Here is a 112,333-nt window from a genome sequence, read left to right as displayed (position 1 = left end):
CGGACCTGGGTGTGGGCCCAGCCCTCGCCCACCGGGTCGACGCCGCACTCGTAGGTCAGGAGCTTCTCGGGCGTGGGCACCACCGGCCGCAGCAGCCGCCCCGCGCCGAACGCCACGGCGACGAACAGCACACCGACGACGGCGAGCAGCCCGGCGACCGAGTAGGAGTGGAAGTAGTCCGCCGCGACGACGGCCGACCCCCGCACCGTCTCCGGCATCGTCTCAGGCACCGTCAGTCCCTCGCTCCCTGGCCTCGTGATGTCCGTGATGTGCATGTCGCGCGTTCCGTGATCCGTACGCACGGGAGTCTAGGCCCTGATAAAGAGCGGGTAAGCAGCCCGTCACAGGGTGGGACGCGGGGTGGGGTTATCCCCCGCCGGACCAGGGCGGCCGACCTCATGGCGCGGGGGCGCGCCGCGCGGCACGCTAGCCCGTATGACCGCACCTATCTCCTCCGCCGCCGGCCCGGCGGCGTCCGGCGCAGGGGCCCGGGGCCTGGGCCGGCCCGACCGGGACCAGGGCCAGGACCGGCTGCCGCCGGTCCGCTTCGCCTACGACCTGCCCACCTGGAAGGAGATCACGCATCTCCTGGCGAACCTGCCGGTGTCGCTGTTCGGCTTCCTGTACGTGATGTGCGTGCTGTTCACCGGCGGTCTGCTGACCGTGACCGTGATCGGTTTCCCGCTGCTGGCGACCGGGCTCGCGGGGGCGCGGCAGCTGGGCCGGATGGAGCGGGCGCGGGCGCGCAAGCTGCTCGGGCTGCGGATCGAGGAGCCGAGCCGGCTGCCGCCGGCCCGTACGCAGGGCCGGCTCAACCGGCTGTGGCTGATGCTGAAGGACCCGGTGGGCTGGCGCACGGTCCTGTACGACTTCATCCGGCTGCCCTGGGGCATCCTCACCTTCTGCGTCACCCTGACGTCCCTGTTCGTGCTGTGGCCGGTGCTGCCCTTCATCGCGCGCGGGCTGACGAACGTGGACCGGGCGATGGTGCGCGCCCTGCTGTCGCCCTCCGACGAGCTGGAGCGGCGGATCGCGGAGCTGGAGTCGGACCGCGGGGTGGTGGTGGACACGGCCGCCGCCGACCTGCGGCGCATCGAGCGGGACCTGCACGACGGCGCGCAGGCCCGGCTGGTCAATCTGGCCATGGGGCTGGGGCTGGCCAAGGAGAAGCTGCTGGAGGGGCAGTCCGACGAGCTGGTGGCCGCGATGGTCGCCGAGGCGCACGGCGAGGTGAAGCTGGCCCTCCAGGAGCTGCGCGACCTGGCCCGCGGGATCCACCCGGCGGTGCTGACCGACCGCGGTCTGGACGCCGCCCTGTCGTCGGTGGCCTCGCGCTGCACGGTGCCGGTGAAGGTGACGGCGGACCTGTCCGAGCGCCCGGCCGAGGCCATCGAGGGCATCGCCTACTTCACGGTCTCCGAGCTGTTGCAGAACGTCAGCAAGCACAGCGGGGCGAAGTCGGCGTCGGTGGAGGTGTGGCGGTCGGGCGACCGGCTGCTGGTCCAGGTGCGGGACGACGGCCAGGGCGGTGCGCGGCTGGACGGCGGGTCGGGCATGCGGGGTCTCGCGGAGCGGCTGGGCGCGGTCGACGGGCTGTTCCTCGTCGACTCGCCCGAGGGCGGTCCGACCGCCGTCACGGCGGAGCTGCCGTGGCGGGACCGCTCGGCCGGCCCCGGCGCCGAGCCGGGCTCCGCCCGCAGGGGGTAGGGAAAACCCCCCGGCCAAGACGCCGACGCGCTCCATGGCCCCGCGACCTGCGGCCGAGGAGGCTGGAGGTAGAGCGGGACGACCACCGCCGCGACGCACCACGCACGCGGCACACCAGGCGCACGCAGCACACCAGGCGCACGCGGCACACCAGGCGCACGCGGCTCACAGGACACATACGGCTCACGCGGCACACGCGGCTCATGAGGGGAACGGACGACGTCGATGGCCACCCAGTACGGAACGCAGTTCGGGCAGGGAGAGGGGCACGGACCCGGGTCCGGGTACGAGCCCTTCGGCGGGCCCGGCCTCCACGGCCGGGGCGACGACCGGGGCGACCACCGGGGCGACGACCGCCGCCGGCATCTGCTGCCCGCGGGGCTGCGGGCGCCGGTCGAGGCGCGCAGCTGGCGGGAGCTGGGCTATGTGCTGCTGAGCCTGCCGATCGGCATCATGCTGTTCACCTACGCCGTCACCATGGTGTCGCTGGGCGCCGGCCTGCTGGTGACGTTCCTCGGCATCCCGGTCCTGGCGGCGGCGCTGGCCGGCTGCCGGCTCTTCGGCTCGCTGGAGCGGGCGCGGGCGCGCGCGCTGCTGGGCCTGGACGTGCGGGAGCCGGAGCCGCTGCGGACGACCGGCGGGGGCGTGCTGGCCTGGACGGGGTCGGTGCTCAGGAGCGGCGCGTCCTGGCGGGCCGTGCTCTACGCGCTGGTGCAGTTCCCGTGGGCGGTGTTCTCCTTCGTGGTCGCCGTGGTCTTCTGGACGGTGGGGTGGTCGTTCCTGACGTACCCGCTGTGGTTCTGGGTCTTCCCGACGTGGGCCGGGCGCGGCGGCATCCAGCTCTACGGCGACGCCCACCACAGCGTCTACCTCGACAACCCGTTCGAGATCACGATGACCGCGCTGGTGGGGCTGCTGCTGACGCTGGCCACGCCGTGGATCGTGCGGGCGCTGACGACGGTGGACCGGGTGCTGGTGTACGGGCTGCTGGGGCCGTCGCGGCTGTCGGCGCGGGTGGTGGAGCTGGAGTCGGACCGGGGGGTCGTGGTGGACACGGCCGCGGCCGATCTGCGGCGCATCGAACGGGACCTGCACGACGGCGCGCAGGCGCGGCTGGTGGCGCTGGCGATGGATCTCGGGCTGGCGAAGGAGAAGCTGGCCGAGGACCCGCGGGCGGCGGCGCGGATGGTGGACGAGGCGCACGGCGAGGTGAAGACGGCGCTCCAGGAGCTGCGCGACCTGGCCCGCGGGATCCACCCGGCGGTGCTGACCGACCGCGGTCTGGACGCGGCGCTGTCGGCGGTGGCCTCGCGGTGCACGGTGCCGGTGCGGGTGGAGGTGGATCTCGCCCAGCGGCCGGCTCCGGCGATCGAGGGCATCGCGTACTTCACGGTCTCCGAGCTGTTGCAGAACATCAGCAAGCACAGCGGGGCCCGGTCCGCGACGGTGGACGTGTGGCGCTCCGAGGACCGGCTGATGCTCCAGGTCGCCGACGACGGGATCGGGGGCGCGGACGCCGCCGCCGGGTCGGGGCTCGCGGGGCTGGCCGAGCGGCTGGACGCGGTGGACGGGATCCTGCTGGTGGACTCGCCGGCCGGCGGCCCCACCCGGGTGACGGCGGAGCTGCCCTGGCGGCGCTGAACCCCTACGGGTTCCCGGGAGCGGTACGCGGCGCGGGCGGCGGGAGCGGTACGCGGCGCGGGCAACGGGACGAAGACATGGGGCGCACCGGATCGGATCCGGTGCGCCCCTGAGGCGTGACCCTCTCAAGCCCCCGAGAGGTTGAGCCCCGCGTCCCGGACAAAGCCCTCGACTTCCCTGCTCCGGGCGTGCCGCGGCCCGGAGGCTGGAATGCTGGACCCTGTGCCGCCGTCCGTGCGGACGGCCGTGCGCCCGGGCTGTACGGGGCGGTACGGGCCGGTAAAGGGCTGGACGAGGTTGTACGAAGTTGTACGAGGCAGTACGAGGCTGTGGGGGGCCGAAGATCGTGGAGGACAGGGTGCGGGTGGTCATCGCCGAGGACTCGGTGCTGCTGAGGGAGGGGCTGACCCGGTTGCTGACCGACCGGGGGCATGATGTCGTGGCCGGTGTGGGTGACGCCGAGGCGCTGATCAAGACCGTCACCGAGCTGCACGACGCGGGCGAGCTGCCCGACGTCGTCGTCGCGGACGTGCGGATGCCGCCGACGCACACCGACGAGGGCGTGCGGGCGGCGGTGCGGCTGCGCAAGGCCCACCCGGAGCTGGGCGTGCTGGTGCTCTCGCAGTACGTCGAGGAGCGGTACGCCACCGAGCTGCTGGCCGGCTCCAGCCGCGGGGTGGGCTACCTGCTCAAGGACCGGGTCGCCGAGGTGCGGGAGTTCGTGGACGCGGTGGTCCGGGTGGCCCGCGGCGGCACCGCGCTGGACCCGGAGGTGGTCGCCCAGCTGCTCGGACGCAGCCGCAAGCAGGACGTGCTGGCCAATCTGACGCCGCGCGAGCGCGAGGTGCTCGGGCTGATGGCCGAGGGGCGGACCAACTCGGCGATCGCCCGGCAGCTGGTGGTGAGCGACGGCGCGGTGGAGAAGCACGTCAGCAACATCTTCCTGAAACTGGGCCTGTCGCCGAGTGACGGGGATCACCGGCGTGTTCTCGCCGTCCTCACCTATCTGAACTCGTGACCGGTTGACACTGTGTCAGTAACGGGTGGTGTCGAGCCGTGCGCGAGCGCGGCGGGAGGGCGGGCACGGAGCATGGCGAAGGAGGTCCGGCGGGCCGGCACGGAGTGACACGGCAGGGCATCGGGACGGCCCCCGCGGGCGCGTCCAGCATGCGAACCGTGCCGGGAAGGCGCAACAGACGGTCGTAGGGTTGACACCGGGAACGGTCTTCGCGAAGGCCGGTTCCACAGCCGCCTCGAAGGAGGTCCAGTTCAGTGACCAGCCAGGTCAGCAGTCCAACGGAGCAGGCCGACGGAGCCGTCCTAGGAGAGCAGCGCGGGGCGGCCGGAGCGAAGGACGTCCGCCGACTGGAGCGGGTGATCATCCGCTTCGCGGGTGACTCGGGTGACGGCATGCAGCTCACGGGCGACCGGTTCACCTCGGAGACGGCGTCCTTCGGCAACGACCTGTCGACGCTGCCGAACTTCCCGGCCGAGATCCGCGCCCCCGCCGGCACCCTGCCGGGCGTCTCCTCCTTCCAGCTGCACTTCGCCGACCACGACATCCTGACCCCCGGCGACGCGCCCAACGTGCTGGTCGCGATGAACCCGGCCGCCCTGAAGGCGAACATCGGCGACCTGCCGCGCGGTGCGGAGATCATCGTCAACACCGACGAGTTCACCAAGCGCGCCATGCAGAAGGTCGGCTACGCGGCGTCCCCGCTGGAGGACGGCTCGCTGGACGGCTACCAGCTGCACCCGGTGCCGCTGACCACGCTGACCGTCGAGGCGCTCAAGGAGTTCGACCTCTCCCGCAAGGAGGCCGAGCGCAGCAAGAACATGTTCGCCCTGGGGCTGCTGTCGTGGATGTACCACCGGCCGACCGAGGGCACCGAGAAGTTCCTGAGGAGCAAGTTCGCCAAGAAGCCGGAGATCGCGGCGGCGAACATCGCCGCGTTCCGGGCGGGCTGGAACTTCGGCGAGACGACCGAGGACTTCGCCGTCTCCTACGAGGTGGCCCCGGCCGCGCAGGCCTTCCCGGTCGGCACCTACCGCAACATCTCCGGCAACCTCGCCCTGTCCTACGGCCTGGTGGCGGCCTCCCGGCAGGCGGACCTGCCGCTGTACCTGGGCTCGTACCCGATCACGCCGGCCTCGGACATCCTGCACGAGCTGTCCAAGCACAAGAACTTCGGCGTGCGCACCTTCCAGGCCGAGGACGAGATCGCCGGGATCGGCGCGGCGCTGGGGGCCGCCTTCGGCGGTTCGCTGGCGGTGACGACGACGAGCGGCCCGGGCGTGGCGCTGAAGTCGGAGACCATCGGCCTGGCCGTGTCGCTGGAACTGCCGCTGCTGATCGTCGACATCCAGCGCGGCGGCCCCTCCACCGGGCTGCCGACCAAGACCGAGCAGGCCGACCTGCTCCAGGCGATGTTCGGCCGCAACGGCGAGGCGCCGGTGCCGGTGGTCGCGCCGCGCACCCCCGCCGACTGCTTCGACGCGGCCCTGGAGGCGGCCCGGATCGCGCTGACCTACCGCACGCCGGTCTTCCTGCTGTCCGACGGCTACCTGGCCAACGGCTCCGAGCCCTGGCGGATCCCGGAGCCGGCCGAACTGCCCGACCTGACCGTGCGGTTCGCGGCCGGCCCCAATCACACCCTCGCCGACGGCACCGAGGTGTTCTGGCCCTACAAGCGGGACGCCAGGACGCTGGCCCGCCCGTGGGCGGTGCCGGGCACGCCGGGCCTGGAGCACCGCATCGGTGGCATCGAGAAGCAGGACGGCACGGGCAACATCTCCTACGACCCGGCCAACCACGACTTCATGGTCCGCACCCGTCAGGCCAAGGTGGACGGCATCGAGGTCCCGGACGTCGAGGTGGACGACCCGGACGGCGCCCGCACGCTGGTGCTGGGCTGGGGATCGACGTACGGGCCGATCACGGCGGCGGTGCGCCGGCTGCGGGCGGGCGGCGAGGCGATCGCGCAGGCCCATCTGCGCCACCTCAACCCGTTCCCGAAGAACCTGGGCACGGTCCTCGAACGCTACGACAAGGTCGTCATCCCCGAGATGAACCTCGGGCAGCTCGCCACCCTGGTCCGGGCGAAGTACCTGGTGGACGCCCACTCCTACAACCAGGTCAACGGGATGCCGTTCAAGGCCGAACAGCTCGCCACGGCTCTCAAGGAGGCCATCGATGGCTGAGACGTCCACCCCATCCGCCCCGCCCGCCCCGTCCATCGCGTCCTCCCCCGGCGCGGACACCGTCCAGGCGCTCTCCCTGGTGCCCAAGGCCGAGGCCCGGCAGTCCATGAAGGACTTCAAGTCCGACCAGGAAGTGCGCTGGTGTCCGGGCTGCGGCGACTACGCCATCCTCGCCGCCGTGCAGGGCTTCATGCCGGAGCTGGGGCTGGCCCGGGAGAACATCGTCTTCGTCTCCGGCATCGGCTGCTCCTCCCGCTTCCCGTACTACCTGAACACCTATGGGATGCACTCCATCCACGGCCGGGCGCCGGCCATCGCGACGGGCCTGGCGACCTCGCGGCGCGATCTGAGCGTGTGGGTGGTCACCGGTGACGGCGACGCGCTGTCGATCGGCGGCAACCACCTCATCCACGCGCTGCGCCGCAACGTCAACCTCAAGATCCTGCTGTTCAACAACCGGATCTACGGCCTGACCAAGGGGCAGTACTCCCCGACCTCCGAGCTGGGCAAGGTCACCAAGTCGACGCCGATGGGCTCGCTGGACGCGCCGTTCAACCCGGTCTCCCTCGCGCTGGGCGCGGAGGCGTCCTTCGTGGCGCGGACCATCGACTCCGACCGCAAGCACCTGACCGAGGTGCTGCGCCAGGCCGCCGCCCATCCCGGCACCGCGCTCATCGAGATCTACCAGAACTGCAACATCTTCAACGACGGCGCCTTCGACGCCCTGAAGGACAAGCAGCGCGCCGAGGAGGCGCTGATCCGCCTCGAACACGGGCAGCCGATCCGGTTCGGGCCCGACGGCAGCCGCGGTGTCGTGCGCGACGTGCGCACCGGCGACCTGGAGGTCGTCACCGTGACGCCCGAGAACGAGGCCGACCTCCTCGTCCACGACGCCCACGCCGCCTCCCCGACCACCGCGTTCGCGCTGTCCCGGCTGGCCGACCCGGACACCCTGCACCAGACCCCGATCGGCGTCCTGCGCTCCGTCGAACGCCCGGTCTACGACACGCTGATGGCCGACCAGCTCGACACCGCGGTCGAGCAGCGCGGCAAGGGCGACCTGGCCGCCCTGCTGGCCGGCGGCGACACCTGGACGGTCGTCGGCTGACGGGACGTACGGCTCACCGCTGTGGACGTACGGCGCACCGCTGCGGGCGGGCGGTGCGCTGACGTGCGCCGGGTCCGCCGTGCGCGGTTCGTCAGGCCCGGGCGCTGTGCGCGGCCCGGGCCTCGTCGTACGCCTGGCGGGCCTGTTCGACGTCCGCCATGCGGTGCTCGGTCCACCGGGCGAGGGTGCGCACCTGTTCGGCGGCCTCGCGGCCGAGGCCGGTGAGGGAGTAGTCGACGCGCGGCGGGATCACCGGCTTGGCGTCCCGGTGCACCAGACCGTCGCGTTCCAGGGTCTGCAGCGTCTGGGTCAGCATCTTCTCGCTGACCTGCCGGCCGCTCGTCCGCCCGATCGCGCGGCGCAGCTCGCTGAAGCGGTGCGGGCGGTCGAGCAGTTCGATCAGGACGAGCACGCCCCAGCGGCTGGTGACGTGCTCCAGGACCAGCCGGTACGGGCACAGCGCCGGGTCGGCGCTCTTTCGCGCGGCTCCCGCCGCCTCCTCTGTGCTTACTGCCATGCCCGTACCTTACTTCAAAGTGGGTACTTACCAACAGTTAGTGCACCTCCTAAGGTGAGTGTCAGAAGCCACCCCTCAAGGAGATTCAGCCATGAGCATCGTCGTCACCGGAGCCACCGGACACCTCGGCCGCCTCGTCGTGGAACAGCTGCTGGAGAAGGTTCCGGCCGACCAGGTCACCGCCGTGGTCCGCACCCCCGAGAAGGCCGCCGACCTCGCCGAGCGCGGTGTGCGCATCGCGGTCGCCGACTACAACGCGCCCGAGAGCTACGCCGGCCTGTTCGCGGCCGGCGACAAGGTGCTGCTGGTCTCGGGCAACGAGTTCGACAAGGGCCGCGTCCAGCAGCACAAGGTGGTCATCGACGCCGCCAAGGCCGCCGGCGTCGCGCTGCTCGCCTACACCAGCGCCCCCGGCAGCCTGACCGCCGCCCTCGCCGACGACCACCGCGGCACCGAGGAGGTGCTGCTCGCCTCGGGGCTGCCGTACACGCTGCTGCGCAACGGCTGGTACCACGAGAACTACACCGAGAGCCTCGCCCCGGTGCTGGAGCACGGCGCCGTCGTGCACGCGGCGGGCGCGGGCCGGCTCTCCTCCGCCTCGCGCGCGGACTACGCCGCGGCGGCCGTCGCGGTGCTCACCGGCGAGGGGCACGAGAACCGGACGTACGAGCTGGGCGGGGACGAGGCGTGGGGCTTCGCCGAGTACGCCGCCGAGCTGAGCCGGCAGACCGGCCGGGAGATCGCCAACCGGCAGGTGAGCGTCGCGGAGTACCAGGGCGTGCTGACCGGCGCCGGGGTGCCCGAGCCGGTGGCCGCGATCATCGCGGCCGTGGACGCCTCCATCGAGAAGGGCGAGCTGGTGGTCGACAGCGGCGATCTGTCCCGGCTGACCGGCCGTCCCACCACTCCCCTCGCCGACGCGATCGCCGCCGGCCTCAAGGGCTGAGCCGCCCGGCGCGGCGCACGGACTCCACGGCCCGGTCCGCGGCCCCGTCTGATGCGCGACCCCCGCCTGTCATGACCGTATGGCGATACGGGCATGACAGGCGGGGGCGTCCGGCGTTACCTTCTTGCTTGCCGCAGGGGCGCAGCCGGGCGAGAGGGCCGGGCGAGAAGGAGGGGCCGTGACCGAGAAGTCGCGCGGCGAGAAGCGCACAGGACTGGTGAACGGCTTCGCGGCCTACGGGATGTGGGGCCTGGTGCCCCTGTTCTGGCCGCTGCTGAAGCCCGCGGGGGCGGCGGAGATCCTCGCGCACCGGATGGTGTGGTCGCTCGCCTTCGTGATCGTGGCCCTGCTCGCCGTACGGCGCTGGGCGTGGGCCGGGGAACTGCTGCGCCAACCACGCAAGCTCGGGCTGGTCGTGGTCGCCGCCGCGGTGATCACCGTCAACTGGGGCGTCTACATATGGGCCGTCAACAGCGGCCATGTGGTCGAGGCGTCCCTCGGCTACTTCATCAACCCGCTGGTCACCATCGCGATGGGCGTGCTCCTCCTGAAGGAGCGGCTGCGGCCCGTGCAGTGGGCGGCGGTCGCCACCGGCGCGGCCTCCGTGCTGGTGCTCGCCGTCGGCTACGGCCAGCCGCCGTGGATCTCGCTGTGCCTCGCCTTCTCCTTCGCCACGTACGGCCTGGTGAAGAAGAAGGTCAACCTGGGCGGTGTCGAGTCGCTGGCCGCCGAGACGGCGGTGCAGTTCCTGCCCGCGCTCGGCTATCTGCTGTGGCTGGGCGCGCACGGCGAGGCGACGTTCGCGACCGAGGGCGCCGGGCACGCGGCGCTGCTCGCCTCGACCGGCGTGGTCACCGCGCTGCCGCTGGTCTGCTTCGGCGCCGCCGCGATCCGGGTGCCGCTGTCCACGCTGGGCCTGTTGCAGTACCTCGCCCCGGTCTTCCAGTTCGTGCTGGGCGTCGTCTACTTCCACGAGTCGATGCCGCCCGCGCGGTGGGCGGGCTTCGCCCTGGTCTGGCTGGCCCTGTCGCTGCTGACCTGGGACGGCCTGCGCACGGCCCACCGCTCGGCCCGGCTCAGGGCGGAGGCGACGGCGCGGGCGCGGAGCGCCGCGGCCGGAGTCGGCGGGGCGGTCGGGGCCGCCGGGCCCGCCGAGACGGCGGTGGAGGCGGCCGGGGCGGTGGGCGCTCCCCGGTCCGGCACCGATTCCGTGGAGGCGTAGGCCGCCGGGGCCGGACTATAACCGGACTATAAAGGGTCACATGACACAGACGCCCGCGACGCCCGACGCCCCCGCGCCCGCACCGGTGCACTGGAAGCTCGTCATCGACGCCGCCGACCCGCACGCCCAGGCCGACTTCTGGGCCGCCGCGCTGCACTACGAGGTCGAGGACAACAGCGCGTTCATCGAGCGGCTGCTGGAACTCGGCACGCTGCCGGGCGCGGCCACCGTCGAGTTCCACGGCCGCCCGGCCTTCCGGGACCTGATCGGCGTACGGCATCCCGAGGACCCGTACGACCTGGAGCGGGGTACGGGGCTCGGGCGGCGGCTGCTGTTCCAGCGGGTGCCGGAGCCGAAGTCCGGCAAGAACCGGCTCCACCTCGACCTGCATCCCGGCGAGGAGCGGCGGGCCGGGGAACTGGAGCGGCTGGAGGGGCTCGGGGCGAGCGTGCTGCGGCGCGTGACGGAGCCGGCCGGGGAGTGGGTGGTGCTGGCGGACCCGGAGGGCAACGAGTTCTGCCTCCACTGAGGCGGGCGGCCGGCCGGTGTCCGCCGGTCCGGGTCAGTCCGTCGGCTCGGTCGCCTGTTTGCGGGCCCGTTCGGTGAGGCGGTCCATGCGGGCGCGGGCGGACTCCAGTTCGTCCGGGTCCTCGGTGGCCGGGCCGCCCGCCGCGAGGAGTTCGCTCCACAGTCCGATCAGTTCGCGGCCCAGGGCGAGGCCCTGCTCCGGATCGCGGACCGCGCGCCAGGCCGTGGCCGCGCTGCGTACGTTGCCGTAGGCGCCCTCGTCGTCGCCGGTGCGGCGGTGGACGCCGGCCAGGTCGAGCGAGAGCCGGAAGGCGTGCAGCGGGTCACCGGCCAGGTAGGCGATGTAGGCCGACAGTTCGCGCAGCCGCAGCACCTCGGGGTGGTCGGGGCCGAGCGTGCCGGAGGCTTCCGCGACGGCGTCGGCGGCGAGGGACGCCGCCTCCTCGATCCGGCCCGCCCGCACCGCCTCGTTGACCCGCTCCAGGGGTTCGGCGAGCAGGACGACGCCGCTCTCGCCCCCGGCGTCCCTCGGGTCCTCGCCGAGCACCGCCTCGGCCACGGCGTCGAAGCCGCGGGGCGGGGTGTACTTGGAGTCGGGGTCGAGGTCGAGGTAGGCCGCGGGGTCGACGAGGGCCTTGGCCGGGCGGGGTGAGCGCGCGGCAGGGAGGGCGGCCGGCTCGGGTGCGGCGGGAGCCTGCGGGGTTGCGGGGGCCTGCGGGGTGCCGGGGACTCCGGGGGCCTGCGGGGTTGCGGGGACACCGGGGGCCTCGGGTGAGGCGGGGGCCATCACCGGCGGCGGGCCGAACTGTCCCAGGGGAGCGGGCTCGGCGGCAGCGGGCGGGAACGCCGGCTCGGGGCCCCGCGCCGGCTGCGGCACCTTCCGCAGCACGTGCGTGGCCCGGTCCTCGGGCGACTGCCCGTCCCGGGGCGGCTTGCGCAGGCGGACGGCGCCGCTCGGGCGGGGCGCGGCCGGCAGCGCGGGGGCGGGGGCGGGCACGGGCGCGGGGACCGTGCGCAGGGGCTCGGCGGTGAAGGCGCTGGAGCCGTCGCCGCTGACCTGGAGGGGGACGACGTAGCCGATGCGTTCGTCGGTGACCGTGGCGAGGACGGGCCGGCCGGTGGCGAGGGCGATGCGGTGCAGGTGGTTCAGGACGGCCTGCTGGATCTCCTCGCCGGGGCCCGGCTGGATCCGTACGCCGTCGACCGAGGCCCAGGCCCGCGCGCCGGGCCCGGCCGCCTGCCCGGAGCCGATCCCGTCCGCGGACCCGGAGCCGGCTCCGTCCGCGGGCACGTGGACGGCGATCGGCGCCGCCACGGACACCGCCGCGCGTGCGGCGCGCTTGTCTTCCCGCTTCTTCTCGCGGCTCAGTCGAGACATCGTCTTCCTCACTCGGATGCGAGCCATCCGGCCCTGCGCGTACTGTCGAGTCTCTCCGCTCGCCTGCGCTTCCCAGGTCACCGCGACGTCACAGACTCGCACCAGGAACCGCGTCCCCGTGACCTGGGTAACGTTCCGAGCGCGACGATCATCGGGATGACGAGGGGGGAACGGGCGTGCGAAGTGGCGTGCGGCAAGGACCGGAGATATGGATCCGCGGGCCGGTGGCCGACGCCCACGCCCACCCGGGCGCCCGTCCCGGCACCGGGAACGCGACCGGCGCCGTCGCCGACGCCGTCACCGGCGCACCGGAACGAGTGCCCGCTCACGCCGCCGGCATGCCCGCGGGCGTGCCGTCCGCGCTGGCCCGGCGCTACTCCTGGGTGGCCACGCACGGCGGCGCCGGCGCGACCACGCTCGCGGCGGTGTACGGGGGCCACGACTGCGGGCGGGACTGGCCCGGGGCGGCCGCGCCGCGCTCGGTGCTGCTGGTCGCGCGGACGCACGCGGCCGGACTCGACGCGGCGGTACGGGCCGTCGAAACGTTCCGCCGGGGCGGGGCGCCGGCCGGACTGGACCTGGACGCCGTGGTGCTCGTGGCGGACGCGCCGGGGCGGCTGCCGCGGCAGCTCGCCCAGCGGGTGCGGCCGATCGAGGCCGTCATCGACGTCTACCGCGTCCCGTGGGTGCCCGACTGGCGTCTCGGCGACCTGAGCGGCCGCCCGCCGCGCGAGGCCGAACCGCTGGCCCGCCTCACCGGCGCGGCGGGCCGCCGCGGCTGACGCCCCGTCGCGGTTCCGCCGCCGCACGGGACTACGCCGTGATGTCCTTGGTCGTGAACCGGGCCCAGGCCGCCGAGCCGAACACCGCCGCGTACAGCGCCTGGAGTTCCAGGTTCTTCACCAGGCCGTCCCAGTAGACCGGCTCGCGCATGAGGTCGGCGAAGGACAGCCAGTAGTGCGGGAAGAGGTACGGCTGGATCGTGTGCAACTGCGGTACCTGTTCGAGGATCTGGGCGGTGATCAGCAGGCCCACGGTGGTCGCCATCGCCGCGACGCCGCTGCTGGTCAGCGTCGAGACGAACAGGCCGAGGGCGGCGAGGCCGGTCAGCGACGCGGCGACGACGAGGGCGATCAGCAGCGCCCGGCCCAGCCCCTCGGCGAAACCGATCCGCGTGCCGGAGATGGTGGTCAGGTCGCCGAGCGGGAAGAGCAGCGCGCCCATGGCGAGCGCCGAGACGGCGACGACGAGCGTGGCGACAAGGCAGAAGGCCAGCACCGTCGCGTACTTGGTGAGCAGCAGGCGGGTCCGGCCGGCCGGGGCGACGAGCAGGTAGCGCAGGGTGCCCGCGCTCGCCTCGCCGGCGATCGCGTCGCCCGCGACCACTCCGACGGCCAGCGGCAGGAACACCGGCAGGGTCGCGGCCAGCGCCGTGAACACGAGGAACAGCCCGTTGTTGGTGATCTGCGCGAGGAACGCCGGGCCCTGGCCGCCGCCGTCCCCGCCGCCGTGCGCCGCCGCCCCGCCCGTCTCGATCCGGACGGCCACCCCGATCAGGACCGGCACGGCGGCCAGCACCGCGAGCAGCGCGAGGGTGCGCCAGCGGCGCAGGGTGGTGAGCAGTTCGTTGCGCAGCAGCCCGAGGCTCCACAGCGGCCGCACGGCCCGTACGGGCGCTGCTTCCCCTGCGGCCCCTACGGCCCCTACGGCCCCTACGGGAGTCTGATCCCCGAGCGCCGCCGTCGTGTCAGCCCGCGACATCGAACCCCTCCCCCGTGAGCGCCACGAACGCGTCCTCCAGCGAGGCCCGTTCGATTACCAGGCCCCGGACCCGGACGCCCGCCGTCACCAGCGCCGCGGTCACCTCGGCGAGGTCGCGCTCCGGCGGCTCGCCGCTCACCCGGTCGCCGTCGGCCGTGACGTCGCCGGCGCCCTGTTCCTTCAGCACCCGGGCGGCCTCCGCCGGGTCGGGCGTGGTCACCACCAGCCGGCCGCGCGCCCCGGCGGCCAGGTCGGCGACCGGGCCCTGGACGACGAGCCGGCCCCGCGCCATGACCGCCGCGTGCGTGCACACCTGCTCGATCTCGTCCAGCAGGTGGGAGGAGAGGAAGACGGTGGTGCCGTCGGAGGCCAGCTCGCGCACCAGGGTGCGGATCTCGCGCATGCCCTGCGGGTCGAGGCCGTTGGTCGGCTCGTCCAGGACCAGCAGTCGGCGCGGCTGGAGCAGGGCGGCGGCCAGGCCAAGGCGCTGCTTCATGCCCAGGGAGTAGGCCCTGGCCTTCTTGCCCGCGGCGGCCGCCAGGCCCACCCGGTCCAGCGCGGCGGCCACCCTGGCCCGCCGGGTGCGGGGGTCGGCGGTCGGGTCGGCGGCGTCCTGGCGCAGCAGGTTGTCGCGGCCGGACAGGAAGCCGTAGAGGGCCGGTCCCTCGATGAGCGCGCCGACGTGCGGGAGCACGGTGCGGGCGTGGCGGGGCATGGGCCGGCCGAGCACCCGCGCCGTGCCGGAGGTGGGCTCGATGAGCCCCATCAGCATGCGGATGGTGGTGGTCTTGCCGGAGCCGTTCGGGCCGAGGAAGCCGAAGACGCTGCCCGCCGGGACGGTCAGGTCGAGACCGTCCACGGCGAGCTGTCCGCCGCGGTAGCGCTTGGTGAGCGCGCGGGTGCGGATGACGCAGTCCTCGCCCGCCTCCTGAGGAGACATCTCGCCCGCCGCCTGGGGAGACGGGGCGTCCTCCGGCGGCGGGGCGGCCTCCGGAGACGAGGCGGGCGGGGGCGTTTCCGTGGCGGCGGCCGCCTCGTCCATCGGCTTCCTCGATTCGGTCGGGCGGCGTCGGCCGGGTCAGTGTGCGGCGTCGGCCGCCTTCACCAGCGCGTCCTTGGTGACCGCGCCGACGTAGACCTTGCCGTCGTCCGTGATCAGGGCGTTGATCAGGCGGGTGGAGAAGACCGTGCCCTTGCCGAACGTGCCGGACACCTTGTCGCCGAACGAGCCGAGGAAGCCGCCGAGGTCACCGCCCGCGGAGGACGACGGGATGCCGCCCTTCTGGCCGGTGTCGTAAGTGGCGATGGAGTTCCAGCCCTTGCCGAGGACCTTCGCGCCGTCCGCGCCGCCGCCCCCGAGCAGACCCGCGCCCGGGCCGAACCCCTGCGGCACGTCGCCGGAGTGCTCCCGCGTCTTGCCGTCCTCGCCCTTCGCGCCCCCGGCGTCCTTGCCCTCGGTGATCTTCGCGCCCTTGGGCGGGGTGAAGTCGAAGGTGTCCGCGGCCGGCTTCGCGAAGCTGATCCGGGTGAAGCCGACGTCCAGGACGGCGGCCCCGCCGCTCGCCGGGGTGAGCGTGAACTTCAGCGGGAGTCCCGTCTTGGCGTCCACCGCGACGCTGATCACGCCGACCGTGGTGCCGGAGGCGTGCTGGGGCTTGACGACCAGCTTGTAGGCGTCCCGCCCGGCCACCTGGGCGGTGCCGTCGACCGTGACCGACGTGGTGTCGTCGACCGCCTTCAGGGCCTGCTCGGCGAAGTCCTTGGGCGTGGCGGGCGTCTGGCCGAGGCCCTGCCGCCCGTGCCGGGCGCCGTCCTGGGCGGCGGTGTCGGCGGTCTCGTGGTAGACCGCGTCGGACTTGCTGTCGTAGCCCCAGACGTCCTCGCCGTTGTGGATCAGGCTGTACTCGGCGGCGCTCTCGATCACCGAGACCTTCTGCCGGTCCGGCCCGTCGGCGGCCACGCGCAGGGTGTGCGTGCCGGAGGCCAGTTCGGTCAGCTTGGCGGACGGGTCGGCGGACGATCCGGAGCCGTCTCCGGCCGCGCCGGAGGTGAGCCCGCTCTCCAGTCCGCCGAGGTCCGGCAGGCCCAGGTCGGTGTTGATCCGCACGGTGCCGGACAGCTGCTCGACGTCCGACTCGGCGATTTTCTGGACGAGTTGCTGTGCGGTGATCTTCGGTAGGTCGGGGTCGCCGGAGTCGGCGAGCGCCGGGACGAGCCCGATGGTCGCCGCCGCCACCCCCACCACCGCGGCCGGTACGGCGTAGCGGGCGGCCTTGCGCCGCCGCGAGTGCGGGACGTCGGTCTCCTCGACGTCCCTGCTGCCGTCGGATTCGTACGGTGCCATGTCTGCCCTACCTCCGTGGTCGGCGGCGGCTGCCCGTCGGTACTGTCCCCACCCTGAGCCGCCATTCTCACCCGAATCGGTGAGGAGTGGTGTGGTCCGTACTTCCATCCGACCAAATCGGCGGCGAAGATACGTCAGCCCGCGGAGGCAACCGCGCATACGACTGGGGTATGACATCCAGGGGCCTCGCCGCCCTGTCCCCTAGGGGACCGGACGACGAGCACCGGGAGGCGGGGGGGTGCGGGCGGCGTCAGCCGGCCCGGTGCACCACCGCGTCGCACAGCTGGAGCAGCGCCGCCTTGGCGTCGCACTCCCGCAGCGGGGCCAGCGCCGCGCGCGCCTCCTCGGCGTAGCGCACGGTGTCCCGGCGGGCCTGTTCGAGGGCCGGGTGGGCGCGCAGCGCGGCCAGCGCCTCGGCGAGCCGGGCGTCGTCGGCGAGGTCGGAGGCGAGCAGTTCGCACAGGGCGACGTCCTCGGCCAGTCCCAGCCGCGCCGCGCGCTCGCGCAGCCGCAGCACGGGCAGGGTCGCGATGCCCTCGCGCAGGTCGGTGCCGGGCGTCTTGCCGGACTCGTGCGAGTCGGAGGCGATGTCCAGGACGTCGTCGGCGAGCTGGAAGGCGACGCCGAGCCGCTCGCCGTACTGCGTCAGCACGTCCACGACCGTCTCGTCGGCACCCGACATCATCGCGCCGAACCGGCAGGAGACGGCGACCAGCGAGCCCGTCTTGCCGGCCAGGACGTCCAAGTAGTGGTCGACCGGGTCCCGGCCGTCCTGGGGTCCCGCGGTCTCCAGGATCTGGCCGGTGACCAGCCGCTCGAACGCCAGGGCCTGTACCCGGACCGCCTCGGGACCGAGGTCGGCGAGGATCTGGGAGGCGCGGGCGAACAGGAAGTCGCCGGTCAGCACCGCGACCGAGTTGGCCCAGCGGGTGTTCGCGCTGGCCACCCCGCGGCGCACCGCGGCCTCGTCCATGACGTCGTCGTGGTAGAGCGTCGCCAGGTGGGTCAGCTCCACGACCACGGCCGAGGGCACGATCCCGGGCGCGTAGGGGTCGCCGAACTGCGCCGCGAGCATGACGAGCAGGGGCCGGAACCGCTTCCCGCCCGCCTTGACGAGGTGCTGCGCGGCCTCCGTGATGAAGGGGACCTCGCTCTTGGTGGCTTCGAGCAACCCTTCCTCGACAGCCGTCAACCCGGCCTGGACATCGGCTTCGACAGCCTGGTCCCGCACGCTCAGCCCGAATGGCCCGACGACGGTCACGAGGTGTCTCCTGTCTGCTGGTGTCTGCTGGCGATTACACGGTTTGTCGATAGGTCGCTGCCATCACTCAAGTCAGCGTATCCGGTCAGGTTTCGATCACCGCCAGTGCCCACCTCTACAGGCCAGGCGGTATCGGATCGCGCCCGATATACATCTCATCGCCAGGTATGAACAGATATATATCGACTCGCTCCTCCCGTACTGCGGTCGCCCTCCCTCGCACACATGCCCACAGGTACACACGTACGCCAGGGCCAGGACGTCACCAGAAGTGACGACCGTCACATACGTGAGTGCCATGGCCCGATTTAACCGTATTGGCATCCCAATTCCGCTTAGCCGTTATTGCCCTCCCGCCCGGCAAACCGTGACTTGAGTCACGCGGGGTCCCCTCACCCCGGCCCGTCGCGACACCCCGCTTTCCCGTTCCCGGCAAGCCAGTTGACTCTTGGCGAATGCAAAGGATCAAGCATCCCAAACGCCCCAGACCAAGGTCAATTAGGACGAGGTGTGGTTTCGGCACTTGTTCTGGACATGTGCTCTCGCATACGTTCCGGGCCAGTCGGGCGGAACGCCGAATCCTGCCGCCGCCCGAATCCAACGAACCGACACCCATGGCAGGAGCGGGGGACCCAGGTAAGTCGCCGGGCCGGAGCGCCGTACGTCGTCCTACGTCGTACGCCGCGCCGGAACGGCTCGGGGTGAAGCCGTGCCCTTCGGGGCGCGGCCGGGCACCTCCCCGCCCGAACCCGACAGCTCACCTCGCAGGCGACGGAGAGGAAGTCCCCCATGGCCGCAAACGGTCAGCGCCGTACCCGTACCGCCCGCATCCTGCGCACCCTCGCCGTCAGCGGCACCGGTGCCGCCGTCCTCGCCGTCCCGCTGATCGGCGCCACCAGCGCCTCCGCGGCCCCGGCCACCACCAAGGCCGTCAGCTCGGTCTCGTACCCGAACAACCTCGACGGCTGGATCCGCGAGTCCCTGGCGATCATGGCCGAGAAGGGCATCCCGGGCTCCTACAACGGCATCCACCGCAACATCATCCGCGAGTCCTCCGGCAACCCGCTGGCCATCAACCTCTGGGACTCCAACGCCGCCAAGGGCATCCCGTCCAAGGGCCTGCTCCAGGTGATCCAGCCGACGTTCAACACGTACCACGTGGCCGGCACGTCGTTCGACATCTACGACCCGGTCGCGAACATCACCGCCGCCTGCAACTACGCCGCGGCGCGCTACGGCTCGATCGACAACGTCTACAGCGCGTACTGACCGAGCCCGGCCGGGCCGCCCCCAGCGGCCCGGCCCGCCTCAGGCGAACAACCGGTCGAGGACGACGGCGATGCCGTCGTCCTCGTTCGACGTGGTGACCTCGTCGGCCACCGCCAGGAGTTCGGGGTGGGCGTTGGCCATGGCGACGCCCCGGGCCGCCCACCGGAACATCGGGATGTCGTTGGGCATGTCGCCGAAGGCGAGGGCGCTCTCCCGGCCGAGCCCGAGGTGCTCAGCGGCCAGCGCGAGACCGGTCGCCTTGGTGATGCCGCACGGCTGGAGCTCCACGGTCCCCGGCCCCGACATGGTGACCGTGGCCAGCGAGTCGACCACGCCCCGGGCCGCCGCCGCCAACTCGTCGTCGCTCAGGGCGGGATGGCGCAGCAGCACCTTGCTGATCGGCGCCCGCCACAGCTCGTCGCGCCGCTCGACCCGCCGGGCGGGCAGGGTCGGGTGCGGCATGCGGTACCCGGGCTCGATCAGGGTCAGCCCGTCCACGCCGTCCTGGTCGACCGCGGCGTACACCTCCCCCACCTCGGCCTCGATCTTGCCGAGCGCGGTCTCGGCCGTCTCCCGGTCCAGGGTGACCGACCACAGCAGCCGGTCCGCCACGGCGTCGTAGAGCTGGGCGCCCTGGCCGCACACCGCCAGCCCCGGCCCGCCGAGGGCCGCCAGCAGCGGCCGCACCCGCGGCGCGGGCCGTCCGGTCACCACGAGGTGCCGGGCGCCGACCGCCGCCGCCCGGGCGAGCGCGGCACGGGAGCGTTCGGACACGGTGTCGTCGCCGCGCAGCAGCGTTCCGTCCAGGTCGGTGGCGATGAGGGCGTACGCGGGGGGAGGGGGAGCGGCCATGATCAGAGAATACGGACCTCCGGCACCCTCGGAACCACCGCGAGCACGCACCCCGGGCGCCCCCGGAACCACCGCGCGCACGGACCCCCTCGCACCGGCCAGCCCCCGCGCGCACGGACCCCCGCGCACCGGCCAACCCCCGCTCGTCCCGGGCGAGATGACCGCATCCGCATAGGTCCGCTCAGGCGCCCGTGCCGGACGGGCCGCCGCCGCGTCGGCTGGTGCGCCACAGCTGGTACAGGTGCCGGGCTCCCGGCCGTACGAAGCGGGCGAGCATCGTGAGGAACGGCATCGGGTCGTCGCCCGCCAGCCAGGCCAGCTCGGTCCCGCTCGCCCGCGCCGGGGCGTGCGGGGTGGTGTAGCCGCTGCGCCGGTAGGCGAGCCAGGCGGGCAGGTCGATGTTCTCCACGACGTAGCGGTGGCCGGCCCGCTGCTCCCCCTCCGGGACGCGCCGCCCGGTCAGGTCGAGGTGCATGGCGCGCACCACGTCCACCCCCGCCTCGCTCTCGAACAGCCGGAACTGGGCGCCCACGCGCGGGTTGAAGTCCAGCAGCTTGTACCGCCCGTCGCGCCGGTCGAAGCGCAGGTCGAGGTCGGCGATCCCGGTGAAGCCGATCTGCTTGACGAACCGCGCGGCGAGGTCGGCGAGTTCGGGGTTGTCCACCACGTACGCGTTCGCCGTCATGCCCGCGTGCGGCGGCCAGGAGCGCACCTTGACGCCGGTGAACAGGGCGAGCGGGGTGGAGTCGCGGTCGAAGTAGGCGTGCACGATCCAGTCCTCGGCCTGCTCGCGCGGCAGGTACTCCTGGAGGATCACGCCGGGCCGCTCGCCCCAGTCGCGGGCGAGCGAGAGCAGCCCCGCACGGGTGGCGACCCGGGTGGTGCCGTGCACGGCCGGCCGGCTGCGCCGCACGAACGCCTCGCGGTTCTTGACCACCACCGGGAAGCGGGCCGTCTCGGCGAACGCCGCGATCTCGTCGTACGACCCCGGGAAGGCGGCCGCCGGACTCGGCACGCCGTGCTCCACGCACAGTTCGTGCAGCCCCTGCTTGCTGGCCAGGCGGCGCGGCAGGCCGGGCTCGACGGGCGGGAAGAGGAAGGGGCCGGCGAGCGCGCCCCGGTGCTCGGCGATCAGGACGGCGGCCTCCTCGTCGGTGGGCACCAGGACGGCCGGGCGGCCGATCCGGCGGGCGATCCGCAGCAGACCCTCCACCAGGCGGCCCGCGTCCTCCGTGCCGCTGGTCGGCCAGACGAACGCGCGTCGGAGGTACCGGGAGGCGGCCGCCGGGGTGTACGGGTCCTCGGTGACGGCGTACATGGGGACGCCGGCCCGGCCCAGGCTGCGGATCGCCCCCACCCCGCCGTGGTGCAGCGGGTAGTCGCCGAACTTGACGACGAGCCCCGGCACGTCCGGGTCGGCCTCGAACGGCACGCCGACGGTTCTCCTGGCCACGGGTCCCCCCACGTGTCCTGCGGAGCGGTTCAGCCCGTCCGCGCCCAAAGGACGCTAAGCCGGAATTAGGCGCTCCGACAAGGCCAATTGGGACATTGCAAACTCTTTAGACACTGCCGGAAACCGCCGGCGTCCCCGTAACGTGTGGCCCGACCACCCGAGTGCGGCCCGACCCGCACGGCACGCACGGCAGACGAAAGAGAGGCAGTACCGATGCCCCCCTTCGAGGTCCCCGAGGGCGACCCCTTCGGTCCGCACAACCTTCCCTACGGTGTCTTCTCCCGCGCCGGATCGCAGGAGAGGACCGTCGGCGTCCGGCTCGGCGACCACGTCCTGGACGCGGGCGCCGCGGCCCTGGCGCTCGGCTCGCCGTACGCCGCCCTGCTGGCCCGGCCGACCCTGAACCCGCTGCTGGCCGCCGGCCGCACCGCCTGGTCGGACGTGCGCCGCGCGCTGACCGCGTGGGTGACGGTGCCCGCGCACCAGGAGACCGTCGCGCCGTTCCTGCACCCGCTCGACTCGGTCACCCTGCACCTGCCCTTCGAGGTCGCCGACTACGTCGACTTCTACGCCTCCGAGAACCACGCCCGCAACGTCGGCCAGATCTTCCGCCCGGACGCCGCCGACTCCCTCACCCCCAACTGGAAGCACCTGCCGATCGGCTACCACGGCCGCTCGGGCACGGTGGTGGTCTCGGGCACCGACGTGGTGCGCCCGGCCGGCCAGCGCAAGGGCCCCGCCGACCCCGAGCCGGTGTTCGGACCTTCCGTGCGGCTGGACATCGAGGCCGAGGTCGGCTTCGTGGTGGGCGTGCCGTCGCGGACCGGGCGGCCGGTGTCGCTGGAGAGCTTCCGCGAGCACGTCTTCGGGCTCTGCCTGCTCAACGACTGGTCGGCGCGCGACGTCCAGGCCTGGGAGTACGTCCCGCTCGGCCCGTTCCTCGGCAAGTCGTTCGCCACGTCGGTGTCGGCGTGGATCACTCCGCTGGACGCGCTGGAGGACGCGCGGGTGGCCCCGCCGCGGCGCACGCATCCGCTGCTGCCCTACCTGGACGACGCCGCGGACGGGCCCGGCGGCTACGACCTGCGGATCTCCGTCGCGATCAACGGGCACACGGTGTCCGAGCCGCCGTTCTCCACCATGTACTGGACGGCCGCGCAGCAGCTCGCCCACATGACGGTCAACGGCGCCTCGCTGCGCACCGGAGACCTGTACGGCTCGGGCACGGTGAGCGGACCCGAGCCGGCGCAGCGCGGCTCGCTGCTGGAGCTGACCTGGAACGGCCGGGAGCCGCTCGAACTGCCGGACGGCAAGCGGACGTTCCTGGAGGACGGCGACGTGGTGACGCTGTCGGCCTGGGCGCCGGGCCCGGACGGCACGCGGGTGGGGCTCGGCGAGGTGACGGGCCGGATCGTCACGGCGTGATCGTCACGGCGTGAGCGTCACGGCTCCACCGTGACGGGGTCGGCGGCCCGGGGGCGCGATTCGGCCGCCCTCGGGTCCTGACTCGCGGCGTCCGGCACCGTCATACTGACGGCAGGCCGCACGCGGGGCCGGCCCCGGGCCGGTCCCGGGGCCGGACGCCCCTCCGCGGCACCTCTCAGCACCGCTCAACACCTCTCAGCACCGCCTCACACAGCACCACCCGACATCCGCCCCCTCCGATCAGGACCGGAGTCCGTGGCATGACCGTCTGTCTGCTCCTGCTGTGCGCCGTCGCACTGACGACGGCCGTGCCGGTCCCCCGCGCGCTGACCCGGGCCGGCTGGCCCGAACGGGAGCCCGTGGTCGCGCTGTGGGTGTGGCAGTGCCTGGTCGCCACCGTGCTGCTGTGCGCGCTGGCCGCCCTGGTGCTCGGCGCGGCGGCCGTCTTCCACACCGTGCGCGACCAGGTGTTCGCGCCCGCGCCGCCCGCCGTGACCGCCGCCTACGACCTGTCGGCCGCCCCGGTGTGGGCCGCCGTCCTCACGCTGCTGCTGGCCTGCGGCGCGGCCTGGACCACGGCGATGCTCGGCCGGGAGGCCGCCGAGGCCCACCGGCGCCGCGGCCTGGCCCGCGCCCACCTGCGCGAGCGCGCCCCCGACCTGCCCGCCGGGCTCCCCGCGGCCCGCGGCCCGATGCTGGTGCTGGAGGACGAGTACCCGGACGCCTGGTGGCTGCCGGGCCACCCGCCGCAGCTCGTCGTCACCACCGGCGCCCTGCACCGCCTCACCGGTCACCAGCTCGACGCCGTCCTCGCCCATGAACGCGGCCACGCCCGCGCCCACCACGACTGGCTGCTGCACCTGTCGACCGCGCTGGCGACCGGTTTCCCGCGCGTCCCGCTCTTCGCGCACTTCTGCGACCAGACCCACCGCCTGGTCGAGCTGGCCGCCGACGACACCGCCTCCCGCCGGCACGGCCACCTCACCACGGCCCTGGCCCTGATCGAGCTGAACCAGCACCGCGGGGTGCTGTCCTGCGCCTCCAGCCACCGGCTGCTCGGCGAGCGGGTGGACCGGCTGCTGGAGCCGCCGCCCCGGCTGGACCGCGGGCGCAGGGCCCTGACGACGACCGTCGCCGCGCTGGTGCCGCTGCTGCCCCTGCTGATCACCTTCGCACCCGGCCTGACCGCCCTGAGCTGACCGCGCCGGGCGGCTTGGGCGGCTACGGCGGCTACGGCGGCTACGTCCAGTCCGGCTCCGGCTCCGGTTCGGGCTCCGTGTCGGGCCACAGGTCCGCCGGGTCCGCGTCCAAGGCGGACGACGCCGCCCCCTGGCCGGACGGCGCCGGGTTCGGGGCGTCCGGGCCGGGCGGGGCGTTCAGGGAGTCCAGTACTCCGAGGACGCCCTCGCCGTAGGTGTTCAGCTTCTTCTCGCCGACGCCGCCCACCGTGCCCAGCTCGGCCACCGAGGCGGGCCAGAGCGTGACGATCTCGCGCAGCGTGGCGTCGTGGAAGATGACGTACGCCGGGACGCCCTGCTCGCGGGCCTGTTCGGCGCGCCAGGCGCGCAGCGCCTCGAAGGCGGGCAGCAGCGCCTCGGGCAGCTCGGCCACCGCGGCCTTGGCGCCCTTGGCCCGCCCCGAGCCGGACGAGGCGCCCGACTTGGCGGCGGCCGGCCGCTTCGGCTCCTTGCGCAGCGGCACCTCCCGCTCCCGCCGCAGCACAGAGCCGCTCGCCTCGGTCAGCGTCAGCGTGCCGTACTCGCCCTCGACCGTGAGCAGGCCCTGTGCCAGCAGCTGCCGTACGACGCCCCGCCACTCGCCCTCGGTCAGGTCCTCGCCGATGCCGAAGACGGACAGCTGGTCGTGGTCGAACTGGATCACCTTGGCGGTGCGCTTGCCGAGCAGGATGTCGATGATCTGCACCGCGCCGAACTTCTGCCCGCGCTCGCGCTGCAACCGGACCACCGTCGAGAGCACCTTCTGGGCGGCGACCGTGCCGTCCCAGGTCTCGGGCGGGGTCAGACAGGTGTCGCAGTTGCCGCAGCCGGCCGCCCCCGGCTCCTGGCCGAAGTAGACGAGGAGCTGTCCGCGCCGGCACTGGGCGGTCTCGCACAGCGCGAGCATCGAGTCGAGGTGGGCGGCGGCCCGGCGGCGGAACGCCTCGTCACCCTCGCCGGACTGGATCAGCTTGCGCTGCTGGATGACGTCGTTGAGGCCGTAGGCCATCCAGGCCGTGGACGGCAGGCCGTCGCGTCCTGCGCGGCCGGTCTCCTGGTAGTAGCCCTCGACCGACTTGGGCAGGTCCAGATGGGCGACGAAGCGCACGTCCGGCTTGTCGATGCCCATGCCGAAGGCGATCGTGGCGACCACGACGAGACCGTCCTCGCGCAGGAACCGGGACTGGTGCGCGGCGCGCGTCCTGGCGTCCAGACCGGCGTGGTACGGCACCGCGTCGACGCCGTTGGCCGACAGGAACTCCGCCGTCTTCTCCACCGAGTTGCGCGACAGGCAGTACACGATGCCCGCGTCGCCCGGGTGCTCCGCGCGCAGGAAGGCCAGCAGCTGCTTCTTGGGGTCGGCCTTGGGCACGATCCGGTACTGGATGTTGGGCCGGTCGAAGCTGGCCACGAAGTGCCGGGCCTCCGGCATGCCCAGCCGGTGGGTGATCTCCTGGTGGGTGGCGTGCGTGGCGGTCGCGGTGAGGGCGATCCGCGGCACGTCCGGCCAGCGCTCGCCCAGCAGCGACAGGGCGAGGTAGTCAGGGCGGAAGTCGTGGCCCCACTGGGAGACGCAGTGCGCCTCGTCGATGGCGAAGACGGAGATCTTGCCCCGGGAGAGCAGGTCGAGCGTGCCCTCCAGGCGCAGTCGCTCGGGCGCCAGGTAGAGCAGGTCCAGCTCGCCCGCGAGGAACTCGGCCTCCACCACGCGCCGCTCGTCGAAGTCCTGGGTGGAGTTGACGAAGCCGGCCCGCACGCCGAGCGCGCGCAGGGCGTCCACCTGGTCCTGCATCAGGGCGATCAGCGGCGAGACCACGATGCCCGTGCCGGGTCTGACCAGGGCCGGGATCTGGTAGCACAGCGACTTGCCGCCACCGGTGGGCATGAGGACGACGGCGTCGCCGCCGGCCACCACATGCTCGATGACCGCTTCCTGTTCGCCCCGGAATGCCTCGTATCCGAAGACCCGGTGCAGCGTGGCCAGCGCCTCGCTGTCCGTCACTGGCATCTCGGTGCCACCACCCGTCCCGCTCATCGTCCCGTCCCCCGTGCGTCGTCCCTCGACCACTGCCTCCACGATAGGGGTCCGCACCGACAGCCCCCGGAGTTATCCACAGACCGCCGGTACGAGAATCGCCACACGCGGCGCACCCGGCCGGCCGCGCGGAACGGCTGGAAGGGCCAGAAGGGCCGGACGTACGACGGCCCGGCCCTCCCGCAGGGGAGGAACCGGGCCGTCGCGCGCGCCGAGGGACGGACTCAGCGCACGAACACTCCCGCCTGGTTCGCCAGGTCCAGGAAGTACTGCGGGGCCACGCCGAGCACCACCGTGACCGCCACGCCGACGCCGATCGCGGTCATGGTCAGCGGCGAGGGCACCGCCACCGTCGGGCCGTCCGGGCGCGGCTCGCTGAAGAACATCAGCACGATCACCCGGATGTAGAAGAAGGCGGCGATCGCCGAGGAGAGCACACCGATCACCACCAGCGGCGCGGCGCCGCCCTCCGCAGCCGCCTTGAACACGGCGAACTTCCCGGCGAAGCCGCTGGTCAGCGGGATGCCCGCGAAGGCCAGCAGGAACACCGCGAAGACGGCCGCCACCAGCGGCGAGCGCCGGCCGAGACCGGCCCACTTCGACAGGTGCGTCGCCTCGCCGCCCGCGTCGCGCACCAGCGTGACCACGGCGAACGCGCCGATCGTCACGAAGGAGTAGGCGGCCAGGTAGAAGAGGACGGAGGAGACGCCGTCCTTCGAGGTCGCGATGACGCCCGCGAGGATGAACCCGGCGTGCGCGACGGACGAGTACGCCAGCAGCCGCTTGATGTCGGTCTGGGTGATCGCGACGATCGCGCCGACCAGCATGGTGACGATCGCCACGCCCCACATCACCGGCCGCCAGTCCCAGCGCAGCCCCGGCAGCACGACGTACAGCAGCCGCAGCAGCGCGCCGAAGGCCGCCACCTTGGTCGCCGCCGCCATGAACCCGGTCACCGGGGTCGGCGCGCCCTGGTAGACGTCCGGCGTCCACATGTGGAACGGCACCGCGCCCACCTTGAACAGCAGGCCCATGACCACCATCGCGGCGCCGATCAGCAGCAGCGCGTCGTTGCCCATGGTGTCGGCGAGCGCCGGGTCGACGTTGGTGACGTTGCCCTCGACGACGCGGCCGATCGCGGCGTAGGACACCGAGCCCGCGTAGCCGTACAGCAGGGCGATGCCGAACAGGGTGAAGGCGGAGGCGAACGCGCCGAGCAGGAAGTACTTGACCGCGGCTTCCTGCGACATGAGCCGCTTGCGGCGGGCCAGCGCGCACAGCAGGTAGAGCGGCAGGGAGAAGATCTCCAGGGCCACGAACAGGGTCAGCAGGTCGTTCGCCGAGGGGAAGACCAGCATGCCGGCGACGGCGAACAGGAGCAGCGGGAAGACCTCGGTGGTGGTGAACCCGGCCCGCACCGCGGCCTTCTCGGCGTCGCTGCCGGGCACCGAGGATGCCTGTGCGGCGAAGGAGTCGACGCGGTTGCCGTGCGCCTCGGGGTCCAGGCGCCGTTCGGCGAAGGTGAACAGGCCGACCAGTCCGGCGAGCAGAATGGTGCCCTGGAGGAACAGCGACGGACCGTCGACGGCGATGGCGCCCATCGCCGCGATGTGCGCCTTGGTGGTGCCGTATCCGTCGGCGGCCAGCGCGACCACCGCGGCGAAGCCGGCGCAGAGCGCGACGGCGGAGACGAACACCTGTGCGTAGTAACGGGACTTGCGCGGGACGAACGCCTCGATGAGCACCCCGACGATCGCCGCGCCGACGACGATCAGGGTGGGCGAGAGCTGCCCGTACTCGATCTTCGGCGCCTCGATCTTCGAGATCGGGTCGGCCGCGGTTGTCCACAGGCTGTGGACGGCTGCTGCGCTCACTTGGCCGCCTCCACCTCGGGCTTGGGATCGGTCTGGTGTACGTCCGACATGGTCTGCTTGACCGCCGGGTTGACGATGTCCGTCACGGGCTTGGGATAGACGCCCAGGAAGATCAGCAGCACGATCAGCGGCGCCACCACCACCAGCTCCCGCACCTTGAGGTCCGGCATCGCGGAGACCTCCGGCTTGACCGGTCCGGTCATCGTGCGCTGGTAGAGCACGAGGGTGTACAGCGCGGCCAGCACGATGCCGAAGGTGGCGATGATGCCGATGGCCGGGTGCCGGGTGAACGTGCCGACCAGGACCAGGAACTCGCTGACGAACGGCGCGAGGCCCGGCAGCGACAGCGTCGCCAGACCGCCGATCAGGAATGTGCCGGCCAGCACCGGCGCGACCTTCTGGACGCCGCCGTAGTCGGCGATGAGCCGGGAGCCGCGCCGGGAGATCAGGAAGCCGGCGACCAGCAGGAGCGCGGCCGTCGAGATGCCGTGGTTGACCATGTAGAGCGTCGCGCCGGACTGGCCCTGGCTGGTCATCGCGAAGATGCCCATGATGATGAAGCCGAAGTGCGAGATCGACGCGTAGGCGATCAGGCGCTTGATGTCCCGCTGGCCGACCGCCAGCAGCGCCCCGTAGATGATGCTGATCAGGGCGAGGACCAGGATCACGGGCGTGGCCCACTTGCTGGCCTCGGGGAAGAGCTGGAGGCAGAAGCGGAGCATCGCGAAGGTGCCCACCTTGTCCACGACCGCCGTGATCAGGACGGCGACCGGGGCGGTGGACTCGCCCATCGCGTTGGGCAGCCAGGTGTGCAGCGGCCACAGCGGGGCCTTGACCGCGAAGGCGAAGAAGAAGCCGAGGAACAGCCAGCGTTCGGTGTTGGTCGCCATGTGCAGCGAGCCGCTGGCGCGGGCCTGGGCGATCTCGGCGAGCGAGAAGTTCCCGGCGACCACGTACAGCCCGATCACCGCGGCCAGCATGATCAGACCGCCGGCCAGGTTGTAGAGCAGGAACTTCACCGCCGCGTAGGACCGCTGGGTGGCCGCCGTCTCCTCGCCGTGCTCGTGGGCGCGGTCGCCGAAGCCGCCGATGAGGAAGTACATCGGGATCAGCATGGCTTCGAAGAAGATGTAGAAGAGGAAGACGTCGGTGGCCTCGAAGGAGATGATCACCATCGCCTCGACGGCCAGGATCAGCGCGAAGAAGCCCTGGGTCGGCCGCCAGCGGCGGCTGCCGGTCTCCAGGGGGTCGGCGTCGTTCCAGCCGGCCAGGATCACGAACGGCATCAGCAGCGCCGTCAGCGCGACGAGCGCCACGCCGATGCCGTCCACGCCCAGTTCGTAGCGGACCCCGAAGGCCGCGATCCAGGAGTGCGACTCGGTGAGCTGGAAGCGGGCGCCGTCCGGGTCGAAGCGGACCAGGACGGTGACCGCCAGGGCGAGCGTGGCCAGCGAGACGAGCAGCGCGAGCCACTTGGCGGCGGTGCGTCGGGCGGCCGGTACGGCGGCCGTGGCGACGGCCCCGAGGGCCGGGAGCACCGCCGTCGCTGTCAGCAGGGGAAAGGACATCGGTATCAGACCGCCCTCATCAGCAGGGTCGCGGCGACCAGGAGTGCCGCGCCGCCGAACATCGAGACCGCGTAGGAGCGCGCGAAGCCGTTCTGGAGCCGGCGCATCCGCCCGGACAGGCCGCCCATGGAGGCCGCGGTGCCGTTGACGACGCCGTCGACCAGGGTGTGGTCGACGTAGACCAGCGACCGCGTCAGGTGTTCGCCGCCGCGGACCAGGACGACGTGGTTGAAGTCGTCCTGGAGCAGGTCGCGCCGGGCGGCCCGGGTGAGCAGCGAGCCGCGCGGGGCGACGGCCGGGACGGGCTTGCGGCCGTACTGGAACCAGGCGAGGGCGACGCCGACCACCAGGCAGACCATGGTGGCGCCGGTGACGGTCGCGGCGCTGAGCGGCGAGTCGCCCTCGCTGTGCCCGGTGACCGGCTCCAGCCAGTGCAGGAAGCGGTCGCCGATGCTGAAGAACGCGCCGCCGAAGACCGATCCGACGGCCAGCACGATCATCGGGATCGTCATGACCTTGGGCGACTCGTGCGGGTGCGGCTCACTGTGCGCGCCGCGCTCCTCGGCGGCCGGCTCCACGTCGGGCTCGGCCGGGGAGGCGGTGGGCCGGTCGCGCCAGCGCTCCTCGCCGAAGAACGTCATCAGCATCACGCGCGTCATGTAGAACGCCGTGATGGCCGCGCCGAGCAGGGCCGTGCCGCCGAGGATCCAGCCCTGGGTGCCGCCCTTGGCGAAGGCCGCCTCGATGATCTTGTCCTTGGAGAAGAAGCCGGACAGGCCCGGGAAGCCGATGATGGCGAGGTAGCCGAGGCCGAAGGTGATGAAGGTGACCGGCATGTACTTGCGCAGGCCGCCGTACTTGCGCATGTCGACCTCGTCGTTCATGCCGTGCATGACCGAGCCCGCGCCGAGGAACAGCCCGGCCTTGAAGAAGCCGTGCGTCACCAGGTGCATGATCGCGAAGACGTAGCCGATCGGGCCGAGTCCGGCGGCCAGCACCATGTAGCCGATCTGCGACATGGTCGAGCCGGCCAGCGCCTTCTTGATGTCGTCCTTGGCGCAACCGACGATGGCGCCGAACAGGAGGGTGACCGCGCCGACCACGGTGACGACGAGCTGCGCGTCGGGCGCCGCGTTGAAGATCGCCGCGGAGCGGACGATGAGGTAGACGCCCGCGGTGACCATGGTGGCGGCGTGGATGAGGGCGGAGACCGGGGTCGGGCCCTCCATCGCGTCGCCGAGCCAGGACTGGAGCGGCACCTGGGCGGACTTGCCGCAGGCGGCGAGCAGCAGCATCAGGGCGATGGCGGTGAGCTTGCCCTCGCCGGTGTCGCCGGTGTGGGCGAGGACCGGGCCGAAGGCGAAGGTGCCGAACGTGGTGAACATCAGCATGATCGCGATCGACAGGCCCATGTCGCCGACGCGGTTGACCAGGAACGCCTTCTTCGCGGCGGTGGCGGCGCTGGGCTTGTGCTGCCAGAAGCCGATCAGCAGGTAGGAGGCGAGACCGACGCCCTCCCAGCCGACGTACAGCAGCAGGTAGTTGTCGGCGAGGACCAGCAGCAGCATCGCCGCGAGGAACAGGTTGAGGTAGCCGAAGAAGCGGCGGCGCCGCTCGTCGTGCGCCATGTACCCGATGGAGTACAGGTGGATCAGCGAGCCGACGCCGGTGATCAGCAGTACGAACGTCATCGACAGCTGGTCGAGCCGGAAGGTGACGTCGGCCTGGAAGCCGGCCACCGGGATCCAGCTGAACAGGTGCTGGACGAGCGTGCGGTGTTCGGCGCCCTTGCCGAGCAGGTCGGCGAAGAGGACCAGGCCGATCCCGAAGGAGGCGGCCGCGAGCAGGGTGCCGAGCCAGTGGCCGACGGCGTCCAGGCGCCGGCCGCCGACCAGGAGGACGGCCGCTCCGAGCAGGGGCGCCGCGATCAGCAGCGCAATCAGGTTCTCCACGATGGATCCGACCCCTTACAGCTTCATCAGGCTGGCGTCGTCGACCGAGGCCGAGTGGCGGGAACGGAACAGCGACACGATGATCGCGAGTCCGACCACGACCTCCGCTGCGGCGACGACCATCGTGAAGAAGGCGATGATCTGCCCGTCGAGGTTGCCGTGCATGCGGGAGAAGACGACGAACGCGAGGTTGCAGGCGTTCAGCATCAGCTCGACGCACATGAACACCACGATGGCGTTGCGCCGGATCAGCACGCCGGTGGCGCCGATCGTGAACAGCAGGGCGGCGAGGTAGAGGTAGTTGACGGGGTTCACTTCGACGCCTCCTCGGTCCGCCGGGAGCGGGCCGGTTCGTTCCCGGTGCGCTCCAGGCGCTCTTCGGCGCGCTGCTCGATGGCCTTCAGGTCGCTCAGCGCCTCGGCCGAGACGTCCCGGATCTGGCCGCGCTCGCGCAGCGTCCTGCTGACGGTCAGCTCCGAGGGCGTGCCGTCGGGCAGCAGGCCGGCGACGTCCACGGCGTTGTGCCGGGCGTAGACGCCGGGGGCGGGCAGCGGCGGCAGGTGCTTGCCCTCGCGCACGCGCTGCTCGGCCAGCTCGCGCTGGCTCTTGGCACGCTCGGTGCGCTCGCGGTGGGTGAGCACCATCGCGCCGATGGTGGCCGTGATCAGCAGGGCGCCGGTGAGTTCGAACGCGTAGACGTAGCGGGTGAAGATGAGGGTCGCCAGGCCCTCCACGTTGCCGTTCGCGTTGGCCTTGCCGGCGCCGGCGAAGTCCTTCAGGGAGGCGTTGGCGATGCCCGCGAAGAGCAGGACGCCGAAGCCGAGACCGCACAGCAGGGCCAGCCAGCGCTGCCCCTTGATGGTCTCCTTCAGGGAGTCCGCCGCGGTCACGCCGACGAGCATCACCACGAACAGGAACAGCATCATGATCGCGCCGGTGTAGACGACGATCTGCACGATGCCGAGGAAGTAGGCGCCGTTGGCCAGGTAGAACACCGCGAGGACGATCATGGTGCCAGCCAGGCACAGGGCGCTGTGCACGGCCTTGCGCATCAGGACGGTGCCCAGGGCGCCGAGCACCGCCACGGTGCCCAGCACCCAGAACTGGAACGCCTCCCCGGTGGAGGTGGCGTAGGCGGCGAGCTGCGCGCTCATGCGTCCACCCCCTCGTCCGCGGGCGTCTCGCCCTTGGAGACGGCGGTCTGCCGCTCGGTGCCCGGCGCGGCCTCGGTCACCAGGCCCCGGTAGTAGTCCTGTTCGTCGGTGCCGGGGTAGAGGGCGTGCGGCGAGTCGACCATGCCCTCCTCCAGACCGGCGAGCAGCTGCTCCTTGGTGTAGATGAGGTTGGCGCGGCTGGAGTCGGCCAGCTCGAAGTCGTTGGTCATCGTCAGCGCGCGCGTGGGACACGCCTCGATGCACAGGCCGCACAGGATGCAGCGGGCGTAGTTGATCTGGTAGACGCGGCCGTAGCGCTCGCCCGGCGAGTAGCGCTCCTCGTCGGTGTTGTCGGCGCCCTCGACGTAGATGGCGTCGGCGGGACAGGCCCAGGCGCACAGCTCGCAGCCGACGCACTTCTCCAGGCCGTCCGGATGGCGGTTGAGCTGGTGCCGTCCGTGGAACCGCGGAGCGGTGGTCTTCTTCTGCTCCGGGTACTGCTCGGTCAGCCGCTTCTTGAACATGGCCTTGAAGGTCACGCCGAAGCCGGCCACCGGGTTCTGGAAACCGGGCTTGGTCTCCTGGGGTTCCTCAGCCATCGGACGCCTCCTTTCCCTCCAGAGTTCCGTCACTGACAGTGTCCGGCCCACCACTGACAATCAGCTCCCGCTCCCGGTGCGAGCGGCGCCGGGGCACCGGCGGCAGCTCCTGTCCGGGCAGCGGCGGCACGGGGAATCCGCCGGCCATCGGGTCGAATCCGGCGGCCCCGGCGGGCTCGGACACGTCCCGCTCGTCCGTCTTCGCCTTCTCGCGGAACATGTCGGCGACGAAGGACAGCACCAGCAGGGCCAGGACGCCGCCGCCGACGTAGAGGGCGATGTCGGCGAAGTCGTAGTGCTGGTTGCGCAGGGTCCGCACCGTGGCGACGAGCATCAGCCAGACCACGGAGACCGGGATGAGCACCTTCCAGCCGAGCTTCATCAGCTGGTCGTAGCGCACCCGCGGGAGCGTGCCGCGCAGCCAGATGAAGAAGAACAGCAGCAGCTGCACCTTGATCACGAACCAGAGCAGCGGCCACCAGCCGTGGTTGGCGCCCTCCCAGAAGGTGCTGATCGGCCAGGGCGCCCGCCAGCCGCCCAGGAAGAGCGTGGTGGAGACGGCCGAGACGGTCACCATGTTGACGTACTCGGCGAGCATGAACATCGCGAACTTGATCGAGGAGTACTCGGTGTTGAAGCCGCCGACCAGGTCGCCCTCGGACTCCGGCATGTCGAAGGGGGCGCGGTTGGTCTCGCCGACCATGGTGACGATGTAGAGCACGAAGGAGACCGGCAGCAGCAGGATGTACCAGCGGTCGTGCTGCTGTTCGACGATCGTGGACGTCGACATGGAGCCCGAGTACAGGAACACCGAGGCGAACGCGGCGCCCATCGCGATCTCGTAGGAGATCATCTGCGCGCAGGAGCGCAGACCGCCCAGGAGCGGATAGGTGGAGCCGGAGCTCCAGCCGGCCAGGACGATGCCGTAGATGCCGACCGAGGCGACCGCGAGGATGTAGAGCATCGCGATCGGCAGGTCGGTCAGCTGCATCGCCGTGCGGTGCCCGAAGACGGAGACCTCGTTGTCCGCGGGCCCGAAGGGGATGACCGCGATCGCCATGAAGGCCGGGATGGCCGCGACGACCGGCGCGAGGACGTAGACGACCTTGTCCGCGCGCTTGACGACCAGGTCCTCCTTCAGCATCAGCTTGATGCCGTCGGCGAGCGACTGGAGCATGCCCCAGGGGCCGTGCCGGTTGGGGCCGACGCGCAGCTGCATCCAGGCGACGACCTTGCGCTCCCAGACGATGGAGAACAGCACCGTCACCATCAGGAAGGCGAAGCAGAACACCGCCTTGACGACGACCAGCCACCAGGGATCGGTGCCGAACATCGAGAGGTTCTCCGCGGCGAGGGACGACCTCATGCCTCCACCTCCTTGTGGACCCCGGCCGCGCGCGGCGCCGGGCCGATGCGGACGAGGGAGCCGGGCCGCGCCCCGGTGTCGGAGGCGACGCCGGAGCCGACGGAGTTCAGCGGGAGCCACACCACCCGGTCGGGCATGTCAGTGATCTCCAGCGGGAGTTCGATCGCCCCGGCGGGGCCGGTCACGGCGAGCGGCTCGCCGTCGGCGACACCCGCCTCGGCGGCGGTGGCGGCCGAGACGCGCGCGCGTGCGGCGTGCCGGGTGCCGGCCAGCGCCTCGTCGCCCTCCTGGAGGAGGCCGTGGTCCAGCAGCAGCCGGTGCCCGGCGAGCACGGCCTCCCCGGCGGCCGGGCGGGGCAGCGCGCCCGCGCTCTCGGCCGGGTCGTCGGCGCGCGGCCCGCGCCAGGCGCCGAGCCGGTCCAGTTCGGCGTGCGCGGTCCTGAGGTCCGGCAGCCCCAGGTGCACGTCCATGGTGTCGGCCAGCATCTGGAGCACCCTGAGGTCGCCGGGGGCGAGCCTGCGGGTCATCTGGTCGGGCTTGAGGGCGGCCTCGAAGAAGCGCACCCTGCCCTCCCAGTTGAGGAAGCTGCCGGCCTTCTCGGCGACGGCGGCCACCGGCAGGACCACGTCGGCGTGCTCGCTGACCTCGCTGGGCCGCAGCTCCAGGGAGACCAGGAAGCCCACCTCGGCCAGCGCGGCCCGCGCGCGGGCCGGGTCGGGCAGGTCGGCGACCTCCACGCCGGCCACCAGCAGCGCCTGGAGCTCGCCGTCGGCGGCGGCCTGGACGATCTGGCCGGTGTCGCGGCCGTAGCGGTGCGGGAGGTCGGCCACGCCCCAGACGGCGGCGACCTCCTCCCGCGCGCGCGGGTCGGTGGCCGGGCGGCCGCCCGGCAGCAGCGACGGCAGCGCGCCCGCCTCGATCGCGCCCCGCTCGCCCGCCCGGCGCGGGATCCACACCAGGTGCGCGCCGGTGGCGGCCGCGGTCCGCACGGCGGCGGTCAGGCCGCCCGCCACGGAGGCGAGCCGTTCGCCGACGACGAGGACGGCGCCCTCGGCGCGCAGCGCCCGCGCGGCCTGGCTGCCGGCGTCCTCCAGGCCGGCGTCGTCGGCCAGCGCGTCCAGCCATTCGGTCTCGGTGCCGGGCGCGGCCGGCAGCAGCGTGCCGCCGGCCTTCTCCAGGCCCCGGGTGGCGTGCGTGGCCAGTGCGAACACCCGCTGTCCGTGCTTGCGCCACGCCTTGCGCAGCCTCAGGAAGACGCCGGGCGCCTCCTCCTCGGACTCGAATCCGACAAGCAGCACGGCGGGCGCCTGCTCCAGCGCCGTGTAGGTGACGCCCGTGCCGTCGACGTCCTTGCCGCGCCCGGCGACGCGGGCGGCCAGGAAGTCGGCCTCCTCGCCGCTGTGCACGCGCGCCCGGAAGTCGATGTCGTTGGTGTCGAGCGCCACCCGCGCGAACTTGCTGTACGCGTAGGCGTCCTCGACGGTGAGCCGGCCGCCGGTGAGGACGCCGGTGCGGCCGCGCGAGGCGAGCAGCCCCTGAGCGGCGATCTCCAGCGCCTCCGGCCAGGAGGCCGGCACGAGTTCGCCCTCGGGGCTGCGCACCAGCGGGGTGGTCAGCCGGTCCTTGGTCTGCGCGTAGCGGAACGCGAAGCGTCCCTTGTCGCAGATCCACTCCTCGTTGACCTCGGGGTCGTTGGCGGCGAGCCGCCGCATGACCTTGCCGCGCCGGTGGTCGGTGCGGGTCGCGCAGCCGCCGGAGCAGTGCTCGCACACGGTCGGCGAGGAGACCAGGTCGAAGGGGCGCGAGCGGAACCGGTAGGCGGCGGAGGTGAGCGCGCCGACCGGGCAGATCTGGATGGTGTTGCCGGAGAAGTACGACTCGAACGGGTCGCCCTCGCCGGTGCCGACCTGCTGGAGCGCGCCCCGTTCGATCAGTTCGATCATCGGGTCGCCGGCGACCTGGTTGGAGAAGCGGGTGCAGCGCGCGCACAGCACGCACCGCTCGCGGTCCAGCAGCACCTGCGTGGAGATCGGCACCGGCTTCTCGTACGTCCGCTTCCTGCCCTCGAAGCGGGACTCGGCGTTGCCGTGCGACATGGCCTGGTTCTGGAGCGGGCACTCGCCGCCCTTGTCGCAGACCGGGCAGTCCAGCGGGTGGTTGATGAGCAGCAGCTCCATCACGCCGTGCTGGGCCTTCTCGGCGGCCGGCGAGGTGAGGTGGGTCTTGACCACCATCCCGTCGGTGCAGGTGATGGTGCACGACGCCATCGGCTTGCGCTGGCCCTCGACCTCGACGATGCACTGGCGGCAGGCGCCGGCCGGGTCGAGCAGCGGGTGGTCGCAGAACCGGGGGATCTCGATGCCGAGCTGTTCGGCGGCCCGGATGACCAGGGTGCCCTTGGGCACGCTGATCTCCGTTCCGTCGATCGTCAGCGTGACGAGGTCTTCCGGCGGGGGCGCCGCCGCGCCGCCCGAGGAGGGGGCGTTGGTGGTCACGGTCATGCGCGCACCTCCGTGTGCTGGTCCGCCCAGGCCGTCGACCTGGCCGGGTCGAAGGGGCAGCCGCGGCCCGTGATGTGCTCCTCGTACTCCGCCCGGAAGTACTTGAGGGAGGAGAAGATCGGCGAGGCGGCGCCGTCGCCGAGGGCGCAGAAGGACTTGCCGTTGATGTTGTCGGCGATGTCGGCGAGCTTGTCGAGGTCGCTGGTGCGGCCCTTGCCGGCCTCGATGTCCCGCAGCAGCTGCACCAGCCAGTACGTGCCCTCACGGCACGGGGTGCACTTGCCGCACGACTCGTGGGCGTAGAACTCGGTCCACCGGGTGACGGCCCGCACCACGCAGGTGGTCTCGTCGAAGCACTGGAGGGCCTTGGTGCCGAGCATGGAGCCGGCCGCGCCGACGCCCTCGTAGTCCAGGGGCACGTCGAGGTGCTCCTCGGTGAACATCGGGGTGGAGGAGCCGCCCGGCGTCCAGAACTTCAGCCGGTGGCCGGGCCGCATGCCGCCGCTCATGTCGAGCAGCTGGCGCAGGGTGATGCCGAGCGGGGCCTCGTACTGGCCGGGGCTCGCGACGTGGCCACTGAGCGAGTACAGCGTGAAGCCCGGGGACTTCTCGCTGCCCATGGACCTGAACCAGTCCTTGCCGTTTTTGAGGATGGCGGGAACCGACGCGATCGACTCGACGTTGTTCACCACAGTCGGGCACGCGTAGAGGCCCGCGACGGCGGGGAAGGGGGGACGCAGCCGCGGTTGTCCGCGGCGGCCTTCGAGCGAGTCCAGCAGCGCGGTCTCCTCGCCGCAGATGTACGCCCCGGCGCCGGCGTGCACGGTGATGTCGAGGTTCAGTCCGCTGCCCAGGACGTTCTCGCCGAGGTAGCCGGCCGCGTAGGCCTCGCGCACGGCCGAGTGCAGCCGCCGCAGCACGGGGACGACTTCGCCGCGCAGATAGATGAAGGCGTGCGACGACCTGATGGCGTAGCACGCGATCACGATGCCCTCGATGAGGCTGTGCGGGTTCGCGAGGAGGAGCGGGATGTCCTTGCAGGTGCCCGGCTCCGACTCGTCGGCGTTGACCACCAGATAGTGCGGTTTGCCGTCGCCCTGCGGGATGAACTGCCACTTCATGCCGGTCGGGAAGCCCGCGCCGCCGCGGCCGCGCAGTCCGGAGTCCTTCACGTACGCGATCAGGTCGTCCGGCGACATGGCGAGCGCCTTGCGCAGGCCCTCGTAGCCGTCGTGCGCGCGGTACACGTCAAGCGTCCAGGAGCGGTCCTCGTCCCAGAAGGCCGACAGCACGGGCGCCAGCAGCTTCTCGGGGCTCGATCCTCCCCCGGCCTCGGGCTGGGAGGCGCCCTCGTAGTTGGTGGACACCGTCATCACTCCCCCTCCTCGGCGGCGGGTCCGGCCGGGTGGGCCGGGTCGGAGGCCGATGTGTCCTGTGGCGCGTCGTGCGAGCTGAGGTGCTCCGCCGGCGACGGCCGGTGTCCGGCGGCGTCCCGCGGTGCGTCCCGCGGCGTGTCGTGCGGGCCGCCCTCGCGGGGGTGGACCACGCGCGCGGGGGCGGTCTCGCCGCGGGCCAGGCGCAGGCCGGCCAGGGAGGCGTGGCCCGCGCTGCCGCCGGCGTCGGCGGCGCCTTCGCGCTCGTCGGGGAAGCCGGCCAGGATGCGGGCGGTCTCCTTGAAGGTGCACAGCGGGGCGCCGCGGGTCGGCGTCACCGGGCGGCCGGCGCGCAGGTCGTCGACGAGGTGTTTGGCGCCGGCCGGGGTCTGGTTGTCGAAGAACTCCCAGTTGACCATCACGACCGGCGCGAAGTCGCAGGCCGCGTTGCACTCGATGTGCTCCAGGGTGACCTTGCCGTCGTCGGTGGTCTCGCCGTTGCCGACGCCCAGGTGCTCCTGGAGGGCCTCGAAGATGGCGTCGCCGCCCATCACCGCGCACAGGGTGTTGGTGCACACCCCGACCTGGTAGTCGCCGGACGGCTTGCGCCGGTACATGGTGTAGAAGGTGGCGACCGCGGTGACCTCGGCCGTGGTCAGGCCGAGCACGTCGGCGCAGAACGCCATGCCGGTGCGCGTGACGTGTCCCTCCTCGGCCTGCACGAGGTGCAGCAGCGGCAGGAGGGCGGAGCGGGAGTCGGGGTAGCGGGCGATGATCTCGCGCGCGTCGCGCTCCAGCCGGTCGCGGACGTCGTCCGGGTAGCCGGGCGCGGGCAGTTCGGGCATGCCCAGGCTGACGCCCTGCCCGGCCCGCGGGGAAGAAGAGGTGGTCACCGGTCGACGCCTCCCATCACGGGGTCGATGGAGGCGACGGCGACGATGACGTCGGCGACCTGGCCGCCCTCGCACATCGCCGCCATGGCCTGAAGGTTGGTGAAGGACGGGTCGCGGAAGTGGACCCGGAAGGGGCGGGTGCCGCCGTCGGAGACGGCGTGCACGCCGAGTTCGCCCTTGGGCGACTCGACCGCCGTGTACGCCTGGCCGGGCGGGACGCGGAAGCCCTCGGTGACCAGCTTGAAGTGGTGGATCAGGGCCTCCATGGAGGTGCCCATGATCTTCTTGATGTGGTCGAGGGAGTTGCCGAGCCCGTCGGGGCCCAGGGCGAGCTGGGCGGGCCAGGCGATCTTCTTGTCGGCGACCATGACCGGGCCGGGCTGGAGCCGGTCCAGGCACTGCTCGACGATCCGCAGCGACTGGTGCATCTCCTCCAGCCGGATCAGGAAGCGGCCGTAGGCGTCGCAGGTGTCGGTGGTGGGGACGTCGAAGTCGTACGTCTCGTAGTCGCAGTACGGCTGTGTCTTGCGCAGGTCGTGCGGCAGGCCGGTGGAGCGCAGGATCGGGCCGGTGGCGCCGAGGGCCATGCAGCCGGCCAGGTCGAGGTAGCCGACGTCCTGCATGCGGGCCTTGAAGATGGGGTTCCCGGTGGCGAGCTTGTCGTACTCCGGGAGGTTCTTCTGCATCTTCTTCACGAACTCGCGGATCCGGTCCACCGCGCCGGGCGGCAGGTCCTGGGCGAGTCCGCCGGGCCGGATGTAGGCGTGGTTCATCCGCAGGCCCGTGACCAGCTCGTAGATGTCGAGGATCATCTCCCGGTCGCGGAAGCCGTAGATCATGATCGTGGTGGCGCCGAGCTCCATGCCGCCGGTGGCGATGCACACCAGGTGGGAGGAGAGCCGGTTCAGCTCCATCAGGAGCACCCGGATGATCTTGGCGCGCTCGGTGATCTGGTCCTCGACGCCGAGGAGCTTCTCGACGGCGAGGCAGTAGGCGGTCTCGTTGAAGAAGGACGTCAGGTAGTCCATGCGCGTCACGAACGTGGTGCCCTGCGTCCACGTGCGGAACTCGAGGTTCTTCTCGATGCCGGTGTGCAGGTAGCCGATGCCGCAGCGGGCCTCGGTGACGGTCTCGCCCTCGATCTCCAGGATCAGCCGCAGCACTCCGTGGGTGGAGGGGTGCTGGGGGCCCATGTTGACGACGATGCGCTCGTCGTCGGCGCGGGCGGCGGACTGGACGACCTCGTCCCAGTCGCCGCCGGTGACCGTGTAGACGGTGCCTTCCGTGGTCTCCCTCGGGGAGGCGTGCGATGTGCTCACGAGTACGACCTCCGCTGGTCCGGAGCCGGGATCTGGGCGCCCTTGTACTCGACGGGGATGCCGCCGAGGGGGTAGTCCTTGCGCTGCGGGTGACCCTGCCAGTCGTCCGGCATCATGATCCGGGTCAGCGCCGGGTGGCCGTCGAAGACGATCCCGAAGAAGTCCCAGGTCTCGCGCTCGTGCCAGTCGTTGGTCGGGTAGACGGGGACCAGCGAGGGGATGTGCCGGTCGCCGTCGGGGGCGCTGACCTCCAGCCGGATCAGCCGGTTGTGGGTGATCGAGCGCAGGTGGTAGACGGCGTGCAGCTCGCGGCCCTTGTCGTGCGGGTAGTGGACGCCGCTGACGCCGGTGCACAGTTCGAACCGCAGGGCGGGGTCGTCGCGCAGGGTGCGGGCGACGCGCGGCAGGTGCTCGCGTTCGATGTGGAAGGTGAGTTCGCCGCGGTCGACGACCGTCTTCTCGATGGCGTTGCCGGGCAGCAGGCCCTGTTCCTCCAGGGCGCCTTCGAGTTCGTCGGCGACCTCGTCGAACCAGCCGCCGTAGGGCCGGGCGGCCGGTCCGGGCAGCCGGATCGAGCGGACCAGGCCGCCGTAGCCGGAGGTGTCGCCGCCGTTGTTCGCGCCGAACATGCCGCGCTGGACGCGGACCTCCTCGCCGCCCTGGCCGCGCCGGCCGGGCAGGTTGTCGGCGGACAGGTCCTTCTCGGGGTTGGCCCCGTTGGCGGAGCCGTTCCCGCCGCCCGCACCCTGGGTGCCGTTCGCGTCGCTCACCGCAGCAGCCCCTTCATCTCGATCGTGGGCAGGGCCTTGAGCGCCGCCTCCTCCGCCTCGCGGGCCGCTTCCTCCGCGTTCACGCCGAGCTTGGTGGACTGGATCTTCTGGTGGAGCTTGAGGATCGCGTCCATCAGCATCTCCGGGCGCGGCGGGCAGCCGGGCAGGTAGATGTCGACGGGGACGATGTGGTCGACGCCCTGGACGATCGCGTAGTTGTTGAACATGCCGCCCGAGGAGGCGCAGACGCCCATGGAGATCACCCACTTGGGGTTGGGCATCTGGTCGTAGACCTGCCGCAGTACGGGCGCCATCTTCTGGCTGACCCGGCCGGCCACGATCATCAGGTCGGCCTGGCGGGGCGAGCCGCGGAAGACCTCCATGCCGAAGCGGGCCAGGTCATAGCGGCCGGCGCCGGTGGTCATCATCTCGATCGCGCAGCAGGCCAGGCCGAAGGTGGCCGGGAAGACGGACGCCTTGCGCACCCAGCCCGCGGCCTGCTCGACGGTGGTGAGCAGGAATCCGCTCGGCAGCTTTTCTTCGAGTCCCATGTCTCTATGGCCCCTCAGTCCCATTCCAGGCCGCCGCGCCGCCATACGTACGCGTAGGCGACGAAGACGGTGAGCACGAAGAGCAGCATCTCCACGAGCCCGAAAACACCCAGGGCGTCGAAGGTGACGGCCCAGGGGTAGAGGAAGACGATCTCGATGTCGAAGACGATGAAGAGCATCGCCGTCAGGTAGTACTTGATGGGGAAGCGCCCGCCGCCGGCCGGCGTGGGGGTCGGCTCGATACCGCACTCGTAGGCTTCGAGTTTGGCGCGGTTGTACCGCTTCGGTCCGATCAGCGTGGCCATGACCACGGAGAAGATCGCAAAGCCTGCCCCGAGGGCTCCCAGTACGAGGATGGGCGCATAAGCGTTCACCGCTCCTCGCTCCTCTCAGTCGGCACTGACTGCTGGCGGTGTGGACTCCCTGGCCGTCTCACGCGTCCACCGCCCCCGCCCGTCCCGGCGAAGATCGAGAACATGTGAAGCAGGTCACAAGCCCAACTGCAGGGCATCCTATGCCTGCGACTCTGTGATCTGCGACACGGGGTATTCCACAAGCTTTGTGATCTCCACCACCTGACGAAGGATCATGAAGTCGGATGAGCTTCGATCTTCACACTGGAAGCACACGAGCGATCACCAAAGGTGACATTTGACCTCGTCTTTGCAGGTCGGACGGGGTGTGCACTATCAGATGACCGGCGTCCGGCGCAAAGTGGCAGTCGGCGTCAAGACCTTGATATAGGGCCGCTTTTCACACCTCGGAGGGACGCCGGAACGGAAAGTGGACACGTTCGCGGCTTCACAAGCTCGCGGGACCGGTGTGGCGGGTGCGACGGAAGTGGCAAATGGGTTTTTAGTCATCCGATCGGACAAGTCGCCCGCAGTGGCCGTCAGTCGGCAGGAGCGCGCGCGACGCGCGGACGCAGGACGGTGCGGTGACCGTTCCGTGACCTCCGCCACACCCATGAGAGGACTCTGAGAACCGGGCTTGGCCAACGGTCTCAACCAATGGTAGGCGCGGGGCAATTCGGACGTAACAGCGAAAGACCATGATCACAGGCATGATCACGAGTGCCCCGTTTGTCCGTTACGGCGTCAATAAAGGGCGACACGCCCGGCGTTCGCACCCCTGATTGAGCAAATGTGGCGCAGCACACGTTTCTTGAAGATATGAAGGAGCCCCTGGTACCCGTTGTTCCCATGTCCCACACCGCTCACATACGCAGCCACCGGAAGCCCCGCCGTAGCGCGTCGAAAATCGCGATGCGGGCCGGAGTCGCCGGTGGCGTCCTGGGCACGCTGGCCGTGGCCGGTGCGTCGGCCTCCTCGGCCAACGCGGCCGAGCCGGTCACCCAGACCCTCGAACTGCCCACGCTGACGGCCGACCTGGCCGCTCAGGTCGCCCAGTCGGCGGACGCCACGCAGCAGGCCGCCGCGAACTACCAGCTCCAGGCGGAGCGTGACACCGCCTCCGCGAACGCCGCGAAGCAGGCCAAGTCGGACCTCGCCGAGGCGAAGAAGAAGGCGGCGGCCGCCAAGAAGAAGGCCGAGGCCGCCGCCCGCAAGGCCGCCGCCGAGCGCGCCTCGCGCGACACGCAGCGCATGACCCTCACCGCCTACTCGACCGGCGGCGGCAGCGACGACTCCGGCTCCGGCTCCGGCACGGGTTCCGACGCCGGTACCGGCACCAGCGGCGACACCGTCACCGGCGGCTCGTCGGCGACCGGTTCGGCCGCCGCGATCGTCTCGTTCGTGAAGTCGCAGATCGGCAAGGCGTACGTCTCCGGCGCCACCGGCCCGTCCGCGTACGACTGCTCCGGCCTGGTCCAGACCGCCTTCAAGCAGGTGGGCATCAGCCTGCCGCGCGTCTCCCAGGACCAGTCGACGGCCGGCACCCAGGTGGGGCTGTCCAACCTCCAGCCGGGCGACATCCTCTACTGGGGCGGCGCGGGCAGCGCGTACCACGTGGCGGTCTACGTCGGCGACGGTATGTTCGTCGGCGCGCAGAACCCCTCCAGCGGCGTCGTGGAGAAGCCGCTGTCGTACGACCCGCCGACCGGCGCGGTGCGGGTGCTCTGAGGGCGCCGCAGAGCCGTACGGGGTGAAGGGCCGCAGCCGCTCGGGGGCAGCGGCCCTTCCGGCGTTGCCGGTTCGGGCGGTTTGGGTGGTTTGAGCAGTTGAGCCGATCGGACCGGTTGGCGTGTTTCACCCGGTTGCACCGGTTGTGCCGGTCGGAGCGGGCCGCGTAGGCGGAGGCCCCGGCCTCCTGCGGATCAGCCGAGGTCGTGCGACCAGGTGCCGCGGGCGCTCTCCGCGCTGAACCGCGCGGCATCCGAGAGCGCGGAGATCCTGCTCGCGCTGAGCGAGATGCCTTCGCCCCACGCCTTCACCAGCACAGGCCCCTGTCCCCGCAACCGCGTGACGAGACCACCGTCGCCGACCGATGCCAGACCCTTCTGCCAGGCGACGACGATGTCCCGTTCACGGTCACTTCCGTACGGCGTGCCGCTCTCGGCAGTCTCCTGGGTCAGGCGGACGAAGACACCCTTGCGCCAGTCCGCCGCACGCTCCTTCGCGAGATCGCCGGTGACGTCATCGGCCACGGCGTCCAGGGCGCCCAGGACCCAGGCGTTCGCCTTCGGCGCCGAAGGTCCCTCGGCCCCCGAGTAGTCGGCGGCGTTCACCGCGCTCTCAGGTGTCGTGACGAGTGCGTGAGCAGCCGAGCGAGTAACACCCGTACGAAGTTCGGCATAGGCGGCCGGGGTGGCGGACACGCCCCGCAGGACGCGCATCAGGGACTTCTGGAGAACGGACACGTGCGCGCCGGACCCGTCCACCCACGGCGGGTCCGACGGCGCGTCATGCTTCGAGTAGTCGAGGCTGCCCGGCGCCAGGATCCCGTAGACGTCGTCGGAGTAGTCCGCGACCGTTTCGGCCAGCGGGACGGACAGCTTTTCGTCGAGGGACGTGGTACCGGACTTCCGCATACGGTCGTCGACGGCGAGCAACGCGTCCTTCATCGCCTGCGCCTGCCCGACCGAGTGCTTCTCGTGGCCTTCGCGCAGCGCCGCCTTCTTGAACGCGTCGCCCAGGGCCGCACAGTCCGTCCCGCTCTGGTGGGCCGCGGTCAGGAGCGACCGGACCCTGTCGTCCTTCGCGAGCCCGCGACAGAAGTCCGGCGAGTCGTCTCGCGACACGAACCACGCCGTGATGCCGCCGGCCACCAAAGCGCAGACGACGAGCACCACCGCCGGTATGACTCCTCGTGCGGCACGACGACCATCTGAGTGGGCGTTCACGCCTTGGGGGCGACCTTGCTCAGGCCGTTGATGATGCGGTCCATCGCGTCGCCGCCGGTCGGGTCGGTGAGGTTGGCGAGGAGTTTGAGGGTGAACTTCATCAGCACCGGGTGGGTCAGACCGCGCTGGGCGGCCATCTGCATGACCTTCGGGTTGCCGATGAGCTTCACGAAGGCGCGGCCGAGCGTGTAGTAGCCGCCGTAGGTGTCCTTCAGGACGCGCGGGTAGCGCTGGAGGGCCAGTTCGCGCTGGGCGGGCGTGGCGCGCGAGTGGGCCTGGACGATGACCTCGGCGGCGATCTGGCCGGACTCCATGGCGTAGGCGATGCCCTCGCCGTTGAAGGGGTTGACCAGGCCGCCGGCGTCGCCGACCAGGAGCAGGCCGCGCGTGTAGTGGGGCTGGCGGTTGAAGGCCATCGGCAGGGCCGCGCCGCGGATCGGGCCGGTCATGTTGTCCGGGGTGTAGCCCCAGTCCTCCGGCATGGACGCGCACCAGGCCTTCAGGATCTCGCGCCAGTCCAGTTCCTTGAAGGCGGCCGAGGTGTTGAGGACGCCCAGGCCGACGTTCGAGGTGCCGTCGCCCATGCCGAAGATCCAGCCGTAGCCGGGCAGCAGCCGGTCCTGGGCGCCGCGCCGGTCCCACAGCTCCAGCCAGGATTCCAGGTAGTCGTCCTCGTGGCGCGGCGAGGTGAAGTACGTCCGCACGGCGACGCCCATCGGGCGGTCCTCGCGGCGGTGCAAACCCATCGCCAGGGAGAGCCGGGTGGAGTTGCCGTCGGCGGCGACGACCAGCGGCGCGTGGAAGGTGACCTCGCGCTTCTCCTCGCCGAGCTTGGCCTTCACGCCGGTGATGCGGCCGGTGCGGTCGTCGACGATCGGCTCGCCCACGTTGCAGCGCTCGTAGAGCCGGGCGCCCGCCTTCTGGGCCTGCCGGGCGAGCTGGTCGTCGAAGTCGTCGCGCTTGCGGACGAGTCCGTAGTCGGGGAAGGAGGCGAGGTCCGGCCAGTCCAGCTGGAGCCGGGCGCCGCCGCCGATGATGCGCAGCCCCTTGTTGCGCAGCCAGCCCGCCTCTTCGGAGATGTCGATCCCCATCGCGACCAGCTGCTTGACGGCGCGCGGGGTGAGGCCGTCGCCGCAGACCTTCTCGCGCGGGAACGCGGTCTTCTCCAGCAGCAGCACGTCCAGGCCGGCCCGGGCGAGGTGGTACGCGGTGGTGGAGCCGGCCGGGCCCGCGCCGACCACGATCACGTCGGCGGTGTTTCCGGTGAGGGAGTCGGAGAGGGGCTCAGTCACGACGGTCACGGCGGGATCTCCCCAGGGTCGAAAAGTCTGCGTGCCGGCCGGCACTGGACACGGGCCAGTCTATTCAGCGGCCCCGCGCCTCCGGCTGACGGGCCGTCCCCCCGGCCCGCGACCGGAGTCCGGTCAGTCCTGCTTGAAGCCGCGGTGCAGCGTCACGATGCCGCCGCTGAGGTTGCGCCAGGCCACCTTCGACCAGCCGGCCCCGCGCAGCCGCTCGGCCAGCGCCGGCTGGTCGGGCCAGGCGCGGATGGACTCGGCGAGGTAGACGTACGCGTCCGGGTTCGAGGAGACCGCCCGCGCCACGGACGGCAGGGCCCGCATCAGGTACTCGGTGTAGACCGTGCGGAACGGCGCCCAGGTGGGGTGCGAGAACTCGCAGATCACCACGCGTCCGCCCGGCCGGGTCACCCGGTACATCTCGCTCAGCGCGGTGTCGAAGTCCTGTACGTTGCGCAGCCCGAAGGAGATCGTGACGGCGTCGAACACGTCGTCCTTGAACGGCAGCCGCGTCGCGTCCCCCGCCGTGAACGGCAGCCACGCGTGCTGCCGCTTGCCGACCTGGAGCATGCCCAGCGAGAAGTCGCACGGGACGACGTAGGCCCCGGCGCGGGTGAAGGGGAGGGACGAGGTGGCGGTACCGGCGGCGAGGTCCAGGATCTTCTGCGCCGGCCGCGCGTCGACCGCTCTGGCGACCTCCTTGCGCCAGCGGCGGTCCTGTCCGAGGGACAGGATGTCGTTGGTCAGGTCGTACCGTTCCGCCACGCCGTCGAACATCGAGGCGACTTCGTGCGGCTGCTTCTCCAGGGATGCGCGGGTCACCTGGTCATTCTTGCAGCAGCCCGCGCGGGGCCTACAGCGCGCCCCGCGCCGCCGCGCCGACGAACACCGCGAACGCCTCCGGCGCGATGGAGAAGTGGCCTCCGGCCGGGTTCTTGCTGTCGCGCAGGGCGACGTGCGCGGTGAGGTCGGCGTATTCGATGCAGTTGCCTCCGGTGTCACCGCTGTACGACGACTTACGCCAGGCCGCGCCGTTCAGCGGCGCGCACTCGATGCACTCGCCTCCGGTGTCGCCGCTGTAGGAGGACTTACGCCACTGCGAGTCCACCGGGATCGGCCTGCTGCCCATAACGCTCCTCCATCACGCTGGCGATCAGCTCCGCCGACTCCTTCACGGAGAGAGCGGCAGCCTGCATGAGATCGTAACGGAGCGAACCTTCCTTGACGGCCTCCGGATTGGCCGTCATATGACCCTGGACGAAGTCCTCGGTATAGACGATGTCCGGGTCGCTGTCGAAGCGCAGCATCGTGTACGAGCCCATCAGGCCCGTGTGAGCGCCAACCTCGAAGGGCAGGATCTGGACCCGCAGCCAATCACGGTCCTGCACCTCCAACAGATGAGCCAGTTGCCCGCGCATCACGTCGTGGCCACCGACCTCTTGATGCAGCACCGCCTCGGACAGCACCACCCACATCAGTGGCGCATCCTGTCTGTCGAGGATGCGCTGGCGATCCAGCCTCGCTTCGACCAGAGCTTCGAGGTCGTTGCCCTCCCGTACCCCCAGCACGGCGCGGGCGTACTCCGGTGTCTGCAACAGGCCATACACCAGCTGCGCTTGGTAGGTGGAGATGTACGTCGCCTTCGACTCCATCTCCGCGAACGGCTGGAACCACGTAGGCAACTGGCTCCGCAGAACCAGTCCCACCAGCCGCGAGAACATCCCGTCCGCGTTCAGCGCGGCGTCCACGCGGGCCGAGAAGTCTCGGGTCGGTACCTTCAGGGTCGTCTCGATCTGGCCGATCAACGAACCCGTGCAGAAGACGATGTCGCCCAGATCGGCGAGTCTCAGTCCCGCCGCCTCCCGCAGGCGGCGCAGCTCCGCGCCGTAGTAGTCCAACGGCGAAGCGCAGGGGTCGAGTTGTTTGGAGTTCACCATGCGGCAGCCGCTCCTCTCTCTCCGTAGCCGAGAGTAAGCGCACCGCACCTGTCCTGTGCGGCCAACCGCCAAAGTCGTACTTATGCCCGCCGGTAGACGAGCCGTCCGCCCACCACCGTCGCCAGACAGCTCCCGTCAACGGCGAGAACGGTGAAGTCGGCGCGGGCCTCCGGGACGAGGACGGCGGGGGCCGGTCCGACCAGGACGCCCGAGCGCTGGACGGCGGTCCGCACCGGCGGCCGGGTGAACGGCCCGGCGACCGCCGTCACCCCGCGCCCCAGCATCCGCTGGAGCCCGCGCCGGGCGCTGCCGCCCCACCGGGTGTCCGTCATCGAGACGGACGCGGCGGGCAGCGGCTCGGCGCCGAGCGCGTCGGCCTCGCGCGGGTCGGGCCAGTACAGGGTCTCCAGCAGGCGCACCGCTTCGGGCTCGTACCGGCCGGGCGCCACCGTGCCGTTCCACTCGCGGACGCGGGCGCGCTCGCCGTGGGCCGCGTGCAGCTCGGCGTACGGCCCGGCGGCCAGGATCCGGCCGCCGTCGACCAGCACCGAGCGGGCTTCGTCGGCGAGCGGCCGGTGCAGGGTCAGCACGGCGTCCGGCTCAGTTGGCGGAGAGCAGCTTCAGTTCCGGGTGGGCGGTGCCGCCCGCGATCGCGGTGGAGGAGATGTGCGACATCACGCGGTCGTCCACCGGGTCGTTCGCCGGGTCGTCGTGGACGACGAGGTGCTCGTACGTCGTGGCCCGCTGGGCGGGGACGCGGCCCGCGCTGCGGATCAGCTCGATGATCTCCATGCGGTTGGAGCGGTGCTTGGCGCCGGCCGAGGAGACGACGTTCTCCTCCAGCATGATCGAGCCGAGGTCGTCGGCGCCGTAGTGCAGGGTGAGCTGGCCGACGTCCTTGCCGGTGGTCAGCCAGGAGCCCTGGATGTGGCGGACGTTGTCGAGGAAGAGGCGGGCGACGGCGATCATCCGCAGGTACTCGAAGAGGGTCGCCTGCGTGCGGCCCTTCAGGTGGTTGTTCTCGGGCTGGTAGGTGTACGGGATGAAGGCGCGGAAGCCGCCCGTGCGATCCTGGACGTCGCGGATCATCCGCAGGTGCTCGATGCGCTCGGCGTTGGTCTCGCCGGTGCCCATCAGCATGGTGGAGGTGGACTCCACGCCCAGCCGGTGCGCGGTCTCCATGATCTCCAGCCAGCGTTCGCCGGACTCCTTGAGCGGCGCGATGGCCTTGCGCGGGCGCTCGGGCAGGAGTTCGGCGCCCGCTCCGGCGAAGGAGTCGAGACCGGCCTCGTGGATGCGGGTGATGGCCTCCTCCACGGAGACCTTGGAGATGCGGGCCATGTGCTCGACCTCGGAGGCGCCGAGGGAGTGGATGACCAGCTGCGGGAAGGCGTCCTTGATGGCCTTGAAGTGCTGCTCGTAGTACTCGACGCCGTAGTCCGGGTGGTGGCCGCCCTGGAACATGATCTGGGTGCCGCCGAGTTCGACGGTCTCGGCGCAGCGGCGCAGGATGTCGTCGAGGTCGCGGGTCCAGCCCTTGGCGGTGTCCTTGGGCGCGGCGTAGAAGGCGCAGAACTTGCACGCGGTGACGCACACGTTCGTGTAGTTGATGTTGCGCTCGATGATGTACGTCGCGATGTGCTCGGTGCCCGCGTACAGCCGGCGGCGCACGGCGTCGGCGGCGGCGCCCAGCGCGTGCAGGGGCGCGTCGCGGTAGAGGACGAGCGCTTCCTCGGGGGTGATGCGCCCGCCGGCGGCGGCCCGTTCGAGGACGGCTGTGACATCAACAGACGTGAGGTCGGCCTTCTCGGTCACCGGCGTCCCCTTCGCAAGGTTCGTAAAGGTCGTGAACGGACGGAACCCAGGCTACGCCAGGGGTGCGCGGCGCCCGACTCAGGGCCGTGTCCGCGCCGGTCGGTCCGTCTTCTCCAGCAGGGCCCTCGGGTTGCCGGCCTTGGGGTCGTCGGAGGTGAAGTGCAGGCCGCCGCCGGCGGCCGGGCGGAGGCGGACCACGTGCGGGTCGGGGACGCAGTGGCCGGGGTTGTCCGCGCTGCCCCGGCCGGTCGCCGTCAGCTCCTTGCCGGTGACGGACTTCAGGGTGAGGACGTCGACGCAGGAGCCGCCGAGCGCGTCGGTCTGGGTGACCGAGCCGACGACGCCGCCGGGCGCGGCCTGGCGGACGACGATCTCGAACGTGCCGTCGGGGAGGTCCACACCGGCCGCGGTGGCCGTGCCGTCGCCGCGCCAGGCGCCGAGGTAGCGCGCGGGCACCGTGCCGTGGGTGCTCGCCGCCGAGGGGCCGGCGCCGCTCGCGTCGTCGCCGTGCGAGCCGCGGTCGAACGGCTTCAGCAGGACCACGCTCAGCGTCGTCGCCACCGCCAGCGCGCCCGCGACCGCGAGCACCACGCTGCAACTCATCCGGCGGCCCCGGCCGTCCGTGCCCGGCGCGGCGCCGGCCGCCACGGTGACGGAGAACCGGCCGGGGGCGGAGCCGGGTGCGGGCTCGCCGGGCGGGGCGGTGCGCTGTCCGGGGAGGTGCGGGGGCGCGGTGGGCATCGCGGGCGTGACCGGCGGGACCGGCATGACCGGCGGGGGGCCGAACCGGCCCTGCGACGGCGGGTCCTCGGACGGCGGGGCGGGCCGCGCGTCCGCCGCCGTGACCGAGGGGGCGGTGAAGGCGAGCGGGCCCGAGGGCGGGTCGCCCGGCTCGGTCGCGTCCAGGTTCAGCAGGCCCACCGCGCCGCGGCTGACCTGTTCGACCAGGCGGCCGGGGAGCCAGCCGGCGGCGACCAGGCGGGCCGTGCCCTCGGGGGCGAGGCGGCGGGCGACCTCGCCGGGCGCGGGACGGGCCGCGGGGTCCTTGGCCAGGCACTCCCGCGCCAGTTCCCGCAGTTCGCCGTCGCGCAGCGCGTCCAGCTCCGGTTCCTCGTGGACGACCTTGTAGAGCAGGGCCGCCGAGGAGTCGCCCGGGAACGGGGCCCGGCCGGTCGCGCCGTACGCCAGCACCGCGCCGAGCGAGAAGACGTCGGCCGCTCCGGTGACGCCGTGGCCGAGGATCTGCTCGGGGGCCATGTAGCCGGGCGAGCCGACCGAGGCGCCGGTGGAGGTCAGGGAGGCGGTGCCGTCGGTGGCGCGGGCGATGCCGAAGTCGATCAGCAGCGGGCCGTCCAGGGTGAGCAGCACGTTGGACGGCTTCACGTCCCGGTGCACCAGGCCCAGTTCGTGGACGGCGGCGAGCGCCTCGGCGAGGCCGGCGGCCAGGACCCGTACCGAGTGCGCGGGCAGCGCCCCGGCGTCCGCGACCGCCGCGGTGAGGGAGGGTCCGGCGGCGTAGGCGGTGGCCACCCAGGGGACCGGGGCGTCCGGGTCGGCGTCCAGCACCGGCGCGGTCCAGGCGCCGCCGACCCGGCGCGCGGCGGCCACCTCGCGGCGGAACCGGGCGCGGAACTCCTCGTCCAGCGCGAAGTGCGGGTGCACGATCTTCACGGCGACCGTGCGGCCGCCGGTGGTGCGGCCCAGGTACACCCGGCCCATGCCGCCGGAGCCGAGCCGGCCGAGCAGCCGGTAGGGCCCCACGGCGGTGGGCTCGTCGTGCGCGAGCGGCTGCATGGCGTCCGCCTCTCCCCCGTGACCCGGTAACGCCGTACTTCCCAGCAGGGTAGTGCCGAGGGGGCGGCGGGGGTGTTACGGGCGCAGCAGGTCGACCTTCACGTCCGCCGGGAAGCCGGTGGTGGGGCCGACGCGGCGGGCGAACTCGGTGACCGCCGCGAGCTGCGGGGCGCCGAAGCTGAAGTCGAGCGTGGTGAAGTACTTCTCCAGGACCTGTTCGTCGAAGGACTCCCAGCGGGCGGCCTGCTCGGCGACCTTGGCGACCTCCTCCAGGGACAGGTCGCGGGAGGCGAGGAACGCCTCGTGCACCCGGCGGGTGATGCGCGGCTCGCGCTCCGCGTAGTCGCGGCGCGCCGCCCAGACGGCGAAGACGAACGGCAGGCCCGTCCACTCCTTCCAGAGCAGGCCGAGGTCGTGGACTTCGAGGCCGTAGCGCGGGCCGTCGTGCAGGTTGGCGCGCAGGGCGGCGTCGCCGATCAGGACCGCCGCGTCCGCCTCCTGCATCATCAGGCTCAGGTCGGGCGGGCAGGTGTAGTAGTCCGGGGTGACGCCGTAGCGCTCGGCCAGCAGCAGCTGGGCGAGGCGGACGGAGGTGCGGGAGGTCGAGCCGAGGGCGACCCGGGCGCCGTCGAGCCGGTCCAGCGGGACCTGGGAGACGATCACGCAGGACATCACCGGGCCGTCGCAGCCCACGGCGATGTCGGGGAAGGCGATCAGGTCGTCGGCGTTCTTGAGGAACTCGACCAGGGTGACCGGGCCGATGTCGAGGTCGCCCCGGACGAGCTGCTCGCTGAGCTTTTCCGGAGTGTCCTTGGTCAGTTCCAGATTGAGGAGCGTGCCGGTTCTCGCGAGCCCCCAGTACAGGGGCAGGCAGTTGAGGAACTGGATGTGGCCGACGCGCGGCCGGGTGCGAGAATTGTCCACATCGCGAGACTAGACCCCGGTCCGGCGGGGGTGGCCGCCGACCCCTGCGGCCCCTGCGCTCGCACCTCTGTACTACCTCTTGCTCACCCGTTCGGCCGCCGGGTCCCCCAGCTCTCCTGATCGCACTGCGTGATGCTCCCCGCAGAGCCTTCAAACATCCGGGTGACGTGATCTTGACCTCTATTGCACTCCGGGGGCTGCATGCTAGGGTCATCAGCAAGTTGCAGTTTTGGTTTCCCTTGCAGTACAGAGCCTGCGGAGCATGTAACCGCGGGCTCTGGTCGTTTTCAGACGGTGCAGTTGTGCGGCGATCTCGTTTTCACATTTGCAGGTTCTGGAGCAGGGCGACCCTTTGGGCCCAAGGAGGGCTTATGGCTACCGGAACCGTGAAGTGGTTCAACGCCGAAAAGGGCTTTGGCTTCATTGCCCAGGAAGGCGGCGGCCCCGACGTCTTCGTTCACTACTCCGCGATCAACGCCAGCGGTTTCCGCTCTCTCGAAGAGAACCAGCAGGTGTCCTTCGACGTGACCCAGGGCCCGAAGGGCCCGCAGGCGGAGAACGTCACCCCGGTCTGAGCGTCCCGCGCGCAGTAACCGTTCTGATTGCAGTACCCAAGGAGCCCCGTGCCGTCAGGCAACCGGGGCTCCTGCCCTTTTGTCCCTTACTTCTCGTACAGCCACTTCTTGTACAGCGCCTCCACCTCGGCCGTGAAGTCCCGCAGGACCGCCGCCCGGCGCAGCTTCATCGACGGGGTCAGATGGCCCGCCCGCTCGGTGAACTCGACCGGCAGGACGGCGAAGCGGCGGATCGACTCGGGCCGGGAGACCAGCTTGTTGGCCTCGTCCACCGCCCGTTGCAGCACCGCCCTCAGGTCGGCGTCGTCGGTGAGCAGTTCGGCCGGCACCGGGTGCTTGCCGTTCATCCGCCGCCAGTGCGTGATGCCGTCCAGGTCCAGGGTGATCAGGGCCGAGACGTAGGGGCGGCCGTCGCCCAGCACCAGGCACTGGGAGATCAGCGGGTGCTGGCGCAGCCAGTTCTCCAGCGGGGCCGGAGCCACGTTCTTGCCGCCCGCGGTGATCAGGATCTCCTTCTTGCGGCCGGTGATCGTCAGATAGCCCTCGTCGTCCAGGCGGCCGATGTCCCCGGTCGGGAACCAGCCCTCGTGGGTGGCCGGCACCACCCCGCCCGCGTGCGGGTCCCAGTAGCCGCGGAAGACCTGGCCGCCGCTCAGCAGCACCTCGCCGTCCGCGGCGATCCGCACCCGCGTGCCCGGCAGCGGCCAGCCGACCGTGCCCAGGCGCGGCCGGTGCGGCGGCGTCACGGTCGCCGCGCCGGTGGACTCGGTCAGGCCGTAGCCCTCGTAGACGTCGATGCCGGCGCCGGCGTAGAAGGCGGCCAGGCGGCGGCCCAGCGGGGAGCCGCCGCAGATGACGTGGCGCAGCCGGCCGCCCAGGGCGGCGCGGATCCGGCGGTAGACCAGCGGGTCGTACAGGGCGCGCGCCGCCTTCAGGCCCGCGCCGGGGCCGGGGCCCTCGCCGTGCTGGCGGGCCTCGACCGCCTCGCCGTAACGGCGGGCGGTGTCGGCGGCGCGGTCGAAGGAGGCCGCCCGGCCGCCGCGCTCGGCCGTCGCCCGCGCGTTGTTGTAGATCTTCTCCAGCATGTACGGGATGGCCAGCAGGAACGTCGGGCGGAAGCTCGCCATGTCCGCGAGCAGGTCCTCCGCGGCCAGACTCGGCGCGTGGCCGAGGCGCACCCCGGCGCGGACGCAGGCGATCGCCACCATGCGGCCGAAGACGTGGGACAGGGGCAGGAAGAGGAGGGTGGCGGGCTCCGCGCCGCCGTCGCCCTTGAAGACCGGGGCGAGGAGTTCGACGGCGTTGTCCACCTCGGCCAGGAAGTTGCCGTGGGTGAGCGCGCAGCCCTTGGGGCGGCCGGTGGTGCCCGAGGTGTAGATCAGGGTGGCCAGGGTGTCGGGGCCGAGGACGCCCCGGCGCACCTCCACCTCCGCGTCCGTGACCGCCGCGCCGCGCTCCGCCAGCCGGTCCAGGTGGCCGCCGTCCAGCACCCACAGGTGGCGCAGGTCCGGCAGGCGGTCGCGCTCCGGGCCGACGGAGGCGGCCTGCCCGGCGGTCTCGGTGACCAGGGCGACCGCGCCGGAGTCCTGGAGGATCCAGCGGATCTGGAAGAGGGAGGAGGTGGGGTAGACCGGGACCGTGACCAGGCCGGCCGCCCAGGCGGCGAAGTCGAGCAGCGTCCACTCGTAGGTGGTGCGCGCCATCACCGCGATGCGGTCGCCCGGGAGCAGCCCCTCCGCGATCAGGCCCTTGGCCAGGGCGAGCACCTGCGCGGCGAACTGCTCGGCGGTCACGTCCGTCCACCGGCCGCGGGGGGCGCGGCGGCTCAGGACGCGGCGGCCGGGGTCGGCGGCCGCGTTCTCGAACGGCAGGTCGGCCAGCGAACCGTGGGTCACGCGGGCCACCAGCGGCGGCACGTACGCCTCCCGGACCTCGCCGGCCAGCCGCCGGGTCCGCGGCGCGGCCGGGCCGCCGCCCGCGGCGGACTCGTACGCCTGCTCCGGATCGGACGGCGGCGGCACGGCGGGGGTGGCGGACGAGTACGAGATGGGCATGGCAGCTCCTGAGGCCTGCGGCGGGACAGCGGCGCGCCGCCCTGCCGCTTCGGGTACGCGCGGGGCGTACCGAGTGGTTCACCGGAGGTGGTGCGCGGCTGTGCGGGGCCTGGTGTTACCGCCGGTTGCAACCGGGATGGTACGGCTCGCGCGTGGGGGGTTCGTGCTGGACCGGGGCGGGTGGGGAGGTGGTCCGGGGCCGGGTGTGTGCAGCCTGGAGCGTGGGGGTGGTCCGGGGCCGGGGTGCGGCCCGGGGAGCGTGGGGGTGGTCCGGGGCCGGGGTGCGGCCACGGGAGCCTCGGGGGTGGTCGGTGGTGGTCGGTGGTGGTCGGTGGTGGTCGGCGGGTGGCCGTGTGCTGCTGGTGCCTCAGGGGCGTTCGAGGATGGCGGTCACGCCCTGGCCGCCGGCCGCGCAGACGGAGATCAGGCCGCGGCCGGGGGCGCCGCGTTCGGCGAGGAGTGCGGCCAGGGTGGCCACGACCCGGGCGCCGGTCGCCGCGAAGGGGTGGCCGGTGGCGAGCGAGGAGCCCGCCACGTTGAGCCGGTCGCGGTCGACCGGCTCAAGGCCCCGCTTCTCCCAGGCGGCCAGGGTCGCCAGCACCTGGGAGGCGAACGCCTCGTGGATCTCGACCAGGTCGAAGTCCGCGACGCCGAGCCCGGCGCGCTCCAGCATCCGCGGCACCGCGTACGCGGGCGCCATCAGCAGCCCGTCCTCGCCGTCCGCCACGTCCCCGTGCACGAAGTCCACGGCCGCCGTCTCGTACGCCGTCAGATACGCCAGCGGTTCCAGGCCCCGGGCCTTCGCCCACTCCTCGGAGGCCAGCAGCACGGTGGCCGCGCCGTCCGTCAGGGGCGTGGAGTTGCCCGCCGTCATGGTCGGTTCGGGCCCGTCGATGCCGAACACCGGCTTCAGCCGGGCGAGTTTCTCCGGCGTCGAGTCGGGGCGGAGGTTCTGGTCGCGGGTCAGGCCGCGGAAGGGGACGACCAGGTCGTCGAAGAAGCCGCGGTCGTAGGCCGCCGCGAGCCGCCGGTGGCTGGCGGCGGCGAGTTCGTCCTGCGCCGCGCGCGGCACGCCCCAGGCGCGGGCGGTCACGGCGGCGTGCTCGCCCATCGACAGGCCGGTGCGCGGCTCGGCGTTGCGCGGGATGTCGGGGACGAGATGGGCGGGACGCGCCTTGGCCAGCGCCTTGAGCCTGGCGGCGGGCGACTTGGCGCGGCGGGCCGCCAGCAGGATGCGGCGCAGCGTGTCGTTGACGCCGAGCGGCGCGTCGCTCGCGGTGTCCGCGCCGCCCGCTACCGCCGACTCGGTCTGCCCGAGCGCGATCTTGTTGGCGGCGGCGATCACCGCCTGGAGCCCGGTGCCGCACGCCTGCTGGACGTCGTAGGCGGGGGTGCGCGGGTCGAGCGCCGAGCCGAGCACGGTCTCGCGGGCGAGGTTGAAGTCACGGCTGTGCTTGAGGACGGCGCCGGCGACGAACTCGCCCACCGCGCCGGGCGCGCCCAGGTCGTAGCGCGCGGCCAGGCCGTCGAGGGCGGCGGTGAGCATGTCCTGGTTGGACGCGGTGGCGTAGGGGCCGTCGGAGCGGGCGAACGGGATGCGCGTGCCGCCGACGATCGCCACCCGGCGGGCCCGCCGCGGCGCAAGGGAACTCATCTCGACCTGCTCCTCACCCGTGACGTAAACTTACCGCCGGTAACATTACTTCAGAGTCAGCAGATGTGAACCTGTGGGAGACAGCACATGGCCGACCGCTATCTGAGCTTCACCGGCACCGCGCCCGGCCGCTTCCTGTCCCGCCGCCTCGGACTCCCCCAACCGGCGGTGCTGCGCCGCTGGTCGCCGGAGCGTCCCGCGCTCGACGGCCCGCTGCTGCACCTCACGGCCGGCGCCTCCGACCTCGACCTGGCGCCGGTCCTGGCCCGTACGGGACTGAAGCCGGCCGAGGCGGGCGCGGCCGCCGCCGTGGTGCTCGACGCCACGGGGGTGCGGGACGTGGCGGCGCTCGGCGAGGTGCACGCCGCACTCCACCCGGCGGTGCGGTCGGTCGCCGCGAGCGGACGCGTCCTCGTGCTGGGCGCTCCGCTGGACGGCGACCACCATCAGGCCGCCGCCCAGCAGGCGTTGGAAGGGTTCACGCGCTCGCTCGGCAAGGAGATCGGCCGGGGCAGGACGGTGAACCTGGTGCGGCTCACCGACGCGCACGCCGCCGAGTCCACCCTGCGCTTCCTGCTCTCCCCCAAGTCCGCCTACGTCAGCGGCCAGGTCATCCACGTCGGCGCCGACGCCCCCACCGCGCCCGACGACTGGGACCGCCCCCTGGCGGGACGCACCGCACTGGTCACCGGCGGCGCGCGCGGCATCGGCGAGGCGGTCGCCGAGACGCTGGCCCGGGACGGCGCCCGGGTCGTCGTGCTGGACGTGCCGGCGGCCGAGGCGGACGCGCGCCGGGTCGCCGAACGCCTCGGCGGCACCGCCCTCGCCCTGGACGTCACGGCCGCCGACGCGGGCGAGCGGATCGCCGCCGCGCTGCCCGACGGGCTGGACGCGCTGATCCACAACGCGGGGATCACCCGGGACCGGCGGCTGGTCAACATGCCCGCCGACCGCTGGGGCGCGGTGCTGGAGGTGAACCTCGCGAGCGTGCTGCGGACCACCGACGCGCTGCTGGCCGCCGGTGCGCTGCGGCCCGGCGGCCGGATCGTGGCCACCGCCTCCATCGCGGGCCTGGCGGGCAACGCCGGGCAGACCAACTACGGCGCGAGCAAGGCGGGCGTGGCCGGACTCGTGCGCGCGCTCGCGCCCCGCGCTCTGGCCGAGCACGGGGTGACGGTGAACGCGGTCGCGCCCGGGTTCATCGAGACGAAGATGACGGCCGCGGTGCCGCTGTTCATCCGTGAGGCGGGCCGCCGGATGAACTCCCTGGCGCAGGGCGGGCTGCCCGTCGACGTCGCCGAGACCACCGCCTGGCTCGCCCACCCGGCCTCGGGCGCGGTCAACGGCCAGGTGGTCCGGGTGTGCGGCCAGAGCCTGCTGGGGGCGTGAGCGATGACCGACACCGCGTCCTCCGGCGGCGCCACGGGTTCCTCCGGTCCGACCGAGACCGCCGCGTCCGCCGCGCCCTCCGTAGTGCTGTCGCGCTCGCCCGCGCTCGCGCCGCTGCTGGCCCGCGGTGCGCTGCGCTCGCCCTTCAAGCGGCCCCGCCCGCAGGCCCCGTATCCGCGCACCCGGCTCACGCTGCCGTCCGTCCGCGCCGATCCGGCCCGGCTGGCCGCCTACGCCCGCGTCTGCGGCTTCGCCCCCGGCGCGGACACGCTGCCCGTCACCTATCCGCACGTCCTCGGCTTTCCGCTGGCCATGCGGCTGATGAGCGGCGCCGACTTCCCGCTGCCACTGCTCGGTCTGGTGCACACCTCGATCGACGTCACCCGGCACACCGCGACGCCCGCCTCCGGGACGTACGAACTCACCGTGCACGTCGTTGGGTTGGCGGCGCACCGACGGGGCACCGAGGCGGTCGTCGGCACCGAGCTGCGCGCGGGCGGCGAGGTGGTGTGGGCGTCCACGAGCACCTACCTGGCCCGGCACCGCACCGACGGCACCGACGCGACCGCCACGCCCGGTTCCGCCTCCGCTTCGGAGGGGCCGGGTGAGCCGTTGCCCGAGGTGGACCGGTGGGTGCTGCCCGGGGATCTGGGGCGGCGCTACGGCGCCGCGTCCGGGGACCGCAACCCGATCCATCTGCACCCGCTGAGCGCCCGCCTGTTCGGGTTCCCGCGGGCGATCGCACACGGCATGTGGACGGTGGCCCGCTGTCTGGCCGCCCACGACGTCCCGGAAACGGCGCTGATCAAGGCCAGGTTCCTGGCCCCGGTGCTGCTGCCGGGCGAGGTCGTCCACGCCGCCGACGGCACCGGCCGCTTCGCGCTGCGCACCCCCGACGGCCGCCGCACCCATCTGACCGGCGAGGTGCTGCCGCCGCCCGCCTGAACGACGCCCCGGGTCAGCCGTCCTCGGTCGCGGGCGGGGTCCAGGGCCGGCCGGCCATCAGGTCGCCCAGGCCCGCCCAGGCGAAGTTCATCAAGGTGGCCGCCGCCTGCCGGGCCGTGACGCCCTCGGTGGCGTTGGCCCAGTCGGCCAGCGACTCGGCGGCGCCGACCAGGGCCTCGGCGAGCCCGGCGACCTCCCGCTCGGGCAGGTCCGGGTCGCGATGCGCCTCCCTGGCCGCCTCGGCGATCAGCAGCGTCACGAACGCGACCAGTTCCTCGCGCAGCGCGGCGATCTCGGTCGCGAACGGTTCGCCGTGCGTACGGGCCTGGAGGTGCAGCACCGCCCAGCCGTCCGGGTGGCGCGCGGTGTGCGTGAAGAAGGCGGTCAGGCCCTCCCACAGCTGGCGGTCGGCCGGCAGTCCGGGGCGCACCCCGGCGCGCACCGCCTGGGTCAGCGCCGCCGCCTCCCGGCGGATGCAGGCGCTGAAGAGGTCTTCCTTGGAGTTCAGGTACAGATAGACCAACGGCTTGGAGACGCCCGCCAGTTCGGCGATCTCGTCCATCGACGCGGCCATGTAGCCGCGCCGGCCGAAGATCTGCACGGCGGCGTCGAGCATCTGCTGTTCGCGCACCGCCCGCGGCATCCGCCTGGTCTTCACCGCACCCATGCGCGCAAGCCTACGGTTCGCGGCGCCGGCCGCGCGGTCACCGACCGGCCGTTTACGGCCGCCGTGGCCGGATCACGAGGCCGGCCGTCCGGTGGCCGCCGGGTCAGGAGGTCTGGGACTCCGCGCGCGCCCGGTCGTCGGCCACGTCCTCGACGCCCGCGTTGGCCTCCATGTTCGCCTTCATCCGCTCCACCCGCCGGGAGACCTGGATCGAGGCGCGGTCGCGCTCCTTGCGCAGCACGACGAAGCTGATCGGGGCGGAGATCACCAGGGCGAGCAGCGGGATCCACAGGCTGTTGGAACCGTTGCGTCCGCTCGGCACGATCCCGGAGTAGACCAGGCCCCAGACGACCACCAGGCAGCCCACGAAGATCCCGAAGCGCATCAGCGTGTAGCGGAACATCTCAATCCACTCTTCCGTTCCGAGGGAGGCCAAAGGGGTACCGTCCAGTGAAGCACGACCGCCGGGTGATCCCGCACGGGGGTGCCAAGGCGGGACAAATCCTCAGGTCAGCGGCAGAAGCATGATCACGTCGTCGCGGTCGTCGCCGGGCGCCACGCGGATCGCGCCGGGCACCCGGCCGACCTCCTTGTAGCCGCAGGACGCGTAGAACCGCTCCAGGCCGAGGCCGCCGCGGCAGGTGAGGCGGACCGCCTCGATGCCGTCGAAGCCGCGCGCCGCGTCGGCGGCCGCCGCGAGCAGGTCGCGACCGTAGCCCTTGCCCTGGTGGCGCGGGTGCACCATCACCGTGTACAGCCACAGCCAGTGGGTCATCAGCCGGTGGGTGTTGAAGGTCAGGAACGCCGTCGCCGCGACCCGGCCGTCCTCGTCGTGGCCGACCAGCAGCCGGACCCGGCCCTCGGCCATCGCCACGAAGTGCTTCACCAGTTCGGCGCGGACCGCCTCGCGCTCGGCGGGCGCCACGAAGCCGACCGCTCCGCCGGCGTCGGTGACCTCCGTCCACAGGTCGAGGATGCCGTCGCGCAGGGCGCGGTCGACCGAGGGGTCAAGGGTGAAGGTAAGTGGCATGCAGCCATCGTAACCATTACAGCATCGGTGTGCGGGCAGCGAGTGGCCGCCCGCACACCTACGCATGACCGGCAGACCTCACACCCGCATCGGCTGCGGCGACTCGCGGCGCTCGGGGTCCGGGCCGTCGAACTCGCGGATGATCTCGTAGCGCGTGTTGCGCTCCACCGGGCGGAAGCCCGCGTCGCGGATCAGCTCCAGCAGGTCGTCGCGGGTCAGCTTGTTCGGGGTGCCGTAGTTGTCCGCGTCGTGCGTGATCTTGTACTCGACCACCGACCCGTCCATGTCGTCGGCGCCGTGCTGGAGCGCGAGCTGCGCGGTCTGCACGCCGTGCATCACCCAGAACACCTTGACGTGCGGCACGTTGTCGAACAGCAGCCGGGAGACCGCGAACGTCTTCAGCGCCTCCGCGCCGGTCGCCATCGTCGTACGGGCCTGGAGGCGGTTGCGGACCTTGCCGTCCTTCAGGTCCACGAAGTCGTGCTGGTAGCGCAGCGGGATGAAGACCTGGAAGCCGCCCGTCTCGTCCTGGAGCTCACGCAGCCTGAGCACGTGGTCCACCCGGTGCCGGGGCTCCTCGATGTGGCCGTACAGCATGGTGCTCGGGGTCTTCAGACCCTTCTCGTGCGCCAGCCGGTGGATCCGCGACCAGTCCTCCCAGTGGGTGCGGTGGTCCACGATGTGCTGCCGGACCTCCCAGTCGAAGATCTCCGCACCGCCGCCGGTCAGCGACTCCAGGCCCGCGTCGATCAGCTCGTCCAGGATCTCGCTCGCGCTCAGGCCGGAGATCGTCTCGAAGTGGTGGATCTCCGTCGCCGTGAACGCCTTCAGCGACACGTGCGGCAGCGCGGCCTTCAGCTCCCGCAGCGAGCGCGGGTAGTAGCGCCACGGCAGGTTCGGGTGCAGGCCGTTGACGATGTGCAGTTCGGTCAGGTTCTCCGACTCCATCGCCTTGGCCAGCTTCACGGCCTCCTCGATGCGCATCGTGTACGCGTCCTTCTCCCCCGGCTTGCGCTGGAAGGAGCAGTACGCGCAGGACGCGGTGCACACGTTCGTCATGTTGAGATGACGGTTGACGTTGAAGTGCACCACGTCGCCGTTCTTGCGGACGCGCACCTCGTGCGCGAGGCCGCCGAGCCAGGCCAGGTCGTCCGACTCGTACAGCGCGATGCCGTCCTCGCGGGACAGCCGCTCACCGGAGCGGACCTTCTCCTCCAGCTCGCGCTTGAGCCCGACGTCCATGCCCTACCTCTTTCCTGCCGTTTCCCGCCGCTTCCGGAAGTCCCCGCCCACGGTACGCCTGGATCACTGCACCTCTTCGGGCAGCTCACCCACCCGGTTCTCCCACTTGGTGGAGAGCACGATCGTGGTACGGGTCCGGGAGACGCCCTTGGTGCCCGACAGCCGGCGGATGATCCGCTCCAGACCGTCGACGTCCGTGGCCCGCACCTTGAGCATGAAGGAGTCGTCGCCGGCGATGAACCAGCAGTCCTCGATCTCGGGCAGGTCCTTCAGCCGCTGCGCCACGTCCTCGTGGTCGGCGGCGTCGGAGAGCGAGATGCCGATCAGGGCGATGACGCCCAGACCGAGCGAGGCGGCGTCCACCGTGGCCCGGTAACCGGTGATGACGCCGGCCGCCTCCAGCCGGTTGATGCGGTCGGTGACACTCGGTCCCGACAGGCCGACGAGGCGCCCCAGCTCCGCGTAGGAGGCCCGGCCGTTCTCCCTGAGGGCCTGGATGAGCTGCCTGTCCACCGCGTCCATGCGATCGAGCCTTCCCCTGACGAGACCCCTGCGGGGATCTGCGAAGTTGCCGAAGTGTTCTGAGGTGGTGCCGGTACCGCTCAGGCGGGGCGCGAGCCGCCCAGTTCGCCCTTCCAGCGGCGATAGAGGCGGTGGGGCACCCCCACCGCGTCGAGGGCGCGGCCGGCGACGAAGTCCACCAGGTGCTGGATGTGCGTCGCGCCGGCGTAGAAGGCGGGCGAGGCGGGCAGGACGGTGGCGCCCGCGTCGTCCAGTGCGACCAGCTGCCGCAGCGTCGGCCCGTTCAGCGGGGTCTCCCGAACGGCCACGACCAGCGGGCGGCGCTCCTTGAGCGTCACGCTCGCCGTCCGCTGCAACAGGTCCTTCGACAGGCCGAGCGCGACACCGGCCACGCACGCCGTCGAGGCCGGCACGATCAGCATGCCCTTGGCCGGGTACGACCCCGAGGACGGCCCGGCCGCCAGGTCGCCGGCGCTCCAGTGCCGTACGTCCGAGACGTCCGCGTCGAAGGTGCCGGGCTTGCCGTCGGCGCCGAGGGACAGCCACGCGCGCAGGTCGTCGCGCCAGTGGGCGTCCCGGAAGGAGATGCCGGTCTCGTCGAGCAGGGTGAGCCGCGAGGCCCGGCTGACCACCAGATCGACGCTCTCCCCCGCGTCCAGCAACGCGCGCAGCACCGCGGCCGCGTACGGCGTTCCGGACGCTCCGGACACCCCCACGATCCAAGGCGTGCGCTGCGTTTCTCCTGGCTTCATGATGTCGAGCCTATCCGGCGGCGTTCATGATCCGAACCGGGAGGGAACGTGATCCGAACATCCGGGGATCAGACCGTCAGCCCCCGTACCAGCAGGTCCAGCAGCGCGCACACGAACAGGGCGATGCCGATGAACCCGTTCACGCTGAAGAACGCCCGGTTCAGGCGGGTCAGGTCGTGCGGGCGCACGATCGTGTGCTCGTAGCCGAAGGCGGCCGCGACGACGACCAGGCCCAGCCAGAAGAAGGCGCCGGCGCCGGTGGCCAGGGCGTACCAGACGAACAGGGCGGTGGTGACCGCGTGGCAGCCGCGCGCGCCCCAGATCGCGGCCGGGATGCCGAAGCGGGCCGGGACCGAGCGGACGCCGATCCGGCGGTCGGTCTCCACGTCCTGGCAGGCGTAGATCAGGTCGAAGCCGCCGATCCAGACGCCCACGGCGAGCCCCAGGATCACCGCCTTCCACGACCATGCGCCGCTGATCGCCAGCCAGCCGCCGATCGGGCCCATCGCCTGGGCGATGCCCAGGATGGCCTGCGGGAAGTTCGTGAACCGCTTGCCGTAGGGGTAGACCACCATCGGGATCACCGCGACCGGGGCCAGGGCCAGGCAGAGCGGGTTGAGCAGCGCGGCGGCGCCCAGGAAGACGACGAGGGCGACCAGCGCGCCGGTCCAGGCGTGCCGCACCGACATCGCGCCGGTGACCAGCTCGCGGTGGGCGGTGCGGGGGTTGCGGGCGTCGATCTCCCGGTCGATGATCCGGTTGACCGCCATGGCGAAGGTGCGCAGCCCCACCATGCAGACGGTGACCAGGAGCAGCCTGCCCCAGTGGATCGACCTGTCCCACTCGTACATCGCGGTGAGCGAGGCGATGTAGGCGAAGGGCAGCGCGAACACCGAGTGCTCGATCATCACCAGGCGCAGGAACGCTTTGGTGCGTCCCGGCTGCGGGATCGCTGCGGAGGCGCTGCTCACAGTCCGTATTCCTTCCAGCGTCGCGTCACGCGGTCTGCGGTCTCCGGGTCGGAGACCACCATCTCCGGCCAGCCGCCGTCGCGGGTGTAGCCCTCCTCGGGCCACTTGCGGGTCGCGTCGATGCCCGCCTTGCCGCCCCAGAACTGCTGGTAGGAGGCATGGTCGAGGTGGTCGACGGGGCCTTCGACGACGGTCAGGTCGCGGGCGTAGTCGGTGTTGCCGAGGGCCCGCCAGGCGACCTCGTGCAGATCGTGCACGTCGCAGTCGGCGTCCACGACCACGATCAGCTTGGTCAGGGACATCATGTGCGCGCCCCACACGGCGTGCATGACCTTCTGAGCGTGCTTGGGGTACTTCTTGTCGATGGAGACGATCGCGCAGTTGTGGAAGCCGCCCGCCTCGGGCAGGTGGTAGTCCACGATGTCCGGCACGATGATCTTCAGCAGCGGCAGGAAGAAGCGCTCGGTGGCGCGGCCGAGCGGGCCGTCCTCCGTGGGCGGCCGGCCGACCACGATCGACTGGAGCAGCGGCCGCCTGCGCATCGTCACGCAGTCGATGGTCAGCGCCGGGAACGGCTCCTGCGGGGTGTAGAACCCGGTGTGGTCGCCGAACGGTCCCTCCGGCAGCGTCTCACCGGGCTCCAGCCAGCCCTCCAGGACCACTTCGGCGTGGGCCGGGACCTGGAGCGGGACGGTCTCGCAGTCCACCATCTCGATCCGCTTGCCGGCGAGGAACCCGGCGAACAGGTACTCGTCGATGTCGCCGGGCAGCGGCGCGGTGGAGGCGTACGTCACGGCGGGCGGGCAGCCGAAGGCGATCGCGACAGGCAGCCGCTCGCCGCGCCGGGCCGCCACCTGGTAGTGGTTGCGGCTGTCCTTGTGGATCTGCCAGTGCATGCCGATGGTGCGCCGGTCGTGCCGCTGGAGCCGGTACAGGCCGAGGTTGCGGACGCCGGTCTCGGGGTCCTTGGTGTGGGTGAGGCCGAGGTTGAAGAAGGAGCCGCCGTCCTGCGGCCAGGTGAACAGCGCGGGCAGCGCGTCCAGGTCGACGTCCTCGCCGCGCAGCACGACCTCCCGCACCGGCGCGTCCTTCACCTTGCGCGGCGGCACGTGCGCCATCGCGCCGAGCTTGCCGAACGCCTCGCGCACGCCCACGAAGCCGTGCGGCAGCTCGGGCCGCAGCAGCCCGCCGATCTTTTCGCTGATGTCGCCGTACGACTTCAGGCCGAGCGCCTTCAGCAGCCGCCGGTCGGTGCCGAAGACGTTCATGGCCAGCGGCATCGCCGAGCCCTTCACGTTCTCGAAGAGCAGCGCGGGACCGCCGGACTTCTGCACCCGGTCGACGATCTCCCCGACTTCCAGGTACGGGTCCACCTCGGCCTTGATGCGCTTGAGGTCGCCCTCGCGCTCCAGCGCCCTGAGCAGGGAGCGAAGATCGTCGTAAGCCATGTGTCCCAGTATCTTCCACGGGCCCGCCCGCCCCCGTCACCGGGGCCGCGCCGGGCGGTCCGGCGCCCGGCGGCATTCCCGGTACGGCCGTCAAATCCCCACATGCGCACCCCACTTGACGTGGAGATACGAGTTGCACCAACGGCGCGCACCGTAGTTAATGAGTGTCACTCAGTGGTGAGCGTCACTCACGTCTCAGGGGGACCCATGGACCGAACCGAGCCGCCGGGGCACTACGACATACCGCCGCCGCCCGCGGCCCCGCCGCCGGGAGCGCGCTCGGTCGACATGCGGGTCAGCAAGCGGCTGCTGTGGGTGGGCGGCGCGGCCTACCCGCTGGAGAACATCACCCGGGTGCACACCTTCGTGCTGACGCCCCGGCGGTGGGAGGCGGTCCGGCTCTTCCTGAAGCGGCTGGCGATCATCCTGTCGGTCGCCTTCGCCCTCACGATCCTCGGCGGCATCACGACCCTCGCCAGCCAGGACACCGGCGGCACGCTCGTCACCCTGGTGTGGCTGGGGGCGCTGGCGTCGATCGGCCTGAGCATCGCCGAGCTGGTGATCGTGGTCGGGGCGCAGCCGCAGTACGTGCTGGGCGTCGAGACGTCCGGGCCGTCCATGGCCGTGGTGACCTGCCCGCAGCCGCACTACCTCGACCAGCTCGTGGGCACCCTCGTGCACGCGATCGAGAACCCCGGGGCGGAGTTCCAGGTCCGGGTCGAACGGCTGCTGGTCAACCCGAAGAACTACCACTTCGGCGACAACGTGAACATGTACGGCGGCACCGGCAACGTGGGGATGGCGAAGGCATGAGCGGCGACACCTACCACTTCGGCGACAGCGTCACCGTCAACGGCGGGCGCGGCAACATCGGCATGATCAAGAACCAGGCGGCGCCCGCTCCCGCCGAGGCGGCCTCGCCCGAGCTGGAGGCGGCGGTGCGGGAGCTGGTGGCGCTCGTGGGCCGGCTGCGGACGAGCGTGCCGCCGGCCAGCGCGCGGGCCATCGACGACACGCTGCCGGACCTCACCGCGGACCCGGCCGCGCCGCCGCAGGAACGGCACCGGGCGCTGATGGCCGTCGCGGGCATCGCGGCGACGGTGGGCGCGGTGGGACAGCCGGTGATCGAGGCGGTCAACCGCGTCCTGGAGCTGCTGGGCTGACCGGTGTCCGGGCCCGGCCCGCCGCGGCCGGCGCCCTCACCGCCGGTCGCCCATGCGCGCGATCAAGCGTTCGAAACGGGTGCGCCAGCCCGCCTCCGACTCGCCCTCCGCCTCGCCGTCGCCCAGGAACTCGCGGGTGAAGCGGAGCACGGAGCCGTCCGCGCCGTCGCGTTCCAGGTGGAAGCGGACCCGGCCGCCGCCCTCGCCCACCGTGTACTCGGCCACCCGGTCGACGTCCCAGGCCGTGATCCGTCCGCTGCCCAGGTCGCGCAGGCCGACCGCGCCGCCGAGCCGCGGCTCCAGCTCGTCGACGGCGGTGCACCAGGCGGCCAGTCCGTCCGGGGTGGTCAGCGCCGGCCAGACCTTCTCCATGGGGTGGGGCAGTCGCACCAGGAAGTGCAGCAGATGGGTGTTGCCGTGGGTCTGGCTGGTGCCCTGTTCGATGGAACCGGTCATGACACCAGCGTGCCGCCATCCGGGTGAGCGCGCAGCATGGCGGAGGCCGGTTCCGGTGCCCCTTTTGGGCATCGGAACCGGCCTCGGCCGGGAAACGCTCACCGTCCGGGCGGCGGACTCACACCCCGGCGTAGGAGTGCTTGCCGCTGACGAAGATGTTCACGCCGTAGTAGTTGAACAGCCAGCAGGCGAAGGCGATCAGCGCGATGTACGCGGCCTTGCGGCCCTTCCAGCCCGCGGTGGAGCGGGCGTGCAGGTAGCAGGCGTAGGCGACCCAGGTGATGAAGGCCCAGGTCTCCTTGGGGTCCCAGCCCCAGTAGCGGCCCCAGGCCGACTCGGCCCAGATGGAGCCCGCGATGATCGTGAACGTCCACAGCGGGAAAACGGCCGCGTTGATGCGGTAGGCGAACTTGTCCAGGCTCGCCGAGGCGGGCAGCCGCTCCAGCACCGAGGTCGCGAAGCGGCCGGGCTTGCCGCCGCCGACCAGCTTGTTCTCGTAGGAGTCCTTGAACAGGTACAGCAGGGTGCCGACCGCGCCGACGTAGAAGACCGCGCCGCACAGGATCGCGGTGGAGACGTGGATGTACAGCCAGTACGAGTGCAGGGCCGGGACCAGCTGGTCGCTCGCCGTGTACAGGACGGTGACCGCGAGGCCGAGGTCCAGCAGGACCGTGGTCGTCAGGAACAGGCCGATCCAGCGCACGTTCTTCTTCAGGGCGAGCAGCGTGAGGTAGACGCCGACCGCGACGGTGGAGAAGGTGATGTTGAACTCGTACATGTTGCCCCACGGCGCCCGCTCCACGGAGGCCGCGCGGGCGACGACGCCGCTCAGCTCCACCAGGAAGGCGAGCGCGGTGAGGGAGACGGCGATCCGCCCGTACAGGTCGCCCTGCACGTCGCCGCCGTGCGCGCCGGGGCCGTCGGGCACGTCACGGGAGCCCGCGGCCGAGCGCACGACGACCTGCGGCCGCTCCAGTACGGCGGTGCCGCCGGCGGACTTCACCGCGACCGCCGGGCCCTGTGCCTTGGCCGCGCCGTCCTGCTTCGCGGTCAGCGCGGCGGCGGTGCGGGCCACCTTGCTGCGGCTGCCGAACAGCCATTCGGCGATGTAGGCGAAGAAGGCCAGGGTGTAGACGGCCATCGATGAGTAGATCAGCGTGTTGCTGATGTGCGCGAGATGCTCGTTGGTCGCCGTGGCGAGCTCGGTTGCGGCGGCGAGAGTCACTGGGTCTCAGCCCCTTCGGCGGGTACGGGGGTGTCGGCGTCCGGCCGGTCGGCATCGGCGTCGGTGTGCGTGGGTGCCTTGTCGTGGACGAGGGCGGCCAGGGCGCCGATCTCCTCGGGGAGCTTCGCGGACTCGCTGCGGCCCAGGCCGGCCACCTCGACGACCGTCACGCCGTCGGCGCCCCGCACGGCCCGCACCCACACACGGCGGCGCTGGATGAACAGGGAACCGGCCAGGCCGGCGATCGCGGCGAGGGCGCCGGTCAGCGCCCAGCCGGTGGCGGGCTGCTGGACGATCTGGAAGCCGGCCCACTCCTGGATGTCCTTCTCGAAGGTGATCGAGCCGGCGCCGTTCGGCAGGGTCATCGTCTCGCCCGGCAGCAGCCGGGACTTCAGGATGTCGCCCTTGGCGTCCTTGAACGGCTTCAGGTTCGGGTTCTTGGTGTCGAGCTGGTAGACGTTCTGCGGGGTGCCCGCGTCCACGCCGAGGTCGCCGTGGTAGCCGCCCAGCGCGAGGACGGGGAAGTCCAGCGCCGGGAACTGGGAGAACATCGTGCCCTTGCCGGCGCCCGCGAAGGTCGGCACGAAGAACGCCGAGAAACCGAGCTGCTCCTTCTTGCCCTGCGCGTCGCGGTAGCCGTCGAAGACCTTGATGGCGCCCTGCGAGGTCTCGTTGGCGTCCAGCGGCAGCATCGGCACGGCCTGGCGCAGCACCACGTTCCCCTTGCCGTCGCGGACGGTGACGGTGGGCGCGTAGCCGTGGCTGACCAGGTAGACCTTGGCGTCGCCGATCTCCAGCGGCTCGTTGACCTTGACGGTCCGGTGCCGGACCTCGCCGTCGGCGCCCTCGCTGTAGTCGAGGGCCGCCTCGAAGGTGCGCGGGGTGCCCTTGTTGGGGCCGTTGCGCTCGTAGGTGGCGGTGAACTTCTTCAGGTCGAAGCTGAACGGCACCAGGTCGTCGTCGTCGAAGAGGTTGCCCGACTTGAAGTCGTCGTACTGGGTGAGGGTGTTGGAGAAGCCGTCGCCCTCGACGATCAGCTTGTCGCCCTCGGTCTTGTAGAGCTGGCCCCAGCCGAAGGCGATCAGCATCACGATCAGCGCGATGTGGAAGAGCAGGTTGCCGGCCTCGCGCAGATAGCCCTTCTCCGCGGCGACCGCGTCACCGGCGGTGTGGGCGCGGAAGCGGCGCTGCTTGAGCGCCTGGAGCGCGGCCTCGCGGACCTCCTCGGGCGCGGCGTCGGTGCGCCAGACGGCGTACGCCGGGAGCCGGGTGAGGCGCTTGGGCGCGCCCGGCGGACGGCTGCGCAGCTGGCCGGTGAACTGCCAGGTGCGCGGGACGATGCAGCCGATGAGGGAGACGAACAGCAGGATGTAGATCGCGGAGAACCACGGCGAGCTGTAGACGTGGAAGAGGCCGAGCTTGTCGTAGAGCGGCGCGAGCGTGGTGTGGGCCTGCCGGAAGGCGTCGACCTTCATGGCGTCGGTGCCGGTCTGCGGGATCAGCGAGCCGGGGATGGCGCCGAGCGAGAGCAGGAACAGCAGCAGCAGCGCGACCCGCATGGAGGTCAGCTGCCGCCAGAACCAGCGCACCCAGCCGAACACCTCCCGGCCGGTCCAGGCGAGCCGGCCGGCCAGGCCGGGGGCGCGGTTGCCGCCGAAGGAGCCGGGGACGGACGTCTCGGTGGGGGCGGTGGACAGCTGGGAGCCGGCCGCGCCGAGGTCGTCGTCGGCGGGCGTCTCTGCGGTCGGGGCGGCCTCGCCGGGGGGCGTCTTGGCCGGGGCGGGCTCGCCGGAGGGCGTCGCGGCCGGGGCGGGCTCGCCGGGGGGCCCGGCGGGCGGGGTGTCCTCGGCGCTCGTGCCGGTTGTCGTCTTGCTCATGGATCAGATCCCCACAGTGAAGCCGTTGGACCAGGTCTGCATCTCCTGCACCAGCCGGTCCCAGGCGCCGGTGAGCAGCAGCACACCGGTCACGATCATCATGGTGCCGCCGATGCGCATCACCCAGACATAGTGGCGCTTGACCCAGCCGAAGGCGCCGAGGGCCTTGCGGAACGCGACGGCGGTGAGCACGAACGGTATGCCGAGTCCGGCGCAGTAGGCGACGGTCAGCAGGGCGCCGCGGCCGGCGCTGGCCTGCTGGAAGGAGAGCGTCTGGACGGCGGAGAGCGTCGGGCCGATGCACGGGGTCCAGCCGATGCCGAACAGGGCGCCGAGCAGGGGCGCGCCGAGCAGACCGGCGGTGGGCCGCTTGTGGAAGCGGAACTCGCGCTGGGTCAGCCAGGGCATCAGGCCCATGAAGAACACGCCCATGAGGATCATGAGCACGCCCAGCACCTTGGTGAGCGGGCCCTTCTGGTCCTGGAGGTTCTGCCCGAAGTAGCCGAACAGGGCGCCGCCGGAGACGAACACGGCGGTGAAGCCGAGCACGAACAGCGCGGCGCCCGCGGCCATCCGCCCGCGCCGGGCCTCGGCCAGGTCGGTGCCGGTGACGCCGGTCACGTAGGAGAGGTAGCCGGGGACGAGCGGCAGGACGCATGGGGAGAAGAAGGAGACGAGTCCGCCGAGCACGGCGACGGGCAGCGCGAGCAGCAGGGCTCCGCTGAAGACCGTCTGGTTGGGGTCAGAGGCTGCGGCCAGTAGCACGACGGCTCACTTCTCCGCGACGACCGGGTCGAGCATCTTGCGCAGCTTCTCCTCGCTGAGCCCCTGCAGGGCGCGCGCCGCGATGTTCCCGTCCCGGTCCACGATGATCGTGGTCGGGATGAGCTGCGGGTTGAGGGTGCCCTTCTTGAAGCGGAGCATCAGCTTGCCGGTCGGGTCGTACAGGCTCGGGTAGGGCACCCCGAAGCTCTTCTCGAACTGGACGGCCGGCTGGGTGGTGCTGTCGCGGGTGTTGATGCCGACGAACTGCACGCCCTTGGCCGCGTTGGCCTTGGCGACCGTGACCAGGTTGGGCGCCTCGGCCCGGCAGGGCGCGCACCAGGAGCCCCAGACGTTCAGCACGACGACCTTGCCCTTGTAGGAGGCGAGGTCGAGCTGCTTGCCGTCGATGGTCTTGCCGGACAGGTCGGGGGCGGGCTTGCGCTCGCCCTTCTTGACCGTCGCGATGCCGTCGGAGCCGGTGATGAAGTGCGTGTCGCCCGAGCCGCCGGAGGTGCCTCCGGAGCCGCACGCGGCCAGCGTGAGCGACGCGACGGCGCTCACGGCGGCGAGCAGGACGGCGCGCGGGCGGACGCGGGTCGTGCGCGTGCGGTGCGGACGGGACGTACGGTTCGCCCGGTTCGAGCACTGGGGGGCGCGGCTGACGACACTCATGTGAAAAGTTTCGCATGCCTGTTCCGGGGCTCTCGCCCGCCCCCCTCACGGGCGGAAAACCGCATATCAGGCGCTGTTCTACGCCCCGGAGGCGGTGCTGTGCCAGGCCCCGGAGGCGGTGCCGTTCTACGCTCCGGAGGCGGTGCTGCTCGCCGTCCCGGAGGCGGTGCTGCTCTACGCCCCGGAGGCGGTGCCGTTCGGGGTGCCGGCGCCGGTGCCGGCGCCCGAGGCGGCGGGCTGGAGGAAGGTCTTCCAGCCGCCCGTCGGCTGCTGGCCGACGCCGAGCGTGCGCAGCTTGGCGAGGATCTCCGGCTTCTGCACGTCCAGCCAGTCGACGAACTGCCGGAAGGAGACCAGGCGCACGTCCGCGCCCTTGTCCCGCTCGTTCGCGATGTGCTTGAACGCCTCTTCGACGGAGTCCATGTAGATCCCGCCGTTCCACTGCTCGAAGTGGTTGCCGATGAAGAAGGGCGCGCGGTTCGTCCGGTAGGCCCGCTCGAAGCCCTGGATGTAGGACTGGGCGGACTGCTTGCGCCAGCCCGGGTAGTTGGCGGGCGGCGCCTTGGTGGAGTTCACCGACTGGTTGGCGAGCATGTTGTAGTCCATCGACAGGACCTGGAACGAGTGTCCGGGGAAAGGTATCTGCTGGAGCGGAAGGTCCCATATGCCCTTTTTCTTCACCGGCCACGTCTGGAGGCCGCCGGAGGAGGAGGCGTCGTAGCGCCAGCCCAGCTCGTGGGCGGTGGGCAGCAGGTTGTCCTGGCCGAGCAGACAGGGCGTGCGGCCGCCGACCAGTTCCTTGTCGTAGTCGAACGGCAGGGCGGGCAGGTCGTGCCAGCCGGTGTTGGTCTTCCACTCCTTGACGAACGCCTTGGCCTGGTCGATCTCGCTGCGCCACTGCTTGGGCGTCCACCACTTGACCGAGGTGTGCGCCTCGCCGCAGAAGTGGCCGTTGAAGTGGGTGCCGATCTCGTGGCCTTCGAGCCAGGCGCGGTGGACGTTGGTGAGGGTGGCCTTGATGTGGTCGTCGGTGAGGTAGCCGATGTCGGAGGCGCCGCGCCGGTTGTTCGGCGGGTTGTACAGCCGCTTCTTCGACTCCGGCAGCAGGTAGAGGCCGGAGAGGAAGAAGGTCATGCCCGCCTGGTGCTGCTTGGCGAGGTCGAGGAAGCGCGGGAAGAGTCCGTTGCCGACCTCGCCGGCGCCGTCCCAGGAGAAGATGACGAACTGCGGCGGGGTCTGGCCCGGCTCCAGCGGCACCGGCTTGGCGGGCTGGTGCGGCTGCTTGCCGGTGAACGAGGTCGAGCCGTCGCCGATGAGGCGGGCGGGAGCCTTCGTGCCGTCGCCGCCCTGCGCATCCTTGTCCGAGCCGGAGCCCGCCGGGTGGCCCGAGCCGCCCGAAGAATCCTGGCCGCCGCAGCCGGCGAGCGACACGGCCGCCGCCGCGCCCGCGCCGAGGCCGAGCATTCCCCTCCGGGAGAAGGTGCGCATGAGAACCCCGATCCGTCCGTCACGTCCTTTGATGTGGTCACCCACTCAGAGGCCGTGACGGAGGGCAAGGTTGCTCGGATTGATATGAAATTCACAACATTTGCATGGAAACTGTCGGTTTATGACCGAGGGCTGACAGCGCCCTTACGCTCCGTGTGTCAGGCGCCGAACGCCTTGCTCTGACCCTTGACCGGCTTGGCGCCCGCGAGGAGGTGGGCCGGCACCAGATCGCGGGCCGGTTCGCTGTAGCCGACGGACACGATCCGGTCGCCCCGGTAGGTGAACGTGGTCAGCGAGGCGAGCGTGCACTGCCGCTTGCGCGGATCATGCCACAGCCGCCTCCGCTCGACGTAGGAGCGCACGATCCAGATCGGCAACTGGTGGCTCACCAGCACCGCTTCGTGCCCGCGCGCCTTGTCCTTCGCCGCGTTCAGCGCGCCCATCATGCGCACCACCTGGTCGACGTACGGCTCGCCCCAGGACGGCCGGAACGGGTTGACCACGTGCTTCCAGTTCTCGGGCCGGCGCAGCGCGCCGTCGCCGATGCCGAAGGTCTTGCCCTGGAAGACGTTCTCCGCCTCGATCAGCCGCTCGTCGGTGTCGAGGTCGAGCCCGTGCGCCTTGGCGATCGGCGTCGCCGTCTCCTGCGCCCGCTCCAGCGGGGAGGCGACGGCGTAGGTGATGTCGCGGGGCGCGAGGTGCTCGGCGACCCGCTCGGCCATCCGCCGGCCCAGCTCGGAGAGGTGGTAGCCGGGCAGCCGCCCGTAGAGCACGCCGGTCGGGTTCTCCACCTCGCCGTGGCGCATGAGGTGGACGACGGTGACGTCGTCGGCCCCGGTCGCGTCGTTCGTCGTGCCGTCGCTCGTGCCGTCGCTCATGCCGTCGCCTCCGCAGCCGCCCGGGCCGCCGCCGGAAGGGCGTCGGCGATCCGCTGGAGGGCCTGCTCGTCGTGGGCGGTGGAGACGAACCAGGACTCGAAGGACGACGGCGGCAGGTAGACGCCGTTCGCCAGCATCGCGTGGAAGAAGGCGGTGTAGCGGTACGACTCCTGCGCCCTGGCGTCGTCGTAGTCGCGCACCGGCCGGTCGGTGAAGAACACCGAGAACATGTTGGAGGCGTTCTGCAGGGTGTGCGCGACGCCTTCCTTGGTCAGGGCCCCGGAGACGAGGGCCTGGATCTGCTGGGAGACGGCGTTCACCTTGGCGTAGGCGGCGTCGTCGAGCAGGCGCAGCTGGGCGAGGCCGGCGGCGGTGGCGACCGGGTTCCCGGAGAGCGTGCCCGCCTGGTAGACCGGGCCGGCCGGGGCGAGGTGCGCCATGACGTCGGCGCGGCCGCCGAACGCCGCGGCCGGGAAGCCGCCGCCCATCACCTTGCCGAAGGTCATGAGGTCCGGCTCGACCCCGTCGACGCCGAACCAGCCGGCGCGGCTGGTGCGGAAGCCGGTCATCACCTCGTCGGAGACGTACAGCGCGCCGTTGTCCCGGCAGATGTCCTTGAGCCCTTGGTTGAAGCCGGGCAGCGGCGGGACGACGCCCATGTTGCCGGGCGACGCCTCGGTGATCACGCAGGCGATCTCGTCCGGGTGCGCGGCGAAGGCGGCGCGCACGGCGTCGAGGTCGTTGTACGGCAGCACGATCGTGTCGCCGGCCTGGGCGCCGGTGACGCCGGGCGTGTCGGGCAGCGCGAAGGTGGCGACGCCGGAGCCGGCCGAGGCGAGCAGCGAGTCGACGTGCCCGTGGTAGCAGCCGGCGAACTTGACCACCTTGGTGCGCCGGGTGAACCCGCGGGCCAGGCGGATGGCGGACATGGTGGCCTCGGTGCCGCTGGAGACGAGGCGGACCTGCTCCAGCGGCGCGACGCGCGCCACCATCTCCTCGGCGAGGACGACCTCGCCCTCACCGGGCGTGCCGAAGGAGGTGCCGCGCGCGACGGCCTCCTGCACGGCGGCGATCACCTCGGGGCGGCCGTGGCCGAGGATCATCGGTCCCCAGGAGCACACCAGGTCGACGTACTCGCGCCCGTCGGCGTCCGTCAGGTACGGGCCGCTGCCGGACACCATGAACCGGGGCGAGCCGCCCACGGCGCGGAAGGCACGCACCGGCGAGTTCACGCCGCCGGGCGTGACGACCGCCGCACGGTCGAACAGCGCCTGCGAGACGGGGGCTTCGTATGGATAGGGCAGTTCGCTCATGACCTGCGACTTCTCCGACTTCTCGGCGGCTTCTCAGACATCCGGTGGGCAGTGACCTGTTCAGGGTAGGCCAGGGGGCGCGCGGGCCGGGGGCGGCGGACGCTTCCCGGCGGGGACGGAGGGGGAACCCGGTCGCCGGGGGCCCAGGGGATCCCGGCCGGGGACGGAGGCGGAACCCGGAGGTCCGAAGAAGCGGATTCGTCGCCGCCCATCTGAGAAACTGGTCCTCACGTACGTATGGACAGGGCGAAGGGTCGTGTCAGGGTCGTGTCAGGGCCGTGTCGGAGGCGTTTCGCCCGCGGGGCGCGAAGATCCCGTGGGCAGATGTTTCGGCGTACGTTTCGGCGTGCGGCCGTGGGGGAGGTCACTGACACGATGATCGGGTTGCGCGGCGGGGACCACGCGTCCTAGAAAAGCAGTCGGGTGGAGATATGCATCGCGGTGGCGGACTGGGCGAGGGGACCGATGACCTGGGTCCTCGACGTGCCCGGCGGGGAAGGCACCGACGCGAGGCGGAGGAAGCGGCCGAGACACGTCAGGAACAGGGCGTACCGAATGAGTCCGAGCGGCTCGACCGGCGCGTCGATCGCCGGATCGACCGCAGGGCCGACCGCCTCCGGGCCGGAAGCAGGAATGGTGGTCGGGTGGGGGTGACGTACAAGTACTTCGGCGCGCCCGACGGCGCGACCGCGGCCCGCGTTCCGATCTCGATGCGCCCCGAGGAGCTCGGCGGCGACGAGCTGGGCATGAACGGCATGTTCACCAAGATCAAGCCCGAGACGATGGCCGCGATGGTGCTGACCGGCATCGAGGGCGTGCCGCTGCACAAGGTCCCGCCGCTGGAGCTGGTCGTCCTGCACCCCGACTACGCGGTCGTCAAACTCCCGATGACCGTCGTGGACCCGCTGCGCGACATCGGCGAGGAAGCGGTGGGCGCGGCCGCCTTCATCTGGTCCACGGTCCCGGACCGCGGCGGCCCGAGAGACGCCTTCAACGTCTACCAACTGCTGCACGAGTGGCAGGACTTCAGCCACCGGCTGCACGAGGCGGGGCATCAGCCTTACTGCCTGGTGTGGCCCTGAGGCGGAGCCTCCAGGATTTTACCTTCCTTTTTCCCCATGAATTCCCCGACGGTGATATGGGGGCGGCCGCGTCGGAGCCGTGGGTCCGGTATATGCCGGGCGAGCGTGCGCCCGGGACTTGTCCGCCATGGCAGGCATTGTGCGGATGTCGTTCCCAATGTTTGGCAAAGGATCATGATCACATCGCGGTGACGGAAGTTCATGCAGTTCCATGAGAGAGGCGGCGAGTTCAGCCTGTCTTGTTCCGCAGGTGCCGACGGGGGACGTCGACAGCGGCCAGGATCATCCGTTCGCCTCACTCGGTTCTCGACAGGCTGCTCGGAAGACGAGCATCGACCCGGAGAGGCGGATACGGTCGCATTGGAACGCAACGGGACTCCAGACAACGTGGCAGCCGTCAAGTCACTGGAGAAGCAGTTAGCGGAAAGCCCGGTCACCTCGCTTGACATCACCGAGCTGAATCTTGAAAACTCTCCCCGGACTCAACTCATCGACGCGGCGCACCTGGAATCGTTGGTCGAGGCGGCCGACAATCTTCCGCCCATCGTGGTGCACCGCCCCACCCTGCGCGTGATCGACGGAGTCCACCGAGTTCACGCGATGCGCCTCGTCGGCGCGACGACCATCAGGGCCCATCTCTTCGACGGAAACGAAGCCGACGTCTTTCTGCTCGCTGTGCGCCTGAATATCGCGCACGGCCTGCCCCTGTCGCTCGCCGAGCGCCGGCGCGCGGCCGAACGGCTGCTCCGCTCCCGCCCGGCGTGGTCCGACCGGGCCGTGGCGAAGGTGGTGGGACTCAGCCCGAAGACGGTGGGCGCGCTGCGCAAGGCGTGTTCAACCGAGGAAATTCCGCACTCGAACACCCGGATGGGCCGGGACGGCAGGGCGCGGCCCGTCGACGCCTCCCTCGGCCGCCAGCGAGCCGTCCGCCTCCTGGCCGACCGGCCCGACGCCTCCGTACGGCAGATCGCGCGGGAGGCGGGCATCTCCATCGGGACCGCGCACGACGTGCGCTCGGCGCAGGCGGCCGGCGCCGCCCGGGCCCTGCCGGCCGCGGCGCGGAGACCGATGCTCACCGCCGTCTCCACCCGGCAGCAGGCCAAGTACCTCCAGATGTTCCGGGACCCCGGGCTGCGCTACAGCGACCACGGGCGACGGCTCCTGCAGTGGCTCACGGCGCACCGGCTGGACGCGGAGGACCAGCGGCGGCTGCTGTCCGCGGTGCCGCCGCACTGGGCGGACGCGGTGGCCGAGTTCGCCCAGCACAACGCCGCCCAGTGGGCCGAACTCGCGCGGGACGTGCGGCGGCAGCAGGGGGCGGACGGCGCCGCGAACACCTCGGCGCCCGGCGCCTGATCCCAGGAGGCCGGCGGCGGTCGTCCGCGCTCGTCCTCGGTTGTCCGGGGCTCTTCCGCAGGGCGTGGCGGGTTTATTCTCGGCGGCTATTCAGACGGTTTCCGTGGTCGCCGCCCGCTGCCCTTCTCGCCCCGTTCATCCGATGCTCCGACGGTTGACATACGGACCGGAAAAGACGTCCAATTACCGGCGCATGGCCCACTCGGGCCGCCGTTCCGAAGTAATAAGGAGGGGTAATGGAGAGCACCAAGCAGACGGTCGTCAAGACCGTCGCCACGGGCGCGCCGGCTCTGTTCGTCGAGCCGTCGTTCGGTCCGCTCGACGCTTTCGACTACGGGGTCCTGGGGGAGCGCGCTCCTTTCGCGACCACCAGCGGTGTCGAGAACCTCAGCTGCGCTCACTCGGTGATCGCCACCGGCTGATCCGCACGTTGAACGCCGCCGGGGGAGCACTCTCCCCCGGCGGTCTCCTCTGCGTTCCCTGTGCGTTCTCGATGAAAAACCCGGAAAGTTTTACAGCGAAAAGGGTGGTCAAAATTTACGTGCACCTGGAGACCAATCACGGGCTTTACCGCCTTGAGGGACGGCCGGACGACGACATCAAGTCGGTGCTCGACCGGTTCTCCATACCGATGTCGTCCGTGTGGACCTTCGTCCTGGAGGACCACACCGATGTCGCGAAGGCCGCCTCCGCGCGGCGGGTCACCTTCGTTCCGGCGACCACCCGCCTGTCGACCGTCGCGGCGCAGGGCCGGGAGATCCACGCCCGGGTCACCCGCAACATCAACCTCCCCGGACTGCTCGGGCTGGACGCCCAGTTCGTGCGGGAGATCGAGCGCCCCAGCACGGAGTGGACCTTCCCGAGCGGCGAGGACGGCGCCTTCAAGCGCGTACAGACGCAGATGTCGGCGGAGGAGTGCTTCGACTTCGTCGTGCGCAGCGTCGACGACGTGCTGTCGAAGTGGCCGGCGGAGGGGCCCGTCGAGCTGGTGCTCGGGACGTCGGGAGGCGGCGACTCCAACGTCCTGCTGTCCGCCCTCATGCAGGCCGAGCGCATCCGCGAGGGCGGCCGCGTCGTCCCCACCATGATGCTGGGCATCCCCGACTGGGACACCCAGGTCGACAACGCCCGGCAGATCTGCACCTCCCTCGGCCTCGAACTCCAGATCATCGAAGGGGAGCGCGCCGCCGAACTGGCCGGCGTGAGTTCCCTCGAAGACCTCAAGACCGACTTCCACGAGACCTACCCGGACGCCGACCTGGAGTTCCTGGGGACGTGGCTGCTGCGCAAGGTGCTCGGCGGGCACGCGCACAGCCAGGGCATGAAGTTCGTCGCCACCGGCGCCAACCGCGAGGACATCATCGCCGAGGGCCTGTCCCGCATCGCCCGCGGCCTCGCGCCGCTGCCCGCCCCGTACCGGCCCATCGGCGACGTGACCTTCGCCTACCCCATGTACAAGGTCCCCAAGAAGATCGGCGACGGCGCCTACCCGACGTTCTCGCTGGAGAACTACGAGGCCCGCAACCCGAGTTACAGCCCGGGCCGCTCGGTGTTCTACTACCTGTCCTACTACCTCGCCGACCTGGCGCCCGGCTTCGACGTCGACCTGCTGAACGGGCTCTCCACGCTGGCCGACCTCGTGCCGCAGCCGTTCGAGTTCGACAGCGAGCTCCAGGACCACGTGGTGAAGGGCTCCTACACCCCCGAGCAGCACCGGTCCTGGCAGGACTTCCTGGCCCGGCACCGTTCGAAGTCCGGGGCGGCCCAGTGAGCGGTGAGGGAGCGCGGGCTCCCGTCGTGGTGCAGCCACGGGAGCCGCACTTCGACGAGACCGTCGCCCTCGCCGTCGAGCACGGCTACGAACTCGAACTGATCCACCTGGCCGACCCCGCGGTCCTGGACGGGTTCGACGCCGGCGAGGCCAAGACGCTCAGCCGCCGACTGGCCTCGTACCAGGGCCGGTTGTGGCAGCACGGCCCCTTCCTCGACCTGTACGTGAACAGCCCGGACGAGAGCATTCGCCGGGCCTCGGAACAACGCATCGAGCAGAGTCTGCGCATCGCCGAGGCGATCGGCGCCGAGCGGGTCGTCTTCCACACCAACCACCTGCCGTGCACGACCCGCGCCGCCTACACGCTGCGCTGGCAGGAGACGAGCGCGGCGTTCTGGTCGCGGATGTGCGCCGCCTTCGACGGGCGGATCGTGCTGGAGAACATGTGGGACGACGGGCCCGGTCTGATGCGGCCCGTCCTCGACCAGGTCCCCCGGCTGCTCGCCTGCCTCGACACCGGCCACGCCAACGTCTTCTCGGCCGCGCCGCTCGCCGACTGGGTGAGCGGCCTGGCCGACCGGCTCGCCTACATCCACCTCAGCGACAACCTCGGCGACGCCGACGACGCGCTGCCCCCCGGCGACGGCGTGATCGACTGGCCGGCCTTCACCGCGGCGGTGCGGCGGCACGCCCCGCGGGCCGCGGTGATGATCGGAATGGACACCGGCGGGCTGCCGGCGGTGCGGGAGGCGCTCGCGCGCATGGAACGCACCGGCATCCACCCCTTCGCCGCCGCCGCGGGCAAGGAGAGTGAGTGATGGACGAGTACGCCGCGGACACCTACGGCGAACGGTTCGCCGCCTCGTACGACGAGATCTTCGCCGACTTCACACCGCGGCCGGCGCAGATCGAACTGCTGCGCCGGCTGGCCGGCCCGCACGCGGCGGTCGAGCTGGGCGTGGGCACCGGACGGGTGGCGATCCCGCTGGCGCGTTCCGGCGTGCCGGTGGTGGGGGTGGACACGTCCGCCGCCATGCTCGACCAGCTCGCCCGCAAGGCGGCCGGGCTGCCCGTGCAGCCGGTCCTCGGCGACGCCACCGCCCCGGAACTCGCCCCGGAGCTGAAGGCCGGAGTCGCCTACACGGTCTTCAACACCTTCTTCATGCTGCCGGGCCGTGCCGCGCAGGCCGCGTGCCTGAAGAACGTCCGCGCCCTCCTCCAGCCCGGCGGGGCGTTCGTGGTGGAGGTCTTCGTACCGAGGCCCGAGCTGATCGCGCCGGTGCGGATCAAGTCGTTCACGGCCACCGAAGTGGTGCTCCAGGTGTCGCAGCACGTGGCCGGGGAGCAGCGGATGGACTCCCAGGACGTGGTGCTCCGGCACGGCGCCCCGGTGCAGCTCATGCCGACCCAGGTGCACTACCTGACCCCGCACCAGCTCGACCTCCTCGCCGAGGAGAGCGGGCTGGCGCTGGAGTCGCGGCACGCCGACTGGGACGGCGCGGAGTTCACCCCGGACAGCGCCAAGCACGTCTCCGTCTACCGGCGACTGCCGTAGGTCCGGAACAGGTGGGCGTAGGCGCGCGCCGCGCTGTGCAGGGCGGTGACGGCGACGCGCTCGCCGGGGCGGTGGGCGACCGCCGGATCGCCGGGACCGCACAGCACGGTGGGGATGCCGAGCGCCCGGTAGTAGCGGGCGTCCGACGGGCCGGGGCTGCCGACGAGGCGCGCCTCCCCGTCGGGCAGGCACCGTGCCACCTCCTGACCCCAGGCGTGGTCGGCCCCGCCGCCGGTGGCCGGGACCAGCTTCAGCACCTCCAGGCGGCAGTCGTTCTCGGGCGCCGCCCGCCTGGCCAGGGCGTGGACGCGCTCCAGCACCGCCGAGGGGTCGTCGGCGGTGGTCAGGCGTACGTCGATCTGCACCTCGGCCTCGGTGGGAGCCGCGTTGGGGCGGTCGCCGGCCCGGACCACGCCCACCGAGCAGGGCTCGGCGTCCAGCCGGGGGGAACCCGTGGTGACGCTCGCGCCGTGCAGCTCGGTGGCGATCCGGGACGCCGCGAGCACGGCCGAGGACGGGCTGAACGGCCGTCCGCCGCCGGTCTGTTCGCCCTGCACCCGCAGTCGCGCCCACAGCACACCGCGCTCGGCGACGCTCACGGCCAGGCCGGTGGGCTCGGGGATGAGGCAGGCGTCGGCCGCCAGCAGTCCGGCGTCGGCGAGCTGGGCGGCGCCCCACACGCTCCCCCGCTCCTCGTCGGCCACCAGGTGCAGGGCGATGCGGCAGGCGGGGCCGCCCTCGGCGTACACGGTGTGCAGGGCGGCGACGACGGAGGCCAGTCCGCCCTTCATGTCGGAGGCTCCCCGGCCGATGAGCCAGTCGCCCTCCACCCGGCAGTCCGCGCGGCCCGCCGGCCACTGGTGGTCGGCGGTGGCGGCCGTGTCCAGGTGGGCGTTGACCGCGAGCAGCGGTCCGGCTTCCGGGCCGGGGAGGACGAGCACCGCGGAGACGCGGTCCGGGCTCGGCTCCAGCACGGTGACCGAGGTCGGGTCCAGCGGGCGGACCGCCGCCAACACCGTTTCCAGCACCGCCCGTTCGGTGCCGGGCGGATTCTGGCTGTCCGCCTCGATGAACGCTCGCCCCAGCGCGACCACGTCCGCGACCATTCCCACCCTGTGTCCTGCCCTTCTCTGTGAGGTCATGTTGTTCCTGCACCGCCTTCTGCCGGCCGGCCGCCGGCCGCACCCCGTCGGTCTGGTCTTCCTGCTGGACTGGACCGGCACCGGACTGCTGCTGACCGTGGCGCCGGTGTACTTCACCAGCGCGCACATCGTGTCGGCGACCCAGTACGCGCTCGCCCAGACGGTGGCGAGCCTGCTCGGCCTGCTGGTGTCCGTGCCCGTCAGCGGTCTCACCAAGCGCTGGCCGCTGCGCCGCATCCTGGTCGGGCTGTACCTGTGGCGGGCCGTGGCCGTCCTCCTCCTTCTGGTCGCGCACAGCCTGCCCGTGCTGATGACCGGGCTGTGCCTGCTCACCCTGGCCGACCGGCCGTGCGGCCCGCTGCTCCAGTCGCTGGTCGCCGAGAGCCAGGCGCCGGACGCCCGGGTGCGGCTCATGGCCGTGGCGCGGACCATGGCGAACATAGGCATCACGGTCGGGGCGCTCGTCGGCGGCGGCCTGCTCGCGCTCGACGGGCGCCCTCCGCTGATCGGCGCCGTGGCGGGGGACAGCCTCTCCTTCGTCGTCGCGGCCGCGATCCTGATCGGCGTGACCGGGGTGGCGCAGGCCCGCCGGGTGCAGCCGGTCAAGGAGGCCGCGGCGGTACGCGACCGGTCCATCCTGAGCGACCGGCGGTTCCTCGGCCTCACCGCGCTCAACGGCGTCCTCGGCATGCACAAGCCCATGCTGATGACGGCCCTGCCGCTGTGGATCGCCGTGCACAGCGACATCCCGCACTACTGGACCGGCCTGCTGATGGCCGTGAACACCGTGATGGTGGTGGGCCTGCAGATCCCCCTGTCCCGGGCCGCCGCCGAACTGGCCGGATCGGCGCGGGCGATGGCGATCACGGGCGTGGTGCTGGCCGGGGCCGCGCTCGGCTTCGCGGCCGCCGCGGGCCGGGGAGCCACCGCGGCCATCGTCATCCTGGTCGCGGTGACCGTGCTGATCACCATCGCGGAGATCTACCAGTCGGCCGGCAGCTGGGGCGTCTCCTTCGCCTACGCGCCCGAGGAGGACCGGGCCCGCTACCTCGCGGTGTTCAACCTGGGCAACGGCGCGCGGGACATCGTCGGACCGCTGCTGCTGACCGCCGTGATCTTCCCGCTGGGGCTGCCCGGCTGGGCCGTCCTGGCCGGGGTGCTGTCCGCGTCCGGCTGGCAGCTGCACCGCTCCGTCATGCGCTCGCCGGCGCCGCCGAACCCGGCCGAACCGGCTGACGCCGCGTCCACCAGCACTCCGTGAGGTAGGGGAGCCCGACGCTGTCGCGGCCCCGGGTGGCGGGATCGGCGGCCAGCACGGCCCGCACCTCCTCGCGCACCTCCTGCCGCTGGTCCTCGGAGAGCGCGCCCATCACGCTGGACGACAGCATGAGGTCCTCCAGGCCGGCGGGCGACATGGGGCGGACGCTGGTGTGCCGGTGCACCTGTAGCGGGAGCCAGCCCTCGCGGTCCTCGAAGGCCCCGCGCCAGGCGCCGGAGCGGTGGTCCGGGGTGTCCGCCGACGCGCGGGCGTACCTGATCCCGTAGTACTTCTCCACCCACGGGACCGCCACGTCGTACGCGTTCCAGATCAGGCCGAGCGCGCCGTCCGCCGTCAGCACCCGCTCCAGTTCGGTCAGGACGGCGGGGCCGTCGAGCCAGTGCCAGGCCTGGGCGGCCACGGCGGCGTCGAAGGTCCCGGCGGCGAACGGCAGCGACTCGGCGGCGGCCAGGTGTGCGTCCGCCTCGGGCACCGTCTCCCGCAGCCGCTCGATCATGGCCTCGACGGGCTCCACGGCGCTCACCGAGGCGCCCAGCTCGACGAGCTGGCGGGTGAACTTCCCGGTCCCGGCGCCGAGGTCGAGGACGCGGCGGCCGGGGCGGACGCCCACCTCGGCCGCGAACGTCCCCACGGCCTCGGCGGGGTAGCCGGGGCGCGCGGCGGCGTACATGTCCGCGTTGGACCGGTAGCCCTCGGCGGAGTGATGGATCGTCAACGTGGTCTCCTCCACGGCACGTCGGTGCCGGAACGGGTGGGTCAGGCGGGGTCGGTGAGTCGGGACACATGGGCGGTGAAGGCGGCGGCGAGCCGGCCGGCGCTCCAGCCCGGCAGGCCCCCGTCACGGCACAGTACGACGCCCGACGCGGCGCCGGCGGTGTGCGTGAGCTCCAGGGCGGCGTCGCGGCGCAGGGTGGTGTCGACGGGCACGTCCAGGGGGACCGTGCTCACCCCGGTCGCGTCCCACGGACCGTCGCCGCCGCCCTCGTGGTAGCCGAACCGGAAGCGGTAGCGGAAGTCGGAGCCGAGCGCCTCCAGCACCGTCTGGTACGGGACCGCGCGGTGCCGCCAGCTGGTCCAGAAGGCGGAGTCCACCCGGCGCAGCACGGCCTTCACGTCGTCCGGCCCGCCCGGCACGGCCCGTACCAGCACCTGGTTGACGTAGGGCCCCACCGCGTCGCCGAGCGCCTCGTCGTCGCGGAGCGCCACGGGCATGGCCACGGCGACGTCGGCGCTGCCGACGGCGTCGGACAGGGTCCGCAGCCAGGCCGTGAGGCAGACGGTGCTGGGCCGCACCCGGTTCCTGGCCGCGGCCAGGACGATCTGGTGGAAGTCCGGCTTCTCCAGCGCGACCCGGGCCTCGGACGCGGTCAGGTCGCCGACGGGCGGCTGCCGGTTGGCCTCCGGCAGGTCCCGGAGCACCGTGCTCCAGTGGCCGGCCGCCCGCGCCAGCTCGGCCGACCCCGCCAGACGTGCTTCGGCGGCCGCCGCCGTCCCGAAGTCGTCCGGCTCCCAGGGGCTCGGCCGGCGCCCGGCGCACGCGGCCGCGTAGGCGACGGCGATTTCCTGGTCGACCACCGCCTGCGACCAGCCGTCGAACGCGGGGTGGTAGGCCTCCAGGAGCAGGCGCGCCTCCGTGCCGGACTCCACCAGCAGGGTCGCCCGCAGGTGCGGCGGCGTCCGCGGGCTGAGCGGGGCGATGGTGCGCAGGGCGCGCCGCCACGCCTCCTCCCGGGCGTCCGGCGGAAGGCGGCGCACGTCGGTGACGGTCAGGGGGGAGGGCACACGGGCGTGGACCTCGGCCCGGTAGCCGGCGCCGTCGGCGGGCAGGAAGGCGGAGCGCAGCACGGTGTGCCGCTGGACGACGTCCGCCAGGGCGGTGCGCAGCGCAGCCGGGTCGAGCGGTCCGAGGAGCCGGTGCGCCCACCGGATGACCAGCATGTCGCTGCCGTCTCCGGGGCCGTGGGCGAAGTCCAGCATGTCCCGCTGGAGCCGGGAGACCGGTGCGTGGGGTGCGTCGCTCACGCGGCGGGCACCAGGCGGGCGGCCACCGCCACGAGCGCGCGGGCGGTCTCCTCCGGGTCGACCAGGGGGTGGAAATGGCCTTGGTCCAGCCGGATGATGGGCCATCCGCGGCGTTCCGCCTCGGCCGCCGGGAATTCGTATCCGGCGCACAGCCGGAGGAATCCGCGGCCTATTTCGGGAACGGAGTCGGGAATGGGCAGGGGTTCGAGGTAGAAGTCCTCGCCGCGTTGCCGTACGCCGGCCAGGACCGTCTTGCGGTCGAGCGGGTCCGGCAGCAGTTCGGTCAATTCCTCGTCGGACCAGTCCGGGTAGCGGCGGCCGTTCGCCAGTTCCGCCCTGAAGTTCTCGAAGTCCGCGCCCTGGTGGCGCATGAGGTCCACCCGGCTGGCGCCGGCGCGCGGGAGGTTCGCGTCGCAGTACAGCTCGCCCACGACGGCGACCCGGCCGTGCAGCGCGGCGGTCACGGCGGGCAGGACCGGACCCGCCCCACTGTGTCCCACCAGCACCACAGGCCCGGTCCCGACGCTGCCGGCGATCCGGTCCGCGGCGCACCGCGCGTAGCCGAGACCGTACGGCGGGCGGAGGTCGTCGTCCACCTCCACGGCGACGCAGCGCGGCCCCAGCGCCTCGACGCACTCCGCGGTTCTGCCCCAGCTCGACATGCTCACCAGGGGACTGTGGAGCAACACCAGCGTGGTGGCCGACAACTCTCCGGGTTCGCGATTCAATTCGCGCACCTGCTTTCCGGATCGGTTTCCTGTTGCGCGTGCCGGTAAGACCCGCCGCGACGCCGCAGGTTGGCACGGAGCAATGCGCCGGGGCAAGGGTTGACCGGGTGCGGGCGAGTTGTTAATTTCCCCGGCAAGTGATCGCGGTGAAACGGCAGTTGGGTGGGTGAATGAGCCTGATTCCCTGGCATTGCGTCCAGGACGACCCGGAGGCCGTCGCGGCCTCGGTACGGGACCTCGACGATCTCCTCAACGGACCGGCCCCCGAGGCCGGCTTCCAGGAGCTGAACGAGCACGTCGAGGAGCTGCGCACCCTGCTGGAGCTGCTCCGGTCCCGCTCCGCCACGACGGCCTACGCGCACGTCTGCCTCGCCGTGTGGCACTTCTGGCTCTACAACGGGCACATCGCGGAGGCGGCCCGGTGGTTCGCCGAGGTCACCCGCGACGGCAGCGCGGGCGGGGCTCTCCCGGACACGACCACCACGCGGCTGCGGCACGCGGCCGGGATGCTCGCCTACCACCTCGGCGACCTGGCCGGGGCCCGCGAGCTGCTGGAACGGGGACTGCGGTCCGCGGCCGGCTCCCCCGCCGCCGTACGGGCCGACCTGCACCTGGGCGTCGCCCGCATCGCCATGGCCGACGGGGACCTGGCCGGGATGCGCGGCCACGGGGAACGGGCGCTGGCGGTGATCGACGCAGCCGACGACGACGGACGCTGCACCGCGTTGCACATCCTCGCCGAGGCCGCCCTCCTCGACGGACGGCTCACGGACGCCGAGGCGCTGGGCCGCCAGGCCCTGGAACTGGCCGTGCGGATGCGCAAAGTACGCGCCCAGGCGGCCGAGTTGTGCAACCTCGCCAACGTCAGGCGCCGGCTCGGCGACCACGCCGCCGCCGCGGAGATGGCGACCCGCGCCCTGCACTTGCTCTGCGCCGACGGCAACCGCAAACTGCTGGCCTACCCCGTGCTGAGGCTCGGCCAGGTCGCCGCGGACCGGGCGGCGGTCGAACAGGCGGCCCTGCTGCTCGGGCTCGCCGACGAACTGGTGGCCCGCACCGGGGCGCCCATCGACGCGTCGGAGGCGGCCGAGCGGGACGAACTGGCGGCCACGGTCGGCCAGGCGTTCGACGCCGCGCGGGCGGCGGAGCTGCGGACGGCGGGCGCGACGTGGGCGGACCGGCTGCCCCTGCTGCCGGACGGCACCGGTCCGGCCGTCCCGGCCGGCGCCGAGACGAGGAGGTGACGCACCATGCCGGAGCTGAAGCCCCGTACCGCCGCCGGCCGCGCTCTGGGCGACCTGCTGGCGGGCGTCCTCCCGCAGCTGCGCGAGGAGGCCGCGGAACACGACCGGGACGCCTCGTTCCCCACCGCCGCGTTCACGGACATGGGCGCCAAGGGGATCCTGGGCGCCACCGTCCCCGCCGAACTCGGCGGACTCCAGGTGACGAGCCCGCACGACGTGGCCGTCGCCCTCGCCCAGGTCGCGGCCGCCGACCCCGGTGCGGCCTTGGCCCTGCACATGCAGTTCAGCCGCGGCCTCACCCTCGGCCACGACTGGCGGGAGGCGGGGGACGACGCGCTGCGCGCCCTCCTCGTCGCCATGGCCGACGGCCGCGCCCTGGTCAGCGGCGCGGTCTCGGAGCCGGGCAGCGACTACCACCGGGTGAGCACCCGGGTGGCTCGACGGGCCGACGGGGCGTGGGAACTGACCGGGCACAAGACGTTCGTGACCCTGGCGTCGGCGGCCACCCACTTCGTCGTACGGGCCGCGACCGCGGACGCCGATCCCGGTGACCGCCGGTTCGCCGCCGTCCTGCTGGCCCGGGAGACCCCCGGGCTGCACGTCGCGGAGCGTTGGGCCGCCCTGGGCATGCGGTCGTCCGGCAGCCCGGACGTCACTTTCGACAGCTGTCCGGTGCCCGCGGCCCACGTGTGGGTGCGCGGCCCGTGGGGGCAGTCCACCCCGGCCGAACTGCCCGGCCGGGCCGTGAGCACCGTCGCCATGCTCGGCATCTACCTGGGCATCGCGGAACGCGCGGCCGAGCTGGCGGCGAAGGCGGCGGCCCGGCACCGCGCGCGGAACGCGGTCACCACCGGCGCCGGAGCGCTGCTGGCCGACGTGCACACCCGTCTGCACAGCGTGCGCGCCGTCGTGGCGCACACCACCGAGGCGGTGGAGCACGGGGTCACGGGCGATCCGGTGGCGCTCATGCGGGACTTCCAGGCCGGGAAGCAGTTCGTCAACGAACAGGCGTGCCTCGTCGTCGACCGCTGCCTCTCGCTCGTGGGCGGCGGCGCCTACATGGCCGGGCACGAACTGGCCCGCCTGTACCGGGACGTGCGCGCCGGAGGGTTCATGCAGCCCTACAGCCCGCCGGACGCCATCTCCTTCCTCGCGGAGACGAGTGTGCCGGGGGTGTGAGGGGCGCGGCGGTCGGTGCGGGGTGTTCTGAGGGGGCGGGTTCGGGTTCGGGTTCGGGGTCAGGTGCGGGCTCGGGGTCAGGTGCGGGCTCGGGGCAGTGGGGGTCCGGGGTCAGCAGGGTCCGGGGTCAGCAGGGTCCGGGGTCAGTGCGGGGCGGTGGTGGGGGGCTTCGGTGCGTGGGCGCCGAGGTCGTGCGGTGTCGTGGTCCGGGCGTCGAGGGTCCGTCCGGACACCTCGCTCTGCACGACGTCCGCGAGGAACTCCCCGGCCGCCTCCGGCCGGGCCAGCGCGCCGCCGGCGTCCAGCTCCGTGAAGACCGCCCGGGTGGCGGCGTCCAGGCCGTTGCCCGGCGCCCGCATCCCGGCCTGCATGGAGGTGTCCACCACACCCGGCCGCACGGTGTTCACCAGCACCCCCGTGCCCGCCACCTCCGCGGCGAGGTTGCGGGTGAAGTGCTCCAGTCCCGCCTTGCTGACGGAGTAGGCGTTCGCTCCGGTCAGCCCGGAGCCGGCGGCGGCGCCGGAGGTCACGTTCACGATGCGCCCCCAGCCCCGGGCGAGCATGCCGGGCAGGAGCCGTCTGCCGAGCCGCACCGGCGCCGTGAGGTTGAGCGCCAGCGTCCTTTCCCACTCGTCCGGGTCGATCCGCGCGGTGGGGCCCAGCGGTCCCGACCGGGCGGCGTTGTTGACGAGGATGTCGACGGCCGGGAAGCGCGCGTGCGCCTGCCCGAGCAGCGCGTCGGCCGCCCCGGGTTCCGACAGGTCGCAGGCGACGGTGAGCACGGCCCGTCCCGTCGGCGCGAGGGCCGCGCCGACCTCGGCGAGGGCCGCGTCGGACCGCGCCGTCAGGACGAGGTCGGCGCCGCGACGGGCCAGGGCGAGCGCGCAGGCCCGGCCGATCCCCCGCCCGGCCCCCGTGACCAGCGCCACGCGTCCGGCCAGCGTTCCGACGGGGCGCGGCTCCGGAGCCGGGGAGATGTCCATGGGGCCTTCTTCGCGGGTGCGGACGACAGGGGGAGTGCGGTGCGATGCGGTGCGATGGGCGGGCGTGGGTGACGCGTGCGGTCGCGGCGGAGGCGACCGCCGGGTGTGCGGTCCGAGGGTGCGGCCGGGGATGTGGTCCGAAGGCGTGGTCGGGAGGTGTGGCCGGGTGGTGTGGTCGAGGGCGCGGTCGGCTAGTCGATCCGGTGCAGCCAGTGGGACACGTCGGGCAGGCGGCCGTGCTGGGCGTCGAGCAGCGCGGTGCGCAGCGCGGCCGTCACCGGACCCTCGTTCCCGGTGCCGACGGTGAAGGCGCCGTCGCCGTCCCGGACGCGGCCGATCGGGGTGACCGTCGCGGCGGTACCGCAGGCGAAGGTCTCGGTGATGGCGCCGCTGCGGCATCCCTCCCGCCAGTCGTCGACCGAGACGGGCCGTTCCCGCACCTCGTAGCCGGCCCGGGCGGCCAGGGCGAGCAGGGTGTCGCGGGTGATGCCGGGCAGGAAGTTGCCGGTGAGACGGGGGGTGACGAGCGCGCCGTCCACCACGAAGAACAGGTTCATGGCGCCCAGTTCCTCCACCCAGCGCCGCTCGTCCGGGTCGAGCCAGACCACCTGCTGGCAGCCGGCCTCCCGCGCGCGGCGCTGGGTGAGCAGGGTCGGGGCGTAGTTCGCGGCGCACTTCACGTCGCCGGTGCCGCCGGGCAGGGCCCGGGCGTGGTCGCGGGCGATCATCACCGTCACCGGGCCGGCCCCGTCGCCGAAGTATCCGGCGGCCACGAACGCCATGAGCACGAACGTGAACTCCGTGGCCTCCCGCATGAGCAGGTTGACCTCGCTGGCGAACATCAGCGGCCGCACATACAGCGCGTGCTGCGGGTTGTCGGTGAGCCACGGCGCGTCGGCCCGCACCAGGAGGTCGAGGGCCGTCATGAACAGCTCGTCGGGCAGGACCGGCATGGCCAGCCGGGCCGCCGAGCGGGCGAAGCGGGCCGCGTTGTCCCGCGGGCGGAAGACGGCGACGCCGCCGTCCTGCTGGACGAAGGCCTTGAGTCCCTCGAACACCGCCTGCCCGTAGTGCAGGGCACTGGTGCCGGGATGCAGGGACAGCTCTCGCAGGGGGCCGAGGGCGAGGTCCTGCCAGCCGGTGTCGGCGGACCAGCGCGCCGTCACCAGGTGGTCGGTGAAGGCGGTGCCGTGGCCCGGATCGGCCAGATACCTGCTGGATGGTTCGGCGGTGGTCGACACGGTCATGGGGTGCTCCCAGCATGCGTGGTGAGGTGGCAGCGGTGCTGACGGCGGCCGGAGAGGGCCGTCGGAGTCGTCGTCCCCTCGGCCCGGGCCGATCGGACGGACGACAGCGCCAGGGCGGTGGCCCGGGGCGTTGGCCAAGGCGGTGGACCAAGGCGGTGCGCCAGGGCCGCGGACCAGGGCGGCGGAGGCCGGTCGCCGGCCCCGGTACCTCGGCATGATGCGGGAACCGCGCAGCACTGTCACCTCTTGTGCCCCTCCCCGCAACGTCCATAGCATCGCTGCGCGTTGAGCCTCGCCCGGTGCGGGGACCGCGCCCCGGGCGAGGGCGCCGCGAGATGCGCGGCTGCCGCGCTTCGGCCCGTCGGCATCCCGTCGAAGAGGCCGTCGGGGACACCCGGGACACCGACACCTCGGACACCTCGGACGCCGAGGACACCGACGACACCGACGACACCGACGACACCGACGACACCGACGACACCGACGAGAAGAGGAGCGATCGGATGCGGCGAACGGCCTGGTTCCCGTTCCCCGGGCGCTCCGCCGGGGGCGTCGAGCTGCTGTGCCTGCCGCACGCCGGTGCGGGCGCTTCCGCCTACCGCGCGTGGGCCACGGGCCTGGAGCACTCCGGAGTGACGGCGTGCCCGGTGCAGCCGCCCGGCCGTGAGCGACGGCGCGACGAGCCGCCGTTCACCGACGTACGGCCGCTGGCCCGCGCCCTCGCCGACGAGATCGCCGAGGTGATCACGGGGCCGTTCGCCCTCTTCGGCCACAGCACGGGCGCGCTCTGCGCCTTCGAGACGGCGCGGCAGCTCCGTCGCATCGGCGGTCCGCGGCCGGCGCACCTGTTCGTGTCGGGCAGACCCGCGCCGCACCTGCCGCTGGACCGGCACGACCTGGCGGGCATGAGCCTGCCGGAACTGACCGAGACGCTGCGCCGACTCGGCGGCACCCCCGAGAGCGTCCTGTCCCAGCAGGGCCTGCTGGCCGCCCTCCAGCCGGTGCTGGCGGCGGACTTCTCGGTCAACGAGGTCTACGACCACCGGACGGAGCCCGCCCTCGACATCCCGATCACCGCCTTCGCCGGCGAGCAGGACGGCGGGGCGGGGCCCCGGGACACGGCGGCCTGGGCCGAGCACACCACGCGGTCGTTCCGGCTCCACGTTCTGGAGGGCGGCCACTTCGCCGTGTTCGCCCACGCGGAGCGGGTGCACGCCCTGGTGGCCGAGGCGCTCGCGGACTGCGTCTCGCCGGCCCGCGGATCGGCCGGCCACGTCGACACACAACAAGAGGAGTTGAGCCGGTGAACGGTATCCGGGAAGAGGTCGTGGACTCCGCGTTCGAGGCTCCGGCCGACGGTCTGGAGCAGGTCGTCGCAGCGATCGTCGCCGACGTGCTGTCCTTCGACCGGGTGGGCCGGTCCGACAGCTTCTACGACCTCGGCGGCACGTCCCTCCAGGCGATACGGATCTGCGCCCGGATCGAGCAGCGGACGGGCCGCACGGCGTATCCCGAATGGCTCTTCACCCACGATGTCCTGTCGGAGTTCGTGGCCCACCTGGAGTCCGAGGGCGAGGACGGCCGGTGAGCGAGGACACGCCGCTCATCCACACGGCGTTCCGCGCGCACGCACGGAGCCGGCCGGAGGCGACGGCCCTGCGCCACCGCGACGTCGTCCTCACCTACGCCGCCCTCGACCGGATCTCGGACGCCCTGGCGGCGCGGCTGTCCGAGCGGGGGGTGGGGCCCGGCCGGATCGTGCCCCTGCTGCTGTCCCGGGCGCCGCACCAGGTGGCGGTGGAACTCGCGGTGCTCAAGTGCGGCGCCGCCTACGCCAACATCGATCCGGCCTGGCCGGCCGGACGTGTCGGCGCCGTACTGGAGCAGGTCTCGGCCCGCCTGGTGGTGACCGAGGGCGGCCGCGAGGTGGGCCCGTACCCGGTCTTCGAGGTCGCGGACGTGGCCCACGTGGCCGCCGACGCGCCGGAGTTCGCCTCGGCGCCGCAGTCGGGCGACGACCCCGCGATGATCTTCTTCACCTCCGGCACCACCGGCACGCCGAAGGGCGTGGTCGTGCCGCACCGCGCGGTGACCCGGATGTTCCGGCCGGGCGGCCTGCCCGGCTTCGGCCCCGGGCACGTCTCGCCGCAGGCGGCCGCGCCCATGTGGGACATGCACGCCTACGACGTGTGGGGGCAGCTCACCAGCGGCGGCGCCGTCGCGATGTTCCCGCGGACACCGGTGCTCCCCGGCATGCTGCGCGAGCAGGTCCGCACCGCGGGCGTGGACACCATGTTCCTCACGTCCTCGCTGTTCAACCTCTTCGTCGACGAGGATCTGGAGTGCTTCGACGGCGTCCGGCAGCTGATCGTGGGCGGCGAGAAGCTGTCGCCCCACCACATCCGCGCCGTGCTGGAGCGCTTCCCCGAGACCGACCTGCGCAACGGCTACGGCCCCGCCGAGAACTGCATGCTGACCACCACCCATGTGATCACCCCCGCCGACTGCGCCGCCCCGGAGGGCATCCCCGTCGGCCGGCCGGTGCCCGGCACCGAGGTGTACGTCCTGGACGAGGACGGCCGTCCGTGCCGGACGGGGCAGCTCGGCGAGGTCGTCGCCGCCGGGAACGGTCTGGCGGTCGGCTACCTCGGGCACGACGGGCTGACCGCCGAGAAGTTCCCGACCGTCACCGTCGAGGGCCGGCCGGTCCGCGTCTACCGCACGGGCGACCTCGGCTTCTTCGACGCGAGCGGGACCCTGCACTTCCGCGGCCGCCTCGACCGGCAGGTCAAGGTGGGCGGCGTCCGGATCGAGCCGGCCGAGATCGAGTTCGCCGCCCGGGAGCTGGCGGGCGTGCGGGACTGCGTCGTGCTGCCGCTGACCGAGCCCGGCGAGCAGGTGGCCGGCCTCGCCCTGTGCTACGCCGCCTCGGCGGACGGGCCGGACGAGCGCGCGATGCGGGCAGAGCTGCTGCGCCGGCTCCCGGCGAACATGGTGCCGCACGTGCTGCGCCGGCTGGAGCACTTCCCGCTCACCCAGAACGGCAAGGTGGACCAGGCCGAGCTGCGCCGCGTCGTCGCCTCGCCCCGGCCCCGTACCCGGCCTCCCGGCCGCGCCGGAGAGGAGGGCGGTGTCCGTGACCGTGCGCACGTATCCCATGACGTACGAGCAGGAGGCGATCTGGCTGGATGAGATGGTGCGCGGCGGCGCCTCCCCGTACCTGGAGTCCTGGGTCCTGGAACTGCGCGGAGACGTCGACCGGGACGCCGTCCGCCGGGCCTTCGCGACGCTGGTGGCCCGCCACGACGCGCTGCGCAGCCGGTTCGTCCTGGCCGGCGAGGAGCCCGCGCAGATCGTGGAGCCGGCCGCCGGGGACCCCGAGATCTCGTCCCCGGCCTGCTCGCCGGGGACGGTGGACCGGGCGTTGCGGGACTTCGTGAGCCGTCCGATGGACCTCTCCGCCGGGGCCTGGCGCGCCGCGCTGTTCGAGCCGGAGGCGGAGACCGTGCTGCTCGCGGTGCAGGTGCACCACGTCGTCGTCGACGACTGGGCCCTGCACACCCTGGAGCGGGAGTTCGTCGAGCTGTACGGCGCCGCCGTCGAGGGGCGCCGCCCCGATCTGGGACCGGTGCTCCTTCAGCCCGGTCCGTTCGCGCGGCAGCAGCGGGCGGCGGCGCGCGACGACGCGGCCTGGGCCTACTGGCAGCAGGCCCTGGGGAGCCTGCCCGACACGGTGGCGACGGCCGTGCCCGGCGACGCGGCATCCGACGCCGGCCGCGCTCCGCTGGGCAGACGCGTCGCGTTCCCCGAGGAGCCCGGTTCGGGCCGGCGCCTGCGCGCGCTGTGCCGGACGCTGCGGGCCACCCCGTTCGCGGTGCTGACGGCGGCCGCCGCGGCGCAGCTGCACCGCGCCACCGGGGCGCCCGAACTCGTGGTGGGCGTGCCGGTGAGCGGGCGCGGGGACGGGGCGAGCGACGGGATGGTCGCCCCGCTGCTGAAGGTGCTGCCGCTGCGGCTGCGGGTCGACGCCGGTCAGCCCTTCGCCGCACTCGTGCGCCAGGTGAGGACACGGACCCTGGAGGCGGTGCGGCACCGCGCGATCGTTCCCGCGGACCTCGCCCGGCTCAGCCGCCGGCGCGGAACGCCGGGGTCGCTGCGCCTCGCCCGCACGCTGGTCGTGGTCGACGAGGCTACCGACCAGCGGCACGCGCTGCCCGGGGCCACCGCGCGCCGGCGCTACGTGGAGAGCGGCACGAGCAAGGCGGACCTCTGCTACACCTTCCTGATCGGGGACGAGGTCCGCGGCATGCTGGACTGCGCGGCCGGCCGGTACTCCGGCGCGGCGGGGCGGGACCTGGTCGACTCGTTCCGGGAACTCCTGGCGTCGTTCGCCGAGGACGGGCAGCGGCCCGTCTCCCCGCGCTGAAGCGGCCCGCCGCCGCCTGCCCGTGCTCGGCGGTGTCCACGGGTGCTCGGCGGTGTCCACCGATGCTCAGTGATGGACGTGCGGCCAGCCCTCCAGGCCGCTGCCCCGGGGGGCGCGGCGGGTCGCTTCCGCGGGGGTGCGGTAGAAGGTGTAGACCGTGCGCAGGCCGCCGATCGAGAAGACCCGCAGGATGCGGGGGTCCGCGCAGGTCAGCAGCAGGGAGCCGCCGTGCGGGCGGAGGCGCTTGGTGAGCGCGACGATCGTGCCGAGGCCCATCGAGTCCAGGAACGTCACCCCGCACAGGTCGAGGACGAAGTGCCGGTGTCCCTCGTCCATGAGGCGGACGACGGCCGCGCGGATGCCGGGGGCGGAACAGACGTCCACCTCTCCGGTGACGCTGACGACCGTCCAGCCGTTCGCCGTACGGTGTCCGAGGGTGTCGTTCTCCGGGTTGAACCGTGTGGGGGTCCGCACTCTTCGCCCTCTGCCTCTCTCGCCGCCCGCCCCTGGTGTCTGGTTTGTCCAGTGAACGGTTTTCCGGGCGCACGCCGCAAGGGCGCGGGTTTCAGATAGTGAGCGACAGGCCCCTGGTCACCCGGTTCGCCGCCGCCAGCAGCCGTACCGAGGCGTCCGAGATCTTCGAGGCGCGGCCCGCCCGGAGCGAGACGCCCAGCGAGCCCAGGGTCTCCCCCCGGTACACGGGCACCGCGACGCAGACCACGCCGAGGGAGTACTCCTCCAGGTCGGTGACGGCCGGGGCGTCGGACGCCGCCGCCAGCCGGCTCAGCAGCTCGTCGCGGCGGGTGACCGTACGGGGCGTGAGGTCCGCCAGGGTGTGCCGGGACAGGTACTCCTCGCGCCCCTCCTCGTCCAGCTCGCGCAGCACGCACTTGCCCAGCGCGGTCGCGTGGCCCGCGTCCTCGAACCCCACCCACAGCTCCGCGCGCGGCGCCCGCGGTCCGTCCACGATCTCCGCCACCCGTATCTCGCCGTCCTCGTAGAAGGTGAGGTACGCCGCCGCGGACAGGTCGTCGCGCAGCGCGCCCAGCATCGGGCGGACCCTGCTGATCAGCGCCTGTTCCCTGCTGACGTGGTGCAGCGAGCCCAGCTTCTCGCCGAGCACGAACGAGCCGTCCTCCAGCTTTCGCACGTAGCCGTCGTGCGCCAGGGTCCGCAGCAGGTGGTACGCCGTCGCCGGGGCCAGCCCCGTCTCCCGCGCCAGCTGCTTGGCCGGTGCGCCGCCCTCATGGGCCCCGACCGCCTCCATCAGCCGGAACGCCCGCTGCACGGACGTGATGAGGGTGGGGCCCTCACGCGCGCTCATATCTCCACGGTGCGCGCCCCCGCCCGGCACGGCAAGCCCCCGCCGCCGCCGCGCCGCCGCCTCACGCGCCGGACGGCGCGCGCCGCCCGCGCAGGAAGACCGCGGCGATCAGGACGCCCACCAGGACCAGGGCGGCGTTGACCGCGACGGCCACCGTGACGCCGTGCAGGACGGCGCCCGCGGTCGCCGCTCCGGCCGTGGCGGTGACGACCGCCGACATGACCGGGGTGCCCAGGGTGATGCCGATCTGCTGGGACATGGTGGCCAGGCCGGTCGCCAGGCCCTGTTCGCGGTCCGGCAGGCCGGAGGTGGCGGTGACCATGAAGCCGACGATCACGAGCATGTTGCCCACGCCGCCGAAGAACGTGGCCGGCAGCAGCAGCCACATCCAGCCCGCGCCCGTGCCGAGCAGCAGCAGTACGGCCGTGAACACCGTCTGGATCAGACCGCCGGCGACCAGCGCGGTGAGCGTGGAGCGGCGGGCGATCACCCGGGGGGCGAGCAGCCCGCCCGCCACGGTGCCCAGGCCCAGCACGCCGAAGGAGACGCCCGCGGTCAGCGCGGAGAAGCCGAGCGTCTTCTGCATGTAGAGGGTGAGCAGGTACACGAGCGAGGTTTCGGTGACGAAGGCCAGCACCCCGAGGACGTTGCCCCACGCCACGCTCGGCCGGCGCAGCACGTGCGGCGGAACCAGCGGCTGGGCGACCCGGCGTTCCACGAACCCGAACACGGCCAGCAGTACGGCGCCGGCGAGCAGGCCGGTCAGGGCGAGGGCGTCGGTCCAGCCGTGCTCACCGGCGCGGGTGAGGCCGTAGACGATGCCGAGCAGTCCCAGGGTGACGCTCAGCGCGCCGGGCAGGTCGAGGCGCGGGCGGTGCGCGGGCCGCGACTCCTTGATCACGGCGGGGGCGACGAGCAGGACGGCGAGGGCGACCGGGACGTTGACGAAGAAGGACCAGCGCCAGGAGAGCAGGTCGGTCAGGACGCCGCCCAGGACCGCGCCGGTGGTGAACCCGGCCGACATCAGCGCGCCGTTCAGACCGAGCGCCTTCTCCCGCAGCGGCCCCTCGGGGAAGGAGGTGGTGAGCAGGGACAGGCCCGCCGGAGTGACGGCGGCGGTGGCCAGGCCCTGGGCGATCCGGGCGGCGATCAGCACGGTGGGCGAGGTGGCGAGGCCGCCGGCGAGGGACGCCGCCCCGAGGACGGCGAGGCCGGCGAGGAAGATCCGCTTACGGCCGATCAGGTCGCCGATCCGGCCGAAGAAGAGCGTGAAGCCGGCCGCGCACAGCGCGAAGGAGGTGGCGATCCACTGGAGTCCGCCCAGGGAGAAGCCGAGTCCGTCGCCGATCTCGGGCAGGGCGACGTTCAGGATCGAGAAGTCGACGGCCAGCATGAACTGCGCGACCAGGAGAACGGCGAGGATCAGCCGCAGCCGACCGGTGAGCCGCTGGTCGGGGGAGGTGGCGGGGGTGGGGGTCGTGGAGGTGGCGGGGGTGGAGGCGGTGGTGGCCGGGTCGGCCGGGGTGGCGCCCGTGGGCGTCGGGGTTGCCGTTGACATGGCGGATGTGCCTTTCGGAAGCGCAAATGGGTCTCTGGTTCCGTTACAGTGAGGACCGTAGCACCGGAAGCGACGTAATGGAACGGGAGTACCGATTAGATGCCCGACACAGTGCCTGACGCAGTGCCCGACGCCCCCGTACCCGCCCCCTCCTCCTCGGCCGCGCCTTCCTCGGCCGACCCCTCCTCCTCCGCGCCCGGCACCGTGCGCCCCGGCGGCCGTACCGCGCGGGTGCGCGAGGCCGTGCTCGGCGCGGCCGGGGACGTGCTGGCCGAAGCGGGCTTCGAAGGGCTCGACCTCGCCGACATCGCCCGCCGTGCCGGAGTCGGCAAGACCACCGTCTACCGCCGCTGGGGCACCCCCGCCGCGCTCGCCGCCGACCTGCTGGAGGACATGGCCGAGCAGTCCCTGCCGCGCGCCCGCACCGGCAGCCTGGAGGAGGATCTGCGCGCCAACGCCCGCCTCGTCGCCGGCACCCTCACCGACCCCCGGCAGGGCAGGCTGTTCCGCGCGCTGATCGCGGCCTCGCTGTGCGACCCGCAGACCGCCGAGGCACTGCACCGCTTCTACGCCGTACGGGTCAAGGAGTGGTCCGGGTGTGTCACCGACGCCGTCGCCCGCGGCGAACTGCCCGCGGGGACCGACGCCGGCGCGGTGGTGAGCGCGGTCTCGGCGCCGCTCTACTACGGCCTGCTCACCACCGGCGCGCCGCTCGACGAGGCCGCCGCCGACCGCGCCGCCTCGGCCGCCCTCGCCGCCGCCCGGGCGGGCGTGTACTGACCGCTCGGCACGGCTTCGCCGGCGCCGCGGCGCGCCCGTCCGGCGGTGGCCGGTTTCGTTCGTGAGCGCGGCACTACGTACTGTAGGGAACCGCTGGCATCCACACGGTCGACGGGGGAAGCATGCAGGAAGCGCATTGTCCGGGGCCCGCTGCCGGGAGCGGCGCGAGGTCCGGCGGCGGCCACGAGGAAGGGGCCGAGGGTCCGCTCGGCCCGACGGTCGCCGTGCTCGTGGTGAGCCTGACGATCGCGGCCGTCGGGGCGTACCAGCTGTGCGGGTTCGGGCTGCACATCCTCAATCCGCGGCCGCGGCTGTTCAACAACGGCTTCGCCACCGCCGGGGTCATCGTCGCCACGATGGCGGCGGGCGCGGCGGTGGGGAACCTGGTGTGGCTGCTGACGGCGTCCCGCAGACACCCGGTCCGCACCGCGCCCGCCGAGCAGACCCCGCCCTCCGGCCCTCCCACGCCGCCCCGCGCCGCGGTCGGCACACCCGAGGACCCGGCCACCGCGGGTACGGCCACCGCAGGTACGGCCACCGCCGAGCCGCCGGCCGATACGTCGGCAGCCGACACACCGGCAGCCGCCGCCCCCGCTCCCGGCATCCCCACCACCCCCACCACCCCCACCGACCCCGCACACCCCTCCGGTCCCGCCCCGGCCGGGTAAACCGCTCCGCCCCCGTTCCTTACCTTCGCCCGCGAGAGTGGGAGCGGTGGTCCGGCCGGGCGTACGGCGGACCACGCGTCCGGCACCGCTCGCCGCACGCACCCTCATCCCATCGGACCCGCCGGTTTCACCGGCCCGCTTCGAGGTGACGTGTCACCCATGCCCGCACAACAGTCGCTCTCCGTCCCCCCGCAGCGCGACACCCGCGCCGCCACCCGCCCCTCCCCCGGCCCCCGGCTGCGGGCGCGGGCCGCCTCGGCCACCGTCTGGTACCTGCGGCTGCTCGCGGTGCTGAACATCGTCGCCGTGCTCTCCCTGCCGTTCCGCGAGGAGGTGCACGAGCACAACGCGGGTGAGTTCTTCACCCCGTACCTGGCCACCGCCGGCCTGGTCTCGGCGGCGCTCGCGCTGTTCCTGGCCACGGTGATGCGCCGCCGCAAACGCGCCGCCTGGGTCTTCAACCTCCTCCTGGCCGGCCCCCTGTTCCTCCTCTACGTCGCCGCGCTGACCCAGGACCGGTTCGCCGACCACCCCTTCAACTGGGTCTCCGCCGCGCTGACCGGCCTGTTCGTCGCCGCGCTGCTCGTCGGCCGGCGCGAGTTCAACGCCATCGGCGACCGCTCCAACCCCCGGCTGGCCCTCGTCGTCGGCGCGATCGGCGTCCTCGTCAGCTGCGGCCTGGGCACCTGGCTGGTCGGCGCCACGAACAAGGAGCCCGGCGCCGCCGCCCTCTCCGACAAGATCGCCTACACCCTGCTGCGCGGCATCAGCGTCGGCCCGCTCGCCGACCACATTCCCGCCGTGCACGCCCCGCGCTGGGTGGACATCACCATCAACGTCCTGATGGCGGCCACCTTCCTCCTCGTCCTGTACGCCTGCTTCCGCGCGCCGCGCGGCCGCGCCCTGCTCACCGCCGAGGACGAGAAGCGGCTGCGCGAACTGCTCGACAAGCACGGCGACCGCGACTCCCTCGGCTACTTCGCCCTGCGCCGCGACAAGGCCGCCCTCTTCTCCCCCACCGGCAAGGCCGCCGTCACCTACCGCGTCGTGGGCGGCGTCAGCCTCGCCTCCGGCGACCCCATCGGCGACCTGGAGGCCTGGCCCGGCGCGATCGACGCCTGGCTGGACGAGGCCCGCCGGCACGCCTGGACGCCCGCCGTCATGGGCGCGAGCGAGGAGGCCGGCACCGTCTACGCCCGGCACGGCCTCGACGCCCTCGAACTGGGGGACGAAGCCATCGTCGAGGTCGCCGACTTCAGCCTCGACGGCCGCGCCATGCGCGTCGTACGGCAAGCCCACAACCGGGTCCGCCGGGCCGGCTACACCGTCACCGTCCGCCGCCACGAGGACATCCCCGACGAGGAGATGGCCCGGCTGGTCGACCGCGCCGACCACTGGCGCGACGGCGCCACCGAACGCGGCTTCTCCATGGCGCTGGGCCGCCTCGGCGACCCGGCCGACGGCCGCTGCGTGATGCTGGAGTGCCGGGACGCCGACGGGGTGCCGCGCGCGCTGCTCAGCTTCGTGCCGTGGGGCGAGCAGGGGCTCTCGCTGGACCTGATGCGCCGGGACCGCGACTCCGAGAACGGCCTGATGGAGTTCATGGTGGTTGAGCTGCTGCTGCGCGCCGGGGAGATCGGCGTACGGCGGGTCTCGCTCAACTTCGCGATGTTCCGCTCGGTCTTCGAGCGCGGCGCGCGGCTCGGCGCCGGGCCGGTGCTGCGGCTGTGGCGCTCGGTGCTCACCTTCTTCTCCCGCTGGTGGCAGATCGAGTCCCTGTACCGCGCCAACGCCAAGTACCGGCCGGTGTGGGAGCCGCGGTTCCTGCTGTTCGCCAAGAGCGCCGACATCCCACGCATCGGCCTCGCCAGCGCCCGCGCCGAGGGCTTCCTCACCCCGCCCGCGTTGCCGTCGTTCAGCCGCCGCAAGGACCAGTCGGCGCCGGCCGCCGACGGCCCGGCGACCGGTTCCGGACACTGAGGGACGACCTCTGACGAAGGGGGGCGGTGCGGGGCGGCCGGCCCCCACCGCACCGCTCCTCTTCAGCTCCCCCCGCGCCCCTCCTGCGGGCCGCCCCGCTCATGCCCGTGCCCGTGGCCGTGCCCACGCTCGTGCCCGTAGCCATGCCCGAGCCCGTGCCCGCGCTCCCGTTCGCGCTCCGCGCCCACCGTGAAGCCGATCACCGCACCGCCGCCCGGGCGGCGGGCGGCGAACGGCGCGCCCTCGTGCGCCGTCGCCACCTCCCGCACGATGGACAGGCCGAGGCCCGAGCCGGGCAGCGAGCGCGCGTCGGCGGCGCGGTAGAAGCGGTCGAAGACGCGGAGCAGGTCGACCTCGGCGATGCCGGGCCCGCGGTCGAGGACCTCCACGCGCACGGTGCCGGGCCTTGCCGGTCCGGAGACGGCGATCTCGATCGGCGCCGTGCCGCCCCGGTCGAACTTCGCGGCGTTCTCGACCAGGTTGGACAGGGCCCGCTGGAGCATGCCCGGCCGGCCGTCGACGGTCGTGTCGCCGCTCGCGCGCACCACGATGTCCCGTCCGGTGCGGCGGCGGGCGAGTCCGGCCACGTCCTCGGCGATGTCGGCGACGTCGACCCGCTGCGGGGGCTCGGAGTCGGACTGGCCGGCCGCGAGGTCGACCAGCTCGTTGACCAGGTCGGTGAGTTCGCGCGCCTCCTGGGTGAGGTCGGCGACCAGTTCCTCGCGGGAGGCGGGCGGCAGTTCGTCGATGCGGCGCAGCAGCGAGATGTTGGTGCGCAGCGAGGTGAGCGGGGTGCGCAGTTCGTGGCCCGCGTCCTGGACCAGGCGGCGCTGGTCCTCCTCGGACTGGGCGAGCCGGCCCAGCATCCGGTCGAAGGAGCGGCCGAGGCGGCCCACCTCGTCGTAGCCGGTGACGGGGACGTCGACGCCGAGCCGCCGGGTGCGGGCGACGTCCTCGGCGGCGGCGGTCAGGATGCGCAGCCGCCGGGTGATGCGGCGGGCCAGCCACCAGCCGCACAGTCCGGCCGCGGTGACGACGGCGCCCATCAGGATCAGCGTGCGCTGCTGGAGCGCGCGCAGCAGGTCCTCGGTGTCGCTGAACTCCTGGGCGACCTGCACGGCGCCGCGGCCGTCGCCGAGCGCGACGGTGGCGACGCGGTAGACGTCGTCGGCGACCGCCACGTCCTGGTACTCGACGGTCCGGCCGGCCGTGGCGGCGGCCGCCACGGTCCGGTCGTCCTCGGTGACGGGCAGCGGGGGGCTGCCGTGGTCCACGATCTGGCCCTGGGGGCCGAGCACCTGCACATCGGTGCGGCTGGGCCGGACGACCTCGTGTCCGGGGCGGGAGGAGGAGAAGTCCTGCGGGGTGCGGTCGTAGCGCCGTACCTCGTCCTGGACGTCCTGGACGACCTGGGTGAACACGGACTGCTGGTCCACCCGCACCAGCCGGGCGGCGGAGTTGTACGACAGGATGCCGACGAGGACGGTGACGGCGGCGGTCACCAGGGCGAACGTCACCGCGAACGTGGTCCGCAGCGAGGAGAGACCCGGCCGCGGCCGGTCCAGCAGCCGCGCGAGGCGGCCCACTCAGTCCTCCCGCAGCACGTAACCCACGCCGCGGACGGTGTGGATCAGCTGCGGCGCGCCCGGCTCGTCGAGCTTGCGGCGCAGGTAGCCGACGTAGACCGCGAGGTTCTTGGAGCCGGGGCCGAAGTCGTAGCCCCAGATGCGGTCGTAGATGGTGGAGTGGTCGAGGACTATGCCGGCGTTGCGGACCAGCAGTTCGAGGAGTTCGAACTCGGTGCGGGTCAGTTCCAGCTCGCGGCCGCCGCGCCAGACCCGGCGGGCCTGGAGGTCCATGCGGATGCCGGCCGCCTCGACGGTCTGCCGCTCGGGCAGCTGCGGCTCCCTGGCCGGTACGTCCTCGGCGGCGCCGGTGGCGGCGGGGCTGGTGCGGCGCAGCAGGGCGCGCAGCCGGGCGAAGACCTCCTCGACGTCGAACGGCTTGACGACGTAGTCATCGGCGCCGGCGTCCAGCCCGGCGATCCGGTCGGCGGTCTCCACCAGGGCGGTGAGCATGAGGATCGGGGTGCGGTCGCCCTCGGCGCGCAGCACCCGGCAGACCTGGAGCCCGTCGATCCCGGGCATCATCACGTCCAGGACGAGGATGTCCGGCGGGTTGCGGTGGGCCTGGGCGAGTGCCTCGACGCCGTCGGCGACCGCCGTCACCTCGTAGCCCTCCAGGGTCAGCGCCCGTTCCAGGGCGTGGCGGATGGCGCGGTCGTCTTCGGCGAGCAGCACAGTCTGGGGCACCGGTCCAGTCTGCCAAGGCCAGGGCGGCGCGAGACGGGGCGGGCGGCCCGGGGGCCGCCCTTTTTACCCGGCTCTCACCGTGTCGGCGGCACCCCCGGCCGCCTGCCCGCGTCGGTGGTGCGGTACGCGGCCGCCAGCGGCGTACCGGGTGCGTGGCCGTCAACGCCGTACCGCCGGGTGCGCGGCCGTCAGTCGCGCAGTGCGGCCAGTTGTTCCGCGAACGGCACCACCGTGAAGCCGCCGGCCTCCGGGCGGGCCGCCGGGACCCGGCCGGACAGGCCCGCCGTCAGCGCCGCCAGTTCCCCGGCGGCCCGCTCGACGCGCTCGGGCAGCCCCTCCGCGCCCCAGTCCTCGGAGGCGGCGTAGACGCCGGTGGGCGCGACCACGGCCCGCAGGTGGGCGAACAGCGGCCGCAGGGCGTGGTCGAGCACCAGCGAGTGGCGCGCGGTGCCGCCGGTCGCGGCGATCAGCACCGGCGTGCCGGCCAGCGCGTCCTTGTCCCACGCTCCGAGCACGTCGAAGAAGGACTTGAACAGTCCGCTGTACGACGCGGAGAACACCGGAGTGACGACGATGAGTCCGGCCGCCCCGGTCACCGCGTCCAGCGCGTCGGCCAGGGCCGGGCCGGGGAAACCGCTGGTGAGGTGGTGCGCGATCTCGACGGCGAGGTCGCGCAGCTCGATCACCCGGACCTCCGCGCCGGTGTGCGCGGCGGTCGCGGCGGCCAGCCGGTCGCCCAGCAGCCGGGTGGAGGACGGGACGCTCAGCCCCGCCGACACGACGACGAGCTCGTTCATACGGTGCTCACCTCCGCCTTCTCGTCACTCTTCTTCTCGTCACCCTTCGCCCGAGCGGCCAGCAGGGACGCGTGGGTGGGGGCGTCCGGCACGTTCGCCGGGCGGTTCTTCGCGAACTCCTCGCGCAGCACCGGCACGACCTGCTCGCCGAGGAGGTCGAGCTGTTCGAGGACGGTCTTCAGCGGCAGTCCCGCGTGGTCCATCAGGAACAGCTGGCGCTGGTAGTCGCCGGCGTACTCGCGGAAGGACAGCGTCTTGTCGATCACCTGCTGCGGGGAGCCGACGGTCAGCGGCGTCTGGGCGGTGAAGTCCTCCAGGGAGGGGCCGTGGCCGTAGACCGGGGCGTTGTCGAAGTAGGGGCGGAACTCGCGCACCGCGTCCTGGCTGTTCTTCCGCATGAACACCTGGCCGCCCAGGCCCACGATCGCCTGCTCGGGCGCGCCGTGCCCGTAGTGGGCCCAGCGGTTCCGGTACAGCTCGATCATGCGCTTGGTGTGGTCGGCGGGCCAGAAGATGTTGTTGTGGAAGAAGCCGTCGCCGTAGTACGCGGCCTGCTCGGCGATCTCCGGGGACCGGATGGAGCCGTGCCAGACGAACGGCGGCACGCCGTCCAGCGGGCGCGGCGTGGACGTGAAGCCCTGGAGCGGGGTGCGGAACTTGCCCTCCCAGTCCACGACGTCCTCGCGCCACAGCCGGTGCAGCAGGGCGTAGTTCTCGATGGCGAGGTTGATGCCCTGGCGGATGTCCTTGCCGAACCAGGGGTAGACCGGCCCGGTGTTGCCGCGGCCCGTCATCAGGTCCACCCGGCCGTCCGCGAGCTGCTGGAGCATCGCGAAGTCCTCGGCGATCTTCACCGGGTCGTTGGTGGTGATGAGGGTGGTCGAGGTGGACAGGACCAGCCGCTCGGTGCGGGCGGCTATGTAGCCGAGCAGGGTGGTCGGCGAGGACGGCACGAACGGCGGGTTGTGGTGCTCGCCGGTGGCGAAGACGTCGAGCCCGACCTCCTCGGCCTTCAGCGCGATGGCGACCATGGCCTTGACGCGCTCGCGCTCGGTCGGGGTCCGGCCGGTGGTGGGGTCCGGCGTGACGTCGCCGACGCTGAAGATCCCGAACTGCATGGTCGCTCACCTTCCAGGTGGTTGACTGTTCAACTACACCTTCTGGAACCACGCACCCCCCGGAGGTATTCCGCCCCTCCCCGAGCCCCGGCCCACGGCGCCCGAGCCCCGGCCCGGGGCGCCCGAGCGCCGACGCCCGCCTCCCCCCGCAGCGCCGCGTGCGAAGCTGCCCCCATGCCGTTCGTCCTGCGCTCCGCCGCCCTCTTCGTCGTCGCCGCCCTGTTCGAGATCGGCGGGGCCTGGCTGGTCTGGCAGGGGGTGCGCGAGCACCGCGGCTGGCTGTGGGCGGCCGGCGGCGTCCTCGCCCTCGGCGCGTACGGCTTCGTCGCCACCTTCCAGCCCGACGCGCACTTCGGCCGCATCCTCGCCGCCTACGGCGGCATCTTCGTCGCCGGTTCGATCCTGTGGGGCATGGTCGCCGACGGCTACCGCCCCGACCGGTGGGACGTGAGCGGCGCGCTGGTGTGCCTGGCCGGCATGGCGCTCATCATGTGGGCGCCGAGGAACGGCGGCTGAGGTTCCCCTAGGCTGGTCGCAGCCAAGCGTTCGAACATCCACGAGCAGGAGCAGCCCATGGCCACCGCCGCACCGTCCGCCGCCTCCCGCATCGCCGTCGTCACCGGTGCGAGCAGCGGCATCGGCGCCGCCACGGCACGGCAGCTCGCCGCCGCCGGTTACCGGGTGGTGCTGACCGCGCGCCGCAAGGACCGCATCGAGGCGCTCGCCGAGGAGATCACCGCGGCCGGCCACTCCGCCACGGCCTACCCGCTGGACGTCACCGACCGCACGGCCGTCGACGAGTTCGCCTCCGCCTTCGAGACCGTCGGCGTCCTGGTCAACAACGCGGGCGGAGCGCTCGGCGCCGACCCCGTCGCCACCGGCGACCCGGCCGACTGGCGCACGATGTACGAGACGAACGTCATCGGCACCCTGAACCTCACCCAGGCCCTGCTGCCCAAGCTGACCGCGAGCGGCGACGGCACGGTGGTCGTCGTCTCCTCCACCGCCGCCCACAGCACCTACGAGGGCGGCGCGGGCTACGTCGCCGCCAAGCACGGCGCCCACGTGCTCGCCGAGACGCTGCGCCTGGAGATCGTCGGGCAGCCGGTCCGGGTCGTCGAGATCGCGCCCGGCATGGTCAAGACCGAGGAGTTCGCGCTGACCCGCTTCGGCGGCGACCAGGACCGGGCGGCGAAGGTCTACGAGGGCGTCGCCGAGCCGCTGACCGCCGACGACGTCGCCGACACGATCGCCTGGGCCGTCACCCGCCCCAGCCACGTCAACATCGACCTCCTCGTCGTCCGCCCGCGCGCCCAGGCGTCCAACACGAAGCTGCACCGGGAACAGTGACGCCGCCGGCGCAGGACCCCGAGAACCCGGCCCCGGCGCCCCCGTCCCCGGACCGCACCGCCGAGCGCGAACGCCTCGCCCTGGAGAAGAAGCGCGAGCGCTACGTCTGGTACTACCTCGGCTACTTCCTCTTCGGCATCCACATCGTGGCGTTCGTGATGATCTTCGCGGTCCGCCACGCGAAGTAACCGGACACCGGGCGCCGGGCCCCCACCCGCCCCGGGCGGCCGGGCGCCGCACCCACGCGGCGCCCCGGCTTCACCCCTTCACGCACACCACCTGCTTCAGCTTCGCCACCACCTCGACGAGGTCCCGCTGCTGGTCGATGACCTGCTCGATCGGCTTGTAGGCGCCCGGGATCTCGTCGACCACGCCGGAGTCCTTGCGGCACTCCACGCCCTTGGTCTGCTCCTCCAGGTCCTTGGTGGAGAAGCGCCGCTTGGCGGCGTTGCGGCTCATGCGGCGGCCGGCGCCGTGCGAGGCGGAGTTGAAGGACTTCTCGTTGCCGAGGCCCTTGACGATGTACGAGCCGGTGCCCATGGAGCCGGGGATGATGCCGTGGTCGCCGGAGCCCGCGCGGATCGCGCCCTTGCGGGTGACCAGCAGGTCCACGCCGTCGTACCGCTCCTCGGCCACGTAGTTGTGGTGGCAGGAGATCTCCTGCTCGAAGACGGGTCTGGCCTTCTTGAACTCCTTGCGGACCACGTCCTTCAGGAGCGCCATCATCAGCGTGCGGTTGTACTTGGCGTACTCCTGCGCCCAGAACAGGTCGTTGCGGTAGGCGGCCATCTGCGGGGTGTCGGCGACGAAGACGGCGAGGTCGCGGTCGATCAGGTCCTGGTTGTGCGGGAGCATCTGGGCGACGCCGATGTGGTGCTCGGCGAGTTCCTTGCCGATGTTGCGGGAACCGGAGTGCAGCATCAGCCACACGGCGCCGCTCTCGTCCAGGCAGACCTCGATGAAGTGATTCCCCCCGCCCAGCGTCCCCATCTGCTTGACGGCCCGGTCGTGACGGAACCTCACCGCCTCGGCGACCCCGTCGAACCGCCCCCAGAAGCCGTCCCACCCGGAGGTGGGCAGGCCGTGCAGCCGGCCGGGCTCGACCGGGTCGTCGTGCATCCCGCGGCCCACCGGGATGGCCTGCTCGATCTTCGAGCGCAGCCGGGACAGGTCGCCGGGCAGGTCGTTCGCGGTCAGCGAGGTCCTGACCGCCGACATCCCGCAGCCGATGTCCACACCCACCGCCGCCGGGCACACCGCGCCCCGCATCGCGATGACCGAGCCGACCGTGGCGCCCTTGCCGTAGTGCACGTCGGGCATGACGGCGAGGCCCTCGATCCAGGGCAGCGTGGCGACGTTGCGCAGCTGCTGCAACGCCACGTCCTCGACCGACGCCGGGTCGGTCCACATCCGTATGGGGACCTTCGCCCCCGGCATCTCCACGTACGACATGACGTCCCCATTCCCCCGGAAAAAGTACAGAAGCCTCAGAAGGCGCGAATCGCAATGCCGGTGCCAGGGTCGACGAAACAGGACATCGGACCGGCGTCCACGGCAGTGCGTGCGATACACATTGTCTCCAGGAGACGCCCCCGCCCGGCAAGCGATTAACCAGCGGGGACCTAAGGAGACCGAGAGGAGCCTGCCCGTGCTGCGGAAGGCGTACGTAACCGGCGCGGCCACCGCCCTCGCGGCGCTGCTGCTGGCCGGCTGCACCGGCGGCGGATCGGACGGCGGCCGGGCGGACGACGCCAACCCGGACGGCTCCGGCACCGCCCAGGCCGCCGCCCAGCCGGGCAAGTACCGCACCCTCCCGGAGGCCTGCGGCGCGGTCGGCCAGAGCTCCCTGGACGCGTTGTTGCCCGGGATCAAGCAGCTCACGGACGTGGACCAGCGCGACAAGGCGTACGAGGGCGAGGCGACGCTCACCTACGACACCGACCGCAAGGTCGGCTGCCGCTGGAAGGTGGACGCCCCGGCCGCCACCGACCGCCTGCACGTCGACTTCGAGCGGGTCGTCTCCTACGACAACGCGGTCAGCGACGACAGCCAGGCCGAGTCGGTGTTCGCCGCCAAGCGGACCGCCGCGAACCTGCCCGCGCCCGCCCCCACCACGAACCCCACCCGGTCCGGCGCCGCCTCCGGCGCCCCCGGCGGCGCGCCCTCCTCCGGCGGGCCCACCCCCTCCGCCACCGGCTCCGCGTCCTCCGGCGCCTCCACCTCGTCGGACGCGTCGGCCGACACTTCCGCCGACCCCGCCGACCTCCAGCCGCGCCTGCTGGACGACCTCGGCGACGAGGCGTTCCTCGACGACACGCTCAGCAGCTCCGGTTCGACGGCCAAGCAGCGCACCGTGACTGTGGCGTTCCGCACGTCCAACGTGATCGTGACCATCGAGTACGAGGAGCAGCCGGCCTCGGTCGGAGTGCTCCCGGACAGCAAGGAAATGCAGGACAAGGCCCGGAATCTGGCGGCCCGTCTGGCCGACTCGCTGGGCGGTTGACGTCTGCCGCACGGCACTTGGCGCGGCCGGGCGGAGCGGGGGAAGCCGAACCACACAGCTGTTCCACCGCGTACCGTGGCCCCTCGGACCCGATCCCCGACCGCAGGAACCACGAGCCACCAGCGTCATGAGTGAAGGAACCATGCAGCGAGCAGCACAGCGAGCCCCGCACAGTCCGCGAGCGAAGCGCCTGAACCGTGTCCTTGTCGGCGCGGCGGCCGTCCCGGTGCTGTTCCTGGCCGCGGCCTGTTCCTCGGACTCCGGCTCCGACTCCGGCTCGGGCGCGAAGGCGAGCGCGTCGGCCGACGCCTCCGCCTCGGCGAGCCCGAGCGCGTCGCCGACGGTGCCGGCGGCGAAGTACGCCGAGTTGCCCGAGGCGTGCAAGGTGCTGTCCGGCAAGACGGTGGACGACCTGGTGCCGGGCGGCGCGAAGTCCGCCAAGAAGGGCGCCTCCAGCGACGCGTCCGCGCGGGCCACCTGCTCGTGGAACGGTCTGGACAACAACGGCGTCAAGGGCTCGCAGTACCGCTGGCTGAACGTGTCGCTGCTGCGCTTCGCGTCCGACACCTCGCGCGGCACGGGCGAGGAGCAGGCGCGGACGTACTTCCGCCAGCAGGTGCAGGACGCGCAGGCGGAGACCGGCGCGAAGGGCACGAAGACGCAGCCGGTGTCCGGGACGGGCGACGAGGCGACGCTGGTGCGCTACGAGCTGAAGAAGAAGGAAGGCGTCTTCAAGCAGCAGACGGTCGTGGCGCGGACGGCGAACGTGGTGGTCACCCTCGATTACAACGGCGCCGGTCTGGCCGGCGACAAGTCCCCGGACGCGGACGACCTGGTGAAGTCCGCCGAGAAGGCGGCCAAGGACGTGGTGGCCGCGGTGGCCAAGGCCAACGGGGAGGGCGGCGGCTCCTCGACGGGCTCCGCCTCGCCCTCGGCGTCGAAGTCGTCCGGCGCCTCGTCGTCCCCGTCCTCGTCGGCCGCCAGGGCGGGCGCCTCCAAGGGCGCGGACGACGCCTCGCCGTCGGCCGCGAAGTCGGCCTCGGTCTCCGCGTCGAAGTCCGCCGCCGACAGCTGACCGCCGCGCGCCGGGCACTGCCCGGCGGCGCGTCCGCGCGGCCGTACGGCGGCGCGGCACGGTGGCACATCCGGAACCGGACACGCGTTCCCCGGACGGATGTGCCACTCTGTTGCGCGCAACAACACGCAAGGGGAGGGGAGTACGAGTGGCCGCGCCACTGCAGCTGACTCGGATGCACCGGGTACTCATCGGCGTGGTCGTGACCGGCGCCGTGATCATCGCCGGAATCGGCTTCGCCGGTTCCTACGCGGCCGTGCGCGAGCTGGCCCTGAAGAAGGGCTTCGGGAACTTCGCCTACGTCTTCCCGGTCGGCATCGACGCGGGCATCTGCGTCCTGCTCGCCCTGGACCTGCTGCTGACCTGGATCCGCATCCCGTTCCCGCTGCTGCGCCAGACGGCGTGGGTGCTGACGGCGGCGACCATCGCGTTCAACGGCGCCGCCGCCTGGCCGGACCCGCTGGGCGTCGGCATGCACGCGGTGATCCCGGTGCTGTTCGTCGTCGCGGTCGAGGCCGCCCGGCACGCGGTGGGCCGGATCGCCGACATCACGGCCGACAAGCACATGGAGGGTGTCCGCATCACCCGCTGGCTGCTGTCGCCGCTGCCCACCTTCCTGCTGTGGCGCCGGATGAAGCTGTGGGAGCTGCGCTCCTACGACCAGGTCATCAAGCTGGAGCAGGAACGTCTCGTCTACCAGGCGCGGCTGCGTTCCCGGTTCGGCCGGGCCTGGCGGCGCAAGGCGCCGGTGGAGTCGCTGATGCCGCTGCGGCTGGCCCGCTACGGCGTGCCGCTGGCCGAGACCGCCCCGGCCGGCCTGGCCGCGGCGGGCATCGAGCCCGCGCTGCTGCCGCCGGCCCCGCAGGCCGAGGTGACCGCGCCGGCCCGCGCGGCCGTGCCCGGCCCGCGCCGGC

105 protein-coding genes and 1 riboswitch (1 of these 106 cut by a window edge) are annotated in these 112,333 nt (G+C 72.5%); of the genes, 40 read left to right on the top strand and 65 right to left on the bottom strand.

Annotated features, from left to right (window positions below; genetic code table 11):
- Positions 1 to 218: the 5' portion of an NADH-quinone oxidoreductase subunit A gene (locus ABEB07_RS37520; RefSeq protein ID WP_345672536.1), read on the bottom strand. It extends 187 nt beyond the left edge of the window; only the first 218 of its 405 coding nucleotides appear in the window; it begins with the start codon at positions 216 to 218; its stop codon lies beyond the left edge, outside the window.
- A gap of 217 nt (positions 219 to 435) precedes the next feature.
- Between ABEB07_RS37520 and ABEB07_RS37515 the strand changes: the two genes are divergently transcribed.
- The 5 genes from ABEB07_RS37515 (at position 436) to ABEB07_RS37495 (ending at position 7,657) form a co-directional block, all read left to right on the top strand.
- On the top strand, positions 436 to 1,707 hold the full coding sequence (locus tag ABEB07_RS37515; RefSeq protein ID WP_176150107.1) for a sensor histidine kinase: 1,272 nt from the start codon (positions 436 to 438) through the stop codon (positions 1,705 to 1,707).
- Between the two features lie 225 nt (positions 1,708 to 1,932).
- The gene (locus tag ABEB07_RS37510) at positions 1,933 to 3,348 is read left to right on the top strand and encodes a sensor histidine kinase (RefSeq protein WP_345672523.1); all 1,416 of its coding nucleotides are present in this window, start codon (positions 1,933 to 1,935) and stop codon (positions 3,346 to 3,348) included.
- Positions 3,349 to 3,706: 358 nt separating this feature from the next.
- Positions 3,707 to 4,366: a response regulator transcription factor gene (locus tag ABEB07_RS37505; protein ID WP_343235818.1), complete on the top strand. Its 660-nt coding sequence runs from the start codon at positions 3,707 to 3,709 to the stop codon at positions 4,364 to 4,366.
- Positions 4,367 to 4,620: 254 nt separating this feature from the next.
- Complete coding sequence (locus tag ABEB07_RS37500; RefSeq protein ID WP_345672522.1) at positions 4,621 to 6,549, top strand: 2-oxoacid:acceptor oxidoreductase subunit alpha; 1,929 nt, start codon at positions 4,621 to 4,623, stop codon at positions 6,547 to 6,549.
- The gene (locus ABEB07_RS37495) at positions 6,542 to 7,657 is read left to right on the top strand and encodes a 2-oxoacid:ferredoxin oxidoreductase subunit beta (protein ID WP_425589145.1); all 1,116 of its coding nucleotides are present in this window, start codon (positions 6,542 to 6,544) and stop codon (positions 7,655 to 7,657) included. Before ABEB07_RS37500 ends, ABEB07_RS37495 begins: the two co-directional genes overlap by 8 nt.
- 91 nt (positions 7,658 to 7,748) lie before the next feature.
- Here the strand turns inward: ABEB07_RS37495 and ABEB07_RS37490 are convergent, their stop codons facing one another.
- The gene (locus tag ABEB07_RS37490) at positions 7,749 to 8,174 is read right to left on the bottom strand and encodes a winged helix-turn-helix transcriptional regulator (RefSeq protein ID WP_176150104.1); all 426 of its coding nucleotides are present in this window, start codon (positions 8,172 to 8,174) and stop codon (positions 7,749 to 7,751) included.
- Positions 8,175 to 8,265: 91 nt separating this feature from the next.
- Here ABEB07_RS37490 and ABEB07_RS37485 point away from each other — a divergent pair, with 91 nt between their 5' ends.
- From ABEB07_RS37485 to ABEB07_RS37475, 3 genes are all read left to right on the top strand, one after another.
- Positions 8,266 to 9,120, top strand: a complete 855-nt coding sequence (locus ABEB07_RS37485; RefSeq protein WP_164585965.1) for an SDR family oxidoreductase — start codon at positions 8,266 to 8,268, stop codon at positions 9,118 to 9,120.
- Positions 9,121 to 9,361: 241 nt separating this feature from the next.
- Positions 9,362 to 10,342: an EamA family transporter RarD gene (gene rarD / locus ABEB07_RS37480; protein ID WP_425589146.1), complete on the top strand. Its 981-nt coding sequence runs from the start codon at positions 9,362 to 9,364 to the stop codon at positions 10,340 to 10,342.
- A gap of 40 nt (positions 10,343 to 10,382) precedes the next feature.
- Complete coding sequence (locus ABEB07_RS37475) at positions 10,383 to 10,871, top strand: VOC family protein (protein ID WP_345672520.1); 489 nt, start codon at positions 10,383 to 10,385, stop codon at positions 10,869 to 10,871.
- A 33-nt stretch (positions 10,872 to 10,904) separates the two neighbouring features.
- Here ABEB07_RS37475 and ABEB07_RS37470 read toward each other — a convergent pair whose 3' ends face one another.
- Positions 10,905 to 12,248: a tetratricopeptide repeat protein gene (locus ABEB07_RS37470; RefSeq protein WP_345672519.1), complete on the bottom strand. Its 1,344-nt coding sequence runs from the start codon at positions 12,246 to 12,248 to the stop codon at positions 10,905 to 10,907.
- Between the two features lie 176 nt (positions 12,249 to 12,424).
- Here ABEB07_RS37470 and ABEB07_RS37465 point away from each other — a divergent pair, with 176 nt between their 5' ends.
- Positions 12,425 to 13,030, top strand: coding sequence for a DUF6668 family protein (locus tag ABEB07_RS37465; RefSeq protein WP_425589144.1), 606 nt, complete (start codon positions 12,425 to 12,427; stop codon positions 13,028 to 13,030).
- 31 nt (positions 13,031 to 13,061) lie between these two features.
- Here the strand turns inward: ABEB07_RS37465 and ABEB07_RS37460 are convergent, their stop codons facing one another.
- The 4 genes from ABEB07_RS37460 to ABEB07_RS37445 form a co-directional block, all read right to left on the bottom strand.
- Complete coding sequence (locus ABEB07_RS37460; RefSeq protein ID WP_345672518.1) at positions 13,062 to 14,009, bottom strand: ABC transporter permease; 948 nt, start codon at positions 14,007 to 14,009, stop codon at positions 13,062 to 13,064.
- Positions 13,996 to 14,949 (bottom strand): ABC transporter ATP-binding protein, encoded by a 954-nt coding sequence (locus ABEB07_RS37455; RefSeq protein WP_345672533.1) that lies wholly within the window; start codon positions 14,947 to 14,949, stop codon positions 13,996 to 13,998. The genes ABEB07_RS37460 and ABEB07_RS37455 overlap by 14 nt, the downstream gene beginning before the upstream one ends.
- Positions 14,950 to 15,087: 138 nt before the next feature.
- Positions 15,088 to 16,353 carry a LolA family protein gene (locus tag ABEB07_RS37450; protein ID WP_345672517.1) on the bottom strand — a complete coding sequence of 422 codons (1,266 nt, stop codon included), beginning with the start codon at positions 16,351 to 16,353 and terminating at the stop codon, positions 15,088 to 15,090.
- A gap of 250 nt (positions 16,354 to 16,603) precedes the next feature.
- The gene (locus ABEB07_RS37445) at positions 16,604 to 17,614 is read right to left on the bottom strand and encodes a polyprenyl synthetase family protein (RefSeq protein ID WP_345672516.1); all 1,011 of its coding nucleotides are present in this window, start codon (positions 17,612 to 17,614) and stop codon (positions 16,604 to 16,606) included.
- Positions 17,615 to 18,207: 593 nt separating this feature from the next.
- A riboswitch (cyclic di-AMP (ydaO/yuaA leader) is annotated at positions 18,208 to 18,398 on the top strand.
- 5 nt (positions 18,399 to 18,403) lie between these two features.
- Between ABEB07_RS37445 and ABEB07_RS37440 the strand changes: the two genes are divergently transcribed.
- Positions 18,404 to 18,883: a transglycosylase SLT domain-containing protein gene (locus tag ABEB07_RS37440; RefSeq protein WP_345672515.1), complete on the top strand. Its 480-nt coding sequence runs from the start codon at positions 18,404 to 18,406 to the stop codon at positions 18,881 to 18,883.
- Positions 18,884 to 18,922: 39 nt separating this feature from the next.
- On the opposite strand, the gene ABEB07_RS37435 is transcribed toward ABEB07_RS37440, so the two are convergent.
- Positions 18,923 to 19,735 (bottom strand): HAD family hydrolase, encoded by an 813-nt coding sequence (locus ABEB07_RS37435; RefSeq protein WP_345672514.1) that lies wholly within the window; start codon positions 19,733 to 19,735, stop codon positions 18,923 to 18,925.
- A 181-nt stretch (positions 19,736 to 19,916) separates the two neighbouring features.
- Complete coding sequence (locus tag ABEB07_RS37430; protein WP_345672531.1) at positions 19,917 to 21,167, bottom strand: carboxylate--amine ligase; 1,251 nt, start codon at positions 21,165 to 21,167, stop codon at positions 19,917 to 19,919.
- Between the two features lie 234 nt (positions 21,168 to 21,401).
- Here ABEB07_RS37430 and fahA point away from each other — a divergent pair, with 234 nt between their 5' ends.
- Both fahA and ABEB07_RS37420 read left to right on the top strand, forming a co-directional pair.
- On the top strand, positions 21,402 to 22,613 hold the full coding sequence (fahA, locus tag ABEB07_RS37425; RefSeq protein WP_176150094.1) for a fumarylacetoacetase: 1,212 nt from the start codon (positions 21,402 to 21,404) through the stop codon (positions 22,611 to 22,613).
- A gap of 260 nt (positions 22,614 to 22,873) precedes the next feature.
- Positions 22,874 to 23,812: a M56 family metallopeptidase gene (locus ABEB07_RS37420; RefSeq protein ID WP_345672513.1), complete on the top strand. Its 939-nt coding sequence runs from the start codon at positions 22,874 to 22,876 to the stop codon at positions 23,810 to 23,812.
- Between the two features lie 40 nt (positions 23,813 to 23,852).
- Here the strand turns inward: ABEB07_RS37420 and recQ are convergent, their stop codons facing one another.
- The 15 genes from recQ to ABEB07_RS37345 form a co-directional block, all read right to left on the bottom strand.
- Positions 23,853 to 25,838, bottom strand: a complete 1,986-nt coding sequence (recQ, locus tag ABEB07_RS37415) for a DNA helicase RecQ (protein ID WP_345672512.1) — start codon at positions 25,836 to 25,838, stop codon at positions 23,853 to 23,855.
- Positions 25,839 to 26,089: 251 nt separating this feature from the next.
- Entirely contained in the window at positions 26,090 to 27,739 is a 1,650-nt protein-coding gene (gene nuoN, locus ABEB07_RS37410) for an NADH-quinone oxidoreductase subunit NuoN (protein WP_176150092.1), read from the bottom strand.
- Positions 27,736 to 29,307 carry an NADH-quinone oxidoreductase subunit M gene (locus ABEB07_RS37405; RefSeq protein WP_345672511.1) on the bottom strand — a complete coding sequence of 524 codons (1,572 nt, stop codon included), beginning with the start codon at positions 29,305 to 29,307 and terminating at the stop codon, positions 27,736 to 27,738. The genes nuoN and ABEB07_RS37405 overlap by 4 nt, the downstream gene beginning before the upstream one ends.
- Positions 29,308 to 29,312: 5 nt before the next feature.
- Positions 29,313 to 31,259 (bottom strand): NADH-quinone oxidoreductase subunit L, encoded by a 1,947-nt coding sequence (gene nuoL, locus ABEB07_RS37400; protein ID WP_345672510.1) that lies wholly within the window; start codon positions 31,257 to 31,259, stop codon positions 29,313 to 29,315.
- Positions 31,260 to 31,274: 15 nt separating this feature from the next.
- A complete protein-coding gene (gene nuoK / locus ABEB07_RS37395) occupies positions 31,275 to 31,574 on the bottom strand; it encodes an NADH-quinone oxidoreductase subunit NuoK (RefSeq protein WP_018568277.1) in 300 nt (99 codons plus the stop codon).
- Positions 31,571 to 32,413: an NADH-quinone oxidoreductase subunit J gene (locus ABEB07_RS37390; protein WP_345672509.1), complete on the bottom strand. Its 843-nt coding sequence runs from the start codon at positions 32,411 to 32,413 to the stop codon at positions 31,571 to 31,573. Before ABEB07_RS37390 ends, nuoK begins: the two co-directional genes overlap by 4 nt.
- Positions 32,410 to 33,012, bottom strand: a complete 603-nt coding sequence (gene nuoI / locus ABEB07_RS37385; RefSeq protein ID WP_345672508.1) for an NADH-quinone oxidoreductase subunit NuoI — start codon at positions 33,010 to 33,012, stop codon at positions 32,410 to 32,412. The genes ABEB07_RS37390 and nuoI overlap by 4 nt, the downstream gene beginning before the upstream one ends.
- Complete coding sequence (gene nuoH / locus ABEB07_RS37380) at positions 33,005 to 34,378, bottom strand: NADH-quinone oxidoreductase subunit NuoH (protein ID WP_345672506.1); 1,374 nt, start codon at positions 34,376 to 34,378, stop codon at positions 33,005 to 33,007. The genes nuoI and nuoH overlap by 8 nt, the downstream gene beginning before the upstream one ends.
- Positions 34,375 to 36,879: an NADH-quinone oxidoreductase subunit G gene (locus ABEB07_RS37375; protein WP_345672505.1), complete on the bottom strand. Its 2,505-nt coding sequence runs from the start codon at positions 36,877 to 36,879 to the stop codon at positions 34,375 to 34,377. The genes nuoH and ABEB07_RS37375 overlap by 4 nt, the downstream gene beginning before the upstream one ends.
- Positions 36,876 to 38,252 carry an NADH-quinone oxidoreductase subunit NuoF gene (gene nuoF / locus ABEB07_RS37370; RefSeq protein ID WP_345672504.1) on the bottom strand — a complete coding sequence of 459 codons (1,377 nt, stop codon included), beginning with the start codon at positions 38,250 to 38,252 and terminating at the stop codon, positions 36,876 to 36,878. The genes ABEB07_RS37375 and nuoF overlap by 4 nt, the downstream gene beginning before the upstream one ends.
- Complete coding sequence (nuoE, locus tag ABEB07_RS37365) at positions 38,252 to 39,145, bottom strand: NADH-quinone oxidoreductase subunit NuoE (protein WP_345672503.1); 894 nt, start codon at positions 39,143 to 39,145, stop codon at positions 38,252 to 38,254. The genes nuoF and nuoE overlap by 1 nt, the downstream gene beginning before the upstream one ends.
- Positions 39,142 to 40,464 (bottom strand): NADH-quinone oxidoreductase subunit D, encoded by a 1,323-nt coding sequence (locus ABEB07_RS37360; protein WP_345672502.1) that lies wholly within the window; start codon positions 40,462 to 40,464, stop codon positions 39,142 to 39,144. The genes nuoE and ABEB07_RS37360 overlap by 4 nt, the downstream gene beginning before the upstream one ends.
- On the bottom strand, positions 40,461 to 41,234 hold the full coding sequence (locus ABEB07_RS37355) for an NADH-quinone oxidoreductase subunit C (RefSeq protein WP_345672501.1): 774 nt from the start codon (positions 41,232 to 41,234) through the stop codon (positions 40,461 to 40,463). The genes ABEB07_RS37360 and ABEB07_RS37355 overlap by 4 nt, the downstream gene beginning before the upstream one ends.
- The gene (locus ABEB07_RS37350) at positions 41,231 to 41,785 is read right to left on the bottom strand and encodes a NuoB/complex I 20 kDa subunit family protein (protein ID WP_009190037.1); all 555 of its coding nucleotides are present in this window, start codon (positions 41,783 to 41,785) and stop codon (positions 41,231 to 41,233) included. The genes ABEB07_RS37355 and ABEB07_RS37350 overlap by 4 nt, the downstream gene beginning before the upstream one ends.
- Positions 41,786 to 41,799: 14 nt before the next feature.
- A complete protein-coding gene (locus ABEB07_RS37345) occupies positions 41,800 to 42,159 on the bottom strand; it encodes an NADH-quinone oxidoreductase subunit A (RefSeq protein WP_007383963.1) in 360 nt (119 codons plus the stop codon).
- Between the two features lie 828 nt (positions 42,160 to 42,987).
- Here ABEB07_RS37345 and ABEB07_RS37340 point away from each other — a divergent pair.
- Positions 42,988 to 43,866 (top strand): C40 family peptidase, encoded by an 879-nt coding sequence (locus ABEB07_RS37340; RefSeq protein ID WP_345672500.1) that lies wholly within the window; start codon positions 42,988 to 42,990, stop codon positions 43,864 to 43,866.
- A gap of 194 nt (positions 43,867 to 44,060) precedes the next feature.
- On the opposite strand, the gene ABEB07_RS37335 is transcribed toward ABEB07_RS37340, so the two are convergent.
- The 9 genes from ABEB07_RS37335 to ABEB07_RS37295 all read right to left on the bottom strand — a co-directional run bounded on the left by ABEB07_RS37335 (position 44,061) and on the right by ABEB07_RS37295 (position 52,854).
- Positions 44,061 to 45,035: a hypothetical protein gene (locus tag ABEB07_RS37335; protein WP_345672499.1), complete on the bottom strand. Its 975-nt coding sequence runs from the start codon at positions 45,033 to 45,035 to the stop codon at positions 44,061 to 44,063.
- 47 nt (positions 45,036 to 45,082) lie between these two features.
- Positions 45,083 to 46,387, bottom strand: a complete 1,305-nt coding sequence (locus ABEB07_RS37330; protein ID WP_176150080.1) for a geranylgeranyl reductase family protein — start codon at positions 46,385 to 46,387, stop codon at positions 45,083 to 45,085.
- A 123-nt stretch (positions 46,388 to 46,510) separates the two neighbouring features.
- Positions 46,511 to 47,206 (bottom strand): demethylmenaquinone methyltransferase, encoded by a 696-nt coding sequence (locus ABEB07_RS37325; RefSeq protein WP_345672498.1) that lies wholly within the window; start codon positions 47,204 to 47,206, stop codon positions 46,511 to 46,513.
- Positions 47,207 to 47,237: 31 nt separating this feature from the next.
- Positions 47,238 to 47,513, bottom strand: a complete 276-nt coding sequence (locus ABEB07_RS37320; protein ID WP_345672497.1) for a DUF397 domain-containing protein — start codon at positions 47,511 to 47,513, stop codon at positions 47,238 to 47,240.
- Positions 47,473 to 48,321 carry a helix-turn-helix domain-containing protein gene (locus ABEB07_RS37315; RefSeq protein WP_345672495.1) on the bottom strand — a complete coding sequence of 283 codons (849 nt, stop codon included), beginning with the start codon at positions 48,319 to 48,321 and terminating at the stop codon, positions 47,473 to 47,475. Before ABEB07_RS37315 ends, ABEB07_RS37320 begins: the two co-directional genes overlap by 41 nt.
- 80 nt (positions 48,322 to 48,401) lie before the next feature.
- On the bottom strand, positions 48,402 to 48,911 hold the full coding sequence (locus tag ABEB07_RS37310) for an imidazolonepropionase-like domain-containing protein (protein ID WP_345672494.1): 510 nt from the start codon (positions 48,909 to 48,911) through the stop codon (positions 48,402 to 48,404).
- Between the two features lie 10 nt (positions 48,912 to 48,921).
- Complete coding sequence (gene mqnC / locus ABEB07_RS37305) at positions 48,922 to 50,136, bottom strand: cyclic dehypoxanthinyl futalosine synthase (RefSeq protein WP_345672493.1); 1,215 nt, start codon at positions 50,134 to 50,136, stop codon at positions 48,922 to 48,924.
- Positions 50,137 to 50,214: 78 nt separating this feature from the next.
- Positions 50,215 to 51,930, bottom strand: coding sequence for a serine/threonine-protein kinase (locus ABEB07_RS37300; protein ID WP_345672492.1), 1,716 nt, complete (start codon positions 51,928 to 51,930; stop codon positions 50,215 to 50,217).
- 75 nt (positions 51,931 to 52,005) lie between these two features.
- On the bottom strand, positions 52,006 to 52,854 hold the full coding sequence (locus tag ABEB07_RS37295; protein ID WP_176150073.1) for a menaquinone biosynthetic enzyme MqnA/MqnD family protein: 849 nt from the start codon (positions 52,852 to 52,854) through the stop codon (positions 52,006 to 52,008).
- Between the two features lie 371 nt (positions 52,855 to 53,225).
- On the opposite strand from ABEB07_RS37295, the gene ABEB07_RS37290 reads away from it, so the two are divergent.
- Positions 53,226 to 53,429, top strand: a complete 204-nt coding sequence (locus tag ABEB07_RS37290; protein ID WP_003992177.1) for a cold-shock protein — start codon at positions 53,226 to 53,228, stop codon at positions 53,427 to 53,429.
- Between the two features lie 86 nt (positions 53,430 to 53,515).
- Here the strand turns inward: ABEB07_RS37290 and ABEB07_RS37285 are convergent, their stop codons facing one another.
- Positions 53,516 to 55,483 carry an AMP-dependent synthetase/ligase gene (locus ABEB07_RS37285; RefSeq protein ID WP_345672490.1) on the bottom strand — a complete coding sequence of 656 codons (1,968 nt, stop codon included), beginning with the start codon at positions 55,481 to 55,483 and terminating at the stop codon, positions 53,516 to 53,518.
- Between the two features lie 367 nt (positions 55,484 to 55,850).
- Complete coding sequence (locus ABEB07_RS37280) at positions 55,851 to 57,137, bottom strand: acetyl-CoA C-acetyltransferase (protein WP_345672488.1); 1,287 nt, start codon at positions 57,135 to 57,137, stop codon at positions 55,851 to 55,853.
- A gap of 87 nt (positions 57,138 to 57,224) precedes the next feature.
- Here ABEB07_RS37280 and ABEB07_RS37275 point away from each other — a divergent pair, with 87 nt between their 5' ends.
- Entirely contained in the window at positions 57,225 to 58,526 is a 1,302-nt protein-coding gene (locus ABEB07_RS37275; protein WP_345672487.1) for a 3-oxoacyl-ACP reductase, read from the top strand.
- A gap of 3 nt (positions 58,527 to 58,529) precedes the next feature.
- Positions 58,530 to 59,471 (top strand): MaoC/PaaZ C-terminal domain-containing protein, encoded by a 942-nt coding sequence (locus tag ABEB07_RS37270; protein WP_345672486.1) that lies wholly within the window; start codon positions 58,530 to 58,532, stop codon positions 59,469 to 59,471.
- 13 nt (positions 59,472 to 59,484) lie between these two features.
- On the opposite strand, the gene ABEB07_RS37265 is transcribed toward ABEB07_RS37270, so the two are convergent.
- From ABEB07_RS37265 to ABEB07_RS37230, 8 genes are all read right to left on the bottom strand, one after another.
- Positions 59,485 to 60,138: a TetR/AcrR family transcriptional regulator gene (locus tag ABEB07_RS37265; protein WP_176150068.1), complete on the bottom strand. Its 654-nt coding sequence runs from the start codon at positions 60,136 to 60,138 to the stop codon at positions 59,485 to 59,487.
- 103 nt (positions 60,139 to 60,241) lie between these two features.
- Complete coding sequence (locus ABEB07_RS37260) at positions 60,242 to 60,541, bottom strand: DUF4229 domain-containing protein (RefSeq protein WP_176150067.1); 300 nt, start codon at positions 60,539 to 60,541, stop codon at positions 60,242 to 60,244.
- A gap of 102 nt (positions 60,542 to 60,643) precedes the next feature.
- Positions 60,644 to 61,168 (bottom strand): GNAT family N-acetyltransferase, encoded by a 525-nt coding sequence (locus ABEB07_RS37255; protein WP_345672483.1) that lies wholly within the window; start codon positions 61,166 to 61,168, stop codon positions 60,644 to 60,646.
- 78 nt (positions 61,169 to 61,246) lie between these two features.
- A complete protein-coding gene (mqnE, locus tag ABEB07_RS37250; protein ID WP_176150065.1) occupies positions 61,247 to 62,410 on the bottom strand; it encodes an aminofutalosine synthase MqnE in 1,164 nt (387 codons plus the stop codon).
- A 63-nt stretch (positions 62,411 to 62,473) separates the two neighbouring features.
- Entirely contained in the window at positions 62,474 to 62,932 is a 459-nt protein-coding gene (locus ABEB07_RS37245) for an Lrp/AsnC family transcriptional regulator (protein WP_164583036.1), read from the bottom strand.
- 80 nt (positions 62,933 to 63,012) lie between these two features.
- A complete protein-coding gene (locus ABEB07_RS37240; RefSeq protein WP_345672482.1) occupies positions 63,013 to 63,684 on the bottom strand; it encodes a UbiX family flavin prenyltransferase in 672 nt (223 codons plus the stop codon).
- Positions 63,685 to 63,752: 68 nt separating this feature from the next.
- Complete coding sequence (gene mqnP / locus ABEB07_RS37235) at positions 63,753 to 64,655, bottom strand: menaquinone biosynthesis prenyltransferase MqnP (RefSeq protein WP_345672481.1); 903 nt, start codon at positions 64,653 to 64,655, stop codon at positions 63,753 to 63,755.
- On the bottom strand, positions 64,652 to 66,103 hold the full coding sequence (locus ABEB07_RS37230) for a menaquinone biosynthesis decarboxylase (protein WP_345672479.1): 1,452 nt from the start codon (positions 66,101 to 66,103) through the stop codon (positions 64,652 to 64,654). The genes mqnP and ABEB07_RS37230 overlap by 4 nt, the downstream gene beginning before the upstream one ends.
- Positions 66,104 to 66,310: 207 nt before the next feature.
- On the opposite strand from ABEB07_RS37230, the gene ABEB07_RS37225 reads away from it, so the two are divergent.
- On the top strand, positions 66,311 to 66,916 hold the full coding sequence (locus tag ABEB07_RS37225; RefSeq protein ID WP_176150061.1) for a DUF6232 family protein: 606 nt from the start codon (positions 66,311 to 66,313) through the stop codon (positions 66,914 to 66,916).
- Positions 66,913 to 67,266 (top strand): hypothetical protein, encoded by a 354-nt coding sequence (locus tag ABEB07_RS37220; RefSeq protein ID WP_345672478.1) that lies wholly within the window; start codon positions 66,913 to 66,915, stop codon positions 67,264 to 67,266. The genes ABEB07_RS37225 and ABEB07_RS37220 overlap by 4 nt, the downstream gene beginning before the upstream one ends.
- Before the next feature lie 36 nt (positions 67,267 to 67,302).
- Here ABEB07_RS37220 and ABEB07_RS37215 read toward each other — a convergent pair whose 3' ends face one another.
- From ABEB07_RS37215 to hemL, 8 genes are all read right to left on the bottom strand, one after another.
- Positions 67,303 to 67,722, bottom strand: coding sequence for an SRPBCC domain-containing protein (locus tag ABEB07_RS37215; RefSeq protein WP_345672477.1), 420 nt, complete (start codon positions 67,720 to 67,722; stop codon positions 67,303 to 67,305).
- Positions 67,723 to 67,840: 118 nt separating this feature from the next.
- Positions 67,841 to 68,947 (bottom strand): c-type cytochrome biogenesis protein CcsB, encoded by a 1,107-nt coding sequence (gene ccsB / locus ABEB07_RS37210; protein ID WP_345672476.1) that lies wholly within the window; start codon positions 68,945 to 68,947, stop codon positions 67,841 to 67,843.
- Complete coding sequence (gene resB, locus ABEB07_RS37205) at positions 68,944 to 70,824, bottom strand: cytochrome c biogenesis protein ResB (RefSeq protein WP_345672475.1); 1,881 nt, start codon at positions 70,822 to 70,824, stop codon at positions 68,944 to 68,946. The genes ccsB and resB overlap by 4 nt, the downstream gene beginning before the upstream one ends.
- A 3-nt stretch (positions 70,825 to 70,827) precedes the next feature.
- The gene (locus ABEB07_RS37200; protein ID WP_176150056.1) at positions 70,828 to 71,589 is read right to left on the bottom strand and encodes a cytochrome c biogenesis CcdA family protein; all 762 of its coding nucleotides are present in this window, start codon (positions 71,587 to 71,589) and stop codon (positions 70,828 to 70,830) included.
- 6 nt (positions 71,590 to 71,595) lie between these two features.
- Complete coding sequence (locus ABEB07_RS37195) at positions 71,596 to 72,261, bottom strand: TlpA family protein disulfide reductase (protein WP_164589540.1); 666 nt, start codon at positions 72,259 to 72,261, stop codon at positions 71,596 to 71,598.
- A gap of 174 nt (positions 72,262 to 72,435) precedes the next feature.
- Complete coding sequence (locus ABEB07_RS37190) at positions 72,436 to 73,749, bottom strand: polysaccharide deacetylase family protein (RefSeq protein WP_345672473.1); 1,314 nt, start codon at positions 73,747 to 73,749, stop codon at positions 72,436 to 72,438.
- 158 nt (positions 73,750 to 73,907) lie between these two features.
- On the bottom strand, positions 73,908 to 74,627 hold the full coding sequence (locus ABEB07_RS37185) for a histidine phosphatase family protein (RefSeq protein ID WP_345672472.1): 720 nt from the start codon (positions 74,625 to 74,627) through the stop codon (positions 73,908 to 73,910).
- Positions 74,624 to 75,940 (bottom strand): glutamate-1-semialdehyde 2,1-aminomutase, encoded by a 1,317-nt coding sequence (gene hemL, locus ABEB07_RS37180; protein ID WP_345672471.1) that lies wholly within the window; start codon positions 75,938 to 75,940, stop codon positions 74,624 to 74,626. The genes ABEB07_RS37185 and hemL overlap by 4 nt, the downstream gene beginning before the upstream one ends.
- 644 nt (positions 75,941 to 76,584) lie before the next feature.
- Between hemL and ABEB07_RS37175 the strand changes: the two genes are divergently transcribed.
- The 6 genes from ABEB07_RS37175 to ABEB07_RS37150 all read left to right on the top strand — a co-directional run bounded on the left by ABEB07_RS37175 (position 76,585) and on the right by ABEB07_RS37150 (position 81,704).
- A complete protein-coding gene (locus ABEB07_RS37175) occupies positions 76,585 to 77,022 on the top strand; it encodes a hypothetical protein (protein ID WP_010353923.1) in 438 nt (145 codons plus the stop codon).
- Positions 77,023 to 77,409: 387 nt separating this feature from the next.
- The gene (locus tag ABEB07_RS37170) at positions 77,410 to 78,378 is read left to right on the top strand and encodes a ParB/RepB/Spo0J family partition protein (RefSeq protein WP_345672470.1); all 969 of its coding nucleotides are present in this window, start codon (positions 77,410 to 77,412) and stop codon (positions 78,376 to 78,378) included.
- Positions 78,379 to 78,614: 236 nt separating this feature from the next.
- Positions 78,615 to 78,800 (top strand): hypothetical protein, encoded by a 186-nt coding sequence (locus ABEB07_RS37165; protein WP_164589525.1) that lies wholly within the window; start codon positions 78,615 to 78,617, stop codon positions 78,798 to 78,800.
- A 104-nt stretch (positions 78,801 to 78,904) separates the two neighbouring features.
- The gene (locus ABEB07_RS37160) at positions 78,905 to 80,149 is read left to right on the top strand and encodes a tRNA lysidine(34) synthetase (protein ID WP_345672469.1); all 1,245 of its coding nucleotides are present in this window, start codon (positions 78,905 to 78,907) and stop codon (positions 80,147 to 80,149) included.
- Between the two features lie 26 nt (positions 80,150 to 80,175).
- Positions 80,176 to 80,967, top strand: a complete 792-nt coding sequence (locus tag ABEB07_RS37155; RefSeq protein ID WP_345672468.1) for a sugar phosphate isomerase/epimerase family protein — start codon at positions 80,176 to 80,178, stop codon at positions 80,965 to 80,967.
- Complete coding sequence (locus ABEB07_RS37150; protein ID WP_176150049.1) at positions 80,967 to 81,704, top strand: class I SAM-dependent methyltransferase; 738 nt, start codon at positions 80,967 to 80,969, stop codon at positions 81,702 to 81,704. The genes ABEB07_RS37155 and ABEB07_RS37150 overlap by 1 nt, the downstream gene beginning before the upstream one ends.
- Here ABEB07_RS37150 and ABEB07_RS37145 read toward each other — a convergent pair.
- Positions 81,686 to 82,810 (bottom strand): M20 family metallopeptidase, encoded by a 1,125-nt coding sequence (locus tag ABEB07_RS37145; RefSeq protein ID WP_345672529.1) that lies wholly within the window; start codon positions 82,808 to 82,810, stop codon positions 81,686 to 81,688. The genes ABEB07_RS37150 and ABEB07_RS37145 overlap by 19 nt on opposite strands.
- A gap of 34 nt (positions 82,811 to 82,844) precedes the next feature.
- On the opposite strand from ABEB07_RS37145, the gene ABEB07_RS37140 reads away from it, so the two are divergent.
- Entirely contained in the window at positions 82,845 to 84,107 is a 1,263-nt protein-coding gene (locus ABEB07_RS37140) for an MFS transporter (RefSeq protein ID WP_176150047.1), read from the top strand.
- Here the strand turns inward: ABEB07_RS37140 and ABEB07_RS37135 are convergent.
- The 3 genes from ABEB07_RS37135 to ABEB07_RS37125 are packed head-to-tail and all read right to left on the bottom strand — an operon-like array spanning position 84,040 to position 86,836.
- Positions 84,040 to 84,840 carry a class I SAM-dependent methyltransferase gene (locus ABEB07_RS37135; protein ID WP_176150046.1) on the bottom strand — a complete coding sequence of 267 codons (801 nt, stop codon included), beginning with the start codon at positions 84,838 to 84,840 and terminating at the stop codon, positions 84,040 to 84,042. The two genes, ABEB07_RS37140 and ABEB07_RS37135, sit on opposite strands and share 68 nt — an antisense overlap.
- Positions 84,841 to 84,881: 41 nt before the next feature.
- The gene (locus tag ABEB07_RS37130) at positions 84,882 to 86,147 is read right to left on the bottom strand and encodes a condensation domain-containing protein (RefSeq protein WP_345672466.1); all 1,266 of its coding nucleotides are present in this window, start codon (positions 86,145 to 86,147) and stop codon (positions 84,882 to 84,884) included.
- Positions 86,144 to 86,836 (bottom strand): alpha/beta hydrolase, encoded by a 693-nt coding sequence (locus ABEB07_RS37125; RefSeq protein WP_345672527.1) that lies wholly within the window; start codon positions 86,834 to 86,836, stop codon positions 86,144 to 86,146. The genes ABEB07_RS37130 and ABEB07_RS37125 overlap by 4 nt, the downstream gene beginning before the upstream one ends.
- Before the next feature lie 209 nt (positions 86,837 to 87,045).
- Between ABEB07_RS37125 and ABEB07_RS37120 the strand changes: the two genes are divergently transcribed.
- A complete protein-coding gene (locus tag ABEB07_RS37120) occupies positions 87,046 to 88,119 on the top strand; it encodes a hypothetical protein (RefSeq protein ID WP_345672465.1) in 1,074 nt (357 codons plus the stop codon).
- 6 nt (positions 88,120 to 88,125) lie between these two features.
- Positions 88,126 to 89,298 (top strand): acyl-CoA dehydrogenase family protein, encoded by a 1,173-nt coding sequence (locus ABEB07_RS37115; protein ID WP_345672464.1) that lies wholly within the window; start codon positions 88,126 to 88,128, stop codon positions 89,296 to 89,298.
- A gap of 143 nt (positions 89,299 to 89,441) precedes the next feature.
- Here ABEB07_RS37115 and ABEB07_RS37110 read toward each other — a convergent pair whose 3' ends face one another.
- Together ABEB07_RS37110 and ABEB07_RS37105 are read right to left on the bottom strand one after the other, a co-directional pair.
- Positions 89,442 to 90,281, bottom strand: coding sequence for an SDR family NAD(P)-dependent oxidoreductase (locus ABEB07_RS37110; protein WP_345672462.1), 840 nt, complete (start codon positions 90,279 to 90,281; stop codon positions 89,442 to 89,444).
- A 191-nt stretch (positions 90,282 to 90,472) separates the two neighbouring features.
- Complete coding sequence (locus ABEB07_RS37105) at positions 90,473 to 91,528, bottom strand: branched-chain amino acid aminotransferase (RefSeq protein WP_345672460.1); 1,056 nt, start codon at positions 91,526 to 91,528, stop codon at positions 90,473 to 90,475.
- A gap of 335 nt (positions 91,529 to 91,863) precedes the next feature.
- Between ABEB07_RS37105 and ABEB07_RS37100 the strand changes: the two genes are divergently transcribed.
- Genes ABEB07_RS37100 through ABEB07_RS37085 form a run of 4 tightly spaced genes read left to right on the top strand, consistent with a single transcriptional unit; the run spans position 91,864 to position 95,954 of the window.
- Positions 91,864 to 92,835, top strand: coding sequence for a thioesterase II family protein (locus ABEB07_RS37100; protein ID WP_345672459.1), 972 nt, complete (start codon positions 91,864 to 91,866; stop codon positions 92,833 to 92,835).
- Positions 92,832 to 93,116 carry a phosphopantetheine-binding protein gene (locus tag ABEB07_RS37095; protein ID WP_164583958.1) on the top strand — a complete coding sequence of 95 codons (285 nt, stop codon included), beginning with the start codon at positions 92,832 to 92,834 and terminating at the stop codon, positions 93,114 to 93,116. The genes ABEB07_RS37100 and ABEB07_RS37095 overlap by 4 nt, the downstream gene beginning before the upstream one ends.
- Positions 93,113 to 94,720: an amino acid adenylation domain-containing protein gene (locus ABEB07_RS37090; RefSeq protein WP_345672458.1), complete on the top strand. Its 1,608-nt coding sequence runs from the start codon at positions 93,113 to 93,115 to the stop codon at positions 94,718 to 94,720. The genes ABEB07_RS37095 and ABEB07_RS37090 overlap by 4 nt, the downstream gene beginning before the upstream one ends.
- Entirely contained in the window at positions 94,665 to 95,954 is a 1,290-nt protein-coding gene (locus ABEB07_RS37085; protein WP_345672457.1) for a condensation domain-containing protein, read from the top strand. The genes ABEB07_RS37090 and ABEB07_RS37085 overlap by 56 nt, the downstream gene beginning before the upstream one ends.
- A gap of 66 nt (positions 95,955 to 96,020) precedes the next feature.
- Here ABEB07_RS37085 and ABEB07_RS37080 read toward each other — a convergent pair whose 3' ends face one another.
- The 3 genes from ABEB07_RS37080 to ABEB07_RS37070 form a co-directional block, all read right to left on the bottom strand.
- Positions 96,021 to 96,428: an STAS domain-containing protein gene (locus ABEB07_RS37080; RefSeq protein WP_345672456.1), complete on the bottom strand. Its 408-nt coding sequence runs from the start codon at positions 96,426 to 96,428 to the stop codon at positions 96,021 to 96,023.
- A gap of 91 nt (positions 96,429 to 96,519) precedes the next feature.
- On the bottom strand, positions 96,520 to 97,278 hold the full coding sequence (locus ABEB07_RS37075; protein WP_176150036.1) for an IclR family transcriptional regulator: 759 nt from the start codon (positions 97,276 to 97,278) through the stop codon (positions 96,520 to 96,522).
- A 61-nt stretch (positions 97,279 to 97,339) separates the two neighbouring features.
- Positions 97,340 to 98,836 (bottom strand): MFS transporter, encoded by a 1,497-nt coding sequence (locus tag ABEB07_RS37070; RefSeq protein ID WP_345672455.1) that lies wholly within the window; start codon positions 98,834 to 98,836, stop codon positions 97,340 to 97,342.
- Positions 98,837 to 98,935: 99 nt separating this feature from the next.
- On the opposite strand from ABEB07_RS37070, the gene ABEB07_RS37065 reads away from it, so the two are divergent.
- The 3 genes from ABEB07_RS37065 to ABEB07_RS37055 all read left to right on the top strand — a co-directional run bounded on the left by ABEB07_RS37065 (position 98,936) and on the right by ABEB07_RS37055 (position 102,264).
- The gene (locus ABEB07_RS37065; protein ID WP_345672454.1) at positions 98,936 to 99,616 is read left to right on the top strand and encodes a TetR/AcrR family transcriptional regulator; all 681 of its coding nucleotides are present in this window, start codon (positions 98,936 to 98,938) and stop codon (positions 99,614 to 99,616) included.
- A 122-nt stretch (positions 99,617 to 99,738) separates the two neighbouring features.
- Positions 99,739 to 100,284 (top strand): hypothetical protein, encoded by a 546-nt coding sequence (locus ABEB07_RS37060; RefSeq protein WP_345672453.1) that lies wholly within the window; start codon positions 99,739 to 99,741, stop codon positions 100,282 to 100,284.
- A 159-nt stretch (positions 100,285 to 100,443) separates the two neighbouring features.
- Positions 100,444 to 102,264, top strand: coding sequence for a phosphatidylglycerol lysyltransferase domain-containing protein (locus ABEB07_RS37055; protein WP_345672452.1), 1,821 nt, complete (start codon positions 100,444 to 100,446; stop codon positions 102,262 to 102,264).
- 62 nt (positions 102,265 to 102,326) lie between these two features.
- Here ABEB07_RS37055 and ABEB07_RS37050 read toward each other — a convergent pair whose 3' ends face one another.
- The 4 genes from ABEB07_RS37050 to ABEB07_RS37035 all read right to left on the bottom strand — a co-directional run bounded on the left by ABEB07_RS37050 (position 102,327) and on the right by ABEB07_RS37035 (position 106,491).
- Positions 102,327 to 103,850, bottom strand: coding sequence for a sensor histidine kinase (locus tag ABEB07_RS37050; protein ID WP_345672451.1), 1,524 nt, complete (start codon positions 103,848 to 103,850; stop codon positions 102,327 to 102,329).
- Positions 103,851 to 104,576, bottom strand: coding sequence for a response regulator transcription factor (locus tag ABEB07_RS37045; RefSeq protein WP_176150033.1), 726 nt, complete (start codon positions 104,574 to 104,576; stop codon positions 103,851 to 103,853). It abuts the gene before it with no gap.
- Between the two features lie 188 nt (positions 104,577 to 104,764).
- Entirely contained in the window at positions 104,765 to 105,373 is a 609-nt protein-coding gene (locus ABEB07_RS37040; RefSeq protein WP_345672450.1) for a CE1759 family FMN reductase, read from the bottom strand.
- A complete protein-coding gene (locus tag ABEB07_RS37035; protein WP_176150031.1) occupies positions 105,370 to 106,491 on the bottom strand; it encodes an LLM class flavin-dependent oxidoreductase in 1,122 nt (373 codons plus the stop codon). The genes ABEB07_RS37040 and ABEB07_RS37035 overlap by 4 nt, the downstream gene beginning before the upstream one ends.
- Positions 106,492 to 106,665: 174 nt before the next feature.
- Between ABEB07_RS37035 and ABEB07_RS37030 the strand changes: the two genes are divergently transcribed.
- From ABEB07_RS37030 to ABEB07_RS37020, 3 genes are read left to right on the top strand one after another with little or no spacing between them, the layout of a single operon-like run.
- Positions 106,666 to 107,007 (top strand): YnfA family protein, encoded by a 342-nt coding sequence (locus ABEB07_RS37030; protein ID WP_345672448.1) that lies wholly within the window; start codon positions 106,666 to 106,668, stop codon positions 107,005 to 107,007.
- Between the two features lie 57 nt (positions 107,008 to 107,064).
- Positions 107,065 to 107,841 (top strand): SDR family NAD(P)-dependent oxidoreductase, encoded by a 777-nt coding sequence (locus ABEB07_RS37025; RefSeq protein WP_164583344.1) that lies wholly within the window; start codon positions 107,065 to 107,067, stop codon positions 107,839 to 107,841.
- Positions 107,838 to 108,029: a hypothetical protein gene (locus tag ABEB07_RS37020; RefSeq protein WP_345672447.1), complete on the top strand. Its 192-nt coding sequence runs from the start codon at positions 107,838 to 107,840 to the stop codon at positions 108,027 to 108,029. The genes ABEB07_RS37025 and ABEB07_RS37020 overlap by 4 nt, the downstream gene beginning before the upstream one ends.
- A gap of 70 nt (positions 108,030 to 108,099) precedes the next feature.
- Here the strand turns inward: ABEB07_RS37020 and ABEB07_RS37015 are convergent, their stop codons facing one another.
- Positions 108,100 to 109,293 carry an RtcB family protein gene (locus ABEB07_RS37015; RefSeq protein WP_345672446.1) on the bottom strand — a complete coding sequence of 398 codons (1,194 nt, stop codon included), beginning with the start codon at positions 109,291 to 109,293 and terminating at the stop codon, positions 108,100 to 108,102.
- Positions 109,294 to 109,489: 196 nt separating this feature from the next.
- On the opposite strand from ABEB07_RS37015, the gene ABEB07_RS37010 reads away from it, so the two are divergent.
- The 3 genes from ABEB07_RS37010 to ABEB07_RS37000 all read left to right on the top strand — a co-directional run.
- Positions 109,490 to 110,344, top strand: a complete 855-nt coding sequence (locus ABEB07_RS37010) for a DUF3558 domain-containing protein (protein WP_345672445.1) — start codon at positions 109,490 to 109,492, stop codon at positions 110,342 to 110,344.
- A gap of 142 nt (positions 110,345 to 110,486) precedes the next feature.
- Positions 110,487 to 111,419 carry a DUF3558 family protein gene (locus ABEB07_RS37005; RefSeq protein WP_345672444.1) on the top strand — a complete coding sequence of 311 codons (933 nt, stop codon included), beginning with the start codon at positions 110,487 to 110,489 and terminating at the stop codon, positions 111,417 to 111,419.
- Between the two features lie 148 nt (positions 111,420 to 111,567).
- Positions 111,568 to 112,333: DUF2637 domain-containing protein (locus ABEB07_RS37000; RefSeq protein WP_345672442.1), on the top strand; the 766-nt coding region annotated here is incomplete at its 3' end.

The sequence above is a fragment of the Streptomyces similanensis genome (assembly GCF_039543625.1).
GTDB classification, from domain to species: Bacteria; Actinomycetota; Actinomycetes; order Streptomycetales; family Streptomycetaceae; genus Streptomyces; species Streptomyces similanensis.
This window is presented reverse-complemented; position numbering and strand designations above follow the sequence as displayed.

Bases quoted from the DNA above. Each gene is read 5' to 3' on its own strand.
- ABEB07_RS37455 (WP_345672533.1), bottom strand. From the start codon at position 14,949: ATGTCTCCTCAGGAGGCGGGCGAGGACTGCGTCATCCGCACCCGCGCG.
- ABEB07_RS37450 (WP_345672517.1), bottom strand. From the start codon at position 16,353: ATGGCACCGTACGAATCCGACGGCAGCAGGGACGTCGAGGAGACCGAC.
- ABEB07_RS37070 (WP_345672455.1), bottom strand. From the start codon at position 98,836: ATGTCAACGGCAACCCCGACGCCCACGGGCGCCACCCCGGCCGACCCG.
- ABEB07_RS37215 (WP_345672477.1), bottom strand. From the start codon at position 67,722: ATGACCGGTTCCATCGAACAGGGCACCAGCCAGACCCACGGCAACACC.
- ABEB07_RS37320 (WP_345672497.1), bottom strand. From the start codon at position 47,513: ATGGGCAGCAGGCCGATCCCGGTGGACTCGCAGTGGCGTAAGTCCTCC.
- ABEB07_RS37230 (WP_345672479.1), bottom strand. From the start codon at position 66,103: ATGGCTTACGACGATCTTCGCTCCCTGCTCAGGGCGCTGGAGCGCGAG.
- ABEB07_RS37150 (WP_176150049.1), top strand. From the start codon at position 80,967: ATGGACGAGTACGCCGCGGACACCTACGGCGAACGGTTCGCCGCCTCG.
- ABEB07_RS37280 (WP_345672488.1), bottom strand. From the start codon at position 57,137: ATGAGTTCCCTTGCGCCGCGGCGGGCCCGCCGGGTGGCGATCGTCGGC.
- ABEB07_RS37260 (WP_176150067.1), bottom strand. From the start codon at position 60,541: ATGTTCCGCTACACGCTGATGCGCTTCGGGATCTTCGTGGGCTGCCTG.
- ABEB07_RS37185 (WP_345672472.1), bottom strand. From the start codon at position 74,627: ATGAGCGACGGCACGAGCGACGGCACGACGAACGACGCGACCGGGGCC.
- ABEB07_RS37300 (WP_345672492.1), bottom strand. From the start codon at position 51,930: ATGCAGCCGCTCGCGCACGACGAGCCCACCGCCGTGGGGCCCTACCGG.
- rarD (WP_425589146.1), top strand. From the start codon at position 9,362: ATGTGGGGCCTGGTGCCCCTGTTCTGGCCGCTGCTGAAGCCCGCGGGG.
- ABEB07_RS37225 (WP_176150061.1), top strand. From the start codon at position 66,311: ATGGACCGAACCGAGCCGCCGGGGCACTACGACATACCGCCGCCGCCC.
- ABEB07_RS37110 (WP_345672462.1), bottom strand. From the start codon at position 90,281: ATGGACATCTCCCCGGCTCCGGAGCCGCGCCCCGTCGGAACGCTGGCC.
- nuoI (WP_345672508.1), bottom strand. From the start codon at position 33,012: ATGGCTGAGGAACCCCAGGAGACCAAGCCCGGTTTCCAGAACCCGGTG.
- ABEB07_RS37290 (WP_003992177.1), top strand. From the start codon at position 53,226: ATGGCTACCGGAACCGTGAAGTGGTTCAACGCCGAAAAGGGCTTTGGC.
- ABEB07_RS37485 (WP_164585965.1), top strand. From the start codon at position 8,266: ATGAGCATCGTCGTCACCGGAGCCACCGGACACCTCGGCCGCCTCGTC.
- ABEB07_RS37435 (WP_345672514.1), bottom strand. From the start codon at position 19,735: ATGGCCGCTCCCCCTCCCCCCGCGTACGCCCTCATCGCCACCGACCTG.
- ABEB07_RS37105 (WP_345672460.1), bottom strand. From the start codon at position 91,528: ATGACCGTGTCGACCACCGCCGAACCATCCAGCAGGTATCTGGCCGAT.
- ABEB07_RS37440 (WP_345672515.1), top strand. From the start codon at position 18,404: ATGGCCGCAAACGGTCAGCGCCGTACCCGTACCGCCCGCATCCTGCGC.
- ABEB07_RS37120 (WP_345672465.1), top strand. From the start codon at position 87,046: ATGAGCCTGATTCCCTGGCATTGCGTCCAGGACGACCCGGAGGCCGTC.
- ABEB07_RS37065 (WP_345672454.1), top strand. From the start codon at position 98,936: ATGCCCGACACAGTGCCTGACGCAGTGCCCGACGCCCCCGTACCCGCC.
- ABEB07_RS37040 (WP_345672450.1), bottom strand. From the start codon at position 105,373: ATGAACGAGCTCGTCGTCGTGTCGGCGGGGCTGAGCGTCCCGTCCTCC.
- ABEB07_RS37025 (WP_164583344.1), top strand. From the start codon at position 107,065: ATGGCCACCGCCGCACCGTCCGCCGCCTCCCGCATCGCCGTCGTCACC.
- ABEB07_RS37490 (WP_176150104.1), bottom strand. From the start codon at position 8,174: ATGGCAGTAAGCACAGAGGAGGCGGCGGGAGCCGCGCGAAAGAGCGCC.
- ABEB07_RS37375 (WP_345672505.1), bottom strand. From the start codon at position 36,879: ATGACCGTGACCACCAACGCCCCCTCCTCGGGCGGCGCGGCGGCGCCC.
- ABEB07_RS37140 (WP_176150047.1), top strand. From the start codon at position 82,845: ATGTTGTTCCTGCACCGCCTTCTGCCGGCCGGCCGCCGGCCGCACCCC.
- ABEB07_RS37060 (WP_345672453.1), top strand. From the start codon at position 99,739: ATGCAGGAAGCGCATTGTCCGGGGCCCGCTGCCGGGAGCGGCGCGAGG.
- ABEB07_RS37270 (WP_345672486.1), top strand. From the start codon at position 58,530: ATGACCGACACCGCGTCCTCCGGCGGCGCCACGGGTTCCTCCGGTCCG.
- ABEB07_RS37005 (WP_345672444.1), top strand. From the start codon at position 110,487: ATGCAGCGAGCAGCACAGCGAGCCCCGCACAGTCCGCGAGCGAAGCGC.
- ABEB07_RS37405 (WP_345672511.1), bottom strand. From the start codon at position 29,307: ATGTCCTTTCCCCTGCTGACAGCGACGGCGGTGCTCCCGGCCCTCGGG.
- ABEB07_RS37255 (WP_345672483.1), bottom strand. From the start codon at position 61,168: ATGCCACTTACCTTCACCCTTGACCCCTCGGTCGACCGCGCCCTGCGC.
- ABEB07_RS37285 (WP_345672490.1), bottom strand. From the start codon at position 55,483: ATGCCCATCTCGTACTCGTCCGCCACCCCCGCCGTGCCGCCGCCGTCC.
- ABEB07_RS37340 (WP_345672500.1), top strand. From the start codon at position 42,988: ATGTCCCACACCGCTCACATACGCAGCCACCGGAAGCCCCGCCGTAGC.
- nuoH (WP_345672506.1), bottom strand. From the start codon at position 34,378: ATGAGGTCGTCCCTCGCCGCGGAGAACCTCTCGATGTTCGGCACCGAT.
- ABEB07_RS37240 (WP_345672482.1), bottom strand. From the start codon at position 63,684: ATGAAGCCAGGAGAAACGCAGCGCACGCCTTGGATCGTGGGGGTGTCC.
- ABEB07_RS37315 (WP_345672495.1), bottom strand. From the start codon at position 48,321: ATGGTGAACTCCAAACAACTCGACCCCTGCGCTTCGCCGTTGGACTAC.
- ABEB07_RS37470 (WP_345672519.1), bottom strand. From the start codon at position 12,248: ATGTCTCGACTGAGCCGCGAGAAGAAGCGGGAAGACAAGCGCGCCGCA.
- ABEB07_RS37275 (WP_345672487.1), top strand. From the start codon at position 57,225: ATGGCCGACCGCTATCTGAGCTTCACCGGCACCGCGCCCGGCCGCTTC.
- ABEB07_RS37195 (WP_164589540.1), bottom strand. From the start codon at position 72,261: ATGAGTGTCGTCAGCCGCGCCCCCCAGTGCTCGAACCGGGCGAACCGT.
- ABEB07_RS37030 (WP_345672448.1), top strand. From the start codon at position 106,666: ATGCCGTTCGTCCTGCGCTCCGCCGCCCTCTTCGTCGTCGCCGCCCTG.
- ABEB07_RS37420 (WP_345672513.1), top strand. From the start codon at position 22,874: ATGACCGTCTGTCTGCTCCTGCTGTGCGCCGTCGCACTGACGACGGCC.
- resB (WP_345672475.1), bottom strand. From the start codon at position 70,824: ATGAGCAAGACGACAACCGGCACGAGCGCCGAGGACACCCCGCCCGCC.
- ABEB07_RS37115 (WP_345672464.1), top strand. From the start codon at position 88,126: ATGCCGGAGCTGAAGCCCCGTACCGCCGCCGGCCGCGCTCTGGGCGAC.
- ABEB07_RS37075 (WP_176150036.1), bottom strand. From the start codon at position 97,278: ATGAGCGCGCGTGAGGGCCCCACCCTCATCACGTCCGTGCAGCGGGCG.
- ABEB07_RS37145 (WP_345672529.1), bottom strand. From the start codon at position 82,810: ATGGTCGCGGACGTGGTCGCGCTGGGGCGAGCGTTCATCGAGGCGGAC.
- ABEB07_RS37035 (WP_176150031.1), bottom strand. From the start codon at position 106,491: ATGCAGTTCGGGATCTTCAGCGTCGGCGACGTCACGCCGGACCCCACC.
- mqnE (WP_176150065.1), bottom strand. From the start codon at position 62,410: ATGGACGTCGGGCTCAAGCGCGAGCTGGAGGAGAAGGTCCGCTCCGGT.
- ABEB07_RS37055 (WP_345672452.1), top strand. From the start codon at position 100,444: ATGCCCGCACAACAGTCGCTCTCCGTCCCCCCGCAGCGCGACACCCGC.
- ABEB07_RS37245 (WP_164583036.1), bottom strand. From the start codon at position 62,932: ATGGACGCGGTGGACAGGCAGCTCATCCAGGCCCTCAGGGAGAACGGC.
- ABEB07_RS37510 (WP_345672523.1), top strand. From the start codon at position 1,933: ATGGCCACCCAGTACGGAACGCAGTTCGGGCAGGGAGAGGGGCACGGA.
- ABEB07_RS37495 (WP_425589145.1), top strand. From the start codon at position 6,542: ATGGCTGAGACGTCCACCCCATCCGCCCCGCCCGCCCCGTCCATCGCG.
- ABEB07_RS37165 (WP_164589525.1), top strand. From the start codon at position 78,615: ATGGAGAGCACCAAGCAGACGGTCGTCAAGACCGTCGCCACGGGCGCG.
- ABEB07_RS37220 (WP_345672478.1), top strand. From the start codon at position 66,913: ATGAGCGGCGACACCTACCACTTCGGCGACAGCGTCACCGTCAACGGC.
- ABEB07_RS37100 (WP_345672459.1), top strand. From the start codon at position 91,864: ATGCGCGGCTGCCGCGCTTCGGCCCGTCGGCATCCCGTCGAAGAGGCC.
- ABEB07_RS37350 (WP_009190037.1), bottom strand. From the start codon at position 41,785: ATGGGACTCGAAGAAAAGCTGCCGAGCGGATTCCTGCTCACCACCGTC.
- ABEB07_RS37515 (WP_176150107.1), top strand. From the start codon at position 436: ATGACCGCACCTATCTCCTCCGCCGCCGGCCCGGCGGCGTCCGGCGCA.
- ABEB07_RS37475 (WP_345672520.1), top strand. From the start codon at position 10,383: ATGACACAGACGCCCGCGACGCCCGACGCCCCCGCGCCCGCACCGGTG.
- ABEB07_RS37460 (WP_345672518.1), bottom strand. From the start codon at position 14,009: ATGTCGCGGGCTGACACGACGGCGGCGCTCGGGGATCAGACTCCCGTA.
- ABEB07_RS37265 (WP_176150068.1), bottom strand. From the start codon at position 60,138: ATGGGTGCGGTGAAGACCAGGCGGATGCCGCGGGCGGTGCGCGAACAG.
- nuoF (WP_345672504.1), bottom strand. From the start codon at position 38,252: ATGACGGTGTCCACCAACTACGAGGGCGCCTCCCAGCCCGAGGCCGGG.
- fahA (WP_176150094.1), top strand. From the start codon at position 21,402: ATGCCCCCCTTCGAGGTCCCCGAGGGCGACCCCTTCGGTCCGCACAAC.
- ABEB07_RS37390 (WP_345672509.1), bottom strand. From the start codon at position 32,413: ATGAGCGCGCAGCTCGCCGCCTACGCCACCTCCACCGGGGAGGCGTTC.
- ABEB07_RS37190 (WP_345672473.1), bottom strand. From the start codon at position 73,749: ATGCGCACCTTCTCCCGGAGGGGAATGCTCGGCCTCGGCGCGGGCGCG.
- hemL (WP_345672471.1), bottom strand. From the start codon at position 75,940: ATGAGCGAACTGCCCTATCCATACGAAGCCCCCGTCTCGCAGGCGCTG.
- recQ (WP_345672512.1), bottom strand. From the start codon at position 25,838: ATGCCAGTGACGGACAGCGAGGCGCTGGCCACGCTGCACCGGGTCTTC.
- ABEB07_RS37015 (WP_345672446.1), bottom strand. From the start codon at position 109,293: ATGTCGTACGTGGAGATGCCGGGGGCGAAGGTCCCCATACGGATGTGG.